The following is a 111,864-nucleotide window of genomic DNA, read 5'->3' as shown; positions in this document are numbered from 1 at the left end:
CCCCGTACCCGGCAGCCACCCCCACGAGAAACCCCGGCACCCCGCCCACCAGGACGTATCCCGCACTCACCGCCCCGGCCACCGCGAGCCACCCACGCGCCCCGCCCAGCCGCCCGAGCCACCGCTCCCGCCGCACCCGCGCCGGAGGCGTCACCAGCACCCCCAACGCCTCCTCGGCCCTCCTCCGCGCCGCTCTCTCCCTCCTCGCCGCCACCACCGTCAGCACCACCCAGACCACGGCCGCCACACCCCACACGACCGCCCCCAGCCCGTAGACACCCCTCATCGCCCCTCCGCCCCTCGTACGATCCGCAGCGCCCACCACACCCCGGCGCCCTCCAGCACTCCGCCCGTCGCCAGGCAGCCGAGACCCGCTCCCGTGTGCAGCAGCACCCTCAGTGGGTCCGCGCCGAGCGCGGTGCCCATCAGCAGGCCGAGCAGCGGCAGCCCCGCGAGCATCACGGCGGTCGAGCGCGCGCCCGCCAACTGAGCCCGCAGATCAGCTCGTTGATCACGCTCTGAGCGCAGCGCGGCCTCCAGGCGTTCAAGCCCCGCCGCGAGCCCCGCGCCGCGATCCACCGCCACCCGCCAGCACGCCGCGAGCCCGAGCAGCCCCTCGGCGCCGGGCTCCTTCGCCGCATCCCCCAACGCCCCGGGAACGTCCCCGCCGAACCGCGCCGCCGCCAACACCGCACTCCGAGCCGCACCACCCCCACCTTCCGCACCCACAGCCACCTCTGCCTCTGCCTCCGCCTCACCAAGAGCCACCCGCAGCGCCTCCCCCGGCTGTCGCCCCGCCCGCACCTCACCCGCGAGCACCCCGCACATCTCGATCACCGCGTCCCCCCGCCGCTCCCTCGCGCCCCGGGCCTCTCTGGCCCTCCGCACGCGTCGCGCGAGCGGCACCCCCGCCGCTCCCAGGACCACCGGCACCACCGACTCCCCCAGCAACCCGAGGACCACCCCGACCGCCAGGCACCACCACTCCTGTCGCACCCGCACCCGCCCCCGCCCTGCCGCGACGGCCCTGCGCCAGGACCAGCCACCCGCCCCCTGCGGCCCACCGCCCCCGAGCACCACCCGCACTCGCCGCGCCCGCAGGTCCCGCGCCCCCATCAGCCAGGCCGCGCCCCCTACACAGAGGGCGGCCGCCCACATCGGCGTACTCACCCCGCATCACCCCAAGCACCGCCCCCGAGGAGCGAGTTCAACCGGGGCCATCCCGACTCCCTGAAGAACGCCCGCTCTCCCCACCGCAGCGCGGGCACGGTCACCACCAGGCCCGAAGCGGCCCGCTCCAGCACGCGCACCTCGGCGATCCTGCGTCGGCCCGCGCGGTCGCGTACGAGATGGATCACCACCGAGAGCGCCGCCGCCAACTGGCTGTGCAGGGCGGTGCGGTCGAGCCCCGCGGCCGTGCCCAGGGCTTCGAGCCGGGCAGGCACGTCCGCCGCGGCATTGGCGTGCACCGTGCCGCAGCCGCCCTCGTGGCCCGTGTTCAGCGCGGCAAGGAGATGGGTCACCTCCGGGCCTCGCACCTCGCCGACCACCAGCCGGTCGGGCCGCATCCGCAGCGCCTGGCGGACCAGGTCGTCCAGGCCGACGAGACCGACCCCTTCCTGGTTCGCGGGCCTGGCCTCAAGACGCACCACATGGGGGTGGTCGGGCCTCAACTCCGCCGAGTCCTCGGCCAGGACGATCCGTTCCTTGGGCCCGACCAGGCCGAGCAGCGCGCTCAGGAGCGTCGTCTTGCCGCTGCCCGTGCCCCCGCTGATCAGGAAGGAGAGACGGGCGTCGAGCAGGGCCCGCAGCACCCGGTCGCCACCGGGCGGAACCGTCCCCGCCGCGATCAGTTCCGCGAGGGTGAAGGCGCGCGGCCGCACGACCCGCAGCGAGAGGCAGGTCGAGCCCACGGCCACCGGCGGCAGCACCGCGTGCAGCCGCGTGCCGTCCGGGAGACGGGCGTCCGCCCAGGGCCTCGCGTCGTCGAGCCTGCGGCCCGCCACGGCCGCGAGACGCTGCGCGAGCCGCCGCACCGCCGCCGCGTCCCGGAAGGTGACCCCGGTGAGCTCCAGGCCGCCGCCCCGGTCCACCCACACCCGGTCGGGCGCGGAGACCAAAACGTCGGTCACCGACTCGTCCGCGAGCAGCGGCTCAAGAGGTCCCGCCCCCACCAGCTCCGAGCGCAACTGCGCCGCCGCCCCGAGGACTTCCGCGTCCCCGAGCACCTTACCCTGGGCCCGGAGCGCTTCCGCGACGCGCGCCGGAGTGGGCTCCGTGCCGCTCTCCGCGAGCCACTGCCTGACCCCGTCCAGCATCCGGGCCCCGACCACCGCGCTCATGCGCCGCCTCCCGCCGCGCTGTCCACCGGCACCCGGTCCCAGAAGGCGGCACAGAACCGCGCCAGCGGCCCGCGCGCGGCGCCCCCGGGCGGCACCCCACCGCACTGCCCGGCCAACAGCCCCGGCTCCCACGGGACTTCGCCGACCAGCGGCAGCCCGAGCAGCCGCGCGACCTCATCGGCCTCGAACCCTCCCGGAGCGCCCTGCTCGCCGATCCCGGACCCTGCGCCCCCGGCGACGACCACCCGCAGATCGCGCAGCACCATCCCCGCGGCCGACGCCACCCGCCGCGCCCCCGCCACGGCGCGCAGCTCCGCGGGCACCACGAGAAGGCCCAGGTCCACCTGGTCCAGCGCCTCGGCGACCGCCTCGTCCACGCGGCGCGGCAGATCCACGACCACCACTCCGCCGCGCCTGCGGGCGGCCGCGACGACCGCGCGTACGGCCTCCGGGGCGACGGCCACCACGTCACCCCTGTCCCAGCTCAGCACCCGCAGCGCGTGCAGCTCCGGCAGGGATTCCTCGAGGGCGCCGCCCCCGACCCTGCCCCGCGACGCGGCGAAGGCCGGCCACCGCAGTCCGTCGGCGGCCTCACCGCCCAGCAGGACGTCCAGGCCCCCGCCCAGCGGGTCGGCGTCGACGAGCATCGTGCGGTGCCCGGCCCGCGCCGCCGTGACCGCGAGGGCGCAGGCCAGCGTGGACGCACCGGCCCCGCCGCGCCCGCCGATGACCCCGACGGTGAGCGCGGGCCTGCCCACGCCCTCGGCCACGTCCGCGATGCGGTCCACGAGCCACTGCTCGCCGTCGGGCAGGAGCAGCACGCGGTCGGCGCCGATCTCCACGGCCCGCTGCCAGACCCCCGAATCGTCCTGGTCCCGTCCGACGAGGACGACCCCGCGGCGGCGCGCGGCCCCGCGCACCCGGTCCACCGCGTCGTCCCCGACGAGCACGAGCGGCGCCGAGTCCCAGCCTTCTCTCCCCTCGGGCCCGCCGTGATGCACCTCGGGCCGTGCCCCCGCGGCGGCGCACAGCCGCAGCAGGTCGTCGAGCAGCTCCACGTCCTCCGTGACGATCAGCGGTCCGCTCTGCCGTCCGTCGGACGTCGCCGCCCCATCGTGTGAAATGACTCCACCCACGATCTCCATCCCCCTCTCACCGCAAGCGCCTGTGAATGCCGCGTCCCGCAGCCCGCGGAGAACCGGACAAAGCAATCCGGCCATGAACTTCGCGAGTGGAACGGGCGGAATCAGCGTGCAGCGGTCCGGGAAATCGTGTGGATCTTGGTCAATAACTGTGGACAAGACGGTGGCTGTGAATATCCCGCTCACCCATACCAGTGACATCCCGGCGACTTCCGCAGCGCAGCCTCACGACTACGCACAGTGACGAACTCAGGGCATGGCAGAAGATCGCCACGAGGGCGATCAGCTTGGCCGGTAGGCCGATTGAGGGATCATCGGAGGGTTGAAAACCCATCCGGACATGCGACGACCCCCGCCGGGGGGGAGAGCGGGGGTCGTCCCCACGGTCCGACTCGGGGGGGGAGGAGCCAGACCGGGTTAGCACGGTCGCGAACGATCCGTGACTTCCATGGTGTACCCGAGAGCCTTCTCAGGCAAACCCACGCGCCTCAGCTTACGCCGAATGGTGGGCGCCTATGCTCGGGCTCGTGGAAAACCACTCCTTGCCTCGCACTGCCGCGTTCTTTGACCTGGACAAGACGGTCATTGCGAAGTCGAGCACGCTCACCTTCAGCAAGTCGTTCTACCAAGGCGGCCTGATCAACCGCAGGGCGGTACTGCGCACCGCGTACGCGCAGTTCGTCTTCCTCGCGGGCGGAGCCGACCACGACCAGATGGAGCGGATGCGCGAGTACCTGTCCGCGCTGTGCCGTGGATGGAACGTGCAACAGGTCAAGGAAATCGTCGCGGAGACCCTGCATGACCTGATCGACCCGATCATCTACGACGAGGCCGCGTCCCTCATCGAGGAGCACCACACCGCGGGCCGCGACGTCGTCATCGTCTCCACGTCGGGCGCCGAGGTCGTCGAGCCGATCGGTGAACTCCTCGGCGCGGACCGGGTGGTGGCGACCCGCATGGTGGTCGGCGACGACGGCTGCTTCACCGGCGAGGTGGAGTACTACGCGTACGGGCCCACCAAGGCCGAGGCGATCAAGGACCTCGCGCGGTCGGAGGGGTACGACCTCGACCGCTGCTTCGCCTACAGCGACTCGGCGACCGACCTGCCGATGCTCGACTCCGTAGGGCACCCCTTCGCGGTCAATCCGGACCGGGCGCTGCGCAAGGAGGCCCTCGCGCGCGAGTGGCCGATCCTCGACTTCCACCGGCCCGTGCGCCTGAAGCAGCGCCTGCCGGCGCCGCCGCGCCCCGCCCTGGTGGCGGCGGCCGCGGTCGGCGCCGCGGCGGCCACGGCGGGACTGGTGTGGCTCGCCACCCGCCGCCGCGCGGCCGCCGGTTGACCAGGCCCAAGCCGCCCTGCCGTGCAGGCCGAAGCCGCCCTCCCGTACAGGCCGAAACCGTCCGCCCGTTTCATGCCTGTTTGAACCTAAAAGTAAAGAAGTGCAGCCAGGACTTCCGCTTACTCCAGGACAGGAGTACAAAGGAGTCAACGGCCCGCGAGACCAAGGACATCCGAGAGGATTACCTTTAAACGCAACCAAGGCCCCACGGACCGAAGCATGGACATCGAGCACCCACGCGACGTCGACCCGTCGATTACGGGCCAGCCGCACCAGGTGACGGGCAACGTCCCGACCTGATGGGCAACACTTCGAGGACGCTTGGTAACCCGATGGACATGCCAGCGGCGGTACGGATTTCCGTACCGCCGCAACCCTTGTCAGGGCCCTGAACCGACCGTCCGGCCGTTCCTAGGCCGCGCCGCGCTGCATCGCCTCGCAGACCGCCGTCGACTCCCTGACGCCCAGCTCGACCGCCCTGCCGCAGTACGCGATCCAGGCGGCCATGCCCTCCGGAGTGCCCGACGCGTAGCCGTCGAGCGCCGCCACGTAGGCCGCCCTGCCCTGCTCCGCGTGCCCGGCCTCGGCCGGGCAGATCGACTTCGGGTCGAGGCCGCTGCCCACCAGGACGATGCGCTCGGCGGCCCGCGCGACCAGGCCGTTGTGCGAACCGAAGGGCCGCAGGCTGAGCAGCTCGCCGTGGACCACGGCGGCCATCACCAGCGCGGGGGCCGCACTGCCCGCGATGATCAGCTGCGACAGGCCCTCGAGGCGGCCCGCCACCTCGTCCGCGTCCGGCAGCGCCAACTCGACGAGGGGCTCCTCGACGGACTCGCCCGCGAGGCGCGGCCGCCCCGCCGCCTCGTCGGCGTCCGCCGAGGCGACCAGGTGCAGACGCGCGAGGACCCGCAGCGGCGACTGCCGCCAGATGGACAGGAGTTGGCCCGCCTCCGCGGTCAGCCGCAGGGCGGCACCGACGGTGCGGGCCTCGCCGTCACCGCTGAAGTCGCTGCGCCGACGGACCTCCTCCAGGGCCCACTCCGCACCGGAGAGCGCCGCGGAGCCGCGCGCTCCGCGCAGCGCGGCCTCGGAGGTGATCTCGTTGCTGCGGCGCCGCATGATCCGGTGTCCGTAGACCCGGTCCACGGCCTTGCGCACGGAGTCCACGGAGTCGGGCACGCCGGGCAGCCCGGCCAGGGTTCCGAGCGGATCAGCTGTCGTACTCATGAGTACGACCCTACGTACTCCAGGGCGCCGCTCCACGAAGGAGTGGTCTTCTTCACGCGGACCGAGTACCCCACGTATCCGAGCGGCTACGCTACGTGGTTATGAAAATCGCTTTCGTAGGGAAGGGCGGCAGCGGCAAGACCACCCTGTCCTCGCTCTTCATCCGCCACCTCGCCGCCACCGGCGCCCCCGTCATCGCGGTGGACGCCGACATCAACCAGCACCTGGGCCCCGCGCTCGGCCTCGACGAGGCGGCGGCCGCCGAGCTGCCCGCCATGGGCGCGCGTCTGCCCCTCATCAAGGACTACCTGCGAGGCTCCAACCCCCGCATCGCCTCCGCCGACACGATGATCAAGACGACGCCGCCCGGAGAGGGCTCGCGGCTGCTGCGGGTGCGCGAGGACAACCCCGTCTACGACGCCTGCGCGCGACCGGTGGAACTCGACGGCGGCGCCGTGCGTTTGATGGTCACCGGGCCGTTCACCGAAGCCGACCTCGGTGTCGCCTGCTACCACTCCAAGACGGGAGCGGTGGAGCTGTGCCTGAACCACCTGGTCGACGGCCGTGACGAGTACGCGGTCGTGGACATGACCGCGGGCTCGGACTCCTTCGCCTCCGGCATGTTCACCCGCTTCGACATGACGTTCCTGGTGGCCGAGCCGACGAAGAAGGGGGTCTCCGTCTATCGCCAGTACAAGGAGTACGCCCGGGACTTCGGCGTCGACCTCAAGGTCGTCGGCAACAAGGTGCAGGGCGAGGACGACCTGGACTTCCTGCGCGAGCAGGTGGGCGACGACCTCCTGGTGACCGTCGGCCACTCGGACTGGGTGCGCGCCATGGAGAAGGGCCGCCCGCCCCGCTTCGAGCTCCTGGAGGACGACAACCAGCGCTCCCTGCGGACGCTTCAGGCCGCCGTCGACGCCTCGTACGAGCGCAGGGACTGGGAGCGCTACACCCGCCAGATGGTCCACTTCCACCTGAAGAACGCGCAGAGCTGGGGCAACGAGCGGACGGGTGCCGACCTGGCCGACCAGGTCGACCCCGACTTCGTCCTGCGCGAGCGGATCACTGCTTCCGCGTGAACACTCGCGCAGGGTCCAGGACTTGACGGCGCTGTCGGGCGCTACGGCTTGACCGCCGGGGCGCCCGGGACGCCCTTCGGGGCCGGTGCGGGCCTGGCCGAGAGGAAGGCGGGCCAGCCCTCCTTCGGGGCCTTGCCCACCGGAAGCTTCGTCAGCTTCGCCAGCGTCTTCGGGTCCTGCGCGTCCAGCCAGTCGGAGAGCTGGCGGAAGGAGACACAGCGCACCTCGGGCTTGGTGCAGACCGATCCGATGGTCTCCTCGATGGCCCGCATGTACGTGCCGCCGTTCCAGGACTCGAAGTGGTTGCCGATGATCAGCGGCGCGCGGTTGCCCTTGTAGGCGCGGTCGAAGCCCTGGAGCAGGCCGTCACGCATCTGGTCGCCCCAGTACTCGTGCTTGGCGGGGTCGCCGTGCGAGGTCGAACCCGACTGGTTGACCATGAAGTTGTAGTCCATGGTGAGCGTCTCGAACTGGCGCCCGGGGACCGGGACGAGCTGCATCGACAGGTCCCAGAGCCCTTCCTTCTTCTTGGGCCACAGCTGGTTGTTGACCCCGCTGGTGTCGTAGCGGAAGCCCAACTCCCGCGCGGCGCGCATGAAGTTCTTCTGGCCCTCCAGGCAGGGGGTGCGGGCGCCGACCAGTTCCTTGTCGTAGTCGAAGGGCAGCGGCTGCGCCTTCTTCATGCCCGTGTTCGTCTTCCACGCCTTCACGAAGGACTTGGCCTGGTTGATCTCGCTCTTCCAGTCCTCGACGGACCACTCGCCGACGCCGCGGCCCGCGCCGCAGAAGTGGCCGTTGAAGTGGGTGCCGACCTCATTGCCCTCGAGCCAGGCGCCGCGGAGCTGGTCCACGGTGTCCTTGATTCCCTTGCGGTCGTTGAAGCCGATGTCCGAGCTGCCCGCCAGGTGCTGCGGCGGCTTGTAGAGCTCGCGCTTCGCCTCGGGCAGCATGTACACGCCGCTGAGGAAGTAGGTCATCGTGGCGTTGTTGCGCTTGGCGACCTTGCGGAAGTGCGAGAACAGCTTCTGGCTGTCCTCGCCCGCGCCGTCCCAGGAGAAGACCACGAACTGGGGTGGTTTCTGACCGGGCTTCAGGCGCTCGGGTCTCGGCAGGTGCGGCTGCTGGCCGGTGAACGCCGTGGAGCCGTCGCCGATCATGCGGACCGGGGCCTTGGGCGCCGCGGCGCCCGCCGCCTTCTTCGCGCCGGAAGCCCCTTCCCCCGCGCCGTCCTTGGCGCCACCGCGTTCGGCGCAGCCTGCCAGTGCCGCGACGCACGCCACGAGGGCGGTGAGGCTCGCGACGATCCTCCGGGTGGCGGCCATCTTCCGCCCACCTTCTTTCCATGCAAGTCGGGACAGATCGCCAGCAACCTCGCACGGAGCCCGGAATGTCGTGTTCCGACAAGCCGACGAAAGTTCTTATTCACTCTTTGGAGTGATTGATTACCCTATTTGCACCGAAATTCCATCCGCGACCTTTACTCTGCATTACGGTTCGTTTACCGAGAGTTGAGATATCCCGCCGCTGCACGCCGTGACCCACGGCCGCGACCCGCCCTCCGGACATCTCCGGAGGACCCCTTGTCCCGCGACCGCGCTGCCCCGGAGGAGACGGGAAACATGTCTGCCTGCGTCCCCACTCGCACCACCGACTCGGCCCACACGCCCCGCGCCAACAACCCGCACGCCCCACCGCCCCGCAAGAAGTTCCGCATCGCGAGCGCCGACCTCTCCGCGTCGGTCGCCGTCTTCCTGATCGCGCTGCCGCTCTCCCTCGGCATCGCCCTGGCCACCGGCGCCCCGCTCCAGGCGGGCCTGGTCGCCGCCGCCGTCGGCGGCCTGGTCGCGGGCCGGATCGGCGGATCCGCCCTCCAGGTCAGCGGCCCCGCCGCCGGACTCACCGTGGTCACCGCCGACCTCATCCAGCGGTACGGATGGCGGACCACCTGCGCCATCACCGTGCTCGCCGGACTCGCCCAACTCGGCCTCGGCTGCCTGCGCGTGGCCCGCACCGCGCTCGCCGTGAGCCCCGCCGTCGTCCACGGCATGCTGGCCGGTATCGGCGTCGCCATCGCCGTCGCCCAGCTGCACATCGTGCTCGGCGGCACCCCGCAGAGCTCCGTGCTCGACAACCTCCGCTCACTGCCCGCCCAACTCGCCGACCTGCATCCGGCCGCGCTGTCGATCAGCGTCCTCACGCTGGCGATCCTGCTGCTGTGGCCGCGGATTCCCGGGCGCCTCGGCCGGATCGCCCGCGTCGTGCCCGCCGCGCTCGTCTCGGTGGCCCTCGCGACCGTCGTCGCCGCACTCGCCCATCTCCACCTGGACATGGTCGATCTGCCCTCGTGGCGCAGTCACGCGCTGGTGGGGCTGCCCGAAGGGCCCGCGCTCGGGCTCGTCGCGGCCGTTCTCACCATCACCCTCGTGTGCAGCGTGCAGTCGCTGCTCGGCGCCGTCGCCGTCGACAAGCTGCTCTCCAAGCGGCCCGAGCTGAACGCGGGCGTGCGCCGCTCCGACCTCAACCGCGAGCTGCTCGGCCAGGGCACCGCCAACATCGTCTCCGGCGCGCTCGGCGGACTGCCCGTCGCCGGAGTCGCCGTGCGCAGCGTGGCCAATGTGCGCGCGGGCGCCGTCAGCAGGAACTCCACGATGCTGCACGGCGTTTGGGTAGTAGTGGCCGCGCTGCTCCTGGTCCCCGTCCTGGAGCTGATCCCCCTCGCGGCCCTCGCCGCCCTCGTCATGGCCGTCGGCATCCAGATGGTCAGCCTGAACCACATCCGTACGATCACCCGCCACCGCGAGATCCTCGTGTACGCCGTCACCACCCTCGGCGTGGTCTTCCTCGGGGTCCTCGAAGGCGTGGGGCTCGGCATCGCCGTCGCCGTGTGCGTCGCCATGCACCGCCTCGCCCGTACGCGGATCACGCACGAGGAGAGGGAGGGGGTCCACCACGTGCGCGTGCGGGGCCAGTTGACGTTCCTCGCGGTGCCCCGGCTCAGCAGGACGCTGCACCTGGTGCCGCAAGGGGCCGACGCCGTGGTGGAGTTGGACGGCTCCTTCATGGACCACGCCGCGTACGAATCGCTGCAGTGCTGGCAGGACGCCCACACCGCGCACGGCGGGACCGTCGAGGTCACCGGGCGCGCGGGCACCCGCATCGCCGAACCGGCGAGCGCCTCGCACTCCTGCTGCCGCCCCTGGACGCCCTGGCGCAACCACCACTGCGACCGCCCGCAGGAGGAGGAGCAGCACGCGGGGCGACCGAGCGGGCATCAACTGGCCACCGGTATCAGCGCGTTCCAGCGGAACACGGCACCCCATGTGCGCGGCGAGCTCGCCAGGCTCGCGCGTGAGGGGCAGCAGCCCGCACAGCTCTTCCTGACCTGCGCGGACTCCAGGGTCGTCACCTCGATGATCACGTCGAGCGGTCCCGGCGACCTCTTCGTCGTACGCAATGTGGGCAATCTGGTGCCGCTGCCGGGCGCCGAGAGCGGGGACGACTCGGTGGGCGCCGCGATCGAGTACGCGATGGACGTGCTCAAGGTGCGGTCCATCACCGTGTGCGGGCACTCCGGGTGCGGCGCGATGCAGGCGCTGCTCACCACCCCGCCCGGGGGCGCGCAGACGCCGCTGCGGCGCTGGCTGCGGCACGGGCAGCCGAGCCTGGAGCGGATGGGCGCGCAGGACAGGGCGTGGGCGCGGCTGGCCGGGCGCGCGCCCGCCGACGCGGTCGAGCAGCTCTGTCTCACCAACGTGGTGCAGCAACTGGAGCACTTGAGGGCGCACGAGTCGGTGGCGCGCCGACTTGCCGAAGGTGATCTTGAGCTGCACGGTATGTACTTCCACGTCGGAGAGGCGCAGGCCTATCTCCTCACGGAGGGCACCGGCGCGGAGCAACTGCCCGACGAGGTCTTCGATCAGGTGGCGCCCACGGCGCGGGTCACCGTCTAGGACCTGTCCGGCGGACGCTCTTCAGGTAAAGGTCTAAACCAATTTTCGGCAGACCCTTGTCACCACGGGTTGTGTCTGATGAGCTGTGGCTTCGGACACAACGGACACCCTGGGAAAGGGAGATGTCGTGAGCAACGAAAGCCTGGCCAACCTCTTGAAGGAGGAGCGTCGCTTCGCGCCGCCGGCGGAGCTGGCCGCAGCCGCCAACGTCACGGCGGAGGCGTACGAGCAGGCCAAGGCTGACCGGCTCGGCTTCTGGGCCGAGCAGGCCCGCCGGCTGACCTGGGCCACGGAGCCGACCGAGACGCTCGACTGGTCGAACCCGCCGTTCGCCAAGTGGTTCGCCGACGGGAAGCTCAACGTCGCGTACAACTGCGTCGACCGCCACGTGGAGGCGGGCAACGGCGAGCGCGTCGCGATCCACTTCGAGGGTGAGCCCGGCGACAGCCGGGCCATCACCTATGCGGAGCTGAAGGACGAGGTCAGCCGGGCGGCCAACGCCCTGACCGAGCTGGGCGTCCGGAAGGGCGACCGGGTCGCCGTCTACCTGCCGATGATCCCCGAGGCGGTCATCGCGATGCTGGCCTGCGCCCGCATCGGCGCCGCCCACTCGGTGGTCTTCGGCGGCTTCTCGGCGGACGCCATCGCCAAGCGCATCGAGGACGCCGACGCCAAGGTCGTCATCACCTCCGACGGCGGCTACCGCAGGGGCAAGCCGTCCGCGCTCAAGCCCGCCGTGGACGAGGCCGTGACCCGGGTCGCCGGGGTCGAGAAGGTCCTCGTCGTCCAGCGCACGAAGCAGGACGTGGCGTGGACCGAGGGCCGCGACGTGTGGTGGCACGAGATCACGCAGCGCCAGTCCGCCGAGCACACCCCCGAGGCGTTCGACGCGGAGCACCCGCTCTTCATCCTCTACACCTCGGGCACCACGGGTAAGCCGAAGGGCATCCTGCACACCTCGGGCGGCTATCTCACGCAGGCGGCCTACACCCACCACGCCGTCTTCGACCTCAAGCCGGAGACCGACGTCTACTGGTGCACGGCCGACATCGGCTGGGTCACCGGGCACTCGTACATCACGTACGGCCCGCTGGCCAACGGCGCGACGCAGGTGATGTACGAGGGCACCCCCGACACCCCCCACCAGGGCCGCTTCTGGGAGATCGTCCAGAAGTACGGGGTCACCATCCTCTACACGGCGCCGACCGCGATCCGGACGTTCATGAAGTGGGGCGACGACATCCCCGCGAAGTTCGACCTCAGCAGCCTGCGGGTGCTCGGGTCGGTCGGCGAGCCGATCAACCCCGAGGCGTGGATCTGGTACCGGAAGAACATCGGCGGCGACAAGTGCCCCATCGTGGACACCTGGTGGCAGACCGAGACCGGCGCGATGATGATCTCGCCGCTGCCGGGCGTCACCGAGACCAAGCCGGGCAGCGCCCAGCGCGCCCTGCCGGGCATCTCGGCCACCATCGTCGACGACGAGGCGAACGAGGTGCCGGACGGGGGCGGCGGCTACCTGGTCCTGACCGAGCCGTGGCCGTCCATGCTGCGCACCATCTGGGGCGACGACCAGCGGTTCATCGACACGTACTGGTCGCGCTTCGAGGGCAGGTACTTCGCGGGAGACGGTGCCAAGAAGGACGAGGACGGCGACATCTGGCTGCTCGGCCGGGTGGACGACGTGATGCTCGTCTCCGGGCACAACATCTCCACCACCGAGGTCGAGTCGGCGCTCGTCTCGCACCCGGCGGTCGCCGAGGCGGCGGTCGTGGGCGCGGCGGACCAGACGACGGGCCAGGCCATCGTCGCCTTCGTGATCCTGCGGGGCACGGCGGACGCCGAGGACGAGGGGCTCGTCGCGGAGCTGCGCAACCACGTGGGCGCCACGCTCGGCCCCATCGCCAAGCCCAAGCGGGTCCTGCCGGTGGCCGAGCTGCCGAAGACCCGGTCCGGGAAGATCATGCGGCGCCTGCTGCGGGACGTCGCGGAGAACCGCGAGCTCGGTGACGTCACCACGCTCACGGACTCCTCCGTGATGGACCTCATCCAGACGAAGCTGCCCTCGGCGTCCAGCGAGGACTGATCAGCTGATCAGCCGCCCTCGGGCGGACCAAGGGCACCCGGCGCCAAGCGCGCCGGGTGCCCTTTTTGTGCTTAAGGTGAAGATCACTGGATACGTCCGGGCGCACGTTAGGTACGCTAAGGATCGCGTCAACAACGCGACAAGAAAGATCTAGGTGCGCCGGGAAGTCTGGTCGGCATGAGCTTTGTCCTGCCTACCCGACCGGAGGTCGACTCTCGTGGCCGCGCCCGCCCCCAGCAGCAACAACCACAACCGCAAGGTGCTCGGACGCCTTTCGCTCCCCGAGCGGAACTTCGTCGCCAACGCGCTGCGCACCGAGACCGTCGGCGGCGTGCTGCTGCTCATCGCCGCGGTCACCGCACTGATCTGGGCCAACACGGCCGGCGGCTCCTACGAATCCGTACGGGGCTTCCACCTCGGGATCGGCTCGCTCGGCCTCGACCTTTCCATCCAGCACTGGGCGGCCGACGGCCTCCTCGCGGTCTTCTTCTTCGTGGCGGGCATCGAGCTCAAGCGCGAACTGGTCGCGGGTGACCTGCGCGACCCGAAGGCCGCGGCCCTCCCCGTCGTCGCCGCGCTCTGCGGCATGGCCGTGCCCGCGCTCGTGTACGTCCTGGCCAACACGGTCGGCGGCGGCTCGATGGACGGCTGGGCCGTGCCGACCGCGACCGACATCGCCTTCGCGCTCGCGGTCCTCGCGGTCATCGGCACCTCGCTGCCGTCGGCGCTGCGCGCCTTCCTGCTCACCCTCGCCGTCGTCGACGACCTCTTCGCGATCCTGATCATCGCGGTGTTCTTCACCAGCGACCTCAACTTCGCGGCGCTCGGCGGCGCCGTCCTCGGCCTCGCCGTCTTCTGGCTGCTGCTCAGGAAGCGGGTCCGCGGCTGGTACATCTACGTTCCGCTGGCGCTCGCCATCTGGGGCCTGATGTACAACAGCGGCATCCACGCCACCATCGCGGGCGTCGCCATGGGCCTGATGCTGCGCTGCCACAAGGAGGACGAGAGCGAGGAGCACTCCCCCGGCGAGCACATCGAACACCTCGTACGTCCCCTCTCCGCGGGCCTCGCCGTACCGCTGTTCGCCCTGTTCAGCGCCGGTGTGGCCGTCTCGGGCGGGGTGCTCGGCGACGTCTTCACCACGCCGGAGACGCTCGGTGTGGTGCTCGGTCTCGTGGTCGGCAAGGCGGTCGGCATCTTCGGCGGCACCTGGCTCGCGGCGCGCTTCACCAAGGCCGAGCTGAACGAGGACCTGGCCTGGCCGGACGTGTTCGCCGTCGCCTCACTGGCCGGTATCGGCTTCACCGTCTCGCTGCTGATCGGCGAACTCGCCTTCACCGAGGACCCGCTGCTCACCGACGAGATCAAGGCCGCGGTCCTGATGGGCTCGCTCATCGCGGCCGTGCTCTCCGGAATCCTCCTGAAGCTGCGGAACGCCAAGTACCGCAAGCTGTGGGAGGACGAGGAGCGCGACGACGACCTCGACGGCATCCCCGACGTCTACGAGCAGGACAAGCCGGACTACCACCTCCGGATGGCCGCCATCTACGAGAAGAAGGCGGCCGAACATCGCAGGCTTGCCGAAGTGTCGGGCGGGGAACGCGAGGATGGCAACGGTCCGGCATGATCTGAGCAGACATGATCTGAGCAGACACGTCTCAGAAGAGATCAGAAGAGAAAAAGGGGAGAACGCGATGAGCTCACCCGACGGACCCGTCGGCGCCGAGCGCAGCCTCGGCCAACTGGTCGCCACGGCGACCGGCGAGATGTCCGCGCTGGTGCACGACGAGATCGCACTGGCCAAGGCCCAGCTGCGGCAGGACGTCAAGCGCGGTGCGGTGGGCGGCGCCGCGTTCGCCGCCGCGGGCGCGGTCCTCATCTTCTCGCTGCCGATGCTGAGCTTCGCGCTCGCCTACGGCATCCGCACCTGGAGCGGATGGAACATGGCGATCTGCTTCGTCCTTTCCTTCGCCGCCAACGTGCTGGTGGCCGGGCTGCTCGCGCTGATCGGCGTCGTCTTCGCGAAGAAGGCCAAGAAGGGCAAGGGCCCGCAGAAGGTCGCCGCTTCGGCCAAGGAGACGGCTGCCGTACTGGGGAACGTCAAGCCGCACCCCCGCGCGGTGAGCCCCACGAGTGCCGTCGAGGTTCGAGTCGGTGAGACGGGGGCGACTGTGGCACGCTCGTCCTCATGACGGACCCTGCCGCCCATCCGGCCCAACCGCCCGCCTCGGTCGTACGCGTCGAGGGGCCCTGGACCCACCGGGACGTGGCGGCCAACGGAGCGCGCTTCCACATCGCCGAGATGGGGGACGGGCCGCTGGTCCTCCTCCTGCACGGCTTCCCGCAGTTCTGGTGGAGCTGGCGGCACCAGCTGGTGGCGCTCGCCGACGCGGGCTTCCGGGCCGTCGCGATGGACCTGCGGGGCGTGGGCGGCAGCGACCGCACCCCGCGCGGCTACGACCCGGCGAACCTCGCGCTCGACATCACGGGCGTCGTACGGTCCCTCGGTGAGCCCGACGCCGCGCTCGTCGGCCACGACCTGGGCGGATACCTCGCCTGGACGGCGGCCGTGATGCGGCCAAAGCTGGTGCGCCGCCTCGCCGTCTCCTCGATGCCGCACCCGCGGCGCTGGCGCTCGGCGATGCTCTCCGACCGCAGGCAGACCGCCGCCGGGTCGTACGTCTGGGGCTTCCAGCGCCCGTGGCTGCCCGAGCGTCAACTGGTCGCCGACGACGGCGCCCTGGTGGGCCGTCTGGTCCGCGACTGGTCAGGGCCCCGGCTGCCGGACGACGAGACGGTGGACACCTACCGGCGGGCCATGTGCATCCCCTCGACGGCCCACTGTTCGATCGAGCCGTACCGCTGGATGGTGCGGTCGATGGCCCGGCCCGACGGAATCCAGTTCAACCGCCGCATGAAGCGCCCGGTGCGGGTGCCGACGCTGCATCTGCACGGGTCGCTCGATCCCGTGATGCGTACGAGGAGCGCGGCGGGGTCCGGCGAGTACGTCGAAGCCCCTTACCGCTGGCGCCTGTTCGACGGCCTCGGGCACTTTCCGCACGAGGAGGACCCGGTGGCGTTCTCCACGGAGCTGGTGAACTGGCTGAAGGACCCCGAGCCGGACCGTTAGCCGCTCTTCCGACGGCCACCCATAGGAACACCTGTCCTACGAACGCCAATTGCCTGACGCATAGGCCAATTGGGGCCCCTGTGCGCGGTTACCGACCATGAGGCACGGGCACACGTCGGGGTATGGGCTGGACGCACGACTACAGTGACGTAGCACGCAATCGCCGCTCGGCCACAGCGCTGAACAGCCACGAGAGGGGCGGGCCACAGGATCCGGGCCATCACGGGCCCCCGCGAGCAGGTCTGCCTCAAGAAGGCATGGGCATTCCCCGCATCCTCCGCAGGAGGGCCCGCTGGGTCTCCGCGCGGCTGCGGCACACGCGCGACTGACCCGCTCCCCGTCAGCCAGGACCGGCCGACGACCCGTACCGGCCGTCGGCCGGGCCCGCCAGGACTCCGCTAGAGCGCGCAGCCCTGGCTGTCGACCTCCTGGTTGGCGGTGCGGCCCCGCTCGATGTCCCCGCGGACCTCGTCCGCCGTCAGCGCGTACCCCGTGTCCGGGTCGTCGAGGGACTTCGCGAAGACCACGCCGTAGACCTTGCCGTCGGGCGTGAGCAGCGGGCCGCCCGAGTTGCCCTGGCGGACGGTCGCGTAGAGCGAGTACACGTCGCGGCGCACGGTGCCCCGGTGGTAGATGTCCGGGCCCTTGGCCGTGATGCGACCGCGCACGCGCGCGGGGCGGACGTCGTAGGGGCCGTCCTCGGGGAAGCCCGCGACGATGGCTCCCGCGCCGCTGGTCGCGTCCTTGGACGTGAACTGCAGGGGCGGTGCCTTCAGCGTGGGCACGTCCAGTACGGCGATGTCGCGCTCCCAGTCGTAGAGGACGACCTTCGCGTCGTACGTCTGGCCCGTATCGCCTATCTGGACGGTCGGCTCGTCCACGCCGCCGACCACGTGCGCGTTCGTCATCACGCGGCGGTCCGCGAAGACGAAGCCGGTGCCTTCGAGGACCTTGCCGCAGCCGCGGGCCTCACCGCGGACCTTCACGATGGAGCGCTTGGCGGTCGTGGCGACCTTGCTCTTGGCGAGCTTGGGGTCCGGCGGCTGGACGTCCTTGATGGGCTCGTTCGAGAACGGGCTGAAGACCTGCGGGAAGCCGTTCTGCGCGAGGACCGAGGAGAAGTCGTTGAACCAGGTGTCCGCCTGGCCAGGCAGCGCGCGCGAAACACCCAGCAGGACCTTCGAGTTGCGCACTTCCTTGCCGAGCGTCGGCAGCGTCGTGCCCGCGAGGGCCGAGCCGATCAGCCAGGCGACCAGGAGCATCGCCACCACGTTCACCAGAGCGCCGCCCGTGGCGTCCAGGGCGCGGGCGGGCTGCCAGGTGATGTATCTGCGCAGCTTGTTGCCGAGGTGGGTGGTGAATGCCTGGCCGATCGAGGCGCAGACGATCACGATGACGACGGCCACCACCGCCGCGGTCGTCCCCACCGCTGCCGCGTCGTCGTCCGTGAGCGCGTCCCAGACGATCGGCAGCAGATAGACGGCGACGAGGCCGCCGCCGAGGAATCCGATCACCGAGAGGATGCCGACCACGAAGCCCTGGCGATAGCCCACGACCGCGAACCACACGGCTGCGAGCAGCAGCAGGACGTCCAGCACGTTCACCGATTCAATCCTCGCCTCGCATCGCGGCCGCCAACTTCCCGCAACCTTGTCATGCGCGCCAGTCGAGCGGGACCTGCCTGCTGCGGTCCCAGGGGCGCTCCCAGCCCGCGAAGTGCAGGAGTCTATCGATCACACCGGCCGTGAAACCCCAGACCAGAGCGGACTCGACGAGGAAGGCGGGGCCGTGGTGGCCCCTCGGGTGGACCGATGTCACGCGGTTCGCCGGATCCGTGAGATCGGCCACGGGGACCGTGAAGACACGGGCCGTCTCGTTCGGGTCGACGACGCCCACCGGGCTCGGGGAGCGCCACCAGCCGAGCACGGGCGTGACGACGAAGTCGCTCACGGGGATGAAGAGGCGGGGCAGCTCGGCGAAGAGCTGGACGCCCCGGGGGTCGAGGCCCGTCTCCTCCTCGGCCTCGCGCAGAGCCGCGCGCAGCGGTCCCTCCGCGCGCGGGTCGCCGTCCTCGGGGTCGAGGGCGCCGCCGGGGAAGGAGGGCTGTCCCGCATGCGAGCGGAGGGAGCCCGCGCGCTCCATCAGGAGCAGCTCGGGGCCCTTGGCGCCCTCTCCGAAGAGGACGAGCACGGCGGACTGGCGTCCGGCGCCGCTCTCCGGGGGCAGGAAGCGGCTCAGCTGGTGCGGCTCGATGGTCTCGGTGGCGCGGACGACCGGGTCCAGCCACGGGGGCAGGCCCGCGGTGCTCAGGAGTCCGTCCCCGGCGCGGCCTCTGTCGGCCTCTTCGCAACCGCTGCTCATGTGGTTCGTCCCGCTGTGCGTACCGCTGGTCTTCTCGCTCGCGTGCGTCATCGGCACCCCCGTCCGTCGTGGAGAACGCTCTTGGCCCCTCGGTTCGTTCCGCCCTGCCCCGATGTCACCCCTCGGCCAGCGGCGGCGCGGGCCTTCCCGGGTAGTCCGGCGGCGGCTTGAGGCGCTGGCCGGGCAGCCCGCCCATCTCGTACTTCAGGAGCTTCTTCGCCTTCTCCGGGTCGGTCTCGCCCTCTCCGTACGACGGGCAGAGCTCGGCGATCGGGCAGGCGCCGCAGGCGGGCTTGCGGGAGTGGCAGATGCGGCGGCCGTGGAAGATCACGCGGTGCGAGAGCATCGTCCACTCGCTCTTCGGGAAGAGCGCGGCGACGGCCGTCTCCACCTTCTCCGGGTCCGTCTCCTCGGTCCACTTCCAACGGCGCACCAGCCGTCCGAAGTGGGTGTCCACGGTGATGCCGGGGACTCCGAAGGCGTTGCCGAGGACGACGAAGGCGGTCTTGCGGCCCACGCCGGGGAGCTTGACGAGGTCCTCCACGCGGCCGGGGACCTCTCCCCCGAAGTCGTCCCGCAGGGCCTTCGACAGGCCCATGATCGACTTGGTCTTGGCCCGGAAGAAGCCGGTCGGCCTGATGAGCTCCTCGACCTCCTCGGGGACGGCGGCGGCCAGGTCCTCCGGAGTCGGGTACGCGGCGAACAGGCGCGGCGTCGTCTGGTTCACGCGCAGGTCGGTGGTCTGCGCGGAGAGGACCGTGGCCACCAGGAGCTCGAAGGGGTTCTCGAAGTCCAGCTCCGGGTGGGCGTACGAATAGACCTCGGCGAGCTCGCGGTTGATCCGGCGGGCACGGCGGACCAGGGCGGTGTGGGACTCGGGCTTGGTGGGGGGCTTCTTGGTGGGGGGCTTCGTGGGGGCGGGCTTCGTGGGGGCGGGCTTCGCGGTGGCGGTTTTTTTGGCTGCCGCCTTCGTGACCGCCGTCTTCTTGGCTACCGCCTTCGTGGCTGCCGCCTTCGTGACCGCCGCCTTCTTGACGACCGCCTTCGTGGCTGCCGCCTTCGTAGCTGCCGATTTCTTGGCTGCCGTCTTCTTCGCGGAGGTCGCGGACTTCTTCGCCGGGGCCGCCGCCGTCTTCTTCGCTGGCGTCGTCTTCTTCACCGTGAGTGCCTTAGATCGTCCGAGGGCTGTCCGATTTGTCGCTTTGCCGGGCGCGCTGGACGCATGTTCGCCCACAGCGGAATCATGGGACGCGGCCGCCATCTCAGCCCCCTCGGCCTGTGCTCTCACCGGCTTTTTGGACACCCGGCCAGCCTAGGGCCCCACACTGACATCCGTACTTGACCCCATGGATCGGCCCCCAATTGGCCCCCTCCCGCACAGCTTGCCGCGCCGGTGCGGCATCCTTGTGACTGATCACACTGTTTTGCACCGTCCGGCAAAATGGGGACCGGTCCCCTGATGCAGGTCGACAAGGAGAGAACTCGTGGACGACGTTCTGCGGCGCGCCCCGCTCTTCGCGGCGCTCGATGACGAGCAGGCCGCGGAGCTTCGCGGCTCCATGAGTGAGGTGACGCTCGCGCGCGGAGACGCCCTTTTCCATGAGGGAGACCCCGGAGACCGCCTCTACGTGGTCACCGAGGGCAAGGTGAAGCTTCACCGCACCTCACCCGACGGCCGCGAGAACATGCTCGCGGTGCTCGGCCCCGGCGAGCTCATCGGCGAGCTCTCGCTCTTCGACCCGGGCCCGCGCACGGCCACGGCGTCCGCCCTCACCGAGGTCAAGCTGCTCGGCCTCGGCCACGGCGACCTCCAGCCCTGGCTGAACGCACGCCCCGAGGTGGCTTCCGCGCTGCTGCGCGCCGTCGCCCGGCGCCTGCGCAAGACCAACGACCAGATGTCCGACCTGGTCTTCTCCGACGTGCCTGGCCGAGTGGCCCGCGCGCTCCTCGACCTGTCGCGCCGCTTCGGCGTGCAGTCCGAGGAGGGCATCCACGTCGTGCACGACCTCACGCAGGAAGAGCTCGCCCAGCTGGTCGGCGCCTCCCGCGAGACGGTCAACAAGGCGCTCGCGGACTTCGCCGGGCGTGGCTGGCTGCGGCTGGAGGCCCGCGCGGTGATCCTCCTGGACGTGGAGCGACTCGCCAAGCGCTCGCGCTGACACGCCAACGCATACGTGACTGGGCCCCGCCTCAAGCTTGAGGCGGGGCCCAGTCGCGTTCACGAGCCGCAGAGCGGCACATGCGGCACATGCGGCACATGCGGCACATGCGGCACACCCAGTGTGGCGAATTGGCGTGATTTAGCCCCTGACTCGCTGCACAGTTGACCCATGAACACCAGTGCCGTCACCGGACACGGTCCCGGGCTCGATCCGCAGGGCTACATCGCGCGGGAGGGCTCTCTCGGGCAGGTGCAGGCGGAGTTCCGGCCGGTCGTCGCCGCCGCGCGCGACCGGGTGCTCGCGGTGTTCGGGACGCGCCTCGACAGCGCCTACCTCTACGGCTCGATCCCGCGCGGCACCGCGCGGCCCGGCCGTTCCGACCTCGATCTGCTGATCGCCCTGCGCGAGGAGCCGACGGACGCCGACCGGGCCGAAGTCGAAGCCCTCGGGGCCGCCCTCGACGAGGAGTTCGAGCAGATCGACGGGGTCGGCGCCCTCCTGGAGAGCAGGCAGCGGCTGCTGAGCGAGGCGGAGACGTACGACCTCGGCTGGTTCGTCGCCTGCCTCTGCACGCCGCTGCTCGGCGAGGACCTGGCCGAGTTCCTGCCGCGCTACCGGCCCGACAGCCTGCTCGCCCGCGAGACCAACGGCGATCTGGCGCTCTTCCTGCCCCGCTGGCGCGAGCGGGTCGCGGCCGCGGCGGACGACGACGAGCTGCGCGCGCTCTGCCGGTCCTTCGCACGCCACCTCGTCCGCACCGCCTGCACGCTCGTCATGCCGCGGTGGAACGGCTGGAGCAGCGATCTGACCGAGATGGCCGAGGTGTTCGCGCAGTACTACCCCGAGTGGGGCGGGCGGCTGCGGGACGCCGCGGCCCTCGCGTACGAGCCCGTCGCGGACCGGGCCGTCCTCGCCTCGTACACCGAGGAGCTCGGGCCCTGGCTGGCCGCCGAGTACGCCTCAGTCCACGGCACCAAGACGCCCCGCGAGGGCGGCAGGAACGACCGGTTCGGCCAGTAGGCCAGTAAGCCAGTAGGACCGGAGGCGGCTAGATCAAGCCATGCTCCCGGAGGTACTCCAGCTGCGCGCGTACGGAGAGCTCGGCGGCGGGCCACAGGGAGCGGTCCACGTCGGCGTACACGTGCGCGACGACGTCGGAGGGGGCCGTATGGCCGTTCTCCACGGCCGTCTCCACCTGGGCCAGCCGGTGGGCGCGGTGCGCGAGGTAGAACTCGACGGCGCCCTGGGCGTCTTCGAGCACGGGTCCGTGGCCCGGCAGGACGGTGTGGACGCCGTCGTCGACCGTCAGTGACCTCAGACGGCGCAGCGAGTCCAGATAGTCGCCCAGACGGCCGTCAGGGTGCGCCACGACCGTCGTGCCGCGGCCGAGCACCGTGTCACCCGTCAGGACCGCCCTGTCGGCGGGGAGATGGAAGCAGAGCGAGTCCGCGGTGTGGCCCGGCGTGGGGACCACGCGCATCTCCAGGCCGCCCGTGGTGATCACGTCACCGGCGGCCAGGCCCTCGTCGCCCAGGCGCAGGGCGGGGTCGAGGGCCCGCACGTGCGTACGGGTCAGTTCGGCGAAGCGGGCGGCGCCCTCCGCGTGGTCCGGGTGACCGTGGGTCAGGAGCGTCAGCGCGACGCGCTTCCCGGCCTTCTCGGCGGTCTCGACGACCCGGCTCAGGTGGGCGTCGTCCAGTGGCCCGGGGTCGATGACGACCGCCAGGGGCGAGTCCGGCTCGGCGACGATCCAGGTGTTGGTGCCGTCCAGGGTCATCGCGGAGGCGTTGGGCGCGAGCACGTTGACGGCGCGGTCGGTGGCGGGGCCGCTGAGGACTCCGCCACGGGGCTGGCCGGGGAGGGCGGCGGCTTCGGTCATGAAGGGGTGTCTCCCGTCGGGGGTGCGCTTCGGCGGATCGCGGGCGGAGCCACGGCTGCGAGGGCGAGGGCGGGGGCAGGGGCGGGGTGGCCGGTGTTCCTCACGAGCCGCTCTCCGGAGAGACCCGTTTGGTGAACTCGTCGTGGCCCGGCCAGGAGAGGACCAGCTCGCCGTCCTCCACGCGCGCGCGTGCCAGTACGGGAGTCATGTCCTGCTCCGGAGCCGCCGCGAGCGCGTCGGCCGGGCTCCGATGGGGGCTCAGGGCACGCAACGTGGAGATCGTGGGCGGCATCATCAGGAGTTCGCCCTTGTCGTAGCGGGCGGCCGCCTCCGTCGGGCGGATCCAGACCGTGCGGTCCGCCTCCGTGGAGGCGTTGCGCGTGCGCTGTCCGGTGGGCAGCGCGGCCACGAAGAAGAACGTGTCGTAGCGGCGGGGCTCGAACTCGGGGGTGATCCAGCGCGCCCAGGCGCCGAGCAGATCGCTGCGCAGGACCAGGCCCCTGCGGTCGAGGAACTCGGCGAAGGAGACGTCGCGGGCCACCAGCGCCTCGCGGTCCGCCTCCCAGTCGTCGCCCGTGGTGTCGCCGACGACGGTGTCCGGGGTCGGTCCCGCGAGCAGGACGCCCGCCTCCTCGTACGTCTCACGGACCGCCGCGCACACGATCGCCTGCGCCTCGGCCTCGCCGTCGACGCCGAGGCGGGCCGCCCAGGACGCGCGCGTGGGGCCCGCCCAGCGCACCAGACGGTCGTCGTCGCGCGGGTCGACACCGCCGCCCGGATACGCGTACGCGCCTCCGGCGAAGGCCATGGAGGCGCGTCTGCGCAGCATGTGTACTTCAGGGGCGCCGCGCTCCGCACTGCCCCTGAGCAGCATGACGGTCGCGGCCCGGCGAGGGGTCGCCGGAATCAGCTCGCCGCTCGCCAGGGCGCGGATGCGGTCGGGCCACTCCGGGGGATACCACTGCCCATTTGCCATGCGCGGAGGCTATCCCCAAGTGGGCTGATGTTCGAGAGGCAACGATCAGTGCCTACAGGGGCTCCGAAAACCGGTGCCGACGCCCCAGGCAGGCCGGAAGCCGCCTACGCCTCCGTCAGCTCCACCTGGAACTCGACCTCGACCGGAGCGTCGAGCGGCAGCACCGCGACACCGACGGCACTGCGCGCGTGCACGCCCTTGTCGCCGAGAACCTCGCCGAGGAGCTCGCTGGCGCCGTTGATGACGCCGGGCTGCCCCGTGAAGTCGGGGGCGGAGGCGACGAAGCCGACGACCTTCACGACGCGCGCGATGCGGTCCAGGTCACCGGCGACCGACTTGACCGCGGCCAGCGCGTTGAGCGCGCAGACGCGGGCCAGGTCCTTGGCCTCCTCGGGGGTGACCTCGGCGCCGACCTTGCCGGTCACGGCGAGCTTGCCCTCCACCATCGGGAGCTGGCCCGCGGTGTAGACGTACACGCCGGACTGGACGGCCGGCTGGTACGAGGCCAGCGGCGGCACGACCTCGGGCAGCGTCAGGCCGAGCTCGGCGATGCGCGCCTCGACGGCCCCGCTCATGCCTGCTTCTCGCGCTTCAGATAGGCCACCAGCTGCTCGGGGTTGTTCGGCCCGGGCACGACCTGGACCAGCTCCCAGCCGTCCTCGCCCCAGGTGTCCAGAATCTGCTTCGTGGCATGGACGAGCAGCGGCACGGTTGCGTATTCCCACTTGGTCATGTGGCCGACTGTAGCCGGTGTCGGGCGGTGCTCAGGGTGGGCTCCTGCGTAGCCCGGGCCGCGACTGGTTAGGCTCGAATACGTGAGCAGGCTCCAGGTCGTCAGTGGCAAGGGCGGTACCGGCAAGACCACGGTGGCCGCGGCCCTCGCGCTCGCCCTCGCGACGGAGGGCAAGCGGACCCTCCTCGTGGAGGTCGAGGGCAGGCAGGGCATCGCGCAGCTCTTCGAGACGGAGGCGCTGCCTTATGAGGAGCGGAAGATCGCCGTCGCTCCCGGGGGCGGGGAGGTGTACGCCCTCGCCATCGATCCCGAGCTCGCGCTGCTCGACTACCTCCAGATGTTCTACAAACTGGGGGGCGCGGGTCGCGCGCTCAAGAAGCTCGGTGCCATCGACTTCGCCACCACCGTCGCGCCGGGGCTGCGGGACGTGCTCCTCACCGGCAAGGCGTGCGAAGCCGTGCGCCGCAAGGACAAGAGCGGGCGGTACGCGTACGACTGCGTCGTGATGGACGCCCCGCCGACGGGCCGCATCACGCGCTTCCTGAACGTGAACGACGAGGTCGCCGGGCTCGCCAAGATCGGGCCCATACACAACCAGGCGCAGGCCGTGATGCGGGTGCTCAAGTCGCCCGAGACGGCCGTGCACTTGGTGACGCTCCTGGAGGAGATGCCCGTCCAGGAGACCGCGGACGGGATCGCCGAGCTGCGGGCCGCGCAACTGCGCGTGGGGCGCGTCATCGTGAACATGGTGCGGCCCGAGCTGCTCGACGAGGCAGAGCTCGAACTCGGCCTCGACCGGACCCCGCGTACGGCCATCGCCAAGTCGCTTTCCGCCGCGGGACTCGGCGGGGCCCGCAAGGGCGGCGCCGCCGAACGGCTCGTCGATCCGCTCCTCGGACAGGCCGCGGAGTACGCCGAGCGGTTCGCCCTGGAGCGCGACCAGCGCGCCGTGCTCACCGGTTTCGGCAAGCCGCTGCACGAACTCCCGCTGCTGGCGGGCGGGATGGACCTCGCGGGCCTGTACGAGCTCGCCACGGCACTGCGGAAGCAAGGGATCGCATGACCCCGGACCCGGCACGGACCTCCGAGACCGCCCGCACCGCGGACGACGCCGCGCGCCCGCTGGATTCCGCACGCGCGCTGGACGTCGACGCGCTGCTCGACGACCCGAAGACCCGCATCGTGGTGTGCTGCGGCTCCGGAGGCGTCGGCAAGACGACCACGGCGGCCGCCCTGGGGCTGCGCGCGGCCGAGCGGGGCCGCAAGGTCGTCGTCCTCACCATCGACCCGGCGCGCAGGCTCGCCCAGTCGATGGGCATCGACCAGCTCGACAACGTGCCGCGCCAGGTCAAGGACGTGACGGGCGACGGCGAGCTGCACGCCATGATGCTCGACATGAAGCGCACGTTCGACGAGATCGTCGAGGCGCACGCGGACAAGGAGCGGGCGGCCGCGATCCTCGGCAACCCCTTCTACCAGTCGCTCTCGGCGGGCTTCGCGGGCACGCAGGAGTACATGGCGATGGAGAAGCTGGGGCAACTGCGCTCGCGCGACGAGTGGGACCTGATCGTCGTCGACACACCGCCCTCGCGCTCGGCCCTGGACTTCCTCGACGCTCCCAAGCGCCTGGGGTCCTTCCTCGACGGCAAGCTGATCCGGCTGCTCATGGCCCCGGCCAAGGTGGGCGGCCGGGCCGGGATGAAGTTCCTGAACGTCGGCATGTCGATGATGACGGGGGCCCTCGGCAAGCTGCTCGGCGGGCAGTTGCTGCGCGACGTACAGACGTTCGTGGCCGCGATGGACACCATGTTCGGCGGGTTCCGCACCCGCGCGGACGCGACGTACCGCCTGCTCCAGGCGCCGGGCACGGCGTTCCTCGTCGTGGCGTCGCCGGAGCGGGACGCGCTGCGGGAGGCCGCGTACTTCGTGGAGCGCCTGGCCGCCGACGACATGCCGCTGGCCGGTCTCGTACTGAACCGGGTGCACGGCAGCGGCGCCGCCCAGCTGTCGGCCGAGCGGGCGCTTGCCGCCGCGGAAAATCTTGACGAGAGCCGCATTGTGGATCAGGAGGGCGGGAAGATTGGAGTTCGTAACGCCCCGGACAGTGCCCCGGACGCCGACCCGATTCGTGACTCCCCTACGGATCCCGGGACTTCCGAGGCCCCCCGGGCTTCCGAGGCTTCCCAGACTCCCGAGAACGCGGACCCCGACGATCCGTCGGCAGGTCACCCCTCAGTCGAGCAGTTGACCGCGGGGCTGCTCCGGCTGCACGCCGAACGCATGCGGCTGCTCGCGCGTGAACAGCACACGCGCGATCGCTTCACCGCGCTCCACCCCGAGGTGGCGGTGGCCGAAGTGGCCGCGCTGCCGGGCGATGTGCACGACCTCGCGGGCCTCCGGGCCATTGGGGAGCGGCTGGCAGGCTGACGTGTCCCGGGCCGGAGGGCCCGGGCGGCTAACCCACTGCCGCGTAGCTCTCGTACGTCTCCTCGTCCTCCAAGTCCACGGGCAGCAGGCCCGTGCCTCGCTCGTACTCCGAGCGCGCTGTCTCCAGGAGCCTGCGCCACGAGGTGACGGTGGGGCGCCTGCGCAGCAGCGCACGGCGCTCCCGCTCAGTCATGCCACCCCACACGCCGAACTCGACGCGATTGTCCAGCGCGTCGGCCAGGCACTCGGTCCGCACCGGACATCCGGTGCACACCGCCTTGGCCCTGTTCTGCGCTGCTCCTTGAACGAACAGTTCATCTGGATCGGTAGTGCGGCAGGCCGCCTGCGCACTCCAGTCGGTTACCCAGCCCATACCGGCGCCGTCCTCTCCCGAATCGAGGCTCCCCCACGGCGGCAGCGGCATATTCACCGCCGCCAGTTGAGGACGTTACGGAAGGTGGGCACAGCGCAACACCCCCTTCGGGCCCAATCTTGAATGGTCCGAACGGACTATGCGTAAGCGGCAGATCACCCGACGGAGTGAGCTGGCGACATGCGTGAGGAATCCCGCATACCGGGGCAGTTCAGTTGAGTCACAACGGACGCGAAGCGTCACATGAGGCGAATTCGGACAGGGATCCGCCGGATTCGGGGGCGACGGAGGGCTTGTTGCTGAACCGCACTGCTGTGACAGTTGAGAGCAGCTTAGGCCAAGGCATTGCGAGCTGTCCGGCGAATCGGAACGTCGGCGGACGGCGTTGCCGCGCCACCGATTCAGTCGATCTTTCGGCCGATCTCGGGGCCGGTGCAGCCGAAGGCTCCCTTGACTACGGATTAGGCTGCCCTCATGGGAAAGAAGCGCTCGGGCGGTGGCCTGTCACCAACTCAGCAGGCCGCGAAGTTCCTAGGGGTCAGCGTGCTGGCGGGCGCGGTGCTCGCGGGAATCGCGCTGCCCGCGGCGGGAGCGCTCGGCCTCGCGGCCAAGGGCTCGGTCGAGGGATTCGACGAGATCCCCGCCAACTTGAAGCAGCCACCGCTCAGCCAGCGCACCACCATCCTGGACAACAAGGGCGGATCGATCGCGACGGTCTACTCGCGTGACCGCACCGTGGTGAAGCTCAAGGACATCTCGCCGTACATGCAGAAGGCGATCGTCGCGATCGAGGACGCGCGCTTCTACGAGCACGGCGCGGTCGACCTCAAGGGCATCCTGCGCGCGCTCAACCAGAACGCGCAGAGCGGCGGCGTCTCGCAGGGCGCGTCCACGCTCACGCAGCAGTACGTGAAGAACGTCTTCGTGGAGGAGGCGGGCGACGACCCGACCAAGGTCGCCGAGGCCACGCAGCAGACGATCGGCCGCAAGATCCGCGAGCTGAAGTACGCGATTCAGGTCGAGGACAAGCTCGGCAAGAAGCGCATCCTCAAGAACTACCTGAACATCACCTACTTCGGTCAGCAGGCCTACGGCATCGAGGCGGCGGCCCAGCGCTACTTCTCCAAGCCCGCCAAGGACCTGAAGCTCCAGGAGGCCGCGCTCCTCGCCGGCATCGTGCAGTCGCCGAGCCGGTACGACCCGGTCAACGACGCCGCGGAGGCCACCAAGCGCCGCAACGTCGTACTGCAGCGCATGGCGGAGACGCACGACGTCTCGCAGGCGGACGCCGACAGGGCCAAGAAGACGGATCTCGGCCTGAAGGTGAGCCGGCCCAAGAACGGCTGCATCACCTCGGTCAGCGGCGCCGGATTCTTCTGCGACTACGTACGCGAGGTCTTCCTCAACGACCCGGTCTTCGGCAAGACGAAGGAAGAGCGGGCCAAGGTCTGGAACCGGGGCGGTCTGAAGGTCCGCACGACGCTCGATCCGCAGACCCAGGAATCGGTGCAGGCGTCGATAAAGGATCACGTGTACAAGACCGACGACGTGGCGACCGCCGCCACCATCGTCGAGCCGGGCACGGGCAAGATCCTCGGCATGGGCCAGTCGCGGCCCTACGGCTTCAAGAAGGACGAGACCACGATCAACCTCTCCGTGGACGACTCCATGGGCGGCGGCGCCGGTTACCAGCCGGGTTCGACGTTCAAGCCGGTCGTCGCGGCGGCGGCCCTGGAGGGCGGCAAGTCACCGGGGCAGAGCTACTCATCGCCGTACGAAATGCCCTACCCGGAGCGGGTGTCGGCCTGTGACGGCAAGAACTGGGTGAACTCGGGCGGCGCCAAGCTCACCAACGAGAACGAGAGCGAGGTCGGCCCGTACGGCATGGCGGAGGCGACCGCGAAGTCGGTCAACACCTACTACGTGCAGCTCATCGGCGACATCGGCATCTGCCCGGTGACGCAGATGGCCGACAAGATGGGCCTCGCGCGCGCCGACGGCAAGGAGATCGTCCAGGCGCCGTCGATCGCCCTCGGCACCCAGGAGATGTCCCCGCTGACGATGGCGGGCGCGTACGCGGCGTTCGCCTCGCGCGGCACGTACTGCACGCCGATCGCCATCGAGTCGATCAGCACGCTCGGCGGTAAGTCGCTCCCGGTACCGAAGTCGACGTGCTCGCGCGCCATGTCGCAGAAGACCGCGGATACCATCAACACCCTGCTCAAGGGCGTGGTCGAGGACGGCACGGGCAAGCAGGCCGGACTCGGCTCCCGCGCGAGCGCGGGCAAGACGGGTACGACCGACTACCGCTACGCCGCCTGGTTCGTGGGCTACACCCCGAACATGTCGGGCGCGGTCTGGGTCGGCGACCCGCAGCACAAGCGGCAGATGGTCGACATCAGCATCGGCGGAGTCCCGTACGGCAAGGTCTTCGGTGGTGAGGTGCCGGGCCCGATCTGGCGCGACGCGATGAGCGGCGCCCTCACGGGCAAGCCCGCGCCGGGCTTCAACACCGTCCACCTGCCCGGCGGCGACAAGGGCAAGGACAAGGGCCGCGACCACGACGACGGCAAGCCGGGCGGCGGCAACGGTGGCAACGGCGGTGGTGGTGGCGGTGGCGGTGGCGGCCAGGGTGGCGGCGGCAACGGCGGGGGCAACGGCGGCGGGGACGACCCCTGGACGGACCTGATCGGTGGCCTCGGGAACGGTGGGGGCCACGGCAACGGCGGCGGGATCGGCGGCTGGCGCCCGTGACCGGAGTCTGAGGCTTTGCATACGCCGATGAGGGCGCTCCCCTGCTTCAGGGGGGCGCCCTCATCGCGTGACGGATACGGAGCTACGGATACGGAGCTACGGATGTCGGCCTACGGACACCGAGCGGTCGGAGGCTCTCAGCCCGCGAGAAGCTCCTTGACCACCGCGGCGACGCGGCCGCCCTCGGCGAGGCCCGCGACCTTCGGGTTCACGATCTTCATGACCTGACCCATGGCGCGCGGCCCCTCGGCGCCGGCCGCCTTGGCGTCCTCGACGGCCTGGGCGACGATAGTCCGCAGCTCGTCGTCGGAGAGCTGCTTGGGCAGGTACTCGGCGAGGACCTCGCCCTCCGCCTTCTCCTTCGCGGCCTGCTCGGCGCGGCCGCCGTCGGCGAACGCCTCGGCCGCCTCGCGGCGCTTCTTCGCCTCGCGGGCGATCACCTTCTGCACCTCGTCGTCGGAGAGCTCGCGCGCCTCCTTGCCCGCGACCTCCTCCTTCGTGATCGCGGTGAGGGTGAGCCGGAGCGTCGAGGAGCGCAGCTCGTCACGCCCCCGGATCGCGGCGGTGAGGTCTTCCTGCAGCTTCGACTTGAGCGTGGTCATGCGTTGATTGTGGCAGGTGCGGACGGTTCCCTGCCCGCCGATTTCCCGGGGGCCGCCCGTGGTTGACCACGGGTCCCCTGCGGGTTCGGGGTGCTCGGTGTCTGACACGATGGGGGGATGCGCGCGCGATACGCAGTACCTCTGGGCATCACGGCGACGGCTGCGGCCGGTCTCGTCTACTCGGTGGGCATCGAGCCCCGTTCCTTCCGGCTGAGGCGGGTCACCGTGCCCGTACTGCCGTCCGGGATGCGGCCGTTGAGAGTGCTTCAGGTCTCCGACATCCACATGGTGTCGGGGCAGCGCAAGAAGCAGCGGTGGCTGCGCTCGCTCGCGGGCCTGCGCCCCGACTTCGTGATCAACACCGGTGACAACCTGTCGGATCCGGAGGGCGTGCCGGAGACGCTGGACGCGCTCGGGCCGCTGATGCAGTTCCCCGGGGCGTACGTCTTCGGATCGAACGACTACTACGGCCCCAAGCTGCGCAACCCCGCCCGCTACCTGCTCGAGAAGGCCCAGGGCAGGCACGGCCTGAACGGGAACGCGCCCGCCGTCGGCGTCATCCACAACCCGTGGGAGGGCCTGCGCGACGGGTTCGACGCGGCGGGCTGGCTGAACCTCACGAACACGCGGGGCTCGCTGAAGATCGACGGCTACGAGATCGGACTCACCGGCCTGGACGACCCGCACATCAAACGCGACCGCTACGCGCGCGTGGCGGGCGGTCCCGACTCCGCGGCCGACTTCTCGATGGGCGTCGTCCACGCGCCGTACCTGCGCTCGCTCGACGCGTTCACCGCGGACGACTACCCGCTGATCCTCGCGGGCCACACCCACGGCGGACAGCTGTGCATCCCCTTCTACGGCGCGCTGATCACCAACTGCGACCTGGACACGGCCCGGGTGAAGGGCCTGTCCATGCACGAGGCGGAGGGTCGTACGTCGTTCATGCACGTGTCGGCGGGCTGCGGCGCGAGCCGCTACACCCCGATGCGGTTCGCGTGCCCGCCGGAGGCGACGCTCCTGACGCTGGCCCCGGTGGTCTGAGGCCCCCACCGGGGGCGTACGACAGGAACCATGCCTACGGTGGGGTGCATGATCGCGCCGAATTCCGCGGGTGTCCCGGCGGAGGCGGTCGTGCCGCACAAGCGCCGCCCCCTCGCCGCAGCCCTCCGCACACTGATCGCCCTCGCCGCGCTGACCGGGATCGTCATCGACCTGGCCGTCGGCAGCCCGCTGCGCGTCCTCAGTTACTTCACGGTGCAGAGCAACGTGGTGGTGGCCGGGGTGCTCGGCATCTCCGCGTGGCGGGCTTGGCGCGGGCGCCGACCGCTCCCGGCCTGGGCGACCGGCGGCACGCTCCTCTTCATCGCGATCACGGGGCTCGTCTACCACTTCGTCCTGGCCAACGACGCGAGCGGCTTCTCCATGACGGACGGCGCCGAGGCCCTCTCCGGCTGGCGCTCGCTCTCCAACCAGCTCCTGCACACGGTGACGCCGATCGGCGTGGCCCTGGACTGGCTGCTCCTCACCGCCCCCGGCGGCCTGCGCTGGCGCCACGCGGGCCTCTGGCTGCTCTACCCCCTGGCCTACCTGGCCTTCGCCCTGACCCGCGGCGCCCTCATGGCCCCCGGCTCCACGGCCCGCTACCCCTACCCGTTCCTGGACGTCGACATCCACGGCTACGCGGGGGTCCTCGGCAACGCGGTCACCTTCGGCCTGGCCTTCTCCGCCCTGGCCTTCCTCCTGGTCGCCCTGGACCGCGTCCGCCCCTACGTCCGGGGCCCAGAAACCGGATTTCGTCTCCGGCCGCCGGTCCGCTAAAGTAATCGATGTCGCCACGACCTGCGCTTCGGCGGGGGCAGTGGAGCAACGACATCGGGGTGTAGCGCAGCTTGGCAGCGCGCTTCGTTCGGGACGAAGAGGTCGTGGGTTCAAATCCCGCCACCCCGACAGCTGAAACAGCAGGTCAAGGGCCTGATCCGCATCGCGGATCAGGCCCTTTCTGCGTCTCGGGTGATCGTTTGGGAGAAATCTGGGAGAAGATCTTGGTCGGCTCCTCCCGGGCGGACAGCTGCCGTTGAGTCATGAGGCATGCCATGGATCGCCCCGGGCCCTACGCGTCCGCGAATCCGAGGTCACGGCGATGGCGGGCGCCGGGGTGGATCAGCGGGAGCGCCGTGCGGTTCACGTACCCGGATGCCCGACGGTCTCGGGCAGTACTGCCACGCGGCCGGTGTCGCTCTGGGCCTCGGCAGCGCGGCAGGTGTGGCAGGTGATGCGGCGGGCCGGCCTTGGCCCTGTCGCCAGACCGGTGCCGTGGACGCGGTGCAGGGTGGTCGGCGTGGCATGGGCGTGGTCTGGGCAGAGTCCGGCGCCGCAGCGGTGGCAGATGGCCACGGCGGGGATGCCCGGTCGCTCCTGGGTGTGGCAGTCGTAGCAGTTCATCGCGGGGGCCTGTTCTGCTCGGGCGCCGGCTCGGCGCTGTCGGGTACGGCGGCGGGGGATGCGGCGGCCGGCCGCTCCTCGGACGGTGCGTGGTGCGGGTGGAAGAAGCGCTGGGCGATGGCGGTGGGCAGGACCGCGGTCAGGACCACCACGGTGACCAGGACGGAGAACTGGGCCTTGGTGACGATCCCGGCGGTGTAGCCGTACGTCGCCGAGATGGTGCCGAAGGTCAGTCCGGTGCTCATGAGCAGGGTGGTGAACGGGGCGTGCGGGGCGGCGTACCGCCGCGCCAGGGGGTGCACGGCCACGGACTTGAGGGCGAGCTTCGCCGCGAGCAGGGCGCCGAGGAGACCGAGGTTGGCGATCACCAGGGGCAGCGAGACGTTCATGCCCGAGCGCAGGAAGAAGAACGGGGTGAGCAGGGCGAACGCGACGACGCGGAAGCGCTGTTGGGTGGGACGGTGGCGGGCGAAGGCGCGGGAGAGGGCGAGGCCGAGGAGGAAGGCGGGCAGTACGGCGTGGCTGTGGGCCTTCTCGCCGAGCCACATCAGCAGCAGGAGCGCGGCGAACGCGCCCTTGATCTCGGGTTCGATGACCCTGTCGCCGTACTGGGTGAAGAACCAGTGCTCCAGCCGTGGCATCGCGACGATCAGCGTCAGTGAGGCGGCGATGAAGGGCAGCAGCCACCAACTGGGGCGTACGAAAAGGATGCTGAGTGCGAGGACGGTGGCGAGGTCGGTGACGAAGGTGGCGCTCATGATGAGCTTGCCGAGGCGGGTGGCGTTCAGGCCGGTCTCCACCAGGACCGCGTAGACGACGGCGAGCGAAGTGGTGGACAAGGCGGTGCCACCGATCTCGGCGGCCTTCCAGGCCCAGTCGAAGCCGTAGCGGCACAGCGCGATTACCCCGGCGAACGGGGCGGCGAAGGAGGCGATGCCGATCAGGACGCTGGCCCGCCAGGTGGCGCGGAACTCGTCCGGGTCGACTTCCGCTCCGGCGAGGAAGGTGAGGACGACGCTGCCGAACCCGGCGAGGAAGACCAGCCATTGGGGCGCGGTGAGGTGGAGGGTGTTGCCGACCGCGACGCCGAGACAGATCTCGATGATGGCCACCGACAGGCCGAGCCGGACCGAGAGCATGCTCGCGGCGAGGGTGACGACGGCGAGGACGGCGGCAACGTAGTAGACGGACTCCATACGGGACGACCTCCGAGGGCAGGGGCTCCTGACTGGTGTGGTCAGGAACCATCGGCCCCAGGAGGGCGGTTCGAGCCGGAGGGAACGGGCTCGGGCGGGATCCATCGCCTGACTTCGAGTGAACTGCGGGGTGTGGATAGGGTCAAGTGCGGTCTGGGCGTGTGGTGTTGGGCAGCTCTGGCGCGTTACGGGTTCCGGGCCGAGGTCGGCGCGCGCACACTGGGTGCGTGTTCCCTCGGATGGTGGTGGCCTTCGACGACTCGCCGGGTGCGCGTCGCGCGCTGGAGCGGGCCGTGGAGCTGGCACACCCGGAGGACGCCGAGGTGATCGTGGTGGCAGTGGAGGCGCACCTGCCGCACTACGGCGCCACGGTGGGTGAGGTGACCGAGGAGCTGGAGGTGGAGGAGCGGGACTGTCACCGCTGGCTGGCTGCGGCCGAGGCATACGCCGCCGAGCACGGCATCACCGTCGCGGGCGAGGTGCGGGCCGGGCATCCGGCCCAGGAGCTGGTGCGCGCCGCCGAGGAGCACGAGGCGGATCTGATCGTGGTCGGACACAGCGGACACTCCTCGGTGTGGGGGCGTTTCCTCGGCGCGACGGCGGAGAAGATCAGTCGACACGCCCCGTGCTCGGTGTTGATCGTGCGGTGAGGCCGCCCGGAGCCTCACCGCAACCGCGGAGGTATCCGCTGACAATCCCTGATCGAGATGCGTCCATGCCGCGACGTCCAGGAGGTCCCCGTGCCCGAGATGAGGGCTCTATCCCCTGCGTCGCCCGCGTTCGGCGGCCGTGTGGTGGACCGTGACGTGGTCGAGGACGGCGAGCGCGCCGACCGCGTCGAGGATGTCCCCGATCCGCAGCAGGAAGCAGCGCAGCCGATCCTCTTGGTCCACGAAGACCACGCTGCACGGGCTCTTGCCCGCGATCCGCACCGGCCGGTCCTGGTGGAGGTGCCCGTCGGTGCCGAAGCCCGCCACGGCGTGGAAGACACTTGCCCCGCTCACGTGCTCCTGGCGGGCGCGGTGCACGAGTTCGGCGTAGGCGGGCCGGTGATGCCAGAGCGAGCCGCCGGTCAGGTGGATGGTGAGCCGGGCCGCCCGTCCGGGCCGAGGTCGCGGCATGGCCCACCCCCCTTGAGTGCGCGCCGTGCGGAACGGGCACACCGTACTGCCGGGCGCAGGCGCCGCCCAGAGGCTCGGCACGCTCGTGACGCATTGAGGAGGCTGTCGTGGAAACCATGGAGTTCGACGTGATCGTGGAGATCCCGCAGGGGTCCCGCAACAAGTACGAGATGGACCATGCGAGCGGCCGGATCCGGCTGGACCGGATGCTGTTCACCTCGACCAAGTACCCGGCCGACTACGGCTGCATCAGGGGCACGCTCGGTCGTGACGGCGACCCCCTGGACGCCCTCGTCCTGGTGGGGGAACCCACGTTTCCCGGCTGTGCCATCTCCTGCCGGGCGATCGGCATGTTCGTGATGAGCGACGAGAAGGGCCCGGACGAGAAGATCCTTTGCGTCCCCGCCCACGACCCGCGCCACGCCGCTCTGCGGGACATCGGCGACGTACCCGACTTCGACCGGCTGGAGATCACCCACTTCTTCGAGGTCTACAAGGATCTGGAGCCCGGCAAGTCGGTGGAGGGCTCGCACTGGGAGGGGCGCGAGCAGGCGGAGGACGAGATCAACGCCGCCCGTGCCCGCGTCGGCGCCGCCGGGAAGGGAGCATGACCATGGTGCGCATCGAGCGGCTGCACGCCGTGGAGATCCTCGACTCGCGGGCCCGCCCCACCTTGTCCGTCACCCTGACCACCGCAGACGGGTTGCGGGTGCGGGCAGGGGTGCCCTCCGGGGCCTCCACCGGCACCCGGGAGGCCGTCGAACTGCGCGACGACGACCCGGAGCACTTCGGCGGCCAAGGCGTCGCGCGGGCCGTCGCCCACGTCAACGGCGAAATGGCGGAGGCGTTGACCGGCCGGTCCTTCTCCACGTTCGCCGAGGTCGACGCGGAGTTGATCGCGCTCGACGGCACCGACGCCAAGTCGCGCCTCGGTGCGAACGCGGTCATCGGGGTTTCGCTGGCCGCCGCCCGCGCCCAGGCGACGGCAGCCGGGCGCGAGATGTGGCAGTGCCTCGCCGAGGTCGCCGAGGTGGCACCACGGTTGCCGGTGCCGCACTTCAACGTCGTCAACGGCGGTGCCCACGCCGCCAACCAGCTGGACTTCCAGGAATTCATGATCGCCCCGCTCGGCGCGCCGAGCCTGCCCGAAGCCGTACGAGCCGGGGCCGAGGTCTATGCCCGCCTCAAAGCCCGCCTGGCGAGGGGCGGTTACGCCATCGGGCTGGGCGACGAAGGCGGCTTCGCCCCGGCCATCGACCGCCCTGAGGAGGTCCTGCGGCTCCTCGTCGAGGCGATCACGGACGCCGGGTACACCCCTGGCCGCGACGGCATCGCGCTCGCCCTGGACCCGGCGGCCAGCGAGTTCCGCACCCCCGAGGGCCGCTACCGCATCGCGGGCGACGAACTCACCAGCGACCAACTCATCGACCGCTACGAGGAGATGTGCGACCGCTTCCCCGTCTGGTCCATCGAGGACGGGCTCGGCGAGGACGACTGGACCGGCTGGACGCGCCTGACCGCCCGCCTCGGCGACCGGATCCAGCTGGTCGGCGACGACATCTTCGTCACCAACCCAGCGATCATCACCGAGGCCATCGACCGCAAGGTCGCCAACTCCGCGCTGATCAAGGTCAATCAGATCGGCACGGTCACCGAGACCCTGGAGGCGATGCGGATCTGCCGCGTGGCCGGCTACACGCAGATGGTCTCGCACCGCTCCGGCGAGACCGAGGACACGTTCATCGCCGACCTCGCCGTCGGCACCGGCTGCGGCCAGCTCAAGTCCGGTGCCCCGGCCCGCGGGGAGCGCGTCGCCAAGTACAACCGACTGATCGAGATCTCCGACGCCGAGCCCGCACTGCCCTACGGGATCGTGCGCTGACCGCGCGCCCGTGGCGCGTCAGGGCTCCTCGGCGGCGCGGTACAGACCGGTCAGCCGGGCCAGCACGGCGAATCCGTCGTCCGTGCCGGGCCAATGGGCGCGTACGGCTTCGAGGCCGGCCCGGCGGACGACCCCGCGCAGCACGAACGCGACGATGATCGCGTCGTCGGCGTAGCCGATGACCGGCAGAAAGTCCGGCACGAGATCGAGGGGGAGCGCCAGGTAGGCCATCAGCAACGCCAACCGCACCCGTACTCCGCGTGGCAGGCTCTTGTCGACGGCCAGCCGACTCAGTAGCCGCAGCAGGTCGGGGAGCAGGCGCACCGCCTCACCCAGCAGGGCGCCCTTCGGACGGACCAGCAGCAGCCCGACCAGCAGAACCAGCCAGACGGCGAGCAGGCACGCACCGATCGCGATCAGGATCTCCCAGCCCATGGTCAGGCTTCCTCGCGCCGCTCCGCACGCAGGTCTCGCGCGAGATCGACGGTGATCAGCAGCAAGGTCACCGAAGCGCCCAGGGCCATGCCGCCGACGACGTCGGTGGCCCAGTGCACCCCGAGATACACCCGGGAGGCCCCCACCAGGGCGACCAGCGCCGATGCCGCGCCCCACACACTCGCCACGGCGGTGCGGGAGCGCAGCTGCCTCGCGACCAGGTAGGCCAGGAGCGGCAGCAAGGCGGCGGCCATCGTGGTGTGACGGGAAGGGAAGGAGAAGTCGGTCTCCTGGACCACCCAGTACGAGGCCGGGGGCCGGATCCGGTCGGTCAGGTTCTTCACCACCGTGGCCGCCACGACCGATCCCGCCCCGGCCGCCCCGATCAGCACCAGGGGCCGCCACGAGCGCGCCCGGCGCCCCAGCACCACCGCCACCAGCACCGACATGACGAGCAGCGGGACTTCGGCGGCGTGCGTGACGGCCGTCATCACCGCGTTCAGCATCCCGTCGCGGTGCTCGACCGCCTCGGCGAGCAGGGGCCGGTCCACCAGCCACGCATGGTGATCGGCGATCAGGTCGGCGTCCGCCGCGAACAGCGAGAGGGAGAGCAGGAGCAGTGCGGCGGGGACGACGACCTGCACGGGACGGGGCCGCCCGGTGGGCGGCAGAGCGGAGATGGACATGAGGGAGAACTCCCGTTCTGTGGCGACAGGAAGGCGGCCGAAAGCGGCACGAGGAAACAGCAGGACAGGTGAAGGACGGGGGGAGCCGGGTCAGCGGCGACGGGTCCCGGCCACGGCTAGCAGAGCCAGCGCGGCGGCCTGTATCGCGGCGACCACCGCGATCAGTACCGGGATCGAGTACGCGTAGAGGGCGCCGGTGAGCGCACCTCCGGCCAGGCTCGCGGCGCCCACGACCCCGGCGAAGACCCCGTACGCGGTGGCGCGCCGCCCCGTCGGCACCAGGTCGGCGACGGTGGCCCGCAGCGTGGATTCCTGAATGCCCATCGCCGCGCCCCACACCAGGGAGCCGAGCACCGCGAGGGTGCGCGTGGACGTGAAGGCCAGCGCGGGGACGGCAGCCGCCAGCAGCGGCAGCACCACAAGCACCCGCGCGCCGACGCGGTCGTACGCCCAGCCGGTGGCCAGCGCCGCGAGGGCGTCGACGGCCATGGCGGCCGCGTACAGCACCGGCACCCACGCCGCCGCGAGCAGCCCGCGCTCGACCAGGTGGAAGGAGAGGACGCCGAAGGTGGCGAACCCGGCTGTGGTGGCGGCGGTGAACGCGGCGTACGTCCAGAACGCGCCCGGCAGCCGCCCGTCCGACGGCCGACCCACAGCGGGGGCCACCTCGCGTTCGTAGGCGCCCGGATCGGGCACCCGGGCCCGCAGCCACACCAGCAGCCCCAGCACCGCGAGGCCGGGCACGGCCAGCACTCCGAGCGCGGGGGCGTAGTCGCCAGTCAGTGCGAGCACCCCGGCCACCACCAACGGGCCGATCAGCGCGCCGACTTGGTCCATCGCCTCGTGCACCGCGAAGCCGCGCCCGCGGCCCGTCGCGGCGGTGGCGTGCGAGAGGAGGGTGTCCTTGGCGGGACTGCGGACCGCCTTGCCGACCCGCTCGGCGATCACCAGGGCGCAGGCCGCCCACAACACTCCAACCAGCCCGAGCACCGGCACGGTGATCACGGTCAGGGCGTACCCGGCGATCGTCAGCCCCCAGAAGCGGCGGGTGCGGTCCGCCAGCGGGCCCGAGATCAACCGCAGCCCCAGAGCGGCGGCCTCCCCCGCTCCGGTGACCGCACCGACAATCAGCGCCGAGGCGCCCAGTGACGCCAGCAGCGGTCCGGTGACCGCCCGCGCGCCCTCGTACACGAAGTCCGCGAGCAGGCTGACCGTGCCGAAGCAGACGACGAACCGCCACGCCCCCATGCCGGGCGAGGACGCCTGCGCAGGCCGACGCGCCCCGGCCTGCTCCGCCTCTACGCCCACAGGGCCTCCGCCACGGCGATCCCGACGAACACCGCGCCGAGCCCGGCCACCACGCTCGCGACCACGTTCACGGCCGCGTAGAACTTCGCGCCGTCCTCGGTCAGCCGCAGCGTCTCGTACGAGAACGTGGAATACGTGGTCAGCGCCCCGCACAGCCCGGTCCCCAGCAGCAGCTGCAGATGAGAGGACGCGGCCCCGGCGACCGCCGCGCCGGTCACCAGGCCAAGGACCAGGCAGCCCACCACGTTCACCGTGAAAGTCCCCCACGGGAAGACCGTGTCATGCCGTTGCTGCACCGCGCGGTCGGTCAGATAGCGCAGCGGCGCGCCGATGGCACCGCCGAGGATCACAAGGAGCCAGTTCACTTAGCTCTTCTCCCGGCCCACGTAGCGGATGACCTCGCAGTCGTCCAGGATCACCAGGCCCTCTTCCACCAGCTCGTCCAGCTGCGGCAGGAACGCCCGGATCCGCTCCTCGGCGTCCACGATCACGACCGCCACCGGCAGATCGTCACTGAGCGACAGCAGGCGGGCAGTGTGGATGAGGGAGGAAGCGCCGAAGCCCTCGACCCCCCGGAACACACTCGCGCCCGCAAGCCCCGCTTCATGGGCTCGGTGCACGATCTCCGTGAACACCGGCCTGTGGTGCCACTGGTCGCACTCCCCGATGAAGATCGTCACCCGTAGCGCCGTACCCGTCAGCCTCGTCATCGCGCTCTCCACTCCAGGACGCGGCGCGTCATCCACACCGCCAGCCACACGGCGGCCATTGCCGCCAGCAAAGTCGCCCCCAGATACGCAAGGCCCCGCCCCGCCGCCCGGCCGTCCACCAGCTTCTCGACGTCCACGGCGTACGTCGAGAACGTGGTGAACCCGCCAAGGACCCCCGTACCGAAGAAGGGCCGCACCAGCTGGTGCGCCGCCCACACATCCGTGATGACCACCATGAACACGCCGATCACCGCGCAGCCCATGGCATTGGTCCACAGCGTGGCCCACGGAAACCCACCCGCCGCGGTCGGCCATATCTGTGCCACCCCATACCGGGCCGACGCGCCGATCGCCCCGCCCAGCGCGACCACCCCGACAACAGACCACTGCCCGCGCAGCGGCATCTGCCGCTGCGCGGGCAGCTGAAGATCGGGGTCGATATCGGCGGCCTCGTCGGCCGACTGGGTCACCTGGCTCCGGGGGGCTCCCATGGACACACGTCTCCTACTCGCGCGGCGCCCAAGCCAAGAGGGCGCGTGCCGTCACAAGTAGGGACCGTTGGCGGCAACAGCACCGCGGTTCGGGTACGGCGGGCCCCACCGCCGCGCGGCGACCACGAGAGATCACCGCAGGAGTCCAGCGTAGCGCCCACTCGCCCTGTCTTCGCGCCCGAACTGGTCGGCGGTTGCCCGACGAGGGTGATCCGCCGGGCAGCCCCGCGGGTGACCAGGCCGCCATCTTGGCTTGCGATCGAGTACGACTATCACCCCGTACGACTCACGGAAATCTATGTCGGTCAGGGTAGACATTGAGGTGCTGCGTGGGTATGGTTTCTCTTGTAGCCAGAGAGATCGCAGAGCCCGGCAGAGATGAACTGGCGGGCAGCAGTAACCGCAGTTGTCGTTCGCAGGACGGTGCGGTGGTGGAGTGTCGAAGCCAGGCTTTCGTTGGACGGTGACGGCACTGACGACCGGACCGGGTGGCCCGCAGTGATCAGGGGCCGCCATGAGCAGTAATGCGGCAGCAGCACCCAGCTGGCTGCCGGAGAGTGGCGCTGCGACAGGCCACGGAGCAGTACGTAGGGAAGCACGGCAGTACCAGCAGTACCAGCAGTAGGTAAGTGATCGGATCCAGAGGGAAGAAACGGAGGAGCCAGGCGCCATCAGGATCGCCCGGGCGGAATCTTGAGCCCGGGTACCGCAGGACATCGATAGTGAGGTGGTCTCCGGTCAAGCAACCGCGATCCCCGCGATCCCGACGACTTCCAGGTCGGGCCAGCGGAAACAGAAGGCCGGTGCAACATCAAGGCCGGCAGATGGTGTAGCAAGTTCCTTCGGGGCCCGGGTGCCAATTGGCACCCGGGCCCCTCCACGCGTTCCACAGAGAGGTGCAAATGACAGCAGACGACTCGTTCAGCCGTCTTGATGACGACGACTACCCCGCCTACACCATGGGCCGGGCCGCCGAGATGCTCGGCACCACGCAGGGATTCCTCCGCGCCGTCGGAGAGGCCCGCCTCATCACCCCGCTGCGCTCCGACGGCGGGCACCGCCGCTACTCGCGCTACCAGTTGCGGATCGCCGCCCGCGCCCGGGAACTCGTCGACCAGGGCACCCCCATCGAGGCCGCCTGCCGCATCGTGATCCTTGAGGACCAGCTCGAAGAGGCTCAGCGCATCAACGCCGAATACCGCAGCGCCGCCGAGGCGGAGAAACCGGCGACCGCGGGCTCGGACTGAGGCACCCATGTCAGGGCCGCGCAGCGGGATCGCCGCGCGGCCGCCGCCCCGCGTCAGGGGCGGCACACGGGCTGGTGCGAGCGACACCGCAGGGCGATCTCGGACACCACATTTTGCGGTGCCCCAATATCTATGAACGCGGCATAAGAGTTTGACGCGCCGCGCGGACAGTGTGTTTACCGCGGCGAACAGGTCGAAATAATTGACCACGCACAGGCCACTACCGCATGCTACTGTCACTCTTAGTTGCAGTTATGGTTCCAAAACTTCGACGCTCGTGTCGGCATTTTCAGCCGCAGAGGGCTTTCTGCACTTCCGGTCTTCTTTCAGGCGGGGCAAGGAGATACGACATGGCGTCCGGCACTGTGAAGTGGTTCAACGCGGCCAGGGGTTTCGGCTTCATCGAGCAGGACGGCGGCGGCGCTGACGTGTACGCCCACTTCTCGAACATCGCCGCCCAGGGCCTCCGCGAGCTGACCGAAGGCCAGAAGGTCACCTTCGACATCGCGCAGGCCCAGAAGGGCCTGACGGCCGAGAACATCGTTCCCGTCTAACGCTGACACGCACTTCGTAGCTGGGGCCCGCATCCCTCGGAGTGCGGGCCCCAGCTACGGACATTCTCCGGCGAATTCCTCACCTGCGGATCGCCTGCGGATCGCCTGCGGATCGCCCGCAAATCACTGTTCCGGAATTTCGATTCTCGTATTTCGTTCGGCCCGTTCTTGCGACTCTCCGCACTGTTCCTCCTCTGCTGCGAGAGTTCCTTGATGCGTGCCGCATCAAGGAAGGTTCCGCATGAACCCCGCACGTACGAACAGCCACTCCCCCCGCCGTAGCCGTACTACCGGTGGCCCGAGCCGTCGGAGGCCCTCGGCGGCCTCGGGCGAGTTCGCCCTGCCCAAGACGATCACTCCCGCGCTCCCCGCCGTCGAGGCGTTCGCCGACCTCGACCTCCCCCAGCAGCTGCTCGCCTCGCTCACCGCGCAGGGCATGCGCGTCCCGTTCCCCATCCAGGGGGCGACCCTGCCCAACACCATCGCGGGCCGCGACGTACTCGGTCGTGGGCGCACGGGCTCCGGCAAGACCCTCGCCTTCGGCCTGGCCCTGCTGGCGCGCACCGCAGGGCAGCGTGCCGAACCCTGCCAGCCGCTGGCTCTTGTCCTCGTACCGACGCGGGAGTTGGCCCAGCAGGTGACCGAAGCTCTCACCCCGTACGCCCGGTCGGTGAGGCTGCGCCTGGCCACCGTCGTCGGCGGCATGCCGATCCGCAGGCAGTCCCACGCACTGCGCGCCGGCGCCGAAGTCGTCGTCGCGACGCCTGGCCGCCTCAAGGACCTCATCGACCGGGGCGACTGCCGACTGAACCAGGTCGCGATCACCGTCCTCGACGAGGCCGACCAGATGGCCGACATGGGCTTCATGCCCCAGGTCACCGCGCTCCTGGACCAGGTACGCCCCGAGGGCCAGCGGATGCTGTTCTCCGCCACCCTCGACCGCAACGTCGACCTCCTGGTCCGTCGTTACCTCACCGACCCGGTCGTCCACTCCGTCGACCCGTCGGCGGGCGCGGTCAGCACGATGGAGCACCACGTCCTGCACGTCCACGGGGCCGACAAGCACCGGACGACGACCGAGATCGCCGCACGCGACGGCCGGGTGATCATGTTCCTGGACACCAAGCACGCCGTCGACCGGCTGACGCGGGACCTGCTGAACAGCGGCGTGCGGGCCGCCGCGCTGCACGGCGGAAAGTCGCAGCCCCAACGCACCCGGACCCTGGACCAGTTCAGGACCGGGCACGTCACCGTGCTCGTCGCGACGAACGTCGCGGCGCGCGGCATCCACGTCGACAACCTCGACCTCGTCGTCAACGTCGACCCGCCCACCGACCACAAGGACTACCTCCACCGCGGCGGCCGCACCGCGCGGGCCGGCGAGTCCGGCAGCGTCGTCACGCTGGTCACCCCCAACCAGCGCCGCGGCATGACCCGCCTCATGGCCACCGCCGGCATCGCTCCCCAGGTCACTTCGGTCCGCTCCGGCGAAGAGGCGCTCCGCCGGATCACCGGCGCCCAGGCACCCTCCGGTATCCGCGTGACGATCACCGCGCCGGTGGCCGAGCGACGTCAGCGCAGCCGCAGCGCGGCCTCCCGCGGTCGCCGCAGCCCCTCCTCGGCGGCCCGGCGCGCTGCCGCGCGGCATTCCTCCTTCGACGCGGCCGCCTAGGGCCGCCCGCGTGACCGTGAAGCCCGCCCACATCTGCAGGAGGCATGTCTTGACGCCGGTTCGCACGCAACCCCGCCCCGCGGGCTCCGCCCCTCTCCCCCGACCGGTGACTGCCGCCGTGGACACGGCAGGTCCGCAGGTCTGCGACGACATGACCGTCGAGGTGGCCCTGGCCGTCATGGCCAGCGCCCGCACCGGGCACCTTCTCGTCTGCGACAACGACGGTCTGTGCACCGGCGTCGTCACGGAGGCCCAGCTCACCGCCATCCGGGACAGCCCCACGTACACGGACCGATTCCAACTGCGCGACATCCTCGACGGCTACGGCCCTTCACCACAGCGGTGACCGGCGCCTCGTCGCGACGGAACCATCTCCCCTTCTCCCTGTGAGGCTTCATGCGCTGTGTCATCGCCCGCTTCCCGTTCGACCTCACCAAGAGCGGCGTCCTGGAGTCCATGAAGGGCGTCAAGCCCGAAGAGGTCACCGGCGATTCCGTGATCATCGGCCGCCGCACCTATCCGATCAAGCAGGTCGGGCAGGTCATCACGCGTCAGGACCGCCGCGACTTCAGCGCCAGTGAAGTCCTCCGGGCCATGACCCGACTCGGCTTCACCTGCCGCGGCGCTCTCCCCGTCGCGGCGCCCCCGCATGTCCTCAGCCCCGTCCAGCAGGCTTCCGCGATGCTCGGCGCCGCTGCCGCCGTCTGACGCGCAGGCAGGTGCGGGGAGTCGTTCGAGACCACACCCCTGGCTGGAGAAAGCGGGAGAAAGCGGGAGGAAACCGGGAGGAAACCGGGAGGAGATCTCGGTCGGCTTCTCACGCGTCCTGTGGAGCCATCACCGCTGACCGCCGGTCGGGTGAGCTGAGAGCCCGGCTCCTGTGTGCCGCCGCGAGGGAGTTCGGTTCAGGCCCTAGACCGGATGGATGCCCATCCATCGCCCCACCCGTCGCGCCTTCACGAGGACCGTCGCCGGTCTGGCCGCGGTCGGCGTGCCGACCGCGGCCTCGCTCACCGGACACGCCGCGGACAGAAACGGCAGTGTTCCTCCCGCGTCTCCGGCGTCCAAGGACGCGTCCGCGGACGTGGCACGAGCCCTCCTGGTCCTGGACAGAAACGATCAGTCACTCGTCCCCGCCTACAAGAAGATCTTGCTGGGCGGTGGGCTGCCGCGGGCCGGAGGGGGGCCCAAGAAGGTGTTGGTCGTCGGGGCGGGGGCGGCCGGACTCACCGCGGCGCACCTGCTCAACGAGGCCGGGCACGAGGTCACCGTGATCGAGGCCAACGGAAACCGGGCCGGTGGCCGCATCAAGACGTTCCGGACCGGGGGGCACGAGAAGGCCGAGCAGCCCTTCGCGGACCCGAAGCAGTACGCGGAGGCCGGTGCGATGCGCATCCCGGACGTCCACCCCCTGGTGACCGGCCTCATCGATCAACTCGGCCTGAAGCGGCGCCGCTTCCTCCTGACGGATGTGGGTCGCGATTCCCGGGGCACGGGCCGGACCTGGCTGTACGTGAACGGCATCCGGGTACGGCGCGCCGACTACGCCAGGAATCCCCAGCCGGTCAACCGGTCCTTCGGCGTCCCGGAGGACCTGTGGGACGTGCCCGCGGCCCGCATCGTCGACTCGGTCCTGGACCCGGTGCGCGACGAGTTCTCCGTCGTGGGGGCGGACGGCCGGCGCGTCGACAAACCCCTGCCGGAGCTCCTGGCGGGCTGGACGCGGGTGGTGGAACAGTTCGGCGAGTGGTCCATGTACCGGTTCCTGTCCGAGCACGCGCGTCTGGACCACCGCACGATCGAGCTGGTGGGCACGCTGGAGAACCTCACCTCCCGACTGCCGCTCTCCTTCCTGCACAGCTTCGTCGACGCCTCACTCATCCACCCTCAGACGCGCTTCTTCGAGATCGAGGGCGGAACCGCCCGCCTGGCCGACGCCCTGCTGGCGCGGGTGCGGCACCTGGTGCGCTTCAACTGCCGTGCCACCCGCGTCGCGCACGGCACGGAGGCACCGAGCGGCAAGGGCGTGTGGGTGGACACCGTCACCGAGTCCGACGGCGGACCGGTGCGGCACGAGCAGTTCACCGCCGACATCGCGATCATCACGGTGCCCTTCTCGGGGATGCGTCAGCTCCCCGTCTCTCCCCCGCTCTCCTACGGCAAGCGGCGGGCCGTCATCGAGATGCACTACGACGCGGCGACCAAGGTCCTCCTGGAGTTCTCCCGGCGCTGGTGGGAGTGGACCGAAGCGGAGTGGAAGCGCGAACTGGAGACGGTCCGGCCCGGCCTGTACGCGGCCTACCGCGACGGCAAGGCGCCCACCGACGGGTCGCTGCTGGGCGCCCACCCCTCCGTACCCGAGGGATGGCTCAAGGACGCGCAACGCGTGCAGTACGCCGCACGGCGCTCCGCCCTGCGCGACCAGCCGGAGGCGACGGCGACCGTGGGCGGCGGCTCCCTCTCCGACAACTCCAACCGCTTCATGTTCCATCCCTCCCACCCGGTCCCGGGGAGCGAGGGCGGCGTGATCCTCGCCTCTTACAGCTGGTCCGACGACGCCCTGCGCTGGGACTGCCTGGATGACGACGCCCGGTATCCGCATGCTCTGCGGGGCTTGCAGGACGTGTACGGCCAGCGGATCGAGGTGTTCTACACCGGTGCGGGACGCACGCAGAGCTGGGTCCGGGACCCCTACGCGTACGGCGAAGCCTCCGTGCTCCTGCCCGGCCAGCACACCGCGCTCGTGCCGCACCTGACCTCCCCGGAGGGGCCCTTGCACTTCGCCGGGGACCACACCTCGCTCAAGCCCGCCTGGATCGAGGGCGCGCTCGAGTCCGCGGTGCGCACCGCCCTGGAGGTCCATCGCGCCTGAGCCCCGGCCGGTCGTCCGGTGAGGAGCACGCGCCTTCGCCTCAGCGCCGTCCGTCGAGGACGATCACCTTGTCGCCGCCCGTCAGGGACAGCAGTGCCGCCTTGTCCGGGTTGACGACGATGCCGTAGTCCGGCCTGCGTTGGGCGTGGCGCGCGAGTCGGTAGCCGATGGCGATCTGGTCACGGCGAAGGGCGGCTTCGACCACCGTGTAGAAGCTGACGGTGGCGTGCGGCTGTACGTACTCCTGGGCAGGGCGCAGCCTGATCTGGCATCCCTCGGGGTCGAAGAGTTCCTGGAAGAGCCGGTTCAGCTCGGGGTTCTCCGAGGTCTGCGCCATCCGCAGACTGAGCAGGTTGTCGCTCAGGATGAAGTCGTCGGCGTGTGCGGCCTGCGCCAGTGTGCGGTTCCGGTCGTCGGCCATCTCGGTCACCACCGAGAAGCCGTGGCCGTGCTGAACGGCCAGGTCGCGCAGGTGCAGCAGGGTCATGAGCGTGCGCGAGTCCGTCGCGGACTTGTCCACCGCCCCGGCGTCGCCGACCACCATCACGTGCTGGTAGGCCGACAGGTCCACTTCCTCGAGGACCACGCGGTTGGCAGGGTCGGCCGCGAGAACGCCCAGTTCTATCTGCGGAAGTCCCCTGCGGAGCCGCTCCACGCGGTCGTCCAGGTCGGGAACGTCGGCGACGATGTCGAGTCGGGAACCCTCGGGCGCCAGCTGCGCCAACTGCTTGACGGCTTCGGGTGTCCTGGCGTTCCAGCCGAGAAGCAGGACGCGCTCGGGCTGTGGATCCGATGCCTCGTCGGTGACGATCGCCTCGAACGTGATGGTGGGCGCCTCGTCGGTGGGGACGACGGTGTCGTCGTCCTGCGAGATGGCGACGATCTGGTCCGTGCGCAGGATCGCGGTGCCGGCCGGAGGGTTGAGCAGGATCTGCCCGTCGAGACGGCGGATCCCGATCACGGTGGAGGTGCGGAAGGTGTACACGGCCTCGCCGAACGTCTGCCCGGCCAGCTGGGGTTGGGCGGACATGTAGATCTCGTCACCGTCGAATTCGAGGAGTCCGGTGTAGACGATGGACAGCCCGGACTGGAGGCTCGTCTGGACGAGCAGGCGGGCGATGAAGCACTGGGCGCTGACGACGTGGGTGTGCGCACCGCCGGCGATCAGAGCCGCCGGAAGGTTGTGGTCGTCCGCGATGCTGGTCACCACGTGCGGCACCGTCCGCCCTTCGTGGCTCGCCTCGGAGAGGACTCCGCTGGTCACCGCGAGCAGGGACTTGATGACGGAGATGTCCGCGTCATCGTGTTCCGGGGGCAGGACGAGGATGGAGCGCGCCTCCTTGGGGTTGACCAGGTTGATGTCGGAGATGCGCGTCGGGTCGCCGGTGCGGCAGACCACGCGCGTCGATGCGGTGGCGCCCACCCGTTCGCGTATCGCGTCGTCCATCTGCGCCTTGTCCTTGGGCGCGAGTACGGTCACGCAGGCGTACTTCTGGTTCCGGTTGGCCTCGACGAGCTCCGAGATGATCATGTGAATCTGCTCGGACCAGCCGAGGATGACGGTGTGATCGCTCTCGACCACTACGGACCGGCCCTTGCGCAGCTTGGCCAGCTTGCGCTGGATTCCCGCTCCGAGGACCCCGATCAGGGTGCTGAGCAGCAGGATTCCGATGATGGTGATGACCGTCGAGACGACCCGGTACGCGACGCCGACCGAAAGGACGTAGTCACGCTGCAGCATGCCGGGAGGGTTGAGGACGCGTAGGGCGCTGCGCCACAGGACGGACGCGCTTCCCTCCTTCCGTACGAGGTCGGGCGCGAGCACGAGGAGCGTGAGGGCGTTGAGGAGGGCGAGGGCCAGCATGGCGGCCGCGATGACACCGATCATCGCGGGTGTGCCGCGCGCCATCGCGTTGTCGAACCGGTAGCGAAAGCGTCGCAGCATGGGCCACCTCCTGGGATACGGGGCACGTCGCGGGCCGGAACCGGGGCGCCGCGCGCCATGGTGATCCATCCCGCGCCGCGCGGGGGTCGTGCCCATGCCTCACGAGCGGCCGCCATGGCGTACTCCGGTCGGGTGACGTGCCGTGGTGGGGCAGTCGCCGCGCCGAGCGTGCCGACGGACGGAGCCTTCTCCTGTCAGGGCCGGACGCTCCGAGCCTGGAAGCGCCCTTCGGTGAATTGGAGGAGGAAGGAGACGTGCTGTTCGCAGGAGAGCACGTGGGTGCCTTCCAACGCGCTGGCCTCGACGTAGATCTGGTCGGTGTCACCGAAGGGGACGATGAAGCCGTATCCGCGCTCACGGTCCCACCAATCGACGATTCCCTCGCGCCGTTGCTCCGTCATCGAAGAGTCTCCTTCCCTCGCGGGCACACGCACTGCCCCGCCGCGGTCCGCAGACGCCTGGCCTGGGTAGAAGGCGCGCGGCCCGGACGGCGCGGACCTCCGGGAGCCAGGTGGGCCGCGCATCGGGCAGTCCCTACTCTGCCCGCGCGTCAGTACGTCCGCATCGTCAGAAGTGCCGGATGAACGGGGACGGGTCGACGGCGAAGAGGCCGCCGAAGGGGCTGTCCAACTGATAGATGAGCAGGGCCGTGAAGGCGATGAGGCCGGACAGCCCCATCGCCATCACCACGTGGGTGAAGCTGCGTCGGACACCGAACAGGAACATGAAGGCGATGGTGAGGACGCCGCCGACGAGCAGGCCGAACCAGATCACCGGCGAAAGCCGCTGTCCCGCGTCGGTCTCGCGGCCGCGTCTCGCCTCGTCCAAGGTGCTGAGTTGTGCCAGCGTCTCCTGTCCGGTGACCTGCTGGGCGGGCGTGGCGTGGTCGGGCAGCTGCGCCGACGCGCGCACCTGTTCCAGGAGTTGCCAGCCCTTCGGGTCCGGTGACGCCTCTTCGGCCAAGGCCGGCCATTCGACGTCGGTGACGTGACGGACGTACGACTCGACCTCCTGGCGCATCCGATCACCCTGCGCGGCGGGCAGCCCGGCGGCCAGGAGGTGGATCTGGTGCGCCGCGCTGGCCTCCGCCGCCACATGGTCCTCCGCCCCGGAATGCGTGTCCCACACCGTGACCAGGGCCAGGCCCAGGACGAGGGCGTACAGAACGCCGACCATCATCGAGATGTACTCGGCGACGTCTTCACGGGGCTCGTCGTCCGGCCCCATCGGACGGAAGCGGTGCTTGATCAGGACGGCCGCGGCGGCGAGCAGCGCGACGCCGAGGACGATGGCAATGCTTTCGATCATCGGGGCTCCCGTCGTGGGTCGATGGCGTGATCAATGTCTGCGTGAGCCGAGTACGGCGGCCGCGACCGCCGCGGGCAGCAGGACGAGGAAGAGAGCGGTCCCCACGCCGAGCCCGGTCGGCGTGTGGTCCGCGCGGACGAACCGGCTGAGCAGCGACCGCGGGGGCTGTTCGGGCGGCGTCGGCGGCTGTGGTCTGGCCGGGGGCCGCCCCACCGGTGGGGGCGGTGCGACGGCGTGGGGCCTGGCCTCCGCTTCGCCGGGTTCGGGAATGCCGGGCGCGACGAGCCCGGGTGGGGGAGGCGGCGGTGGCGGCGGGACGATCGGCGCCACGGCCTGCGGCACGGCATCGACAGGTGCCGCCTTGCGGGGAGGCTGCTCCGGCGGGGTGCGGGCATCGCCCGGCGGCCTTCGCCGCGGTGGGGTCGGCCGCGGTGGGGTCCGCGGCACCCGGCCCGGCAAGACGAATCGCGCAGAGGCGCGCGCCGTCAGCCGGCGAGGGGGCGTCCACCCGCCTCCGGCGTCGATCGTGCGCAGCCGATCGGTACCTTCGACGTGGCCTCGGCTCACGTAGGAGCCGGGAGGGCGCCGCACCTCGGCGGTGCACGTCGCCGTCCCGCGCGGGGCGAGCGGGGGCACGTCGGAGCGGCCGCCCCCGCAGTCGGTACGGTCCTGCCGCACCACGGGGTCCCTGAGGCGGGCACTTCGTACGGATCGGTTTCCGGTGTTGGTGACGGTGTAGCGGATCCGTGCCCGGTCGGGTCCGAGCACGCGCACCTCCTCGCGCAGGGCCAGTGCGGCGCCGACGCCCGCGTACCCGGAGCGCGCGGTCGCCACGACCCTGGCCCGCAGGTACGGCTGCCATCCGACGGCCCGTGCCACTCCGGCACGGGCACCGGGCCGCGCGACCCCGGTGGCCGTGCACCGCACCTCACGCAGTCCGGTCAGCAGGGGAACCTCGTCGCGGCCGCCGGGACATCGCACCCGGGCGCCGGGCATGACGGGGTCCTGGATGCGCAGGTCGTGCAGGTCGGCGCTACCGCGGTTGACCAGGCGGTACGACGCGAGGACCGATGCCCCGGTGCGGATGCCGGGATGCTGTGCGCCAAGGCCCGGGCGGGTGTTGACCGTCACCCGCAGGACGAGCCCGTCCGATGACGGGCCGTCGGCGGCGGAGGGTTCGGTGGCCGACCAGCTGACCACTCCCAGAAGAAGCCCCATGAGCAGCCACCGCGTCACCTTTCCCTTGCGCGGTCCGATCATCACACCAGAATGCTGGCCGGGGGGACGCGCGGTGGGCCATCGCGACCGCACACGCTGCGCGATACACCCGATCGGCCCTCGATCCCCGGACAGACGCGGCCAAGGGAATCCCCCGCGCCGTGTCGGCACCGGTCCCTCCCCTGTGGGGACCGGTGCCGAACGGCGCGGGCGTCGTCGGTCCGTGCTGTGTCGACGCGGCGGCCGGCGCCGCGGCACGGATCGAAGCGAGACCGGGTCCGCGATCAACGTGAAGGCGGTCAGCGTGTGGGGCGGTTTCCTCAGGCTGCTGGGCTCACGCGGCGGCGGCCCCGCCGCCGCTTCATGGCTCCGGCGGAAACCGGCCGAGATCGTGCAGCGCCGTCAGTCACCACTCCAGGCGCCGAGCTGATGACCTGCCCTGACGCTGTGCGGTTGGTTCGCTACTGCGTCGCGATCCTGCCATTCGCGGCTCTCCCCGAGGAGGGACAGGAATCCTCCGGACCGTTAATCCGCAGGTCAGCCGTATAAGGTGAGTTTTCCGGTCCGGATGTTCAGGCGCGCGGAGGTGAGGAGTGGAGACCTTGGGTCCCGACTCCGGAGCACGTGCGGCCTTCGCGGAACGTCTCGCCCTGCTGTACAAGGAAGCCGGGAATCCGCCTCTCCAGCGCGTGTCCGAGGCGGTCGTGCGACTCCAGCGGGTCGACGACCGGGGGCGGCCCGTGCGGGTGTCCGCGCAGCGCATCAGCGACTGGCGGCGGGCCAAGAACGTGCCCGCGCAGTTCGGCGCCCTCGTCGCGGTGTTGCAGGTCCTGATCCCCGAGGCGCGGCGCGAGCGGTCCACGCCGGTGTCCACGGGGCTGTACGACATGGCCCAGTGGCAGCTCCTGTGGGAGCGCGCGGTGGCCGACCCGGTCAGCGGCCGGGTCGCCGTGGCCGCGGAGGACGAGAAGCGCGTTCCCGCCGAAGCCCCGGCGGCCCCCTCCGTGTGCCCGTACCGAGGGCTGGCTTCCTACCGCGAGCAGGACGCCCGGTGGTTCTTCGGCCGTACGCGGAGCACGGACGCCCTCGTCGCCCAACTCCGCGCGGCGGAGAAGACCGGTGGCCTGACCATGCTCGTGGGCGCCTCGGGGGCGGGGAAGTCCTCCTTGCTGAGTGCGGGACTGGTGCCCGCGCTGCAGAACGGCGCGCTGGACGAGGGGGGCAGCCGGGCCTGCGCGGTACTGCAGCTGGTGCCGGGGAGCGATCCCCTCGCCGCGCTGACCCGCCACATACCCGAGCTCGCGCACGCCCTGGCCGCCGCGGAGCCGGGCACCGCGCACTTCGCGGACGCGGTGCGGGAGTCCGTCGCGACGTGGGCGCGACGTGAGACGTCCACCGCCGCCCGTCCGGTGCTCCTCGTGGACCAGTTCGAGGAAACGTTCACGCTCTGCGCCGACGAGTCGGACAGGAACACCTTCGTCCAGCTCCTCCACGCCGCGTGCTCCCCCACCGACACCGGGGATCCCGCTCCCGCGCTCGTGGTCCTCGGCATACGCGCCGACTTCTACGAGGAGTGCCTCGGGTATCCCGAACTGGCCGACGCGCTGCAACACCGGCACATGGTGCTCGGCCCGCTGACCACCACGGAGCTGCGTGACGCGGTGACAGGACCGGCCAAGGCCGTGGGCCTGGAACTCGAACCGGGCCTCGCGGAGCTGATCATCCGGGAAGTGAGCAACGACGGCCCGCGCGGGGCACACGACGCGGGAGTGCTGCCCCTCCTTTCCCACGCTCTCCTCGCCACCTGGCAACGACGCAAGACGGGCAAGCTGACGCTGGCCGGATACCGCGCGGCAGGGGGCATCCAGGGGGCGGTGGCGGCAACGGCCGAGCGTGCCTGGTCCGGCCTCGACCCGGCGGCGCGCACGGCCGCGAGACTGCTCCTCCTCAGGCTGGTCAGGCTCGGCGAGGACACCCAGGCCACGCGCAGGCGCGGGACCCGGCGCCAGTTGGCCGCGGAGTCGACGGACCCCGACAAGACGGAGGAGTCGCTCGAAGCGCTGGTCCGCGCTCGGCTGGTGACGCTCGACGCGGAGACCGTGGAGATCACGCACGAGGCGCTGCTCCACGCGTGGCCGCGGCTGCGCGACTGGATCGACGAGGACAGGAGCGACCACCTGCTGCGCCAGCAGGTGGAGGAGGACGGCGGCGCCTGGGAGGACTCCGGCCGCGACACGTCACTGCTCTACCGGGGCTCGCGTCTGGAGCAGGCCCGCGCCTGGGCGAAAACCGCCGGTGACGCCTTCCTGACCCGGCGCGCGGTGGAGTTCCTGGCCGCTTCGGCCAGGCTGCGCAAGCGCACGGTCTGGATCAGCCGGGGCGCGGTGGCAACCCTGGTCGTGCTGGCGATGGTGGCTGTCGTCTCCGCGGTGATCGCGTGGCAGCAGCGCGACGACGCGGTGTTCCAGCAGGTGGTCGCCGAGGCCGACCGCGCCCAGTACACGGACCCCTCGCTGTCCGCTCAGCTCGACCTGGTCGCGCACGACCTGCGCCCGGACGACGAGGCCACGAGGAACCGGCTGATCTCGATCGTCAACGCCCCCCTGGCCACACCGCTGCTGGGGCACACCGGTGCCGTCTACCTCACCTCGTTCAGCCCGAACGGACGCGTCCTTGCCACGGCCAGCTACGACCGGACCGTCCGGCTGTGGGACGTGCGGGACCCCTCGCGCCCCAAGCCCCTGGGCAAGCCGCTCACCGGCCACAAGAGCTGGGTGAGCAGCGCGGTGTTCAGTCCGGACGGCCACACCCTCGCCACCGCTTCGGACGACGGCACGGTCCGGCTGTGGAACGTGCGGGACCCCCTGCACCCCCGGCTGCTGGGCTCGCCCGTGGCCGGGCACGGCGGCGCGATCTACCTCGTCGCCTTCAGCCCGGACGGACGCACGCTGGCCTCCGCCCATGACGACCACACCGTACGGCTGTGGAACGTGGCCGATCCGCGCCGCCCGAAGGCGCTGGCCGCGCTGACCGGCCACAGCGCCGCCGTGCGTTCCGTGGCGTTCAGTCCCGACGGGCGCACGCTGGCGGCCGGTGGGGACAACGGCACGGTCAGGCTGTGGGACACGGCCGATCCACGGCGTCCGAAGCCGATCGACAAGGTGTTGGCCGCCCACACGAGCACGGTGCACTCCGTCGCCTTCAGCCCCGACGGCCGTACGCTCGCCACCGGCAGCTCGGACAACACGATCCGGCTGTGGAAGGTGGCCGACCCGCGCCACGCGAAACCGCTCGGCGCGCCGCTCACCGGCCATACCGGCCCGGTGTGGTCCGTGGTCTTCAACCGCGAGGGCAACATGCTCGCGGCCGCCAGCGCGGACAGCACGGCGAGTCTGTGGAACGTCAGCGACCCCGCGCACCCCTCTCAGGTCGGCGAGCCCCTCGCGGGCAGCAGCGGAGAGATGTACTCCCTCGGGTTCAGCCCCGACGGCCGCACGCTCGCCACCGGAAGCGGTGACAACAAGGTGCGGCTGTGGTCCCTGCCGACGTCGGACATGATCGGCCGGATCGGTGTGTTCCGCTCCGACGGCAAGGTGCTCGCCACGGCCGCGCGCGACGAGCGGGTCCGGCTCTGGGACGTGCGGAGTCCCAACCGGCCGCGGTCGCTGGGCAAGCCGTTCAAGCCCGGCGAGGGGGACGTGCGCAAGCTGGCGTTCTCCCCCGACGGCCGCACGCTCGCGGTGCTCACGGGGAACCGCGCCGTACGCCTGTGGAACGTCGTCGACCCGAAGCACCCCGTCCCCTACGGGCCGCCCGTCGAGCTGCGGACACGGTTCGCGGCGGCGCTGGCCTTCAGCCCGGACGGACACACCCTGGCGACCCCTCAGACCGACCGCACCACCCAGCTGTGGGACGTGAGCAGCCCGTCCCGGCCGCGGGCGGTCGGGAAGCCGCTCACCGGCCACCAGGGTTACGTCAACTCCCTGGTCTTCAGTACGGACGGACGAGCTCTCGCCAGCGGCAGCGCGGACGGCACCGTCAGGCTGTGGAACGTGACCGAGCCGAGCCGTACGACCCGGCTCGCCGCTCCCCTCACGGGGCACCTGGGCCCCGTCAACGCGCTGGCCTACAGCCCGGACGGCCACACGTTGGCCAGCGGCAGCGACGACGGCACGGTCCGGCTCTGGAACGTCACCGACCCCCGCAGGGCACGCCTCGAGTCGTCCCTGACCGGCCACACGGACGCGGTCGTCTCGCTGACCTTCAGCCAGGACGGGGAGACCCTGGCCAGTGGCGGAAACGACAACACCGTACGGCTCTGGGACGTCGCCAGGCCCTCCAGAGCGGCCCCCATCGGCCAGTCCATGAGCCCCAACGCCAAGACCGGCAGTTTCTTGTCGTTCAGTCCCCAAAGCGGCATGCTCGGAGTGTCGAGTGGCACCGATACGGTCCGCCTGTGGGACCTGGACACCGACCAGGCAATTCGGCGCGTTTGCTCGACCACTCGGGGCGTTCTGACACCGGAAAAATGGCGCGAGTATCTGCCCCGCCTCTCATATGAGCCGCCGTGCGGCACGTAGCGGGGTCGTAACTCGGCCAATGTCGGACTCCCGGGAACACGCGAAAGACCCGCCGCGTGACCCCGGTCACAACTCCTTATTTCAGCCGGACAGTTGATTCCGCTCCCACCAGCAGCCTACTGTTAGGTAGGGCCCGATCGCTGGTGCATCCCCCGTCGCCAGCGGTCGGGCCTTTTGCGACCTTTTGCGACCTCGAACACCCGGGCAGGCACGGCGATTGCACCCTCTGCAACGCGGTCGATTGGGAGATTGCTTTTCGATCCGGCGTGGCATCGGTGGTGGAGCCATGCATCACCCTTTTCCCAAGTCCCAGGTATCGCAGTTCAGCTCCGCAACGCGTAATACCGGACCGGGCCTGTTTGCCTCTCGGGCAACGGGGCGACAACCGCACCGAAATGCTCTTCACGACTCACTGGGAAGGGTGGTGAGCCGTGAGCCGGCGCATCATCATCGTCACGGCCGTTCACGCGCCCTCGGCGCGCTTCCTGTCCGACGCGTACCAGTCGCTCCGCGAACAGGAGTTGCCCGAGGGCTGGGAGTGGCACTGGCTGATCCAGGAGGACGGGACGACCGACCAGGTCGCGCCCCACGTACCCGACGACGCCCGGGTCACGTTCAAGCAGGGGCGCCCGGGTGGGCCCGGGGTCGCTCGCACCATCGCCATGGCCCACGCGGACGGTGAGTACGTCAAGGTCCTGGACGCCGACGACCGGCTCGCCCCCGGCGCGCTGGGCCGCGACCTCGCGGCCCTCGAAGCCGACCGCACCATCGGCTGGGCGACGTCGCGCGTGCTCGATCTGCTTCCCGACGGATCCACGGTCGGCTTCCCCGGCGACCCCGAGAACGGGCCGGTCGAGCGCCGGGAAGTGCTCGACCACTGGGCCTCTCACGACTATCGCGCGCAGGTCCACCCGGCGACGCTCTTCGTCCGGCGCGACCTTCTCGTGGCCCTGGGCGGCTGGATGGCGCTCCCGGCGTCCGAGGACACGGGCCTCCTGCTCGCCCTGAACTCGACCTCGCGCGGCTGGTTCTCGTCCGAGGTCGGCTTGTTCTACCGCAAGTGGGAAGGGCAGGTGACCGGCCAGGCCGCGCACGTCGACACGGCGGAGCGCGATGCCCGCATGGCCGTTGTCGAGGCCAGGGCGCGAGCGCTGGAGCACTTCGCGTGGCGCTACCCCGTCAGCACCGATTGACCGGAACCTCGTGGACGGCCTCGCACGGGCCCGGGCTCCGGATCCCGCACGGGCCCGGGCTCCGGATCCTGCCGCGTCACACGAGCGTCTCGGCGTCGATCCGTGAGAAGACGAGGTCGGTCTCGCCCACGACAGGCCCTCTCCAGCGCACCGGAGCCGAAGGGCGCCGCATGGCCCGCGGATAGCCCTCGGGACCGTAGTCGTTGTCGAGCCGGTAGGTGTGGAAACCGTGGTCCCGCATGATGTCCAGGAGCTCGTCGACCGAATCCCCGAGCTGGGCCATGCGGTCGGGCGTGACCTCCACGGCGATCTCCGCATCGGGGCGGAGCTTCTCCAGGAGGGCCTTCATCCCGCGGACGACCCCGCCCTCCGCACCCTCGACGTCGATCTTGATCACCCGGGCCCTGGCGACCTCGTCGGCGTCCAGGAGCTCCGGCAGCGGGAGCGCCTCCATCGCGAAGGTGGACTCGGCGGGACCGTCATAGGGGACTATCGAGTTCGCGCCCATGTTGTGCGAACTGGCGAGGACGAACGTCAGCGTCTTCCTGCTGTCCGACACGGCGGCGTTGATCGCGCGAACGTTGTCGCAGCCGTTCAGCTCGGCGTGCTGCTCCAGGCGGCGGTGGAAGGTCGGGGACGCCTCGATGGCCACGACCCGCCCCGTACTGCCGACGAGCCGGGATCCCAGGACGGCGAAGACGCCCACGTTCGAGCCGACGTCCACCAGCACGTCACCGGCGCTCAGACGGCTCCCCAGCCATCGCGTCATGTTCGGCTCCCACCCTCCGAAGAGGTACAGGTAGCGCTGGATCAGGTCCTGGGTGTCGACCGCGAACCTGGCGCCGAACTCGACGTCGACGACCCTCCGTCGGGGGTGGTCCCGGAGGTGGGGGTTCAGGAGGCGGGCGGCGAGCGCACTCTTGAACAGCTCTCCGGGGGCCCGTCGTACGTAGGCACGCCCAAGCGTGACCAGGGCCTCCGTCGTGGGGCCGCTCATCCGATCACCTCTCCGTCAGGGAACAGGCGAACCATAACGCCGGGGGCTCCGGTGCCCCCAGCGCACAGCGGTGACCGGTGGCCGCTCAGGCCCGGTCGAACGGCAGGTCGAGCATGCGGATGGCGTTCCCGCGGAGCAACTTGTACACGACGTCTTCCGGCAGTCCGCCCACGTGATCCTGTGCCACCTGCTTCGTGTGCGGCCACGTCGAGTCGACGTGCGGATAGTCCGTCTCGAAGGTCGCGTTGTTCACGCCCACGGTCTCGATCGAGTCGACACCGTGCTTGTCGCGGAAGAAGCAGCAGAAGATCTGCCGGTAGTAGTACGTGGACGGCGGCTCGGGAATCAGGTCCTTCACGCCGCCCCACGCACGGTGCTCCTCCCACACGTCGTCGGCGCGCTCCAGCGCGTACGGGATCCATCCCATCTGCCCCTCGCTGTACGCCAGTTTGAGGCGCGGGAACTTCACGAGGACCCCGCTGAAGAGGAAGTCCATCATCGACGCCATGGCATTGTTGAAGGACAGCGACGCCTGGACGGCGGGCGGGGCGTCGGGGGACGCGGCGGGCATCTGGGAGCTGGACCCGATGTGCATGTTCACGACGGTGCCGGTCTCCTCGCAGGCCGCGAAGAACGGGTCCCAGTAGCCGGAGTGGATCGACGGCAGCCCCAGGTAGGTCGGGATCTCGGAGAAGGTCACCGCCCGCACCCCGCGCGCGGCATTGCGTTTGATCTCGGCGACGGCGAGGTCGATGTCCCACAGCGGGATCAGACAGAGCGGGATGAGGCGGCCGCCGCTGTCGCCGCACCACTCCTCCACCATCCAGTCGTTGTAGGCCCGGACGCAGGCGAGGCCCACCTCCTTGTCCTTGGCCTCGGCGAAGGTCTGTCCGCAGAAGCGCGGGAACGTGGGGAAGCAGAGGGACGCCTCGACGTGGTTGAGGTCCATGTCCTCAAGCCGCGCCTTGGGGTCCCAGCAGCCGCGTCGCATCTGCTCCCGGGTGATGCCGTCGAGGGTCATCTCGTCCCGGGAGAAGCCGACGGCCGCGATGATGCGCTTGTACGGGAAGATGTCGCCCTCGTACTCCCACCAGTCGGTGGTCTGTCCGTCCGGGTCCGTCGTGAACTTGTACTTCCCGCCGATGTACGCGAGTTCGCCGATGCCCGCGGTGAAGGGCTTCGGCCCGCGGTCGCGGTACTTGCTCGGGAGCCACTTCTCGAAGAGGTGCGCGGGCTCGATCACGTGGTCGTCCACGCTGATGACCCGGGGGAGTTCCTTGGTGCCGACCTCGCTGCTGACCACTGCTGTGCCCCCTATTGCCTGCCGGTTTCCTAGCCTGAAATCTGACGATCCATCAGATTGAGGTTATGGGCTCACCCGGACGACGGCAAGCGCCCGCCCGGAACTCGACCCCTTGCGCGATCCGCGCCGATCCGCTGAACTGACGCATCGTCAGGTCTACTTCAGGGAGGGCTCTCGATGCGGACGATGTGGCTGAGCGGAGCCGAGCTGCTGGCCGTGCTCCGGATCGGGCTCGGCTTGTGGTGGCTCGAGAGCTACCGCCACAAGGACAAGAAGGAGTGGTTCGGCGGGGGTGGCATCGGCTGGGCGGCGGGCATCGCCGAGAAGCACCGGTGGACCGCGGTCCGCAGCGGCTTCGACGTCGTGGTCAAGCCGCGTCCTCGGGTCATGGCCTACGTCGTCGCCTACGCGGAACTGGCACTCGGCCTCGGGCTGATCTTCGGCTTCCTCACGCCGATCGCCCTCGTCTGCGGGCTCCTGCTGAACCTGATCTACCTGGTGCTGATGATCCACGACGTGGCCGAGCAGGGGCAGAACCTCATGATGGCGCTGATCTCGGTCGTCGCGCTGTTCGCGTCCGGTTGGCAGGTGTGGTCGGTGGACGCGGCGCTGGGGATCTTCTAGCGGTCGCTCCCGCCTTGGGACGGATCTTCTAGCGCTCGCTTCCGCCTTGGGACGCGAACGGTCTGGACGCGAACAGTCTGGACGCGAATGGTGCCGGGGCTGCCGGGGACGGGAATGCGCCTGCCCCAGCCCGCCTCTGGCCTGTTGCACGGCGACGTGTCACCCTGCCCGACACATCCGCCGTGGCGGACGGGGTACAGCGCCCCGCCGCTCCGTGCAGACATGGAGGTGCCGGTGAACGAGCACGACCGCGAAGAGCGGGAGCAGACAGCGGCGGGCCTCAGGGCGAGCCATGCCGCCCGCGCCGAGAGCGCGGCGGCGCGGGCCGCGGCCCTCAGCCGCTACGTCGAGCGGCGCGGGTCGGAGCACTCGGACGCCGTCTGGAAGGCCGCCCACGGCGCCCGTGTGGCGGCGCAGGCCCTCGCCGTGCTCTCCGAGTCCGAGCCCGACCCGGCCGCGGACTCGCGCTGCGCCCGGAACGCGGCCGCGTCCGCCGCGCAGGCGGCTCAGATGGGGCAGGTCGTCGACGGCGACGCCGAAGCCTCCGCCCTCGCGTGCCAGGCCGCGCTCAGAGCCTCACTGACCGCCGGAGTGGCGGCGGGGGCGAAGCACCTGGGCACCGACGAGCAACTGAACGCCGAAGCCGACACCGCGGAGAAGGCCGCCGTCAAGGCGGCCGAGACCGCGGGCTGGATCCGCCCCGGCGAGGCCGTCCCGAGCGTCGCGACCGGCGTACGGAGCCCTGAGGTGATGGCCATGATGCATCTCTGACGGGGTTCAGGCGTGTCGCGGGAGCAGGTGCGGCCCGGTCCTCCTGCGGGGAGGGCCGGGCCCGACGTGTGTCCGGGGCCGCCGGGAAGCGAACCGCGAGCGCGGCGACGCCCGAGACGGGAACAGCCGGTCACGTCCCCGCTGTTGCATCGTGCGAGGGGCCGACGCCCCGATATCGCGGCGCGCCCGTCGGGCGTGTGGATCGCTTCGTCACTTTTGCAGGAGGACTTCCGATGACTGACCGGCCCTTGACGCTCATGGCAGTGCACGCTCACCCCGATGACGAGGCCACCGGGACCGGAGGGGTCCTTGCGCGGTATGCGGCGGAAGGGATTCGTACGGTTCTCGTGACCTGTACCGACGGCGGTTGCGGGGACGGGCCGGGGGGCGTCAAGCCCGGGGAGCCCGGGCACGATCCGGTGGCCGTCGCCGCCATGCGGCGCCAGGAGCTTCTGGAGAGTTGTGAGGTCCTGAAGGTCAGCGATCTGGAGATGCTCGACTACGCCGACTCCGGGATGACCGGCTGGCCCAGCAACGACGCCCCCGGATCGTTCTGGCAGACCCCCGTTGAGGAAGGCGCCGCCCGGCTCGCGGAGCTCATGCGGCACTACCGGCCCGACGTGGTCGTCACCTACGACGAGAACGGCTTCTACGGTCACCCCGATCACATCCAGGCCCACCGCATCACGATGGCGGCGCTGGAGATGGTGGAGCTGACGCCGAAGGTGTACTGGACGACGATGCCCCACTCGGCGATGCGGCAGTTCCAGGAGACCATGCGCGAGTTCCACGAAGGTGACATGCCGGAGCCGGACCCCGCCGAGGTCGCCGCGATGGCGGAGATCGGGCTCCCCGACGACGAGATCAGCACGTGGGTGGAGACCACCGCGTTCAGCGACCAGAAGTTCGACGCCCTGGCCGCGCACGCCAGTCAGGGCGAGAACATCTTCTTCCTCAAGATGGGCAAGGAGCGCTTCGGCGAGTTGATGGGCATGGAGACCTTCGTCCGCGTCAAGGACTCCACCGGCTCGCCCGCGCGTGAGGACGACCTCTTCGCCGGACTGCGCTGACCCCTGGGCCGAGAGATCGATCCGTGGATCGTCACGCCCCCGGCGCCGCGTGCGGCCGCAGGCCCTGGAGGAGCGGCTCGATCAACCGGCGGGGGTCGTAGCGGGGGTCGCTGTCCCGTCCGATGCAGAGGTTGCCGATGCCGCGCAGCAGCTCGTAGGGCCGTACGTCGGAGCTGATCTCACCCGCCGCTGCCGCCGCGTCGAGCAGTTGCGCGCAGACGGGCAGCAGCCGGTCGAGGAAGTGGGTGTGCAGCGCCGCGAACCGCTCGCTTTCGGACTGCAGGGCGTCGGCGAGCCCGTGCTTGGTGACCAGGAAGTCGACGAAGAGGTCGATCCACTGTCGTAGCGCGTCGAACGGCAGGTCGGCTTCGGCCAGCAGCTTCGGGCCCGCCTCCGCGCACGCCTCGATCTGGTGGCGGTAGACGGCGGTGACGAGGTCCGCCCTCGTCGGGAAGTGGCGGTAGAGCGTCCCCAGGCCGACCCCCGCCTTGGCCGCGATCTCGCGGATCGGCGCGTCGATCCCGGAGGTCACGAACACCTCCCCGGCCGCGTCGAGCAGAACCTGCTGATTGCGCACCGCGTCCGCCCGCTTGCCGCGGGCGGACGTTTTTTCGGGCTGGCTCTCCGGCGTGGACACCATGCCCTCCCTTCCCTTCACTGATCGGCCCCGTGGACCGTTGACTAAACGGATCAGCGATCCGTATCGTAAGTGGAACGGCGATCCAGTTTCAGGGTAGCCGAGGCCATCGAAGGGGATTCCCGCCATGAGTGAACCCACGTACACCGCCGACGTCGCCACCGCCGACGCCACCGCCCCGGTCCTCTCGGTCAGCCCCGTCGTGCTGCCCGCACCCGGCCGCGCCGTCGACCTTCAGGTGCGGGTCTCCGCCCCGGTGACCGGGAGCGACCTGCCGGTCATCCTCCTCTCGCACGGCCTCGGCCCCTCGAACAACCTCTCCTCCCTGAACGGCTACGCCCCGCTCGCCACCTACTGGGCCGCACACGGCTTCGTCGTGATCCAACCCACCCACCTGGACTCCAGGACGCTGGATCCGGCCCCCGACACCGACGCCGGCGCCGCGCCGCACTGGCGCACCCGGGCCGAGGACATGAAGCGCGTCCTCGACGGGCTCGACGCGGTCGAGGACGCCGTCCCGCAGCTCCGCGGCCGTATCGACCACGGCCGGGTCGCCGTGGCCGGGCACTCGATGGGCGGGCACACCGCGAGCCTGCTGCTCGGCGCGAGGCTCACCGATCCGTTCGACGGGAAGGAAGTGGACCTGGCGGAGCCCCGGATCACGGCGGGCGTGCTGCTCGCCGCACCGGGACGCGGCGGCGACGCCCTCACCGAGTTCACGGCGGAGACCTACTCCTTCTTCCTGACCTCGGACTTCTCCACGATGACGACGCCCACGCTCGTCGTCGCGGGGGACCAGGACGCCTCCGCCTTCCTGACGGTCAAGGGCCCTGATTGGCACACGGATCCCTACGTACTCGCCCCGGGGCCCAAGTCCCTGCTCACGCTGTTCGACGCCGGACACGGGCTCGGCGGGATCTCCGGGTACGACGTCGCGGAGACCACCGACGAGAACCCCGAGCGGGTCGCCGCGGTCGGGCGGCTCACCTGCGCCTACCTGCGCAGCGAGCTCTATCCGGGAGATCGGGCCTGGCAGATCGCGCGGGACGCGCTGGCCGCGGGACCCGACCCGCTCGGCCGGGTCGAATCCAAGTAGGCCGGGTCCGGGCGGCCCGTCCCGCGGCGGGCCCAGAGAACTGGCGGCGACGCCCCGTTCCGCTCGGTGTTCCGTGCTGTCACCATGCGGAGTCCAAGGTGTACGGGGGGTCCCCAGCGGGGGCCGGGCGGGAGGCGCACATGGCAGAGGTGTTCTTGCGGCGGCTGAGCCGGTGGCAGGCGGAACAGCAGCGCGAGTCCGTGGCCAGCCTCTACGTAGAGGCCTATCGGGGCAGGGAAGGCGCCGAGTACAGCGACCGGCGGGGATTCCTGCGGCGCTTCGAACACGACGTGCAGCAGCCCGACTTCGACATGGTCGTCGCCGACTCGGCCGGTCTCGTCGGGTGCCTCTACGGGTACCGCGCCGCGCGCGACAGCGACTGGTGGGAGGGGTTCCGCGGCATCCTGCCCGCCGGGATCGAGGAACAGACCGCGTCCGGGCGGGTGTTCCTGCTCAGCGAGCTCATGGTGGCGCCCGCCCAGCGCGGCGCGGGCATCGCGACCCGGCTGCGGACCCTGCTGCTCACCCGGCACACCGCCGATGTCGTCGTCGCCGTCATCAAACAGGACGACACCCAGGGGCGGGAGGTGCTGCAGGCGTGGGACTGGACGAAGCTCGGCGAGTTCGACCCCGCCAAGGAGGGGTGGTTACGGCCGCCTTCGCCGTTGCCCTAAAGAGCCCTGAAGAGGCGGGGAGCTGGACCGTCAGCGGTTTCCCTGGCGGCGGGCCTGCGCCTTCTGCTGCATCCCCCGGGTCTTCGCGGAGATCGAGTCCACCGGGCGCTTGGCCTGCTTGGCGCGGGTCTCCGCCGCGGCGTTCCTGGCCTGCTGGGACTGTTCGCGCGGATCGCGGGACTGGTGCTTGGCCATGATCGGCTCTCCTCCTCGCGTGGGAGCGGCGCTCGCGTGGGAGCGGCGGACCGCCCGCGTGGGGCGGCCATGCCTCACCACTCTCCCCCGCGGGCGCCCACCCGGCATCCGGAGGGCCCTCGGGCCCCGGCCCTGAGGGCCCTCAGACCTTGCTCGCCTTCAGGGAGTACATGAGCGGCATGCGCGGGCGGTCCGCGGGGAACCGGTAGGCGCCGTCGCGGAGTTCGAGCGCCGCGAAGCGCTGGAAGAGCGTGATCTCGCGCTCGCGCAGGAAGTCGATGCGCAGTCCGGCGGCCGCGAGCGCGGAGACGACGTCGCCGATGGGGTGCTGCCACTCGACGGTGCGGTTGTGGACGGTGGGGGTGGTGTCGTCCGCGTAGCCGCCGGGCGTCTCCTCGATCCAGGCGTCGCGCGCGAAGTAGTCGTGCTCGATCCGTGAGCCCGTGGCGTCGTCGAGGATGTCGGCGAGCGGATGGAACTCGGAGAGGTAGAGGAAGCCGCCGGGCGCGACGAGCGAGGCGGCGGTCTCGGCCCAGCGCCGGATGTCGGGGAGCCAGCACAGGGCGCCCACGCCGGTGTAGACGACGTCGTACGAGGAGTCGGGCACCGCTTCGGCCGCGTCGTACACGTCGGCGGCGACGAACGTGGCCCGGTCCGGGGCGAGGCCGAGGTCGGCGGCGAGTTCGCGGGCCGCCTCCACGGCGGGTTCGGAGAAGTCGAGACCGACGACGCGGGAGGCGCCGTGCCTGGCCCAGGAGAGGGTGTCGGCGCCGATGTGGCACTGGAGGTGCAGCAGGGACTTGCCGCGTACGTCGCCCACTTCCGCGACCTCGAAGTCGCGCAGGGCGTCCTTGCCCGCGCGGAAGGCGTCGAGGTCGTAGTAGTCGCTGGCGAGGTGGAGCGGGACCCGCTCGTCCCAGCGTCTCCGGTTGGTCTCGCGCCAGTCCTCGGGCGTCGGGGAGTACATGGTCAAAAGTTATCCACAGGCTGGGGGCCCTCGCCAGCGGATTGTCGGCGGGTGCGGGCACTATGGGGTCATGAGCGAGACGGGTGCCGAGAAGGCGACAGGGTCGGAGTCCATGCCGGACTGGGAGAAGCGGTTCAGGGCGCCGCGGGTGTCGCTGCCCGACTGGGCGGAGGACGCCCCGCAGCGTTCCTTGTTCGTGTCGAACGCGACGGGGACGTACGAGCTGTACGCGTGGGACAGGACGACCGGCGCCCAGCGCCAGGCGACCGACCGGCCGAACGGCACGACGGACGGCGTCCTCTCGCCGGACGGCGAGTGGATCTGGTGGTTCAACGACAAGGACGGCGACGAGTTCGGCGTCTGGCTGCGCCAGCCCTTCGGCGGCGGCCCCGACGAGCCCGCGGTGCCGGGCCTCGACGCCTCGTACCCCGCGGGCCTCGCCCTCGGCAGGGACGGCAGGACGGTGGTCGTGGGACGCTCCACGGACGAGGAGGGGTCCACGATCCACGTCGTACGTCATGACGGCGCGGGCGGCACGGACGGCGCGGCCCCGGTCGAGGTGTACCGGCACCACGAGTCGGCGGGCGTGGGCGACCTGTCGCACGACGGCACGCTGATCGCCGTCGAGCACACGGAACACGGCGACGCGATGCACTCCGCGCTCCGCGTGATCAGGCCGGACGGCTCGACGGTCGCCGAGCTCGACGACACCAAGGGCGGCACGGTCGAGCTGGGCCTGGAGGTGCTCGGCTTCGCCCCGGTCGACGGGGACACCCGGCTCCTGGTCGGGCACCAGCGGCGCGGCCGCTGGGAGCCGATGGTGTGGGACGTCGCGTCGGGCGAGGAGAGCGACCTCGTCCTCGGGCTGCCGGGCGACGTGAGCGCCGAGTGGTATCCGGACGGCTCCGCGCTGCTGATCGCGCACGGCTTCGAGGCGCGCGGCGAGCTGTTCCGCTACGACCTGGCATCGCGCGAGCTGACGCGCATCGAGACGCCCACCGGCTCGGTGTCGGGCGCGACGGCACGCCCCGACGGGACCGTGGAGTACATGTGGTCGTCGGCCGCCGAGCCGCCGGTGGTCCGCTCGACGGCGGGCGGCGTGGTCCTGGACCCGCCCGGCATGAAGGCCCCGGCCTCCGTCCCCGTGGAGGACGTGTGGGTGGACGGGCCCGGCGGCCGCATCCACGCCCTGGTGCAGCGCCCCGCGGGCACTGCGGGCTCATCGGGGCCCCTGCCCACCGTCTTCGAGGTGCACGGCGGCCCGACCTGGCACGACAGCGACTCCTTCGCCGCGGGCCCGGCGGCCTGGGTCGACCACGGGTACGCGGTGGTCCGGGTCAACTACCGAGGCTCCACGGGGTACGGGCGTGAGTGGACGGACGCCCTCAAGCACCGCGTCGGCCTGATCGAGCTGGAGGACATCGCGGCGGTGCGGGAGTGGGCGGTCACCTCGGGCCTCGCCGACCCCGACCGTCTCGTCCTCGCCGGTGGCTCCTGGGGCGGCTACCTGACCCTGCTCGGCCTCGGCACCCAGCCGGACGCCTGGGCGGTCGGCCTGGCCGCGGTCCCCGTCGCGGACTACGTGACGGCGTACCACGACGAGATGGAGGCCCTGAAGGCCATGGACCGCACGCTGCTCGGCGGCACTCCGGAGGAGGTCCCCGAGCGCTTCGCGGCCTCGTCCCCGCTGACGTACGTCGACGAGGTGAAGGCCCCGGTCTACATCTCGGCGGGGGTGAACGACCCGCGCTGCCCGATCCGCCAGGTCGAGAACTACGTGGACCGGCTCGCGGCCCGCGGCGCGGCGCACGAGGTGTACCGGTACGACGCCGGGCACGGGTCGCTGGTCGTGGACGAGCGGATCAAGCAGGTGGCTCTTGAGCTGGAGTTCGCGCAGCGGCATTTGCCTGCGGCGGGCTGAGCGGGGGGGCGGGCCCGCGCCGGTGCGGGCCCGCCCCCACTCGCCGTGGGGGGACGGTTTTCTTACGGGGCCCCGCGTCGGGGGGATTGTGGGGGGCCCGTACCGTGGAGGGTGTGTACCGGTTTCTGCTGACGCCCCGATGGTGGGGGATCAACGTCTTCGTCGTGCTGGCCATCCCCTTCTGCGTCTTCATGGGTTCCTGGCAGCTCGGCCGCTTCGAGGACCGCGTACAGGCGCACGAGTCCGCGAAGGAGCAGGTCGCCGAGCAGAACGAGGAGCGTTCGGCCGCGGCGAAGGAAGGGTCCGCCGCCAAGGCGAAGCCCCTCGACTCGCTGCTTCCCGTCGACAAGGAGACCTCGGGCGAGCTGACCCGGGCCACCGGTCGCTACGGCGAGCAAATGCTCGTCCCCGACCGGAAGTTGGACGACAAGAGCGGCTTCTACGTACTGACCCTGTTGCGTACGGACAGCGGCAAGTCGCTGCCCGTGGTGCGCGGCTGGCTGCCCGGTAACGCGAGCGCCGCGAAGGCCCCCGCCGCGCCGAAGGGCGAGGTCACCGTGGTGGGCTCGTTGCAGGCATCCGAGAGCCCCGGCTCGAACGGCGTGAGCGCCGCGGGCGGTCTGCCCAAGGGGCAGCTGGGCGCGATCAGCTCGGCGTCCCTGGTGAACCTGGTGCCGGACGACCTGTACGACGCGTGGATCACCCTCGACAAGGGCGACTCCGGCATGAAGGCGGTCCCGGCGTCCGCGCCGAACAACACGGGCCTGGACCTCAAGGCCTTCCAGAACCTCGGCTACACCGGCGAGTGGTTCGTCTTCGCGGCCTTCGTGCTCTTCATGTGGTTCCGGCTCTTCCGCCGCGAGAAGGAGTTCGCGCGGGACGCGCGGCTGGGGCTGGTTCCCGAGCAGGCGACCCCCGGGGCCCCCGCCGCCGAGCTCCGCTAGGAAGCGGGCAGCACCCCGGTCCGGTACACCGTCCCCGCGCACGCGTTCGCGATCGTCGTACCCGCCGAAGGGGATCCCGCGGCCGCCGTCAGGGTCACCACGACGCTGCCGTCCTGCACCCCGCCGTCCTCGCGGACCAGCTGCGGCTCCATGCCGGTGGGCGTGCCGCTGTCACCGCCGCCGTTGCCCTCGGTGGGCGTCGGGTTGGGCGTGGGCTCGCCGCCCTCCGCGGGACAGCTCTCGGACGGCACCCAGGCGAAGCGCACCTCGTACGCCGCACCGGGCTGGAGGACGAGCTGGGCCGTCTCCTGCGCGGGGTCGGGCAGACCGGTCGCCGCGTCGCCCGCGGTGTGGTCGAGCACGCCGACCTTCGTGGCGTCGGCCGCGCCCTGCGCCGTCACGGCGACGGCGCCCGCGGCGTCGATCGTGCAGCTGGTGTCGGAGGTGTTGGAGACCCGGAAGCTGCCGTACACCGAGCCGTTGGCCTCGGTCACGCCCGTGGATCCCGAGGCGCCGAGCTGGGCTGCGGCGCAGACCGGCGAGCTGACGGCCTCGGAGCTGCTCGGGTCGGGCGCTCCCGTGCCGCCGCCGCCCGTGCCGCCCTTCTCCTTGCTTTCCTTCTTGTCCTTCTTCTCTTTCTTGTCCTTCGCCTTGGAGGAGTCGGGCTTCTTCCCCGCGCCCTTCTCACCGCTGCCGGGATCCTTGCCCCGGCCCGAACCGCCCTGTGACTCCTGGCTGTTGCCCGCGATCGAGGGGCGGTCGTCCGAGTCGCCGCTGGAGTTGGTGACGTGTACCAGGGCCGGTACGGCGGTGCCGATGAAGAGCGCGGCGGCCGCGAGGCCGACGACGGCCTGTCGCTTGCGGGCCCTGCGGGCCGGTACCGCGTGCCGCAGGCGTTCGAGCGCGCGGTCCGTGGGTTCGATGTCCTCGACGGCCTGCCGCATCATCCGCCGCAGCGCGAGCTCGTCGGAGCCGAAGCCGTCCGCCTCCTGGGGCGCCTCGTCGGCTTCCCCGGCGAGCCCCTGGGGCCCGTCTTCGGCGCCGTGATTCACGTTCTCGTTCCTGCCATGCTGTTCGTGCCCACTCTGCTCATCACGCTTGCGCTCGCTCATGCCGGCGCCTCCATGGCGACCCTGAGGGCGGCGATACCGCGCGAGCCGTACGCCTTGACCGAGCCCAGCGATATGCCCAGGGTCTCGGCGACCTGCGCCTCGGTCATGTCGGCGAAGTAGCGCAGCACGAGGACCTCGCGCTGGCGCCGCTGGAGGCCGCGCATCGCCTTGATCAGCTCGTCGCGCTCGAGGAGGTCGTACGCCCCCTCCTCCGCGCTCGCCATGTCGGGCATCGGCTTGGAGAGCAGCTTGAGCCCGAGGATGCGGCGCCGCAGCGCGGACCGCGAGAGGTTCACGACGGTCTGGCGCAGATAGGCGAGCGTCTTCTCGGGGTCCCGCACCCGCTTGCGCGCGGAGTGGACCCGGATGAACGCCTCCTGCACGACGTCCTCGCAGGAGGCCGTGTCGTCCAGGAGCAGCGCGGCGAGGCCGAGCAGCGACCGGTAGTGGGCGCGGTAGGTCTCGGTCAGGTGGTCGACTGTGGTGCCCGCTGTCATCGCCTCGTCAGCACCCTCGCGCTGCGCCGGGATGCGGGCGGGCCGCGCTGCGGGCATGGGCGCGATCACCGGCATGCCGCCGGGCGCGCGGGGACGACGAGGCGGACGCAGCGCTGCCGCGCCTCTCGCCTGTACCGCTGTGAAGTCGAGTACCTCTGCCACGCCTGTTGGACACGCTTCCCCCCGTCAGGGTTGTACGCGCCCGGCATCGCGTTTGCGGCAGGCCGCGCGCGCACCGTTCCCGGCGATGCATCAAATGCCCCCATGCGTACCAGCTCTTCCCCTATGCCCCATTTTTTTGCGGCGCTTGAGCGACCCCTGAAGGGCGACCGCTAAAGACGCCCCCCACCCCGGTCCGGTTGCAGTGATCGGACACGAAATCTTCGGACGCGGAGTTGATCCAGTTCAAGCGGTCCAGACCATCAAGTTGGACACAGAACTTACACAGATCCCACAAAGGCTTCCGCGCGCGGGGGCACCCGGCGGCGCCGGGGCGGTCAGGCCGTGAACTCCGCCGCCACCAGTTCGGCGATCTGCACCGTGTTCAGCGCGGCGCCCTTGCGGAGGTTGTCCCCGCAGACGAAGAGTTCGAGGGCGGTCGGATCGTCGAGGGACCGCCGCACCCGCCCCACCCAGGTCGGATCGGTGCCCACGACGTCGGCGGGCGTGGGGAACTCCCCCGCCGCCGGGTTGTCGAAGAGCACGACGCCCGGCGCGGTCGCGAGGATCTCGCGCGCGCGGTCGACGGTGACCTCGTCCTCGAACCGCGCGTGCACGGTGAGGGAGTGCGTGGTGATGACGGGCACGCGAACGCAGGTCGCCGCGACCCGCAGTCCCGGCAGCCCGAGGATCTTGCGCGACTCGTCGCGCACCTTCATCTCCTCGGAGGACCAGCCGTCGTCCTTCAGGGACCCGGCCCAGGGCACGACGTTGAGCGCCACGGGCTCGGGGAAGGGCCCGGTGTCGTCGCCCACGGCACGGCGCACGTCACCGGGGCTCGTCCCCAGTTCGCTGCCCGCCACGAGCCGCAGCTGCCTGCGCAGCGTGTCGACGCCCTCGCGGCCCGCCCCGCTCACGGCCTGGTACGAGGAGACGATCAGCTCGCGCAGGCCGAACTCGGCGTGCAGCGCGCCGATGGCGACGATCATCGAAAGGGTCGTGCAGTTGGGATTCGCGACGATGCCGCGCGGGCGCACGCGCGCGGCGTGCGGATTGACCTCGGGCACCACGAGCGGCACGTCCGGGTCCATCCGGAAGGCGGCGGAGTTGTCCACCACCACGACGCCCTTGGCGGTGGCGACGGGCGCCCACTGCGCGGAGACCTCGTCGGGCACGTCGAACACCGCGATGTCGACCCCGTCGAAGACCTCCTCGCTCAGCGCGAGGACCTCGACCTCCTCCCCGCGCACGGCCAGCTTGCGGCCGGCCGAGCGCGGAGAGGCGACGAGACGGATCTCGCCCCAGATGTCGGCGTGCTGCGACAGGATCTGGAGCATGACCGCGCCGACGGCCCCGGTCGCTCCGACGACCGCGAGCGTCGGCTTACGGCTCATCGGCCGGTGCCTCCATAGACCACGGCCTCGTCCGTGTCGGAGTCGAGCCCGAAGGCGGTGTGCACGGCGCGCACGGCCTCGGTGACGTCATCGGCGCGCGTGACGACCGAGATGCGGATCTCGGAGGTCGAGATGAGCTCGATGTTCACGCCCGCGTCGCTGAGCGCCTCGAAGAAGGTCGCGGTGACGCCGGGGTTGGTCTTCATGCCGGCGCCGACGAGGGAGATCTTGGCGATCTGGTCGTCGTAGCGCAGGGAGTCGAAGCCGACGGAGGCGCGGGTCTTCTCCAGGGCGTCGATGGCCCTGCGGCCCTCGGCCTTGGGCAGCGTGAACGAGATGTCGGTGAGCCCGGTGGAGGCCGCGGACACGTTCTGCACGACCATGTCGATGTTGACCTCGGCGTCCGCGATGGCGCGGAAGATCGAGGCGGCCTCGCCCGGCTTGTCCGGCACGCCGACGACGGTGATCTTGGCCTCCGAAGTGTCGTGCGCGACACCGGAGATGATGGCCTGCTCCACCTTGCGGTCCCCTTGCGGTTCGTTGCTGACCCATGTGCCCTGCAGTCCCGAGAAGGAGGACCGCACGTGAATCGGGATGTTGTAGCGACGGGCGTACTCCACGCAGCGGTGGAGCAGCACCTTCGAGCCGGAGCTCGCGAGCTCCAGCATGTCCTCGAACGAGATCCAGTCGATCTTCCGGGCCTTCTTGACGACCCGCGGGTCGGCGGTGAAGACGCCGTCGACGTCCGTGTAGATCTCGCAGACCTCGGCGTCGAGGGCCGCGGCGAGGGCGACAGCGGTCGTGTCGGACCCACCACGCCCGAGCGTGGTGATGTTCTTGCCCTCCTGGCTGACGCCCTGGAACCCGGCGACGATGGCGATGTTGCCCTCGTCGATCGAGTCCCGGATGCGTCCGGGGGTCACATCGATGATCCGCGCTTTGTTGTGGACGGAGTCGGTGATGACGCCGGCCTGGCTGCCCGTGAACGACTGGGCCTCGTGGCCCAGGTTTTTGATCGCCATGGCCAGCAGGGCCATGGAGATGCGCTCACCAGCGGTCAGCAGCATGTCGAATTCACGCCCGGCAGGGATCGGGGATACCTGCCCGGCAAGATCGATCAACTCATCCGTCGTGTCACCCATGGCGGACACCACGACAACGACCTGATGGCCGTTCTTCTTGGCGTCGACAATCCTCTTGGCGACCCGCTTGATGCCCTCGGCATCGGCTACGGAGGAGCCTCCGTACTTCTGCACGACAAGGCTCACGTGCGCTCCTCGCTCAATCCGTTGTGCGGTCGGCTCAGTCTAACGAGCGGCCGAAATTCGCCTCGCCAATATCACATCGTGAGATGTCCCGCTCACGAGTTGATCACCCACGGGCATACGCCTCGCTTCTCGGGACGTACGTTCCGGCCGCTCCGACGGGTCACATGCCCGCTACGGAGCGGGGCACTCCGGAAAGTGGGGTGGGTCACAGGGACCGGTCCGGAGCCTCGGGCCACTGCCAGTGGGGCACCTCGCGCAGCGGGTGCAGTTCGTCCTCGCTCGCCGCATGCGAGTTCTGCTGGGCGACGCGGGTGCCGAACTCGATGTGCGAGCGCACCGCGCCCAGGAACCGCTCGTCGTCCGGGAGCCCGGCCTCCCGCAGCGACTCCAGATAGAGCGCGGCGAACCGCTCCCGCTGCTCGTCGGTGATCTTCAGGTTGCGGTGCACGTCGATGAGGTGCCGGAAGCCGAGCTCGCGGCTGAACCGGTCGGGGCCGCCGAAGGACTCGGCCGTGAACCAGGTCAGGTGGTCGACGTGGTGCGGCTGTCGGCGCGGGAAGACGGCGCGCAGGACGGGGTCGGCGAGGGCCTTCGTGTAGAAGAGCTCCTCCAGTCGGTGGAGCGCTTCCTCCCCGCCCGCGTGGTCGTAGAGACTCTCGTTGCCCTCGACGCGGCGCTCGGCCATGGCGACCCCCTGGTGTCCCCCGGTGACCCACTGCCGCAATCCTGGGCCGTCCCCGTCGGCGCTGCCAAGGGTGCCGACCGCCATCTACGCCGTATGCAGGCGCCGCCCGGCCGCGCGCGGGCGCTACTTGACGGTCCGCAGCCCCAGCGGCCCCGCGATCTCCTCCGCCATGACCTTGCCCGCCTCCTCCTCCAGCGCCGCCTCGGTCAGGTCCTCGTCCGTGTCCAGGCCGTCGAGGTCCTCTAGGGGCTGGTTGAGGCGGACGTGGGCGACCAGCGACTGGAGGGCGCGCAGGGCGGCCGACGCCGTGCTTCCCCAGTTGGAGAAGTACGAGAACTGCCACCACCACAGGGCCTCCACCGTGCGTCCCGCGCGGTAGTGCGCCAGGCCGTGGGAGAGGTCGGCGACCACGTCGGCGAAGTCGTCCGAGATGCGGTGGGCGACGGGCGCCTTGCGGGGCTCGTACGGGTCGAAGACCTCGGAGTAGACGTCCACCGGGTCGAGGAGGGCCGCGAGGCGCTCGCGGAGGTCGTCCACGTCCTGTTCCGGGCCGAGGTCCGGCTCGTAGCGCTCCTCGGGAACGATGTCCTCGTGGGCGCCCAGGCGGCCGCCCGCCAGGAGCAGTTGGGAGACCTCCAGGAGGAGGAAGGGCACGGCCGAGTCCGGCTCGTCGCCCTTGGCGACCTCCCTGACCGAGACGATGAAGCTCTCGATCTGGTCGGAGATCTGTACCGCGAAGTCGTCCGGGTTCTGGGCGATCGCGTGCAGCGTGGCGTCAGACATCTAGGAGTCGTCTCCCCTCGAAGGCGCGGCCCAGGGTGACCTCGTCCGCGTATTCCAGATCTCCCCCGACAGGGAGCCCGCTGGCCAGGCGGGTGACCTTCAGGCCCATGGGCTTGATCATGCGGGCGAGGTACGTCGCCGTGGCCTCGCCCTCCAGGTTCGGGTCGGTGGCCAGGATCAGCTCCGTGACCGTGCCGTCCGCGAGGCGTGCGAGCAGTTCCCGTATGCGCAGATCGTCCGGGCCCACCCCCTCGATGGGGCTGATCGCGCCGCCCAGGACGTGGTACTTGCCCCGGAACTCACGGGTCCGCTCGATCGCCACGACGTCCTTCGGCTCCTCGACCACACAGATGACCGAGAGGTCGCGGCGCGGGTCGCGGCAGATGTTGCAGAGCTCTTCCTGCGCGACGTTCCCGCAGGTCGCGCAGAAGCGGACCTTGTCCTTCACCTCGAGCAGGGCGTGCGCGAGACGGCGTACGTCCGTGGGCTCCGCCTGGAGGATGTGGAAGGCGATCCGCTGCGCGCTCTTGGGACCGACGCCGGGCAGTCTGCCCAGCTCGTCGATGAGGTCCTGGACCACGCCTTCGTACAACGGAACGCCTTTCTGGGGGTACGGGCCCTGCTTGGTACGTACGGTAGTTGGCCCGGGGGGTTCTTAGAAGGTCAGAAGGTTCAGAAGGCCGGAACGGCAGGCCCGGCCGGAACGGGAGACCCGGCCAGGACGGGAGCCCCGGTCAGAACGGGAGACCCGGGATGCCGCCGCCGCCCAGGCCCTGCGCGAGCGGGCCGAGCTTCTGCTGCTGGAGCGCCTGCGCGTTCTCGTTGGCCGCCTGGACCGCTGCCACGACCAGGTCGGCCAGCGTCTCGGTGTCCTCCGGGTCGACCGCCTTGGGGTCGATCACCAGGCCCCGCAGCTCGCCGGAGCCGTTGACCGTCGCCTTGACGAGGCCGCCGCCCGCCTGTCCTTCGACCTCCGTGCGCGCAAGCTCCTCCTGCGCGTTCGCGAGGTCCTGCTGCATCTTCTGGGCCTGCTGGAGCAGCTGCTGCATGTTGGGCTGGCCACCACCGGGGATCACGATCAGCTCCTGGTTTCGCACGGTCGTCGAGTCGGTTCGAAAGCGGGGTTTCCGCCTGGAATGAGCCTACGTGGTCGGGGGTCCCCTCGCTCCAGCACTCTTTCGAGTGAGATCGAGCGTCCTCCTATACCTGATCAAGCAGCTCTTCCGGGCGGAAAAGCCGCGAAAGCGAGCTCATGGCCACCCATTGGGCGGTAGGAAGGGGTGCTGCGCACCAACAGCACCAGTCGTCACGCGGAGGCCGCGCGGAGGGGCTCGCGCAGGATCCCGCAATGAGCTGTCGAAGACGTAAGAGGGAGTGCCGGGTGAGCCAGCCGGAGATGCAGCCCGAGGGGGTGCCCCAGGAGGGGCAGGGCGCGGGCGCGCAGCGGGAAGCCGGGGACGCGGCGGGCACCGGGGGTGCGAAGGACGCGCGGGACGCGCGGGAACCCCGGCTCGGTGACCTCACCGGCCGGGCCTTCCCCCTCGGTGACTGGGGCGAGCCCGCCGAGCGCCTCGACGAGCTGTACCGCTGGGTGGAGCGCGGCGCGCTGAACACCGCCGAGTGGTACCTCGCCGACCGCGGCTGGAAGCGGCGCGGGGCCCGGCTGCTGCGGGCCGGGGCCGCGCTGGGTGCCGTGGGGGCGGGCGTGCTGCCGCTCCTCGACCTGGTGGGGGCCGTGGGGTCCGTCGCGGACTGGGGCTTCGTCTCCCTGCTCGCCGGGGTGGCGTGCGTGGGGTGCGACCGGTTCTTCGGCCTGACGTCCGGCTGGATGCGGAACGTGGCCACCGCGCAGGCCGTGCAGCGGCGGCTCCAGGTGCTCCAGTTCGACTGGGCCTCCGAGAGCGTACGAGAGGTGCTCGGGCCCACGGAGGGCACGGCCGGGGAGGCGGCCGAGCGGTGCCTCGGGGTGCTGCGGAAGTTCTCCGAGGACGTGACGGAGCTCGTGCGGTCGGAGACGACGGACTGGATGGTGGAGTTCCGGGCGGGGCCCGTGCCGCTGGTCATGCAGGCGATGGTGCCGGGGGGCTCCCGGGGGGAGGTGCCGTCGCAGCCGGGGCGGTTCGCTCTGCCGCCGCCGGGGGCCCGGCCCAATATGCCTCGGCAGCGGCCGCCTGAGCCTCGGTGAGGCGGACTTGGCGGAGCCGGTGCTGATGTCTGTCACCGGCTCCGCCGAGTTCGTCCTCAAACGCCGGACGGGCTGGAATCTCCCGCCCAGCCCGTCCGACAGCCGCCGGACAGGCTGATGCTGCTCAGCTGTAGATGATCATCGAGCCCTGTGCCAGGCTCCTCGTCGTCGCCGCGTGCAGGCCCAGCCAGACGTGGCGTTCGCGGGCGAAGGGGCTTTCGTCCGGTGGGGCCGGGGCCGCCGGTTCCTCCAGGGACGTGGGGCCCGCGGGTGGGGTCGGTGCCAGGGGTGGGTTCGCCGGGTCTATGCCGATCGAGGGGGCCACGAACTCCAGCTCGCGCAGGAGCGCCTGGGCGGAGCCCAGCGGGCCGCCGCCCGCGAGGAGTTCGTCGTTGGACAGCGGCGCGGGGAAGTCCACGGGGACGTACGCGCCGGCGTGGTCGTAGTGCCAGACCAGGTGCGACTGCTGGGCCGTGGCGTCGAACATCTCCAGGAGCTGTTCGTAGTCGCCGCCCAGTTCGTCGACGGGTGTGACTTCGAGACCGCAGATCCGCAGCAGGTAGGCGCGGCGCAGGAAGTGCAGCGCGTCGTAGTCGAACCCCGCCACCGGGGCGACGTCGCCGGACAGGCCCGGCATGTAGGAGAAGACGGGGACCGGCGGCAGTCCGGCCTCGTGCAGCGCCTTGTCGTAGGCGGCGATCTCTTCCGCGAAGGGGTTGTCGGGGCTGTGGCACAACACATCGACGAGCGGGACCAGCCACAGGTCGCAGGCCAAGAAGGACTCCTCGGGTCGGCTCGGTGGACATCGGACATCGGACGTCGTGCGTTGCCTCGCGTGCAGGCAGCGTAGTCGGGCGGCGGCCCGGTCAGGGACCGTCGTGCAGGTCCCAGATCCATACTCCGCCTACCCACTTTCCGGGGCGGCCAAGGAGCGCGTCCACGGTCGCGCGCAGTTCCGTGTCGTGCCGCTGCGGCGCGAGGACGAGGAGGCCCGCCTTCCAGAACGCCAGGTCCTGTCGGGCGGCGGCCCGCCAGGGGGGCGTGGCCTTGGGTACGCGGCCGAGTTCGGCGACGTCGTGCAGGAGGTTGGAGGTGTTGCGCGGCGAGGGTCCGTAGATGCCGACGCGGTCCGGGCCCCAGGGGCCGTTGAAGTAGCCGCCGGGGAGGCGGAAGCCCAGGTCGGCGGTGGTCTGCCAGTGCAGGGCCTCGGCGCTCGCCGGGTCGGGGACGGGCACCGGGACGAGCGTCTCGTCGGGGCCGAGGTACTTCCGCCAGGTGCCGTCCGCGATGAACGGCGGCACGTCGATCCGGTCCACGGCCTTCAGCGGCGCGGGCACGATCGGCAGGAGCGCGAGGGCGACGGCCGCGAGCCCCAGGCGGCGCCCCCGCCACCGCGATGCGAGCAGCCGCGCGAGCGCCAGCGCGAGGAGCATGCCGAGCGCCGGGGCGCACACCATCGCCACCCGCGATTCGATGACCGATTCGAAGAGCGGCCGCCCCGCGAGCGCCTTCCAGGGCCCCGGCAGCACGATGTCCGTCAGCGGAATGCGGAACTTCGGCCCGAGGGAGAGCAGCGCGGCGCCGCACGCCGTGAACGCGAGCGCCTTGACGACGGCGCGGTCCCAGAGGCGTACGACGATCGCGAAGCAGAGCGCCACCAGCGGCCAGCCGAAGAACGCGTTCTCCTCGGTGGGGTTCATGGCGAGGCCCTGGACGCTCTCCTTGCTGCCCGCCAGGGAGCGCTCGGCGAAGGAGATCAGGGCGAGCGGGCTGTTGCCCGCGTTGTCGCCGTGCAGCACGCTCTTGTAGCTCTGCGCGCCGAAGAACTGCCACCACAGCGGGTACGCGACGAGCGGCACGGTCACCGCGAGGGCGACCCCGATGCCCTTGGCCAGCGGCCGCCACGCCGCGCGCGCCAGGTCGGGGCGGGCCACCGCGTAACCGACGGCGAAGAGCAGCATGCCGAGCGCGGCGAGCAGCAGCGGCTCCTCGCCCAGGAAGATCTGGTACGTCACGAAGAGGCCGAGCAGCACCCCGTCGTGGACGACGCGGGTGCCCTCGCAGAGCCGCAGCGCCCTGTCGACGATCAGCGGGATCATGAACAGGACGATGAAGTTGGGGTGGGCGTTCGCGTGGCTGACCATCGGGGGCGCGAAGGCGGCGAGGGCCGCGCCGACGGCGGCCGCGCCCCGGTGGCGTACGAGCCGCCGCAGGATCAGCCAGTACCAGGCGACGGCGGTGGCGGCGAGCCCCCCGGTCATCGCCACGTTCAGGGCGACCGCGGGCCCGAACAGCCAGGTCACGGGGGCCAGCGGGACGGAGAGGCCGAGCATGACCGTGTTGGCCATGAGGTTCACGCCGTCGGGGAAGTTCTGGAGGGTGGTGAACAGGGGGTTGTGCAGGTGGCGGACGTTGTCGGCCGTCACCGCGAAGAACCACTCCCACTGGTTCTGGTCCTGCATGGAGTCGGGGATGTAGCGCCCGCCGGGATCCACCCAGCGGCCCGAGAAGAGCACGAAGGAGAGGGCCAGGAAGAAGGCCGCGGCCAGGACGTCGGCGCGACGGACGGCACGCGCCTTCAGGAGGGTCAGTTCGGCGAGGACGCGGACGTAGTCGAGGGGGCGGACCTTGGAGCCCTCCTGGTGGGACCAGCGCACCGGGACCTCGGCGACCGGCCAGCCCGCGCGCCGGAAGTACTGCAGTATCTCGACGTCGATGCCCCAGCCCCGCAGCCGGGACTCGGCGAACGCCTCACGGGCCAGGTCGCCGTCGAAGAGCTTGAACCCGCACTGGGTGTCGCGCACTCCGGGGACGGCGACCGTGCGTATGAGGAAGTTGCCGGTGCGCCCCAGGAGCTCGCGAAGCCGGTGCTGGTGGGTGCCGATGTCGGCGCCGGGCCTCGCGCGGGAGCCGATCGCGGCCGCGTGGCCCTCGCCGAGCGCCTTGGCGAGGTCGTCGAGTTCCTCGATGGGGGCGGCGAGGTCGGCGTCGGTGATCAGGACGAGGCGGCCGTAGGAGGCGAGGACGCCGAGGCGCAGGGCGTGGCCCTTGCCCCGGTTGCGGTCGCCGCTGACGAGATGGACGCGGGGGTCGTCGGCGGCCATCTCCGCCGCGACCTCCGCGGTGCGGTCGGTCGAGCCGTCGTCCACGACGATCAGCTCCCACTCGCCGTGGTCCGACGTCTCCAGGTGCTCCCGGATCGCGGTCAGCGTGGGGCCCAGGCGCCGCTCCTCGTTGTACGCGGGGACGACGACCGAAAGATCGACGCTCATTCAGCGGCCAGCCGCTCGATGAGCCCCAGGGAGTGCGCGTTGTACTCCCTGACGATGTCGTGGGCGCCGCACGGATCGCGCCGCGCCAGCGCGTCGACCAGCTCGGTGTGCCGCGACCAGAGTCTGCCGCGCAGGTCACCGCCGCTGCGGTCGCTCTCGCGCCGCAGGTGGGTGACCGCGCAGACCCAGGACTTCACCCGGAGCCTGTGCAGGAAGTCGGAGAGGTAGGGGTTGCCGAAGAGGGCGCTCAGCTCGCGCCAGAAGCGCAGGTCGTAGCCGATCAGTACGTTGAGGTCGCCCGCGCAGGCCGCGCGGGCCGCCTCCTCGCCCCTGCGGCGTACGGAGATGAGGGCGTCGCCCGCGTCCGGGCGGGCGTCGCCGTTCGCCATGAGCTCGCGGAAGATGCCGTCCGCGACGAGGCCGCGGGCCTCCAGCATGCCCCGGTAGTCGTCCAGGGTGTGCTCGTGGACGCGGAAGCCGCGGTGCTGGTCGGCGTCCAGGAGGCCCTGCGCGGTGAGGTTCACCAGGGCCTCGCGGACCGGCGTCGCCGAGACGCCGTACTGCTCGGCGATCTCCTTGACCGTGAACTCCTGGCCCGGCTCTAGTCTGCCCGCGAGGATCTCGTCGCGGAGCGCGTCGGCGATCTGCTGACGGAGCGTGCTGCGGATGACGGCGGAGCCGTCGGTGCCGGGCATCTGGGTTCCCCCACGGAGTCTGACGTGGTCCTCTTGCTTATGAGCACGTCAGACTACGTGGTGGGGTTCCACGGGGTCCTACCTCACGTGCTCGTCCGCCACCGAGAGCGCCGCGTCGAGCGCCGCGAGGCCCTCCTTCGCCTCCGTCTCCGTGACGTTGCACGGCGGGACGACGTGGGTGCGGTTCATGTTGATGAAGGGCCACAGGCCGTTCTTCTTGGCGGCGGCGCCGAACGCGGCCATGGGGGCGTTCGCCTCGCCGGTGGCGTTGTAGGGGACCAGGGGCTCGCGGGTCTCCCGGTCCTTCACCAGCTCAAGGGCCCAGAACATGCCGACGCCGCGCACCTCGCCGACCGAGGGGTGGCGCTCGGCGATGGCCCGCAGGCCCGGCTCGATGACCTGGGCGCCGAGGTTCGCCGCGTGCTCGACGACGCCCTCCTCCGCCATGACGTTGATCGTGGCGACGGCCGCGGCGCAGGCCAGCGGGTGGCCGGAGTAGGTGAGGCCGCCCGGGTAGGGCCGCTTGGCGAAGGTCTCCGCGATCTGCCCGGAGATGGCGACGCCGCCGAGCGGTACGTAGCCGGAGTTCACACCCTTGGCGAAGGTCATCAGGTCCGGCACGACGTCGAAGAGGTCGGCGGCGAACCACTCGCCGGTGCGGCCGAAACCGGCCATGACCTCGTCGAGGACGAAGACGATGCCGTACTTGTCGCACAGCGCGCGCACGCCCGCGAGGTAGCCGGGCGGCGGGATCATGATCCCGGCCGTGCCGGGGACCGTCTCCAGGATGATCGCCGCGACCGTCTGCGGGCCCTCGAAGACGATGGTGTCCTCCAGGTGCTGGAGCGCGCGCTCGCACTCCTGCTGCTCGGTCTCCGCGTAGAACCGGGAGCGGTAGAGGTACGGCGCCCAGAAGTGGACGACGCCCGCGGTGCCGGTGTCGGAGGCCCAGCGGCGCGGGTCGCCGGTGAGGTTGATGGCCTGCTGGGTGCCGCCGTGGTACGAGCGGTAGGCGGCGAGCACCTTGGGACGGCCCGTGTGCAGACGGGCCATGCGCGTGGCGTGCTCGACGGCGTCGGCGCCGCCGTTCGTGAAGAAGATCTTGTCCAGGTCGCCCGGGGTCCGCTCGGCGATGAGGCGTGCGGCCTCGGAGCGGGCCTCGACGGCGAAGGCGGGCGCGAACGTCGTCATCGTCGCCGCCTGCTCCTGGATCGCGGCGACGACCTTCGGGTGCTGGTACCCGATGTTGGTGTAGACGAGGCCGCTGGTGAAGTCGAGGTAGCGGTTGCCGTCGTAGTCCCAGAAGTACGAGCCTTCGGCACCGGCGACGGCGAGCGGGTCGATGAGCTCCTGTGCGGACCAGGAGTGGAACACGTGCGCGCGGTCCGCGGCCTTCACGGCGGCGCCGACCTGCGGGTTCGGCTGAGGGGTCATGGGGCCGAGGGTAAATGTCCGAGGAGTGGACACGACATGGGCGTCTTGTCTGGCGTGGGGGGCGGAACCCGACAATGTGTCGTGCGACGCGGGAACGGTGTGACTCCGCGGGTGCCACGGGGCTGGTGTCTTTGCGCAGTTCCCCGCGCCCCTTATCCGTCCACCTGCGGGTTCGCTGTGGCTGGGCGCGCCGTTCCCCGCGCCCCTTTCGGGGCGTTCCCGCTAGTCGTCGTCCGTGTCGGGGACCACCTTGGCCCGGGGGCCGACCTGCGTGCAGTGGATTTCGTAGTGGAGGTCCGGCTGTTCGTCGTCGTCCGCTGGTTCCGCCTCCAGGCGGGCGACCGCCGCGGGGCCGCGCTCCACGTCGTCGTCGATGTGGAAACCGTCGGCGGGGCTCCAGGAGACGAGGCGTACGGTGCCGTCCTGGCGGCACTCCACCGTCGCGGAGCCCCCGGTGAAGCGGACGGTGGAGCGCTCGGCGGCGGGCGGGGAGCCGGGCTTGGCGGGTTCCTTCGCGGTGCTCGGGGGGCCCGGGTCCGCCGGGGTGTTGGAGGCGCGGGCCAGCGCCCTTCGGACGGCTGCCTCGTCCAGCGGACGGCTGTGCGCGGCGGCACCGCCCTCCGCGTCCGAACCGGCCAACTGCCAGGCGCCCAGCGCCCCCGCCGCCGTGCCCACGGCCACCCACGCCGCCGTGACGACGGCGTTCCGCCACTTCCTCATCCCGCCACTGTGCCGCATCGTTTCCTAACGCCCGGTTAAGGCCCTGGTAAGCCCGCAGAAAACTCCGGTTCCGCCCCTGACTACGGTGGTTGTATGGCACATCTTCTCGTTGTCGAGGACGATCCCCAGCTCCGCGGCGCCCTGGTGAGGGCCCTGCGCGACAAGGGCCACGCGGTGGCGACCGCGCCGAGCGGCATGGCGGGCCTGGACGCGGCGGTGACGGACAGGCCCGACCTGGTCGTGCTCGACCTCGGCCTGCCGGACGTCGACGGCGCACAGGTCCTGCGCATGCTGCGCGCGATCAGCGACGTCCCCGTCATCGTGGCGACGGCCCGCGACGACGAGCCGGAGATGGTGACGGTCCTGGAGGCGGGCGCGGACGACTACATCATCAAGCCCTTCGGCGCCGCCCAACTGGACGCCCGGGTCAAGGCGGTGCTCCGTCGTCTCGGCGCGGCGGAGACGGAGGACCCCCTGCTCGTCGGCGACCTCCGCATCGACCCGGTCTCCCGCGAGGTCACCCTGTCGGACACCCCCGTCGACCTCACACCGCGCGAGTTCGACCTCCTCGCCTACCTGGCCCGCCGCCCCGGCCAGGTGGTCTCCCGCCGCGAACTCCTCGCCGAGGTCTGGCAGCAGCCCCTGGGCGGCGCGGACAAGACCGTCGACGTCCACCTCTCCTGGCTGCGCCGCAAACTGGGCGAGACGGCCCAGTCACCCCGCTACCTCCACACCGTCCGCACGGTGGGCGTCAAGCTCGCGGCACCGGATCCCGCCTGATGCGCCGCAGCCTCCTCCTCCTGACGGCGGCGACCACGGCCCTGGTCCTCACCGCCCTCCTGGTCCCCCTGACCCTGCTGACCCGCACCCACGCCGCGGACCGGGCGACGGCCGAGGCGACGGCCCGTGCCCAGTGGGTGGCCCACGCGATCGGCCCGGCCCTGGCCACCTCCACGGAGCGGGAGACGGCCGAGCAGACGGTGGAGAGCGTCAACGGACGCGACCTGCCCGCCACTTCGCTGGTGCTCGCCGACGACACGGCCATCGGCGAGCACCACCGGGTCCCGGTCACCGACGCCATCCGCCTGGCCCGCACCGGCCGCGCCTTCACCTACGAACCCGAGGCGGGCGGCCGCCAGATCCTGGTCCCCGTGCAGGGCGCCAAGGACGGCACGGCGGTGGTCCAGGTCACGGTCACCGAGAAGCAGTTGTACGCGGGCACCCTCGCCCCGTGGCTCGCCATGGCGGGCATCGGCGTGGGGCTCGTACTCCTCGGCCTGCTCCTCGCCGACCGCCTCGGCGCCCGCCTGGTGGGCGCGACCCGCCGTCTCGCCCGCACCGCAGACCGCCTGGCGGCGGGCGACCTGACGGCCAGGGCCACCCCCGAGGGGCCGCCCGAACTCCGCCTGGTGGCGGGCGAACTGAACCGCCTGGCCGCCCGCATCGACGAGCTCCTCACCGCGGAACGCGAGAACGCCGCCGACCTGGCCCACCGCCTGCGCACCCCGGTGGCCGCCCTGCGCCTGGACGCGGAGACGCTCCGCGACGCGGAAGAGGCGGACCGCATCGCCGCGGACGTCACGGCGCTGGAGCGGAGCGTGGACGACGTCATCCGCAAGGCGAGGCGCCCGCTGCGCGAGACCCCGCGCGCGGACCTGGCGGCGGTGGCGCGCGAACGGGCGGCGTTCTGGCTCCCGTTGGCGGAGGACCAGAACCGTACGGCCGAGACGAGGACGCCTCCCGCGACCACCCGGGTCCTGGTCCCCGTGCCGGAGGACGAACTGGCGGCGGCCCTGGACACGTTGATAGGCAACGTCCTCGACCACACCCCGCAGGGCACACCGTTCACCATCACCGTCCGCCGGACGGCTGAGGACCGGGCGGAGCTGACCGTCGCGGACGAGGGTCCGGGCTTCCCCGACGGAACGGCCCCCGACCGGGGCACGAGCGGAGCGGGCTCCACGGGCCTCGGCCTGGACATCGCCCGCCGCACCGCCGAGGAGGCGGACGGCGCCTTCGAGACGGCGAGCACCCCGCAGGGCGCCCGCGTCACGCTGACGTTCCCCCTCACACAGCCATGAACTCCCTGTTCACGCGGCCCGCGGGAAGGCGGTCCGCACGGCACGTGCCCACTTGTTGATCCCCAACTCGGGCCGCACGGCCGCGTACCCGCCGCAGTACTTGGTGAAGTCCGCGGCACGCACCCCGTACCGGTGGAGGACGCGGTCGGCCTCGGTGAGGTGGCCCTTGGTCTTGGTCTCCACGAGGACGAGCCCCGTGTCGGCGGCGGCGGTCCGCCCGGAGACGGTGTCGCGCACGACGAGCCCCGCGTCACAGGTGATGCGCTGCCCGTCGGCGACGAACGTGGCGCGCTGGTAGTCCGTGACCAGCGAGGTGGTGAGCCCGTCGGGCGCCTCCACCCCGTAGGACCCGCGCAGCACACCGGCGAGGAAGCCGCGCCGGGCCTCGTCCAGGACGTGGTCGTCGCCTTCGAGGCGCTGGCGGTGCTTGACGGTCTCGCCGCGCCCGCTCTTCAGCTTGATCTCGAACTGCCGCTCGCCGCTGTCCTGGTAGACGCGCTCGCGGATGCGGTAGCGAAGCCGCCGCCCCTGCCGGTGGTCGTGGAACGTCACCAGGTCAGGGGTGTCGTAGTAGGTGGAGTGATACCGGAACCACCTCTTGCCGCCGACGCTGAGGGACCGGAAGGGGCCTCCGGCACGGCGTGGATCGGTGAGGAGCGCCGCGAGATCCTCGAAGATCTCGACGGGCACCAGGTAGCTGTTGTCGTAGCGGGCGAGCAGCTCCGCCTTGGCGTTGACCTCGTCAAGCGCGATGGGGTGCGCGGCGAGGGCGGCGCGGCCGATGGCGCGTACGGCGGGGTTCACACGGTCTCCTTCGGGTGACGGGGGGCGATCGTGTTGGACCGGGTCGTGCGTCGTCGTACCGTCAACTCCCGAGAGCGTACGGAAGGTTCCGGCTGACGGAAGCGGACTTCCAGCACCATGAGATCGCGGACGTAGTCGACCTCCTGGACGGTCCAGCCGAGGGGCGGTCCGAGGCGCCGCTCCAGCTCGGCGCGGAGGGGGCCCTCCTCACGGTGGACGGCGTCAAGGGTGACGATCGCGCGCCGGTCGCGCGCGAACAGCTTCGGATGGTCGGCGCCGTACATCACCGCGAGCAGCACGGCCGCGAGCAGCGCCGCGACGGGCAGGCTCAGGGCGGGAAGTCCGCAGAGCAGGCCGAGGACCAGGGTGATGAAGTAGTAGGCGACTTCCTGGTGCTGGAGGGCGTCCGAGCGGAGCCGGACGATCGAGAGCACACCGAAGAGCCCGAAGCCGAGGGCGAGCCCACCGTCGCCACCGACCGTGCCGAGCCCCGCGACGACCGCGAACAGGGCGACGTTCAGGGCGAGGTACGCCGGGACGAGCTCCCGCCTGCGGTGTCGTGGATAGAAGACGCCGAAGGTCAGCAGCGTGACGGCGGCCAGGTCGAGGCCCAGGTGGGCGCTGAGGGTCAGTGTGCTGTCCATGCCGATGACGCTAGGGACGGCCGGGTTAAGGCCGCCCCTCAAGGACGTTAACGATGCCCCTGCCCATATCCATTGACAGCATGCTGCCATTACGACAGCATGCTTACATAAGCACCTCGAAGACCTGCACCGGAGGCACTCATGTCCCGCAAGCCCGTGCACCTCGCCGTCTACGACACGCTCGCCGACTGGGAGACGGGCCACACCACCGCGTGGCTCGCCCGCTTCGGCTACGAGATCCGCACCGTCGCGCTCTCCACCGCCCCCGTCACCAGCATCGGCGGCCTGCGCCTCCTGCCCGACCTGACGCTCGCGGAGCTGCGCCCCGAGGACAGCTCGCTGCTGGTCCTGCCGGGCGGCGACCTGTGGGACACCGGCGACGACCTCGCCCCCTTCGCCCGCACGGCCCGCGCGTTCCTCGACGCCGGGGTCCCGGTCGGCGCGATCTGCGGGGCCACGGCGGGCCTCGCCCGCGAGGGCCTGCTCGACGACCGGGCGCACACCAGCGCGGTGTCGGTATATCTGGACGCCACCGGCTACCAGGGCGGCAAGCGGTACGTCGACGCGGACGCGGTCACCGACGGCGATCTGATCACGGCGGGCCCGACCGAGCCGGTCGCGTTCGCGCGGGAGATCTTCGGGCGGCTCGGCGACGTCCTGGACGCCGAGAAGCTGGACGCCTGGTACCGCCTGTTCCACGACTCGGACCCGGCGGCGTACGAAACGCTCAACTCCTAGGCGGTACAGGACAGATGACTGACGACGAAGTCCGCGCCCAGCAGGACCTGCTCAGCCGCACGGCCCTGACCGTCTTCCGGCTCAACGGCCAGTTCCTCGGCGCGTCCGAGGAACTGGCGCGCCCCGCCGGGCTCACCGCCGCCTGGTGGCAGGTGCTCGGCGCCGTGCTCCGCGCCCCCCTGCCGGTCGCCGGGATCGCCCGCGCGATGGGCATCACGCGGCAGAGCGTGCAGCGCGTGGCCGATCTCCTCGTGCGCGAGGGCCTCGCCGAGTACGTGGCGAACCCCGCGCACCGCCGCGCCAAGCTGCTGCGCCCGACCGACGAGGGCCGCGCCGCCGTCGCCCGGATCGACCCGGGTCACGCGGAGCTCGCGGGGCGGCTCGCCGGTCTGCTCGGCACGGCCGAGTTCGCCGAAACCGTACGGGTGTTGGAAAAGCTGTCCGCGGCCCTCGACGACATCCAGGCGCCGGGCTAGGAGGGCACTGCCGCCGAGTGCCGAAGTACCTGTCTGGACCCCATGACCGGCCAGTACACTCCTCACTCTGTTGCACACCAACGGGGGAGGCCGGTGCGGCGATGGAGAGGCTCGGACCAGGAGATCCACAACGGATCGGCGCGTACCGGCTGTTGGCGCGGCTCGGCGCGGGCGGCATGGGGCAGGTGTACCTGGCGCGGTCCGGCAGGGGCCGGACCGTCGCGGTGAAGCTGGTCCGCCAGGAGCTCGCCGAGCAGGAGGAGTTCAGGAACCGCTTCCGGCAGGAGGTCGCGGCCGCACGGCAGGTCGGCGGCGTCTGGACCGCGCCGGTGCTCGACGCGGACACCGAGGCGACGATCCCGTGGGTCGCCACCGGATACGTCGCGGGGCCCTCCTTGCAGAGCGTCGTCTCGCACGAACACGGGCCGCTGCCCGAGCGCTCCGTGAACATCCTCGCGGCCGGGCTCGCCAACGCGCTCAAGGACATTCACGCGGCGGGCCTGGTCCACCGCGACCTGAAGCCGTCGAACGTCCTGGTCACCATCGACGGCCCGCGCGTCATCGACTTCGGCATCGCGCGCGCCCTGGAGACGGTCACCGACGGCGGTCTGACCCGCACGGGCGCGCTGATCGGCTCGCCCGGCTTCATGGCGCCGGAGCAGGTGCGCGGGGACCGGATCACCCCGGCGTGCGACGTGTTCTGTCTGGGCTCCGTCCTCGCGTACGCGGCGTCCGGCATGCTGCCGTTCGGTACCGCCAACAGCGGGGTGCACGCGCTGATGTTCCGCATCGCGCAGGAGGAGCCCGACCTGGAGGGCATCCCCGAGAGCCTCGCCGAGCTGATCGGCGCGTGCCTGCACAAGGATCCCGCGGCCCGTCCCGCGCTGGACGACATCCTGGAACGCACGGGCGCGCAGGACACCCTCAGCGAGGGAGGCAGCACCCTCGAACCCTGGCTGCCGGGCTCACTGGTCGCGCAACTCGGGCGCCACGCCGTGCAGTTGCTGGACACGGAGGACCCGGACGACGGGTCGGACACCGGCACGGACCCGGCGGCCACGAACGGCTCCTCCCCGGACGGCTCCTCCCCGGACAACCGGAACGACACCCCGCCCCCGCGCCCGGCCTCTCCTCCAGCCTCCGCGCCCACACCGGCTCCCACACCCACAGCCCCGGACGACGCCGACGCCACGCCCCCGCCCCCCGGCAGACCCGGCACCGCGCCCCTCGGTCACCTCCCCACCATGGTCTCGGGCCAGCCCCCGGCCCTCACTCCCCCGCCGTCGACACCGGCACCGGCATACGGCTACCCCCACCAGCCCCAGCACCCCTCCGGCTTCGGCCCCACCCCGCCCTACGGGCCCGGCGGCGGATACCTGCCCCCGCCCGAACCCCCGCGCCGCAGCGGCCGTTCGACCGCCGCGCTCATCGTCGTGGCGTTGATAGTGGCCATCGGAGCGGGCGGCACCGTCTACGCGGTGATGAACGACGAGGGCACGGACGACGCGAAGAACACGGACGCCAAGAACTCCGCGAGCAGTGCCCCGGCGACCCCGGGGCCGACCTCCCCGAGCGCGGAGCCCTCCGAGCGGGCGTCGGCGTCGTCCAGCGCCGAGGAGGGCACCGTGCCAGAGAAGTACCTGGGCACCTGGAACGGCGGGCTCAAGAGCGACGCGGGGCGCAGCACCCGTCAACTCACGCTCCAGCAGGGCGAGGTGGGCGACACGGTCCTCTCCGTGACGGCGGACGGTCCTGCCAAGGGCGGCGGCACCTACCACTGCGTCTTCCAGGGGAAACTGGAGTCCGCCTCGGACGACCGGCTGCACATCGGCCCCACCGAGGTCATCGTCGGCGAGCCCATGACGTCCTGCACACCGGGCAGCCCGACCGTCGTCACGATCCTCGGCAACGGCAAGCTGCGGCGCGCGAACACGGACGGCAGCGGCGAGTTGACGTACGACCGCGCCAACTGAACCGGCGGCGAACAACGGCCGACGGAACGGCGATACCGGCACCGGGGCCCCTCGCGCGCCCTACTGTCACCGGCCATGGAGTGGCTGAGCACCGAAAACGTCATCGCCGTGCTCACGGCGGTCCTCGGCCTGCTCGCCACCGTCGGCGCCCTCTGGTACGAGCGCAGGGTGCCGCGCCGCAAGCGCGTCGGCTACCGCGTGCAGATGGACACGGCCATAGGGGACAACGTCCCCACCGGCGGCGCCAACGCGCGCCTCGGGCTCTTCGACGAGACGCCCGAGATGTCGGGCGCCACGCTCGTCCTGCTCCGGGTGGAGAACGACGGCTCGCAGGAGATCACCGACGCCGACTACACCGGCCGCGCGCCGCACGGCCTCACCGCCGTCTTCACCGACCGGACCATCCGCGGCGTCGCGGTCACCGCGCAGGCCGGGGCCGACCACCTGATGGAGCACTTCACGGCGAGCGCGGGCCTGCGCTACGAGGGCAGCACCCTGCGCATCCCGCGCGTGCCGCTCAACCGGGGCCAGCACTACAAGCTCCTCGTGCTGCTCACCGGCGGCCCGGTCGGCGGCGAGATCACCATGTCGGGCGGCATCCAGGCGGGCGAGGTGCGGCCGAACCGGTCGACGACCCCGGACGACAAGCCGCCGGTCCTCTCCCGCCCCGCCCGGTTCCTGACGGTGCTGCTCACCCTGTCCGTCATCGCCCTGGCCTCGATCATCGTGCTGCGGGACGACGATCCGCCGCCGATCGAGTGCGCGACGGGCGAGTTGACGGTGCTCGGCTCGACGGCGTTCGCGCCGGTCGCCCAGGAGCTCGCGGAGAAGTACGAGAACGACTGCCCGGGGTCCGCCATCACGGTCAGCGCGCACGGCAGTACGTCGGGGGTGCGCGAACTGGACGACGAGGGACGGAAGTCGGCGGGCAGGGGGTCCCGAAGACCGGCGGGTTCGCCGCCGCTGGTCTCCTTCTCCGACGGCCCCAAGTCCGACGGGTTCCCGCACCTGGCCGAATCGCGCGTCGCGGTCTCCGTCTTCGCGCTGGTCCTCAACGACCGCGTGCCGCTGCGCGATCTGACGCTGGCGCAAGTGCGGCGGATCTACCGGGGCGACGTACGCAACTGGAAGGAGCTCGGCGGTCCCGATCTGCCGGTGGTCCTGGTCAGCCGGGGCTCCAGCTCGGGCACCCGCGACACGCTCCAACGCCGCGTCCTGGCCGGGGCCTTCGAGATCAAGGCGTCGTCGAACGACTGCCTGAGCAAGGACGACCCCTCCGTCCCCGTGACCCGCTGCGAACTGGACTCCACCGACCAGGTCCTGGACGCCGTCGAGCGCATCCCCGGCGCCCTCGGCTACAGCGAGCTGCGCACCGCCGCCGCCCTCAAGGGCCTGCACCGCCTCGACCTGGAAGGACACGCGCCCTCCGTCGAGCAGCTCACCAGGACCGGCTACCCCTACCGCGAGATCGAGTACGCCTACACCTACGGCCTGCCCCCCGCCGACTCGCTGGCCGCCAGCTTCCTCGCCTACGCGCGCGGCAACGGCCTCGACGTCATCCGCACCCACGGCCATCTCCCCTGCGCCACCCCGGAGGGCCTGCGCGTCTGCGGCGAGGACACGGGCAGCTGACGGGCCGGGTACGGCGAAGGGGCGCTCCGGACCAACCGGAACGCCCCTGCACCAGGTGCGGCCGAAGCCGCGGGACGCGCTAGATGAACGAGTTGATCTCGATCGTCTCGGTGCGGCCGGGACCCACGCCGATCGCGGAGATCGGGGCGCCGGACATCTCCTCCAGGGCCTTCACGTAGTCCTGCGCGTTCTTCGGCAGGTCGGCGAAGGTCTTGGCCTTGGTGATGTCCTCGGACCAGCCCGGGAGCGTCTCGTAGATCGGCTTCGCGTGGTGGAAGTCGGTCTGGTTGTAGGGCAGCTCCTCGACGCGCTTGCCGTCGATCTCGTACGCGACACAGACCGGGATCCGCTCCCAGCCGGTGAGCACGTCGAGCTTGGTGAGGAAGAAGTCCGTCAGGCCGTTGACGCGCGTGGCGTAGCGGGCGATCGGGGCGTCGAACCAGCCGCAGCGGCGGTCCCGGCCCGTGGTGACACCGCGCTCGCCGCCGATGGTGCGCAGCGCCTCGCCGTCCGCGTCGAACAGCTCGGTGGGGAACGGGCCCGCGCCGACGCGGGTCGTGTACGCCTTCAGGATGCCGATGACGCGGGTGATCTTCGTCGGGCCCACACCCGTACCCGTGCAGGCGCCGCCCGCGGTCGGGTTCGAGGAGGTGACGAAGGGGTACGTGCCGTGGTCCACGTCCAGGAGCGTGCCCTGGCCGCCCTCGAACAGGACGACCTTGTCCTCGTCGAGCGCGTTGTTCAGGATCAGCGTGGTGTCGGCGACGTACTGCTTGATGTTCTCGCCGTGCTCAAGGAGCTGCTCGACGATCTGCTCGGCCTCGATGGCGCGGCGGTTGAACACCTTCGTCAGGAGCTGGTTCTTCTGCTCCAGGGCCGCTTCGACCTTCTGCGTCAGGATCGACTCGTCGTAGAGGTCCTGCACGCGGATGCCGGTGCGGTTGATCTTGTCGGCGTACGTCGGACCGATGCCACGGCCGGTCGTGCCGATCTTGCGCTTGCCGAGGAAGCGCTCCGTCACCTTGTCCACGGTCACGTTGTACGGCGTGATGATGTGCGCGTTGCCGCTGATCAGCAGCTTCGACGTGTCGACGCCGCGCTCGTTCAGACCGCTCAGCTCGGAGAGCAGGACCGACGGGTCGACGACGACTCCATTGCCGATGACAGGCACACAGTCCGGGGAGAGGATCCCGGAAGGGAGGAGATGCAGCGCGTACTTCTGGTCGCCTACGACGACCGTGTGGCCGGCGTTGTTGCCGCCCTGGTAGCGCACTACATAGTCCACGGAGCCACCGAGCAGGTCAGTGGCCTTTCCCTTGCCTTCGTCACCCCACTGAGCACCGAGCAGCACAAGTGCGGGCACAGGCGTACACCCCTTCCGGGCGGGGCATGTCCAAGGTCAGGGGCCGTAGCCGCCGTATGGGTGTGCCTTGGATGCTGCCCCGGAATAGACGAAGCCCCTGGCGCAATAGCGCAAGGGGCTCTTGCACAAAGATGCTACCCGAGGTCTCAATGAACGGCTAAAAGAAAGGGCGCACGTTGTCGGCTCGCGACCAGCTCCTAGTCGTCATCGACCCGGTCGCCCGGCGCACGGACGGTGAGTCGGTACGGATCGCGAAGGACGTGCTCAGCGCGGGCGCCGCGGTCCGTGTCTGCCTCCCCGACGGCCCCGAGGACTTCGCGAAAGCGCTGGCCAGACGGGGTGCGCGGCGCCTCGTGGTGGTCGGCGACGACCGGGCGCTGCTGCGCGCCGTCGGCACGCTCCACCGGGAGCGGGACCTCGCGGGAAGCGCGCTCTCGGTCGTTCCCGTCGGCACCGCGCAGACGCTCGCGCGGACGCTCGGCGTGCCCTCCGGAGCGGTCGCCGCGGCCCGGACGGTCCTGGAGGGGGCCGAACGCAGGCTCGATCTGCTGGTGGACGACAGCGACGGCGTCGTCCTCGGGGACCTGCGGATCCCGCCGGTCGGTGCGGGGGCGACGGGGTCGGGGGCCACGGTGTCGGGGGCGGCCGACGGCGCCGCGACCGGCACCACCTCGGTCGAGGGCCACGCCTGGCTGCGGACCTGCCAGTCCTTCGTCCGCACCCTCGCCGCACGCCCCGCGCGGGTGGCGGCGCCGCCGGGACCCTCGCCCGCGCGGCTGCGGGTCGAGGCGGACGGCGTCACGCTCGTCGACCTGGACCAGCCCGTCGAGGGCGTCCTGGTCACCGCGGGCCACGGCGGGGGCCTGGCCCAGGTGGAGGTCCGCCCCTCATCGGTCGGCGCGGAGGCGACACCGCTGCGGGTGCGGGCGCGCACGGTGACGGTCTCCGGGGCGGACTTCCGCTACCGCGCGGACGCGGTGGTCGCGGGCCCGGTCCGGACCAGGACGTGGACGGTGCGCCCCCGGGCGTGGGGGCTGACGCTGCCGAGATAGCGGGCCTGGCAGGCCCGGCCGCGGGCGCTCCGCTCACTCGCTCCCGAACAGCATCTCCCTGTGCACGCGCCAGCGGTCCATCATCCCCGCCAGTTCCCCCTGCACGAACTCGAAGAACGCCAGCGTCTCGGCGAGGCGCCGCCCCGCGGGCGTGTCCTCGCCGAGGTTGAGGACGCCGTCCCGCATGGCCTCCTCCCACCGCTTGAGCACCCCGTCCCGATTGCCGAGCGCCTCGTACCACTGGTTGCTGTGCACCCGGAAGATGTCGCGCCGCGTGCCCGGCTCCCGCTCGCGGTTCACCATGTGCTGCTGGCTCAGGTAGCGCACCGCGCCGGAGACCGCGGCGGGGCTGACCCGCAGCTGTTCGCCGAGCTCCGCCGCGGTGAGGGCGCCCGAGTCCGAGGAGAGCAGGGCGGCGAAGATCCGGGCGGGCATCCGTGGCATGCCCGCCTCGACCAGGTGGGAGGCGAACTTCTCCACGAAGCGGGAGACCGCCTCGGCATCGGGCCGCCCCTGGGTCTCGCTCGTCTCGTCCGTCATGCGTCGATCATCTCCCCTGGTCCCTCCTCGTGGCCCCCGCGGCCCCCATGGCCCCCATGGCCCCCATGGTTCTCGTTCGAGTGAGTTTACGCACTTCCTTAACTTCACAAGTTTGTGAAAGTAGCGTACGTTCAAAAACATGACGAAGGCAATCACCGTCTCCGGACTGCACAAGGCGTTCGGCACGACGTACGCGCTGGACGGCCTCGACCTGGACGTCGAGAGCGGCGAGGTGCACGGCTTCCTCGGGCCCAACGGATCGGGGAAGTCCACCACCATCCGCGTCCTGCTCGGCCTGCTGCGCGCCGACTCCGGCGCCGCGCAGCTGCTGGGCCGCGACCCGTGGCAGGACGCGGTCGACCTGCACCGCCGCATCGCGTACGTCCCCGGCGACGTCACCCTGTGGCGCAACCTCTCCGGCGGCGAGGTCATCGATCTGTACGGCAGGCTGCGGGGCGGACTCGACGAGGCACGCCGCGCCGACCTCGTCGAACGCTTCGAGCTGGACCCCACCAAGAAGGGGCGCACCTACTCCAAGGGCAACCGGCAGAAGGTCGCCCTCGTCGCGGCGTTCGCCTCCGACGTCGACCTGCTGCTCCTCGACGAACCCACCTCGGGGCTCGACCCGTTGATGGAGGAGGTCTTCCAGAGCTGCGTGGCCGAGGAGCGCGACCGGGGCCGCACCATCCTGCTCTCCTCGCACATCCTCAGCGAGGTCGAGACGCTCTGCGACCGCGTCAGCATCATCAGGAAGGGGCGGACCGTCGAGTCAGGGTCGCTGTCCGAGCTGCGCCACCTGACGCGGACCAGCGTCAAGGCCGAACTCGCGGCCGCCCCCGAAGGACTCGCGGACCTGCCGGGCGTGCACGACCTCGACGTCCAGGGCAGGCGGGTCGGGCTCCAGGTCGACACCGACAAGCTCGACGCCGTCCTCAGGTCCCTGACGGAGACCGGGATCCGCTCGCTGACCTGCACCCCGCCCACCCTGGAGGAGCTGTTCCTGCGGCACTACCAGGACGACGTACGCGCGGCGGCGATGGCGCGATGACCACCGCACCCGGCACCGCACCGGGCACCGCGTTCGGCGCCGACTTCGCGCCGCGCACCGGCGGCTCGCGCCAACTGGCGGGCACCGGAGCCCTGTTCCGGCTCGCGCTGCGCCGCGACCGGGTCATGATGCCGGTCTGGATCCTGATCGTCTCCGGCATGGTCCTCGCCATGCCCGGCTCCCTGGAGAGCGTCTACCCGACCGCCGCCGAACGCGCGGACGCCATGGCGTCGATGAACTCCAACTCCTCGATGCGCGCCATGTACGGCCCGGTCTTCGACGACTCGCTCGGCGCCCTCTCCGCCTGGCGCATCGGCGTCTACGCGGGGGTGCTCGCCGCCGTGATGAGCCTGGTCATCGTCATCAGGCACACCCGCGATGAGGAGGAGACCGGACGCCAGGAGATGCTCTCGGCGTCCATGGTGGGGCGCCGCGCGCCGCTGACCGCCGCGCTGCTCACCGCCCTCACCGCCGACGCCGCCGTCGGAGTCCTCATCACCGCGGGCATGGCGGGCCGGGGCGCGACGGGGGCGTTCGCGCTCGGCCTCGGTGTCGCGGGCACCGGCATGCTCTTCGCCACCCTGGCGGCGATCGCCGCGCAGCTCACCGAGAGCGCGCGGCTCGCCAAGGGCCTGACGGCGGCGGTGCTCGGCGCGGCGTTCGTGCTGCGCGCGGCGGGCGACGCGGGCACCTCGGGGAGCTCGGCCGGTTCGTCCGCGCTGACCTGGCTCTCGCCGCTCGGCTGGCAGGAGAACCTGCGGGCGTACGCCGGTGAGCGCTGGTGGATCACCGCGCTCGTCGGCGCGGCGCTCGTGGCGCAGGGCGTCGGCGCGTACGCGCTCGCGGGGCGCAGGGACGTCGGCATGAGCTTCCTGCCGACGCGCCCTGGACCCGCGCACGGCGGCATCGCCACGGCGGGCGGGCTGGCCTGGCGGCTCCAGCGGGGCAGCGTGTTCGGCTGGCTCGCCGGGTTCCTGGTCGCGGGGCTCGTGTTCGGCGGGATGGCGGACGGCGCGGCCGACATCGTCGGGGACAGCGCGAACACCCGCGAGATCTTCGAGCGGATGGGCGGCCAGACCGGTCTGACCGACGCGTTCCTCGCCACCGTCATCGGCATGTTCGGCATGATCGCCGCGCTCTACGCCGCCGCCTCCGTGCTGCGGCTGCACGGCGAGGAGACCTCGCAGCGCGCCGAGCCGGTCCTCGCGGGCGCGGTGGGGCGGCTGCGCTGGGCCGCGGGGCACCTGGTCATCGCGTTCGGCGGGGCGCTTCCGCTGATGCTGGTCGCCGGGCTCGGCATGGCCCTCGGGCACGGCGGGGACACCGGCGCGATCCTCGGGGCGTGCCTGGCACAGCTCCCCGCCGTCTGGGTCCTCGGCGGGCTCGCGGTGTTCCTCGTCGGCGCGTACCCGAAGGCCGCCGCGGCCTCCTGGGCGGTCGTCGGGACCTGCCTCGCGATCGGCTGGCTCGGCCCCGCGCTCGACCTGCCGCAGGCGGCCATGGACCTGTCGCCCTTCGGACACCTGCCGAAGCTGCCGGGCGGCGACGCGAGCTGGCCGCCGTTCGTGGTCCTGACGCTGATCGCGGCGGCGCTGGTGGGCGCGGGCCTGGTGGGGCTGCGACGCCGGGACATGATCACCTGACGCCTCTCCTCTCACACGTCGACCAGCAGCTCCGTGAGCCCCCGCATCACGAAGTTCGGCCTCCGTACGGGCTCCGCGGCCAGTGTCAGCCGCGGGGCCCTGCGCAGCAACGCCCTGAGGGACGCGGCCAGTTCGATGCGGGCGAGCGGGGCGCCGATGCAGTAGTGGATGCCCGCGCTGAAGGAGATGTGCGGGTTGTCCGCGCGGGTGATGTCGAGCTCGCCGGGGGCCTCGAAGACGGCCGGGTCGTGGTTGGCCGAGCCGAAGAGCAGGGCGACCTCCGCGCCGCGCGGGATCCGCACGCCGCCGACCTCGATGTCCTCCAGGACCCACCGCTCGAAGAGCTGGAGCGGGGTGTCGTAGCGCAGGAGCTCCTCCACGGCGGTGGGCACGAGCCCCGCCGGATCGGCGCGCAGGACGGCGAGTTGGTCCGGGTGGCGGAAGAGCGCGTGCCAGCCGTTGACCGTGGCGTTCACCGTCGCCTCGTGCCCCGCGTTCAGGAGCAGCACGCAGGTGGAGATCATCTCCTGCTCGCTGAGCGAATCGCCGTCCTCGTACGCGGCGATGAGCCCGGAGATCAGGTCGTCGCCGGGACGAGCCCGCCGGGCATCGATCAACTCCTCCAGATACGCCGTGAATGCGAGCGAGGCACGGACGGCGCGGGCCGCCGTCTCCTCGGACGGGTTCAGCTCGTACATGCCGCAGATGTCGGCCGACCAGGGGCGCAGCAGGTGCCTGTCCCCCTCGGGGACGCCCAGCATCTCGGCGATCACCGCGACGGGGAGCGGCTCGGCGATCCGCGCGGCGAGGTCGCCGCCGCCGTCCGCCACGAGGTCGCGGACCAGGCGGTCCGCCAACTCCTCGACGTACCCCCTGAGTCGCTCGACCGTACGCGGCGTGAACGCCTTGGCGACCAGGCGCCGGATGCGGGTGTGCGCGGGGGCTTCCAGGTCGAGCATGCCGTTGTCGTTGAGGACGTGGAACGGTTCGTGCTCGGGGGGCGGGGGCGTGCGGCCGAACTCCTCGTGGGTGAAGCGGTGCAGGTAGGTCCGGCCGAGCCTGCGGTCGCGGAGGAGGGCGGAGACGTCCTTGTGGTGCGGGATCAGCCACTGGTTCGTGGGCGGGTAGTGGTGGACCCGCCCCGTCTCGCGCAGGGCCGCGTACGCGGGGTAGGGGTTGTCCAGGAAGGCGGGTGACCAGGGGGCGAAGGCCGCAGGGGCGGCGGGGGCGGTGTCCATAGGCCGACGCTAGGCGCCGTGGGGGTATTGCGGTATGCGTCTGCGGGTCCGCTGTGGCTGAGCGCGCAGTTCCCCGCGCCCCTGACGGGGCGCCCCGTCAGGGGCGCGGGGAACTGCGCGAGCAACCCCCACCGGCCCGCACCCAAAGAACCACCTGAAGCCCCCAGCACGGCGCCGACGCAGCGGCGGGCTCTTTTAGGGGCGCGGGGAACTGCGCGACCAGCCCCCACCGGCCCGCAGTCGAAGAACCACGCCGGAGCGCCACTCACCCCGGCGTGACCAGCCGCGCCTCATACGCGAAAACCGCCGCCTGCGTCCGATCCCGCAACCCCAGCTTCACCAGGATCCGGCTGACATGCGTCTTGATCGTGGACTCCGCGACCACCAGATGCGAGGCGATCTCCGCGTTGGACAGCCCCTGCGCGATGAGCACGAGGACCTCCGTCTCACGCTCGGTGAGCTCCCCGTACTGCTGCGACTGCACCGCCGCCGACAGCCGCGGCGCCTCCGCCAGCTTGGAGAACTCCGTGATCAGGCGGCGCGTGACGGTGGGCGCGAGGAGGGCCTCACCGGCCGCCACCACCCGTACCCCGTCCGCCAGTTGGCGCGCGGAGGCGTCCTTGAGGAGGAACCCCGAAGCGCCCGCGCGCAGCGCCTGGTACACGTACTCGTCGAGGTCGAACGTGGTCAGGACGAGCACCTTCGGCGTACCGTCCGACGCGCCCGCGACGATCTCGCGGGTCGCCTCGATGCCGTTCAGCTCCGGCATGCGGATGTCCATCAGGACCACGTCGGGAGAGAGCTCGCGCACCCGCCGGACCGCTTCGAGGCCGTTCACCGCCTCGCCGACCACCTCCATGTCGGGCATGGCGTTCAGCAGCACGGAGAAGCCCTCGCGGACCATCATCTGGTCGTCCGCGATCAGGATGCGGATGGTCATGCGTCCTCCCCCGCGGTGTCGACGCGCGGCTCCATGGCGACGGGCAGGAAGACCGTGACCTCGTAGCCGCCCTCCGCCGTCGTCTCCGCCGTCATCTCGCCGTCCAGCATCGTGACCCGCTCCCGCATCCCCGTGATCCCGTGCCCCGCCCCGGGCGACGGCTTCACCAGGCCCTTCGCCGGACCGTTCACGATGCGCAGGCCGAGGCCGCCGAGCACGTACCCCACCTCGACCCTGGCCGAGGCGCCCGGCGCGTGGCGCAGGCTGTTGCTCAGGGCCTCCTGCACGATGCGGTACGCCGAGAGCTCGACGCCCTGCGGGAGCTCCCTGACCGCGCCGGTGATCACCTTGTCGACGGAGAGGCCCGCGTCACGGACGTTGTCGAGCAGCCGGTCGAGGTCGGCGAGGGTGGGCTGCGGGGCGTCGGGCGCCTCGTAGTCCTCGGCCCGTACGACGCCGAGGACCCGGCGCAGCTCGGTGAGCGCGGCCACCGCGTTCTCGCGGATCGTCACGAACGCCTGCTCCAGCTCGGGCGGCGGGTTCTCCACCCGGTAGGGCGCGGCCTCGGCCTGGATGGCGACCACCGACATGTGGTGCGCGACGACGTCGTGCAGCTCACGGGCGATGGTGGTGCGCTCCTCCAGGAGCGTGCGCTTGTCGCGCTCGATGGCGGTGACGGTGCGCTGCACGGTGACCTCGCGCTGCGCCTCGCGGCGCACGTGCACCATCGTGGTGACGAGCAGCCCGAGCGCCGAGAAGAAGAGCATCTGCGGGGTGTCGGAGCCGTAGCCCCCGATGAGCACCTCGAAGCCCGCCCCGAACGCCGCCGTCGCGAGCCACATCCACAGGGCCGTCCGCGGTCCTGTCCGCGCCGACACCACGACCATCACCACGATGTGCGCGAAGAGAGCGCTCGGGGTCCACGGCTGGCCGTCCCAGCTGTTCGCGATCGCTCCCGTGAAGGGGGTGGAGATCAGCGAGATCCAGAAGGCGCCCACCGGCCTGACCAGCGTCATCATCACGGCGGCCGCAGGAACGAGACCGATGAGGAGGTGCGGGGCCCCGTGGAACCCGAGGTCCACCTGGTAGCCGATGAACACGGTGATCAGGGCCGCGGCCGCCACCTGGATGTGCGGCGCCCAGGCCGCGTACCCGCGTATCCGCCGGGGGAGCAGCTTGGCGAGGAGCCCGTCGACCGCGGACTTCCTCGGGGGCAGCAGACGGTAGTCGAAGGCACCGCGGAACAGTGCCTCGCGCATCCCGCCGAAGACCTCGCGCACGAGGTGGAACTCGGGGCTGCCGCCCGGCTTGCCCGGCCTGCCCGCCTGGGTCTGAGTGGTCGTCTCTGTCACGTCTACGACGGTACGGGGCCGCGGGGGACGCGGCGTCCACAGCAAGACGGGTTCTGCCGGGTCCGTCGCAGGTACTACGGGAGCGGCCCTCGCGGCCGCTCCGGCCGCTCCGGCCGGCCCCTCAGAACGCCAGCTGCGCGATCTCCTCCGCCACGACGGCGCACGCGTCGGCCGCCGGGTCGATCAGCGGGAAGTGCCCGACGTCCTCCAGGAGCGTGAGGCCCACGACCTCGCCCGCCCGCGCCGCCGCGTCGGCGTACGCCTCGGCCACCGCCTGCGGGACCACGATGTCGGTACGGCCCTGCACCACGGTCGTGGCGATGCCCGTCGGGAGCAGCAGGGCGGGGTCCGCGTAGCCGACGCGCTCCTCGAACCTGGTGTCGCCGCCCAGGAGCTGGCTCGCGGCGCCGCCGCAGACCCCGAGTTCCCCGGCGACGCGGAAGTCGGCGATCGGCGCGAGCGCGACGACGCCGCGCAGCGCGGCGGGCCGGTCGGTGCGCCAGGGCGCGTCGTCGGGCAGCAGGTGCCTGGCGGCCGCCCAGAGCGCGAGGTGGCCGCCCGCCGAGTGCCCCGTCACGACGGTGCGGCGCGGGTCGGCCGACGGCAGGGCCTCGCGCACGAGCGCGGGCAGCGCGTCGAACGCGGCGGCCACGTCGTCGAAGGTCTCGGGCCAGCGCCCGGCGACCGGCCCGTCCCCGCCCTGCGCGGGGATGGAACTCCCCCTGCGGTACTCGACGTTGGCCACCGCGAAGCCGCGCCGGGCGAGGAAGTCGGCGAACGGCGTGACGTGCTGCCGGTCGTACGGGGCCCGCCAGGCGCCGCCGTGCAGCAGGACCACGAGGGGCACGGACCCGTCGGGTCCCCGGCCGCCGTGCGGCGCGTGGAAGTCGATCACCTGATCGGGGTGGGTGCCGTACGCGGCGGTGGCGTCCGGCTTCACCGCCGGATGCGCGAAGGCGGCTTCGGCCTCGGCGGCGTCGCGGGCCACGGCGGCGTCGTCCGTCATGCGGCAACCTCTCGACTGCAGTGCGGCTAACAGGCGGTCAGCGCCCGTTCCGCCCGGTCGGCCGGGTGCCCCGACCGGCCGGGAGGAAACGGGAGCAAGATCCGCCGGACGCTATCAGTCCAGCGTGCGCGCCAGCACCCGGGCCGCCCGCTCGGCGTCCGCGAACGACACGTACAACGGCGTGAATCCGAAGCGCAGCACGTCCGGCGCGCGGTAGTCGCCGACCACGCCCTGCTCGATCAGCCGCTTCATGACGTCCCCCGCCCCTTCACAGCGCAGCGCGACCTGGCTGCCGCGCTCGGCGTGCGCCCGCGGGGTGACGGGCTCGACCCGTCCCTCGGGTACGTACGCCTCGACGCAGCGCAGGAAGAAGTCGGTCAGGGCGAGGGACTTGGTCCGCACCGCGTCGATCTCGACGCCGTCCCACACGTCGAGCGCGGCCTCCAGGGCGAGCATCGACAGGATGTCGGGCGTGCCCACGCGACCGCGCACCGCACCGGCCGCGGCCTCGAACTCGGGCCGCATGCCGAAGGGTTCGGCGTGCGAGTTCCAGCCGGGCAGCGGCGAGTCGAAACGGTCCTGCACCTCACGGCGTACGTAGAGGTAGGCGGGCGAACCGGGCCCGCCGTTCAGGTACTTGTAGGTGCAGCCCACCGCCAGGTCCACGCCGTGCTCGTCGAGGCCGACGGGCAGCGCGCCCGCCGTGTGGCACAGGTCCCAGACGACGAGCGCGCCCGCCGCGTGGACGGCGGCCGTGAGACCCGGCAGGTCGTGCAGGCGCCCGGTGCGGTAGTCGGCGTGGTTGAGCAGGACGGCGGCGGTGCGCTCGCCGAGGACGCCCGGCACGTCGGCCGGGGCCACCGGGATCAGGCGGCAGCCGGTGAGGCGCGCGGCGGACTGCGCGATGTACCCGTCCGTGGGGAAGGTCGTCGCGTCAACGACGATCTCGTCACGCCCCCCGTCCGGGTGGCCGCCCCCCGACTCGTCCGGGTGGCCGTCCCCCGCCCCTCGGGCGATCCGGACCGCGGCCACCAGCGCCTTGAAGACGTTCACACTCGTCGAGTCGCCGACCACGATCTGACCCCGGCCCGCGCCGACCAGCGGGGCGATGCGGTCGCCGATGCGCTCGGGCGCGGTCCACCAGCCGCTCTCGTCCCAGGAGCGGATGCGCAGGGCGCCCCACTGGCGGGATATGACGTCCGCGACGCGCTCCGGGACGTTCGCCGGGAGGGCGCCCAGGGAGTTGCCGTCCAGGTAGACGGTGTCGTCGAGGACGAACTCGGCGCGCTTGGCGCGGAGTTCGTCCCGGGCGTCCAGCTTCGCCGCTCGCGCCTGGAGGTCCAGTGCGGCCTCAGACATGGCTCCTCGCAGTCCACAGCTCGGGGAAGACGTTCTTGACCGCGCGCTTCTCCAGCCAGGCCACGCCCGCCGAGCCGCCGGTGCCCGTCTTGGAGCCCATCGCGCGGCGGGTGGCGACCAGGTGGTCGTTGCGCCATCGCCAGACCAGTTCGCCGACGTCCGTCAACGTCTCGCCGAGCCGGGCGAGTTCGCCGCTCTCGTCGCCCGAGTAGAGCTCGGTCCAGACGGCCTCGACCGCGTCGGACGGCTCGTACTTCTTGGCGAGGTCGCGCTCCAGGACCTCCCTCGGGACCGCGTACCCGCGCCGCGCGAGGAGCGCGAGCACCTCGTCGTACAGGCTCGGCTCGTGCAGCGCCTTCTCCAGCTCGGCGTGCACGCGGGGCGCGCCCCGGTGCGGGACCAGCATGGACGCGGACTTCTCGCCGAGCAGGAACTCCATGCGGCGGTACATCGCGGACTGGAATCCGGAGCCCTCGCCGAGCGCGCCCCGGTAGGAGTTGAACTGCGCGGGGGTCAGCTGGGCGAGCGGGCGCCAGGAGGCGTTCAGGGCGTCCAGCTCGCGGATGCTGCGCTTGAGCGCGGCGACCGCCACGGGGACGTCGTCGCGGCGCAGGGCGTGCGCCGCGGTCTCCCACTCGTGCACGATCACGGTGAACCACAGCTCCATGACCTGGGTGGTGACCAGGAAGACCATCTCGCCGGGGTCGTCCGAGCGCAGGTGCTGGAGGTGGGTGAGGACGTCCGCCTGGACGTAGTCCTCGTACGGGGTGGTGCCCGCGAAGTCGAGGTTCGGACTCTCGGTCTCGGTCGCCTCGGTGGACGCGTCTCGCGTCTGTGGGGACATCGCTGTCTCCTCGATACGTGCTCCGGGTAGCGGTCCGCCCCTGCCGTTACCGACACGGGGGCCCCGGTCCCCACCGAAATCTTCTGCAACTTTCGCGGAAACGGCAAGGCACGCCCGAGCCGGGACAGCAGTCAACCGGCTACGCGACTTTCAGTCCTGCACGCGGCGCCGCTCCCGGCAGGCCCGCAGGTGCGCGGCGTTGCCGCAGCCGCGCACGGAGTGCCAGACGCCACTGTTGTTGCGCGAGCGGTCGTAGAAGGCGGCGGCGCAGGAGAGGTTGCGACAGACCTTCAGCCGGCGCCAGACTCCGGACGTCTGGGCGAGCAGTCCCTCGGCAAGCACCGCGGAGGCCAGCCAGCGCGCGCCCGCGCCCTCCGGTTCCACGGTCAGCGTGCCGTCGCCCGCGAGCCCGACGACGACGGGCGCGGACGTGAAGCGCACCGCCGCGCCACTGCCCTGGTCGCCCGCGGCGAGCGCGCGCCGCACCTGGTCCCGCAGGCAGCGCAGTTGCGGCAGGTCGTCGTCCGCGAGCACGAGGTGCACGTCGGGCCGCCCGGTCTCCACCGCCCAGCCGCGCACGGCGAGGTCGACCCACTCCTGGGCGCCGTCGAGCGCACCGTCGGCCAGCAGGTCGGGCAGTCCTTCGGCGGCGGGGCGGGCGGCGGGCGCGGTGTTCAGGAGCTCCTGGACGAGGGCGAGGCCGCCGGGCGCGGGGGTCAGACAGTGGCGCTCGGTCGCGGGCCAGTTCATGCCGTTCACGGTACCCCCCTCGACGAAGACATGAGCAATCGGCTTACAGTGCTGTCATAGCCGTACGACGGAACCCCGCAGAACTCCAGGAGACCGCATGGAAGCCACGGAAACCCCCACGTCACGAGCCGCGCGGATCCTCGGGCGCCCCTTCGACATCAACGGCCTCACGGTGCGCAACCGCATCGCGATGGCCCCGATGACGCGTGAGTTCTCGCCGGACGGCGTGCCGGGCGCGGACGTGGCCGAGTACTACGCGCGGCGCGCCGCGGGCGGCGTCGGCCTGATCGTCACCGAGGGCACCTACGTCGACCACGCCTCCGCGGGCTCCAGCCACCGCGTCCCGCACTTCCACGGCGAGGCCCCGCTCGCGGGCTGGCGGCGGGTGGCCGAGGCGGTGCACGCCGCGGGCGGCGCGATCGTCCCGCAGCTGTGGCACGTGGGCGCGACCCGCAACGAGGGCGACGGGCCCTTCACCGACGCACCCCCCGCGGGCCCCTCCGGCCTCGGTCTCGACGGCGAGGCGAAGGGCCACGCGCTGACGTCCGCCGACGTCGACGAGGTCATCGCGGCCTTCGCGCGCGCGGCGGCCGACGCCGAGAGGAACGGCTTCGACGGCGTCGAACTGCACGGCGCGCACGGCTACTTGATCGACCAGTTCTTCTGGGACCGCACCAACCGCCGCACCGACGGCTACGGCGGCGGCCTCGCCTCGCGCACCCGTTTCGCACGCGAGATCGTCGAGGCGGTGCGCGCCGCGGTCTCGCCGACGTTCCCCGTGATCTTCCGGCTATCCCAGTGGAAGGGCGGCGTGTTCGACGCGAAGCTGGCGTCCGACCCGGCCGAACTGGAGTCCCTGCTCGCCCCGTTGGCGGCCGCGGGCGTCGACGCCTTCCACGCCTCCACGCGCCGCTACTGGCTCCCCGAGTTCGACGGCGACGACCTCAACCTCGCGGGCTGGGTCAAGAAGCTCACCGGCAAGGCCACGCTGTCCGTCGGCTCGGTCGGCCTCGACAAGGAGTTCGTGGGCCCCCAGGGCTGGGCCAAGGAGACCAGGTCGACCGGCATCGACCTGCTCCTCGACCGCATGGAGCGGGAGGAGTTCGACGTCATCGCGGTGGGCCGCTCGCTGATCGCGGACCCGGAGTGGGCTGACAAGGCACTCGCCGACCGGCTTTCGGAGGCGACGCCGTACGACGCGGGCATGCTGCGCTCGCTGGTCTGACGTATCAAGCCCGTCCGGCGATTCAAGCCCGTCCGGCGATTGAGGACGAGCCCGAAGGGCGATGGGGGGTCCGGGGCGCAGCCCCGCGACAGGGGCCCCCGGGGTGACACCACCCCGGGGACTCCGCTCACGTCAGCCGAGCGTCTCCGCCGCGGTCTGCGAGGAGTCACGCAGGAAGCCCGCGCAGCGCTCGTACTCCTCCTGCTCGCCGATCGCCTGCGCGGCCCGCGCGAGGCCGTGCAGGGCGCGCAGGAAGCCCCGGTTGGGCTCGTGCTCCCACGGCACGGGACCGTGGCCCTTCCAGCCCGCGCGGCGCAGGGAGTCCAGGCCGCGGTGGTATCCGGTACGGGCGTACGCGTACGACTCGACGACGCGGCCGCCCTCGAACGCCTCGTCGGCGAGCCGGGCCCAGGCGAGCGAGGACGTGGGGTACTTCGCCGCGACGTCGGCGGGGTCGGCGCCGCCCGCGAGCAGCTCGCGCGGCTCCGGGTCGTCGGGCAGGTGGGTCGGGGGCGGTCCCCCGAGCAGATCCTTGTGAATGGCCATGGGCCCAAGTCTGCGGCATGGCGGAACGGCGCGGGCCCCGGGTCACCGACCCGGGGCCCGCACGTGACGTACCGGTGGGACTACTTCAGCTTCGTGCCCGTGGAGCGCAGGTTCGCGCAGGCCTCGGTGACGCGCTTGGCCATGCCCGCCTCGGCGGCCTTGCCCCAGGTGCGCGGGTCGTAGGTCTTCTTGGAGCCGACCTCGCCATCGACCTTCAGGACGCCGTCGTAGTTCTTGAACATGTGGTCGGCGACGGGACGCGTGAAGGCGTACTGCGTGTCCGTGTCGAGGTTCATCTTCACGACGCCGTTCTCCAGGGCGGTCGCGATCTCCTCGGCGGTCGAGCCCGAGCCGCCGTGGAAGACGAAGTCGAACGGCTGCGAGCCCGCGGGCTTGCCGTACTTCGCGCCGACGCCCTCCTGAAGGTCCTTGAGGAGCTCGGGGCGCAGGACGACGTTGCCCGGCTTGTAGACGCCGTGGACGTTGCCGAAGGACGCGGCGAGCAGGTAGCGGCCCTTCTCGCCCAGGCCCAGGGCCTCGGCGGTGCGCAGCGCGTCGTCGACGGTCGTGTACAGCTCGTCGTTGATCTCGTGCGTGACGCCGTCCTCCTCGCCGCCGGTCGGGGTGATCTCGACCTCGAGGATGATCTTCGCGGCGGCGGCCTTCGCGAGCAGCTCCTGGCCGATGGCCAGGTTGTCGGCGAGGGTCTCGGCGGAGCCGTCCCACATGTGCGACTGGAACAGCGGGTTGCGGCCGGCCTTGACGCGCTCGGCGGAGACGTCGAGCAGCGGACGGACGTAGGTGTCCAGCTTGTCCTTGGGGCAGTGGTCGGTGTGCAGCGCGACCGTGATGTCGTACTTCGCGGCGACGATGTGCGCGAACTCGGCGAGGGCCACAGCGCCCGTCACCATGTCCTTGTTGTGCTGGCCACCCAGGAACTCCGCACCACCGGTGGAGATCTGGATGATGCCGTCGCTCTCCGCCTCCGCGAAGCCGCGCAGGGCCGCGTGCAGGGTCTGCGAAGAGGTCACGTTGATCGCCGGGTAGGCGAACTTGCCTGCCTTCGCCCGGTCGAGCATCTCGGCGTAGACCTCGGGGGTTGCGATGGGCATGTGTCCGCTCCTTGTGATGTGCGGGTGTGTGCTTGGCCCTGACCTAAGGGGGGCGACGTCATCGTCGCCCCCATCTTTCCAGACTTGCCGGACAGCTCCGGCCGGTCGGAAGTCCTCAGTCCGTGAGGCCGAGGTCGTCCTTCGAGTACGCGAAGCGGTACGGGACCCCCGCGCTCTCGGTGATCTTCTCGCCCGCGCCGGTCGCGCGGTCCACGATCGTGGCGACGCCGACGACCTCGGCGCCCGCCTCGCGGACGGCCTCGACGGCGGTCAGCGGCGAGCCGCCGGTGGTGGAGGTGTCCTCGACGACCAGGACGCGGCGGCCCTTGATGTCCGGGCCCTCGACGCGGCGCTGCATGCCGTGTGCCTTGGCGGCCTTGCGGACGACGAAGGCGTCCAGGCGCTTGCCGCGGGCGGCGGCCGCGTGCAGCATCGCGCCCGCGACGGGGTCGGCGCCCATCGTCAGGCCGCCCACGGCGTCGAAGTCGAGGTCATCGGTGAGGTCGAGCAGCACCTGCCCGACCAGCGGCGCGGCCTCACCGTCGAGGGTGACCCGGCGGAGGTCCACGTAGTAGTCGGCCTCGAGCCCCGAGGAGAGCGTCACCTTGCCGTGCACGACGGCCTTGTCCTTGATCTGCTGCAGCAGCTCGCCGCGTACGTCACTCATGCCTATGAGCTTAAAGCCGCCGCCAGGTCCACGTGGTCGCCGTCTCCAGCGGCTCGACCGGCGTGACCAGGCGCGGTGCGGTGTTGAGCCCGTTGGGCGGTCCCGTCTGGGGCTCGACGCAGACCGCGGCCTCCTGCTCGTCGTAGACGACGACCCACTGTTCGCGGCTCTTGACGTTCACTTCGAGCTGTCCGGGCCAGGTCAGCGTCACGTCGACGCCGTCGGGCATGCCGAAGCAGTCGTCCCAGGGGCCCGGCGCGGGGTCGACGCGGCGCCCGGTGGGCAGGTGGTCGTCGCCGCGCTCCTCCTGCCAGGCGGGGCTGAAGTCGAGCGTCACGTCCTGGCCGCCGAGGTTCCTGTTGAACCACGGGTGCCAGCCCGCCTGGGCCGGGAACGAGTCGCCGTACGTCTCGATGCCGAGCCGCAGCGTCAACGCGTCCTCGCCGAGTTCCACGATCTGGGTGACACGTCCCGGGTAGGGCCAGGGGTCGGCCAGCTCGTAGGTGAAGACCGCGCGGTCCGCCGAGAGGTGCGCCGGGCGCGCGGTGCGCCACTCGGCGTCGCGGGCGAAGCCGTGGATGGCGTGCGGCGGGGAGTTGAGCGGCATCTGGTGGACGGTGGCGCCGTCCCTGAACCGTCCGTCCGCGATCCGGCCGCACCAGGGCACCATCGGGAAGCAGCCGTACTTCTTCCCCTGCCGCAGCAGCTCGGTGCCGCCGATGCGCAGGCTTCCGATGCGGCAGCCGTTGCCCGGCTGCACGGTCACTTCCGCGTCGCCCGCGGTGAGGGTCACGTCTTCGGTACTCACGGGCCCGACCCTACGGTGTGGCCCCTCAGCGGCGGCGGCGCAGGGCCCGGCCGACCACGATGGCCGAGGCGAGCGCCAGGGCTGCGGCGGGCGCGGCCCAGCGGAGCGTGGCGCTGGTGGAGTACGTCTCGGGGGCGGGCGCGGGCGCGTACCTGCCGCGCGGCGGCGCGTGGTCGACCTCCTCGGCGCTCCGCCCGATCATGGTGCGCCGCGCGTGCGCGGCCTCGACGGGCTGGATCCCGAGGTCCACGGCGTCGGTGTCGCTCTCGATCCCGTCGAGACCGGCGAGCTCGTCGGCGTCCTCGGCCATGCCCGCGGTCACGTCCCCGGCGTCCTCGATGCCGTCGAGGTCGTCCGCCTCTTCGAGGTCGTCGAGGTCGTCGGCGAGCGGGTCCAGGGACGGCGGGGGCACCTCGGTCTCGAAGACGCTGACCGTCGGCGCCGGCGGCTCCGGGTGCGGCTCGGGCTCCGGCACGGAGTCCGGCGGCGCGGCGGCCCCGAGCCCCTCGGCGAACCGTTCGATGAGTTTTCGCACAGCTGATTCCACAGCCTGTGGAGAACTTTCCGTGACCCGCCCGTCCGCCGCGGCCGTCCCGCCGATCACCAGCGTGGTCCCCGCCACCGCGGGCACCAGGCGCACGGTCAGCGCGACCTTCACCGAGCCGCCGCCCCGCACCTCGGTGCCCTCGCCCGCGATCGCGTACGTCCCGTCGGCGCGGCCGTCGATCCGCGCGATCCCCCGGTAGGTGATCGAGTGCCCGCCGACCCGCGCCTTCAGGCGCCCGGAGATCGGCTCGGCCGTCTCCTCCGCGTCGCGCTGAAGCCCGGGAACCGCCCCGGCCACCCGTTCGGGATCGGCCAGGACCTGCCGGAGACGCTCTACGGAAACCGGAACGAACACCTCATGCTCCATGGCAGCCGAGCCTACCCACGCTCTCGCCACCATGTACGTCAGTTCGTCAGTTCGCGTACCGCCGGGTCGTCAGTTCGCGTACCTCGGGTGCACCAGTGTGGACGGCGCGGTCCCCGGCAGCCAGGTCCGCGCGGCCGCCCGCGTCCCCGCCCGCACCACCTCCGAATCGGCCGCCCGCAGCAGCACGGGAGAGCTGCGCGCGGCGAGCACGAACCCCCAGTCGCGCGGCGCCCGCGCGCCCTCCGACGTCCGGTCGGGCCCGGCGGCGAACCCCGACTGGCGGCCGCCCACCCGGTACGGCACGGTCTTCAGGCCCGCCGCGCGCAGCGTCGCCTCCACCGTCCAGAAGACCCGCGCCCTGGTCGAGACGGGGCCCGCGTGCACGGCGATGCGGCCGTCCGCCGCGAGGACGCGGGTGGCCAGGCCGTAGAACTCCTGCGAGTACAGCTTCGTGCTGGCCGTGATGCCCGGGTCGGGCAGGTCGCAGAGCACCACGTCGTACGTCCCGCGCGCGGAGCGCAGCCAGCGGAAGGCGTCGGCGGTCACCACGCGCACCCGCGGGTCGCGGTAGACGTGCGCGTTGAGGTCGCTCAGCTCGGGGTCGCGCCTGGCCAGGTCGACGACGCCCGCGTCGAGCTCGACGACGTCGACGCGGCGCACCCCCGGATGGCGCAGGACCTCGCGGGCCGCGAGCCCGTCGCCGCCGCCGAGGATCAGCACGCGCGCGTGCGGGCCGCGCATCGCCGGGTGCACGAGCCCCTGGTGGTAGCGGTGCTCGTCGCGGCCGCTGATGCGCAGCCGCCCGTCGAGGAAGAGGTCGAGTGAGCCGCGCCCGCCGCCGGTGAGGACGACCTCCTGGACGTCGGTCTGCACCGCGACCCGCACGTCCCCGCCGTACACCGCGCGCCGCGCCGCCCGCTCGAAGTCGTCGACGAGCACGGCGGCCGACGCGAGCACGGACAGGACGAGGACGTTCGCGGCGAGCAGCACCCAGCGGCCGCGCGTGCTCAGGTCGCGCCCGAACAGGCCGAAGACGAGGGCGCCGCCCGCGACCGCGTTGACCGCGCCGGTGAACAGGGCGCCCGTCAGCTGCCCGAGCACCGGGAGCAGCAGGAAGGGGAAGGCGAGGCCGCCCACCAGCGCGCCCACGTAGTCGGCGGCGAACAGGTCGGCGACGGCGCCGCTCGCGTCCTGCCGTCTGACGCGCTGGATGAGCACCATCAGGAGCGGCACCTCGGCGCCGATGAGCACGCCGATGGCGAGGGAGAACGCGACGAACAGGTACCGCGACCCGTGGGCCCACACCTCGCCCCGGTCGCCGGTCCACGCGAACGCCGCGTACAGCGCCATCGCGCTGCACCCGCCGACCAGCGCGAGCGCCGTCTCGACCAGGCCGAACCAGGCGGCGGCGCGGCACCGCAGCCGCTTGGCGAGCAGCGAGCCGATGCCCATGGCGAAGACCATCACGGAGAGCACGACGGACGCCTGGGTGACCGAGTCACCGATCAAGTACGAGGCGAGCGCGACGAGTTCCAGTTCGTAGACGAGTCCGCAGGCAGCGCAGGTGAACACACCCGCCAGAACAAGGAACCGGCCCGCCCCGGGCGAGACGGGCAGACGCACCGACGACTCGATCACCCTGGAACGCTACGTCACCAAACGCTCACATCTAGTCACCCACAAGGGTTCACCTCGCCGCGGGAGGTGTAGCGCCGCGATATGTGGATCACAGCGCCGCGGGCACCGGCACCCGCGCCCCCACCCGCGTACGCGTCGCCACGAGTTGGCCGTCCTGGGGGTAGGCGTGCCAGGTGCGCCACTGCACCGAGCCCTCGTGGCGCTGCGCCAGCATGGCCGTGAACGCGTGCGGGCTGCCGGGAAAGACACCCGCGAGGCCGTGCGGATGCTCGGCGACGAGGGCGAGCAACTCCTGCGCGCGGCCCGCGAACTGGCCCCGCGAGAGCGTCTCCACGCGCGCCGCGAACTCGTACTCCCAGTCCCCCATGCGCTTGGAGACGCCGAGCGGCAGCGGCGTACTGCTGCCCGGGATGCAGGCCACGGTCTCGGAACAGGTGCCCTGTTCCTCCTCGAGAAGCACCTGGTGGGAGGCCCCGAGCAGTCTCAACTGCATCTTCGCGCCGGTCAGTTCGAGTTCGAGCGTGGCGAGCGCGGGCAGCGGCTCGCGCCCCAGGGCCCAGGCGAGGTCCGCGGCGCACGTGTCGGTATAGACAGTCTTCAGGGTCGTGAGCATGGGTCGGCTCCGCTAACACGCAATGGA

The 111,864-nt window shown here is 71.4% G+C and carries 107 protein-coding genes, 1 tRNA gene, 1 pseudogene and 1 riboswitch (1 of these 110 only partly in view); of the genes and pseudogenes, 45 read left to right on the top strand and 64 right to left on the bottom strand.

What is annotated here, in order from left to right:
* The 4 genes in view from KY5_RS22125 to ssd are tightly spaced (at most 8 nt apart) and all read right to left on the bottom strand, a layout consistent with a single transcriptional unit that may run on beyond the window.
* On the bottom strand, nt 1-286 hold the beginning of the coding sequence (locus KY5_RS22125) for a type II secretion system F family protein (protein WP_098243890.1). Its footprint begins 500 nt before the window's first position; the window shows 286 of its 786 coding nt (coding positions 1-286); it begins with the start codon at nt 284-286; its stop codon lies off the left edge, out of view.
* Nucleotides 283-1,158: a type II secretion system F family protein gene (locus KY5_RS22120; RefSeq protein ID WP_098243889.1), complete on the bottom strand. Its 876-nt coding sequence runs from the start codon at nt 1,156-1,158 to the stop codon at nt 283-285. Before KY5_RS22120 ends, KY5_RS22125 begins: the two co-directional genes overlap by 4 nt.
* 8 nt (nt 1,159-1,166) lie before the next feature.
* A complete protein-coding gene (locus KY5_RS22115; RefSeq protein WP_098243888.1) occupies nt 1,167-2,342 on the bottom strand; it encodes a TadA family conjugal transfer-associated ATPase in 1,176 nt (391 codons plus the stop codon).
* Nucleotides 2,339-3,487, bottom strand: coding sequence for a septum site-determining protein Ssd (ssd, locus tag KY5_RS22110; protein ID WP_418952806.1), 1,149 nt, complete (start codon nt 3,485-3,487; stop codon nt 2,339-2,341). Before ssd ends, KY5_RS22115 begins: the two co-directional genes overlap by 4 nt.
* 512 nt (nt 3,488-3,999) lie before the next feature.
* Here ssd and KY5_RS22105 point away from each other — a divergent pair.
* On the top strand, nt 4,000-4,824 hold the full coding sequence (locus KY5_RS22105; protein ID WP_098243887.1) for an HAD family hydrolase: 825 nt from the start codon (nt 4,000-4,002) through the stop codon (nt 4,822-4,824).
* A gap of 411 nt (nt 4,825-5,235) precedes the next feature.
* Here KY5_RS22105 and KY5_RS22100 read toward each other — a convergent pair whose 3' ends face one another.
* A complete protein-coding gene (locus KY5_RS22100; protein WP_098243886.1) occupies nt 5,236-6,051 on the bottom strand; it encodes a Fic family protein in 816 nt (271 codons plus the stop codon).
* A gap of 101 nt (nt 6,052-6,152) precedes the next feature.
* Between KY5_RS22100 and KY5_RS22095 the strand changes: the two genes are divergently transcribed.
* Nucleotides 6,153-7,133 carry an ATP-binding protein gene (locus KY5_RS22095; RefSeq protein ID WP_098243885.1) on the top strand — a complete coding sequence of 327 codons (981 nt, stop codon included), beginning with the start codon at nt 6,153-6,155 and terminating at the stop codon, nt 7,131-7,133.
* A gap of 41 nt (nt 7,134-7,174) precedes the next feature.
* On the opposite strand, the gene KY5_RS22090 is transcribed toward KY5_RS22095, so the two are convergent.
* Nucleotides 7,175-8,455, bottom strand: coding sequence for a hypothetical protein (locus tag KY5_RS22090; protein ID WP_098243884.1), 1,281 nt, complete (start codon nt 8,453-8,455; stop codon nt 7,175-7,177).
* A gap of 297 nt (nt 8,456-8,752) precedes the next feature.
* Here KY5_RS22090 and KY5_RS22085 point away from each other — a divergent pair, with 297 nt between their 5' ends.
* The 6 genes from KY5_RS22085 (at nt 8,753) to KY5_RS42600 (ending at nt 16,628) form a co-directional block, all read left to right on the top strand.
* A complete protein-coding gene (locus tag KY5_RS22085; protein ID WP_098243883.1) occupies nt 8,753-11,083 on the top strand; it encodes a bifunctional SulP family inorganic anion transporter/carbonic anhydrase in 2,331 nt (776 codons plus the stop codon).
* Between the two features lie 127 nt (nt 11,084-11,210).
* Complete coding sequence (gene acs / locus KY5_RS22080) at nt 11,211-13,169, top strand: acetate--CoA ligase (RefSeq protein WP_418952805.1); 1,959 nt, start codon at nt 11,211-11,213, stop codon at nt 13,167-13,169.
* Nucleotides 13,170-13,386: 217 nt separating this feature from the next.
* Nucleotides 13,387-14,796, top strand: coding sequence for a Na+/H+ antiporter NhaA (nhaA, locus tag KY5_RS22075; protein ID WP_098243881.1), 1,410 nt, complete (start codon nt 13,387-13,389; stop codon nt 14,794-14,796).
* A 67-nt stretch (nt 14,797-14,863) separates the two neighbouring features.
* Nucleotides 14,864-15,361, top strand: a complete 498-nt coding sequence (locus KY5_RS22070; RefSeq protein ID WP_098243880.1) for a phage holin family protein — start codon at nt 14,864-14,866, stop codon at nt 15,359-15,361.
* The gene (locus KY5_RS22065; protein WP_098243879.1) at nt 15,358-16,299 is read left to right on the top strand and encodes an alpha/beta fold hydrolase; all 942 of its coding nucleotides are present in this window, start codon (nt 15,358-15,360) and stop codon (nt 16,297-16,299) included. Before KY5_RS22070 ends, KY5_RS22065 begins: the two co-directional genes overlap by 4 nt.
* A 122-nt stretch (nt 16,300-16,421) precedes the next feature.
* Nucleotides 16,422-16,628 (top strand): hypothetical protein, encoded by a 207-nt coding sequence (locus tag KY5_RS42600; protein WP_098243878.1) that lies wholly within the window; start codon nt 16,422-16,424, stop codon nt 16,626-16,628.
* A gap of 69 nt (nt 16,629-16,697) precedes the next feature.
* Here the strand turns inward: KY5_RS42600 and KY5_RS22055 are convergent, their stop codons facing one another.
* The 3 genes from KY5_RS22055 to nth form a co-directional block, all read right to left on the bottom strand.
* Entirely contained in the window at nt 16,698-17,903 is a 1,206-nt protein-coding gene (locus KY5_RS22055; protein WP_098243877.1) for a MarP family serine protease, read from the bottom strand.
* A 49-nt stretch (nt 17,904-17,952) separates the two neighbouring features.
* On the bottom strand, nt 17,953-18,660 hold the full coding sequence (locus KY5_RS22050; protein WP_098247398.1) for an NUDIX hydrolase: 708 nt from the start codon (nt 18,658-18,660) through the stop codon (nt 17,953-17,955).
* Nucleotides 18,661-18,775: 115 nt separating this feature from the next.
* Nucleotides 18,776-19,921, bottom strand: coding sequence for an endonuclease III (nth, locus tag KY5_RS22045; protein WP_098243876.1), 1,146 nt, complete (start codon nt 19,919-19,921; stop codon nt 18,776-18,778).
* A 223-nt stretch (nt 19,922-20,144) separates the two neighbouring features.
* On the opposite strand from nth, the gene KY5_RS22040 reads away from it, so the two are divergent.
* Together KY5_RS22040 and KY5_RS22035 are read left to right on the top strand one after the other, a co-directional pair.
* Entirely contained in the window at nt 20,145-20,819 is a 675-nt protein-coding gene (locus tag KY5_RS22040) for a Crp/Fnr family transcriptional regulator (protein ID WP_055553109.1), read from the top strand.
* 171 nt (nt 20,820-20,990) lie between these two features.
* A complete protein-coding gene (locus tag KY5_RS22035; protein ID WP_098243875.1) occupies nt 20,991-21,842 on the top strand; it encodes a nucleotidyltransferase domain-containing protein in 852 nt (283 codons plus the stop codon).
* A 28-nt stretch (nt 21,843-21,870) separates the two neighbouring features.
* Here the strand turns inward: KY5_RS22035 and KY5_RS22030 are convergent, their stop codons facing one another.
* The 4 genes from KY5_RS22030 to KY5_RS22015 form a co-directional block, all read right to left on the bottom strand.
* Nucleotides 21,871-22,701, bottom strand: coding sequence for an MBL fold metallo-hydrolase (locus KY5_RS22030; RefSeq protein WP_098243874.1), 831 nt, complete (start codon nt 22,699-22,701; stop codon nt 21,871-21,873).
* 100 nt (nt 22,702-22,801) lie between these two features.
* Nucleotides 22,802-23,677: an NUDIX hydrolase gene (locus KY5_RS22025; RefSeq protein ID WP_098243873.1), complete on the bottom strand. Its 876-nt coding sequence runs from the start codon at nt 23,675-23,677 to the stop codon at nt 22,802-22,804.
* Nucleotides 23,678-23,781: 104 nt separating this feature from the next.
* On the bottom strand, nt 23,782-24,252 hold the full coding sequence (locus KY5_RS22020; RefSeq protein WP_098243872.1) for a RidA family protein: 471 nt from the start codon (nt 24,250-24,252) through the stop codon (nt 23,782-23,784).
* A complete protein-coding gene (locus KY5_RS22015) occupies nt 24,249-24,410 on the bottom strand; it encodes a DUF4177 domain-containing protein (protein WP_003975360.1) in 162 nt (53 codons plus the stop codon). The genes KY5_RS22020 and KY5_RS22015 overlap by 4 nt, the downstream gene beginning before the upstream one ends.
* 82 nt (nt 24,411-24,492) lie before the next feature.
* On the opposite strand from KY5_RS22015, the gene KY5_RS22010 reads away from it, so the two are divergent.
* Both KY5_RS22010 and KY5_RS22005 read left to right on the top strand, forming a co-directional pair.
* Nucleotides 24,493-25,473, top strand: a complete 981-nt coding sequence (locus KY5_RS22010; RefSeq protein WP_098243871.1) for an ArsA-related P-loop ATPase — start codon at nt 24,493-24,495, stop codon at nt 25,471-25,473.
* Nucleotides 25,470-26,837, top strand: coding sequence for an ArsA family ATPase (locus KY5_RS22005; protein WP_098243870.1), 1,368 nt, complete (start codon nt 25,470-25,472; stop codon nt 26,835-26,837). The genes KY5_RS22010 and KY5_RS22005 overlap by 4 nt, the downstream gene beginning before the upstream one ends.
* A gap of 28 nt (nt 26,838-26,865) precedes the next feature.
* On the opposite strand, the gene KY5_RS22000 is transcribed toward KY5_RS22005, so the two are convergent.
* Complete coding sequence (locus KY5_RS22000) at nt 26,866-27,210, bottom strand: WhiB family transcriptional regulator (protein ID WP_016642765.1); 345 nt, start codon at nt 27,208-27,210, stop codon at nt 26,866-26,868.
* A gap of 474 nt (nt 27,211-27,684) precedes the next feature.
* On the opposite strand from KY5_RS22000, the gene KY5_RS21990 reads away from it, so the two are divergent.
* Complete coding sequence (locus tag KY5_RS21990; RefSeq protein WP_098243869.1) at nt 27,685-29,964, top strand: transglycosylase domain-containing protein; 2,280 nt, start codon at nt 27,685-27,687, stop codon at nt 29,962-29,964.
* 137 nt (nt 29,965-30,101) lie between these two features.
* On the opposite strand, the gene KY5_RS21985 is transcribed toward KY5_RS21990, so the two are convergent.
* The gene (locus KY5_RS21985; RefSeq protein ID WP_098243868.1) at nt 30,102-30,566 is read right to left on the bottom strand and encodes a GatB/YqeY domain-containing protein; all 465 of its coding nucleotides are present in this window, start codon (nt 30,564-30,566) and stop codon (nt 30,102-30,104) included.
* 117 nt (nt 30,567-30,683) lie between these two features.
* On the opposite strand from KY5_RS21985, the gene KY5_RS21980 reads away from it, so the two are divergent.
* The 3 genes from KY5_RS21980 (at nt 30,684) to KY5_RS21970 (ending at nt 32,516) form a co-directional block, all read left to right on the top strand.
* Entirely contained in the window at nt 30,684-31,610 is a 927-nt protein-coding gene (locus tag KY5_RS21980; RefSeq protein WP_098243867.1) for a metallophosphoesterase, read from the top strand.
* 48 nt (nt 31,611-31,658) lie between these two features.
* Complete coding sequence (locus KY5_RS21975; RefSeq protein ID WP_234362805.1) at nt 31,659-32,387, top strand: Pr6Pr family membrane protein; 729 nt, start codon at nt 31,659-31,661, stop codon at nt 32,385-32,387.
* Between the two features lie 55 nt (nt 32,388-32,442).
* A tRNA-Pro gene (locus KY5_RS21970) sits at nt 32,443-32,516 on the top strand.
* Nucleotides 32,517-32,750: 234 nt separating this feature from the next.
* On the opposite strand, the gene KY5_RS21965 is transcribed toward KY5_RS21970, so the two are convergent.
* Both KY5_RS21965 and KY5_RS21960 read right to left on the bottom strand, forming a co-directional pair.
* Entirely contained in the window at nt 32,751-33,011 is a 261-nt protein-coding gene (locus tag KY5_RS21965; RefSeq protein ID WP_098243866.1) for a DUF2180 family protein, read from the bottom strand.
* Entirely contained in the window at nt 33,008-34,207 is a 1,200-nt protein-coding gene (locus tag KY5_RS21960) for a cation:proton antiporter (RefSeq protein ID WP_098243865.1), read from the bottom strand. Before KY5_RS21960 ends, KY5_RS21965 begins: the two co-directional genes overlap by 4 nt.
* Nucleotides 34,208-34,242: 35 nt before the next feature.
* A riboswitch (Fluoride riboswitch) is annotated at nt 34,243-34,325 on the bottom strand.
* A gap of 109 nt (nt 34,326-34,434) precedes the next feature.
* Between KY5_RS21960 and KY5_RS21955 the strand changes: the two genes are divergently transcribed.
* Entirely contained in the window at nt 34,435-34,857 is a 423-nt protein-coding gene (locus tag KY5_RS21955) for a universal stress protein (protein ID WP_098243864.1), read from the top strand.
* A gap of 108 nt (nt 34,858-34,965) precedes the next feature.
* On the opposite strand, the gene KY5_RS21950 is transcribed toward KY5_RS21955, so the two are convergent.
* Nucleotides 34,966-35,328: a DUF190 domain-containing protein gene (locus KY5_RS21950; protein ID WP_098243863.1), complete on the bottom strand. Its 363-nt coding sequence runs from the start codon at nt 35,326-35,328 to the stop codon at nt 34,966-34,968.
* 116 nt (nt 35,329-35,444) lie between these two features.
* Here KY5_RS21950 and KY5_RS21945 point away from each other — a divergent pair, with 116 nt between their 5' ends.
* Both KY5_RS21945 and eno read left to right on the top strand, forming a co-directional pair.
* Nucleotides 35,445-35,939 carry an inorganic diphosphatase gene (locus KY5_RS21945; RefSeq protein ID WP_098243862.1) on the top strand — a complete coding sequence of 165 codons (495 nt, stop codon included), beginning with the start codon at nt 35,445-35,447 and terminating at the stop codon, nt 35,937-35,939.
* Between the two features lie 2 nt (nt 35,940-35,941).
* A complete protein-coding gene (eno, locus tag KY5_RS21940; RefSeq protein ID WP_098243861.1) occupies nt 35,942-37,210 on the top strand; it encodes a phosphopyruvate hydratase in 1,269 nt (422 codons plus the stop codon).
* A gap of 18 nt (nt 37,211-37,228) precedes the next feature.
* Here eno and KY5_RS21935 read toward each other — a convergent pair whose 3' ends face one another.
* From KY5_RS21935 to crcB (KY5_RS21910), 6 genes are all read right to left on the bottom strand, one after another.
* Complete coding sequence (locus KY5_RS21935; RefSeq protein WP_098243860.1) at nt 37,229-37,645, bottom strand: YkvA family protein; 417 nt, start codon at nt 37,643-37,645, stop codon at nt 37,229-37,231.
* A 2-nt stretch (nt 37,646-37,647) separates the two neighbouring features.
* The gene (locus KY5_RS21930; protein ID WP_098243859.1) at nt 37,648-38,331 is read right to left on the bottom strand and encodes a phosphatase PAP2 family protein; all 684 of its coding nucleotides are present in this window, start codon (nt 38,329-38,331) and stop codon (nt 37,648-37,650) included.
* A 90-nt stretch (nt 38,332-38,421) separates the two neighbouring features.
* The gene (locus KY5_RS21925) at nt 38,422-39,639 is read right to left on the bottom strand and encodes an MFS transporter (protein WP_234362804.1); all 1,218 of its coding nucleotides are present in this window, start codon (nt 39,637-39,639) and stop codon (nt 38,422-38,424) included.
* On the bottom strand, nt 39,630-40,004 hold the full coding sequence (gene crcB / locus KY5_RS21920; RefSeq protein WP_098243858.1) for a fluoride efflux transporter CrcB: 375 nt from the start codon (nt 40,002-40,004) through the stop codon (nt 39,630-39,632). The genes KY5_RS21925 and crcB (KY5_RS21920) overlap by 10 nt, the downstream gene beginning before the upstream one ends.
* The gene (locus KY5_RS21915; protein WP_098247394.1) at nt 40,005-40,349 is read right to left on the bottom strand and encodes a DUF190 domain-containing protein; all 345 of its coding nucleotides are present in this window, start codon (nt 40,347-40,349) and stop codon (nt 40,005-40,007) included. It abuts the gene before it with no gap.
* Entirely contained in the window at nt 40,346-40,753 is a 408-nt protein-coding gene (gene crcB / locus KY5_RS21910; RefSeq protein WP_234363201.1) for a fluoride efflux transporter CrcB, read from the bottom strand. The genes KY5_RS21915 and crcB (KY5_RS21910) overlap by 4 nt, the downstream gene beginning before the upstream one ends.
* Before the next feature lie 989 nt (nt 40,754-41,742).
* On the opposite strand from crcB (KY5_RS21910), the gene KY5_RS21905 reads away from it, so the two are divergent.
* The 6 genes and pseudogenes from KY5_RS21905 (at nt 41,743) to KY5_RS21880 (ending at nt 47,185) form a co-directional block, all read left to right on the top strand.
* Nucleotides 41,743-42,087 carry a MerR family transcriptional regulator gene (locus KY5_RS21905; RefSeq protein WP_098243857.1) on the top strand — a complete coding sequence of 115 codons (345 nt, stop codon included), beginning with the start codon at nt 41,743-41,745 and terminating at the stop codon, nt 42,085-42,087.
* A gap of 350 nt (nt 42,088-42,437) precedes the next feature.
* Nucleotides 42,438-42,641, top strand: coding sequence for a cold-shock protein (locus KY5_RS21900; RefSeq protein ID WP_098243856.1), 204 nt, complete (start codon nt 42,438-42,440; stop codon nt 42,639-42,641).
* Nucleotides 42,642-42,882: 241 nt separating this feature from the next.
* Nucleotides 42,883-44,313: a DEAD/DEAH box helicase gene (locus KY5_RS21895; protein WP_098243855.1), complete on the top strand. Its 1,431-nt coding sequence runs from the start codon at nt 42,883-42,885 to the stop codon at nt 44,311-44,313.
* Between the two features lie 49 nt (nt 44,314-44,362).
* Nucleotides 44,363-44,644: pseudogene (locus KY5_RS21890) on the top strand (CBS domain-containing protein); the annotation flags it as partial.
* Between the two features lie 65 nt (nt 44,645-44,709).
* The gene (locus KY5_RS21885; RefSeq protein WP_098243854.1) at nt 44,710-45,021 is read left to right on the top strand and encodes an SCO5918 family protein; all 312 of its coding nucleotides are present in this window, start codon (nt 44,710-44,712) and stop codon (nt 45,019-45,021) included.
* Nucleotides 45,022-45,238: 217 nt separating this feature from the next.
* Nucleotides 45,239-47,185 (top strand): flavin monoamine oxidase family protein, encoded by a 1,947-nt coding sequence (locus KY5_RS21880; RefSeq protein ID WP_098243853.1) that lies wholly within the window; start codon nt 45,239-45,241, stop codon nt 47,183-47,185.
* 40 nt (nt 47,186-47,225) lie between these two features.
* Here the strand turns inward: KY5_RS21880 and KY5_RS21875 are convergent, their stop codons facing one another.
* The 4 genes from KY5_RS21875 to KY5_RS21860 form a co-directional block, all read right to left on the bottom strand.
* A complete protein-coding gene (locus KY5_RS21875; protein WP_159072580.1) occupies nt 47,226-49,130 on the bottom strand; it encodes a CASTOR/POLLUX-related putative ion channel in 1,905 nt (634 codons plus the stop codon).
* A gap of 194 nt (nt 49,131-49,324) precedes the next feature.
* Nucleotides 49,325-49,531, bottom strand: coding sequence for a cold shock domain-containing protein (locus KY5_RS41870; protein ID WP_159072579.1), 207 nt, complete (start codon nt 49,529-49,531; stop codon nt 49,325-49,327).
* A 166-nt stretch (nt 49,532-49,697) separates the two neighbouring features.
* Complete coding sequence (locus KY5_RS21865; RefSeq protein ID WP_098243850.1) at nt 49,698-50,438, bottom strand: DUF4239 domain-containing protein; 741 nt, start codon at nt 50,436-50,438, stop codon at nt 49,698-49,700.
* 30 nt (nt 50,439-50,468) lie between these two features.
* Nucleotides 50,469-51,698, bottom strand: coding sequence for a hypothetical protein (locus tag KY5_RS21860; RefSeq protein ID WP_098243849.1), 1,230 nt, complete (start codon nt 51,696-51,698; stop codon nt 50,469-50,471).
* 551 nt (nt 51,699-52,249) lie between these two features.
* Between KY5_RS21860 and KY5_RS21855 the strand changes: the two genes are divergently transcribed.
* Both KY5_RS21855 and KY5_RS21850 read left to right on the top strand, forming a co-directional pair.
* The gene (locus tag KY5_RS21855) at nt 52,250-56,236 is read left to right on the top strand and encodes a WD40 repeat domain-containing protein (protein ID WP_098243848.1); all 3,987 of its coding nucleotides are present in this window, start codon (nt 52,250-52,252) and stop codon (nt 56,234-56,236) included.
* 431 nt (nt 56,237-56,667) lie between these two features.
* On the top strand, nt 56,668-57,429 hold the full coding sequence (locus KY5_RS21850; protein WP_098243847.1) for a glycosyltransferase family 2 protein: 762 nt from the start codon (nt 56,668-56,670) through the stop codon (nt 57,427-57,429).
* Nucleotides 57,430-57,505: 76 nt separating this feature from the next.
* Here KY5_RS21850 and KY5_RS21845 read toward each other — a convergent pair whose 3' ends face one another.
* Both KY5_RS21845 and KY5_RS21840 read right to left on the bottom strand, forming a co-directional pair.
* Entirely contained in the window at nt 57,506-58,426 is a 921-nt protein-coding gene (locus tag KY5_RS21845; RefSeq protein ID WP_098243846.1) for an FkbM family methyltransferase, read from the bottom strand.
* A gap of 85 nt (nt 58,427-58,511) precedes the next feature.
* Entirely contained in the window at nt 58,512-59,729 is a 1,218-nt protein-coding gene (locus KY5_RS21840; protein ID WP_098243845.1) for an amidohydrolase family protein, read from the bottom strand.
* 177 nt (nt 59,730-59,906) lie between these two features.
* Between KY5_RS21840 and KY5_RS21835 the strand changes: the two genes are divergently transcribed.
* The 3 genes from KY5_RS21835 (at nt 59,907) to KY5_RS21825 (ending at nt 62,194) form a co-directional block, all read left to right on the top strand.
* Nucleotides 59,907-60,353, top strand: a complete 447-nt coding sequence (locus tag KY5_RS21835) for a DoxX family membrane protein (RefSeq protein ID WP_098243844.1) — start codon at nt 59,907-59,909, stop codon at nt 60,351-60,353.
* A 234-nt stretch (nt 60,354-60,587) separates the two neighbouring features.
* A complete protein-coding gene (locus tag KY5_RS21830) occupies nt 60,588-61,124 on the top strand; it encodes a hypothetical protein (RefSeq protein ID WP_159072578.1) in 537 nt (178 codons plus the stop codon).
* A gap of 233 nt (nt 61,125-61,357) precedes the next feature.
* Nucleotides 61,358-62,194: a PIG-L family deacetylase gene (locus KY5_RS21825; RefSeq protein ID WP_098243842.1), complete on the top strand. Its 837-nt coding sequence runs from the start codon at nt 61,358-61,360 to the stop codon at nt 62,192-62,194.
* A gap of 31 nt (nt 62,195-62,225) precedes the next feature.
* Here KY5_RS21825 and KY5_RS21820 read toward each other — a convergent pair whose 3' ends face one another.
* Nucleotides 62,226-62,834 (bottom strand): TetR/AcrR family transcriptional regulator, encoded by a 609-nt coding sequence (locus KY5_RS21820; protein ID WP_098243841.1) that lies wholly within the window; start codon nt 62,832-62,834, stop codon nt 62,226-62,228.
* A gap of 124 nt (nt 62,835-62,958) precedes the next feature.
* Between KY5_RS21820 and KY5_RS21815 the strand changes: the two genes are divergently transcribed.
* Entirely contained in the window at nt 62,959-63,927 is a 969-nt protein-coding gene (locus tag KY5_RS21815; protein ID WP_098243840.1) for an alpha/beta hydrolase family protein, read from the top strand.
* Nucleotides 63,928-64,067: 140 nt separating this feature from the next.
* Nucleotides 64,068-64,601: a hypothetical protein gene (locus tag KY5_RS21810; RefSeq protein WP_098243839.1), complete on the top strand. Its 534-nt coding sequence runs from the start codon at nt 64,068-64,070 to the stop codon at nt 64,599-64,601.
* A gap of 30 nt (nt 64,602-64,631) precedes the next feature.
* Here KY5_RS21810 and KY5_RS41865 read toward each other — a convergent pair whose 3' ends face one another.
* Both KY5_RS41865 and KY5_RS21805 read right to left on the bottom strand, forming a co-directional pair.
* Nucleotides 64,632-64,796 (bottom strand): hypothetical protein, encoded by a 165-nt coding sequence (locus KY5_RS41865; RefSeq protein WP_159072577.1) that lies wholly within the window; start codon nt 64,794-64,796, stop codon nt 64,632-64,634.
* Between the two features lie 142 nt (nt 64,797-64,938).
* On the bottom strand, nt 64,939-65,763 hold the full coding sequence (locus KY5_RS21805; RefSeq protein WP_098243838.1) for a class I SAM-dependent methyltransferase: 825 nt from the start codon (nt 65,761-65,763) through the stop codon (nt 64,939-64,941).
* Between the two features lie 70 nt (nt 65,764-65,833).
* Between KY5_RS21805 and KY5_RS21800 the strand changes: the two genes are divergently transcribed.
* Nucleotides 65,834-67,684 (top strand): prolyl oligopeptidase family serine peptidase, encoded by a 1,851-nt coding sequence (locus KY5_RS21800; RefSeq protein ID WP_098243837.1) that lies wholly within the window; start codon nt 65,834-65,836, stop codon nt 67,682-67,684.
* Between the two features lie 113 nt (nt 67,685-67,797).
* The gene (locus KY5_RS21795) at nt 67,798-68,628 is read left to right on the top strand and encodes an SURF1 family protein (protein ID WP_324963570.1); all 831 of its coding nucleotides are present in this window, start codon (nt 67,798-67,800) and stop codon (nt 68,626-68,628) included.
* Here the strand turns inward: KY5_RS21795 and KY5_RS21790 are convergent.
* The 8 genes from KY5_RS21790 to KY5_RS21755 all read right to left on the bottom strand — a co-directional run bounded on the left by KY5_RS21790 (nt 68,625) and on the right by KY5_RS21755 (nt 75,602).
* Nucleotides 68,625-69,740 carry a hypothetical protein gene (locus tag KY5_RS21790; protein ID WP_234362803.1) on the bottom strand — a complete coding sequence of 372 codons (1,116 nt, stop codon included), beginning with the start codon at nt 69,738-69,740 and terminating at the stop codon, nt 68,625-68,627. The two genes, KY5_RS21795 and KY5_RS21790, sit on opposite strands and share 4 nt — an antisense overlap.
* Nucleotides 69,737-70,399, bottom strand: coding sequence for a SigE family RNA polymerase sigma factor (locus tag KY5_RS21785; RefSeq protein ID WP_098243835.1), 663 nt, complete (start codon nt 70,397-70,399; stop codon nt 69,737-69,739). The genes KY5_RS21790 and KY5_RS21785 overlap by 4 nt, the downstream gene beginning before the upstream one ends.
* 335 nt (nt 70,400-70,734) lie before the next feature.
* The gene (locus tag KY5_RS21780) at nt 70,735-71,790 is read right to left on the bottom strand and encodes an aspartate-semialdehyde dehydrogenase (protein WP_098243834.1); all 1,056 of its coding nucleotides are present in this window, start codon (nt 71,788-71,790) and stop codon (nt 70,735-70,737) included.
* On the bottom strand, nt 71,787-73,058 hold the full coding sequence (locus KY5_RS21775; protein WP_098243833.1) for an aspartate kinase: 1,272 nt from the start codon (nt 73,056-73,058) through the stop codon (nt 71,787-71,789). The genes KY5_RS21780 and KY5_RS21775 overlap by 4 nt, the downstream gene beginning before the upstream one ends.
* A gap of 205 nt (nt 73,059-73,263) precedes the next feature.
* On the bottom strand, nt 73,264-73,743 hold the full coding sequence (locus tag KY5_RS21770) for a group II truncated hemoglobin (protein WP_098243832.1): 480 nt from the start codon (nt 73,741-73,743) through the stop codon (nt 73,264-73,266).
* Nucleotides 73,744-73,866: 123 nt separating this feature from the next.
* Nucleotides 73,867-74,526, bottom strand: a complete 660-nt coding sequence (locus tag KY5_RS21765; RefSeq protein ID WP_098243831.1) for a DUF5063 domain-containing protein — start codon at nt 74,524-74,526, stop codon at nt 73,867-73,869.
* Entirely contained in the window at nt 74,519-75,118 is a 600-nt protein-coding gene (gene recR, locus KY5_RS21760; protein ID WP_030781910.1) for a recombination mediator RecR, read from the bottom strand. The genes KY5_RS21765 and recR overlap by 8 nt, the downstream gene beginning before the upstream one ends.
* Before the next feature lie 142 nt (nt 75,119-75,260).
* Nucleotides 75,261-75,602 (bottom strand): YbaB/EbfC family nucleoid-associated protein, encoded by a 342-nt coding sequence (locus tag KY5_RS21755; RefSeq protein ID WP_098243830.1) that lies wholly within the window; start codon nt 75,600-75,602, stop codon nt 75,261-75,263.
* Nucleotides 75,603-75,907: 305 nt separating this feature from the next.
* On the opposite strand from KY5_RS21755, the gene KY5_RS21750 reads away from it, so the two are divergent.
* Nucleotides 75,908-76,711, top strand: coding sequence for an SLATT domain-containing protein (locus KY5_RS21750; protein WP_098243829.1), 804 nt, complete (start codon nt 75,908-75,910; stop codon nt 76,709-76,711).
* Between the two features lie 124 nt (nt 76,712-76,835).
* On the opposite strand, the gene KY5_RS21745 is transcribed toward KY5_RS21750, so the two are convergent.
* From KY5_RS21745 to KY5_RS21725, 5 genes are all read right to left on the bottom strand, one after another.
* Nucleotides 76,836-77,486: a hypothetical protein gene (locus KY5_RS21745; protein WP_098243828.1), complete on the bottom strand. Its 651-nt coding sequence runs from the start codon at nt 77,484-77,486 to the stop codon at nt 76,836-76,838.
* Between the two features lie 91 nt (nt 77,487-77,577).
* On the bottom strand, nt 77,578-79,983 hold the full coding sequence (locus KY5_RS21740; RefSeq protein WP_098243827.1) for a dolichyl-phosphate beta-glucosyltransferase: 2,406 nt from the start codon (nt 79,981-79,983) through the stop codon (nt 77,578-77,580).
* Entirely contained in the window at nt 79,980-80,678 is a 699-nt protein-coding gene (locus KY5_RS21735; protein WP_098243826.1) for a GntR family transcriptional regulator, read from the bottom strand. The genes KY5_RS21740 and KY5_RS21735 overlap by 4 nt, the downstream gene beginning before the upstream one ends.
* Nucleotides 80,679-80,756: 78 nt before the next feature.
* Complete coding sequence (locus KY5_RS21730) at nt 80,757-82,112, bottom strand: aspartate aminotransferase family protein (RefSeq protein ID WP_098243825.1); 1,356 nt, start codon at nt 82,110-82,112, stop codon at nt 80,757-80,759.
* 222 nt (nt 82,113-82,334) lie between these two features.
* The gene (locus KY5_RS21725) at nt 82,335-82,832 is read right to left on the bottom strand and encodes a hypothetical protein (protein ID WP_098243824.1); all 498 of its coding nucleotides are present in this window, start codon (nt 82,830-82,832) and stop codon (nt 82,335-82,337) included.
* Between the two features lie 93 nt (nt 82,833-82,925).
* On the opposite strand from KY5_RS21725, the gene KY5_RS21720 reads away from it, so the two are divergent.
* A complete protein-coding gene (locus tag KY5_RS21720; RefSeq protein WP_098243823.1) occupies nt 82,926-83,612 on the top strand; it encodes a response regulator transcription factor in 687 nt (228 codons plus the stop codon).
* Nucleotides 83,612-84,913, top strand: coding sequence for a sensor histidine kinase (locus tag KY5_RS21715; protein ID WP_098243822.1), 1,302 nt, complete (start codon nt 83,612-83,614; stop codon nt 84,911-84,913). Before KY5_RS21720 ends, KY5_RS21715 begins: the two co-directional genes overlap by 1 nt.
* A gap of 9 nt (nt 84,914-84,922) precedes the next feature.
* Here the strand turns inward: KY5_RS21715 and KY5_RS21710 are convergent, their stop codons facing one another.
* On the bottom strand, nt 84,923-85,717 hold the full coding sequence (locus tag KY5_RS21710) for a VTC domain-containing protein (RefSeq protein ID WP_098243821.1): 795 nt from the start codon (nt 85,715-85,717) through the stop codon (nt 84,923-84,925).
* Complete coding sequence (locus KY5_RS21705) at nt 85,714-86,361, bottom strand: DUF4956 domain-containing protein (RefSeq protein ID WP_098243820.1); 648 nt, start codon at nt 86,359-86,361, stop codon at nt 85,714-85,716. The genes KY5_RS21710 and KY5_RS21705 overlap by 4 nt, the downstream gene beginning before the upstream one ends.
* Nucleotides 86,362-86,502: 141 nt before the next feature.
* Between KY5_RS21705 and KY5_RS21700 the strand changes: the two genes are divergently transcribed.
* From KY5_RS21700 to KY5_RS21685, 4 genes are all read left to right on the top strand, one after another.
* Complete coding sequence (locus KY5_RS21700; protein WP_098243819.1) at nt 86,503-87,099, top strand: DJ-1/PfpI family protein; 597 nt, start codon at nt 86,503-86,505, stop codon at nt 87,097-87,099.
* 14 nt (nt 87,100-87,113) lie between these two features.
* Nucleotides 87,114-87,575 (top strand): MarR family winged helix-turn-helix transcriptional regulator, encoded by a 462-nt coding sequence (locus KY5_RS21695; RefSeq protein WP_098243818.1) that lies wholly within the window; start codon nt 87,114-87,116, stop codon nt 87,573-87,575.
* A 101-nt stretch (nt 87,576-87,676) separates the two neighbouring features.
* Complete coding sequence (locus tag KY5_RS21690) at nt 87,677-89,548, top strand: serine/threonine-protein kinase (protein ID WP_098243817.1); 1,872 nt, start codon at nt 87,677-87,679, stop codon at nt 89,546-89,548.
* Nucleotides 89,549-89,623: 75 nt separating this feature from the next.
* On the top strand, nt 89,624-91,180 hold the full coding sequence (locus KY5_RS21685) for a substrate-binding domain-containing protein (protein ID WP_098243816.1): 1,557 nt from the start codon (nt 89,624-89,626) through the stop codon (nt 91,178-91,180).
* A gap of 79 nt (nt 91,181-91,259) precedes the next feature.
* On the opposite strand, the gene KY5_RS21680 is transcribed toward KY5_RS21685, so the two are convergent.
* The gene (locus tag KY5_RS21680; RefSeq protein WP_098243815.1) at nt 91,260-92,543 is read right to left on the bottom strand and encodes an adenylosuccinate synthase; all 1,284 of its coding nucleotides are present in this window, start codon (nt 92,541-92,543) and stop codon (nt 91,260-91,262) included.
* Nucleotides 92,544-92,719: 176 nt separating this feature from the next.
* Here KY5_RS21680 and KY5_RS21675 point away from each other — a divergent pair, with 176 nt between their 5' ends.
* Nucleotides 92,720-93,595: a diacylglycerol kinase family protein gene (locus KY5_RS21675; RefSeq protein ID WP_098243814.1), complete on the top strand. Its 876-nt coding sequence runs from the start codon at nt 92,720-92,722 to the stop codon at nt 93,593-93,595.
* A gap of 33 nt (nt 93,596-93,628) precedes the next feature.
* Here the strand turns inward: KY5_RS21675 and KY5_RS21670 are convergent, their stop codons facing one another.
* Nucleotides 93,629-94,135 carry a GbsR/MarR family transcriptional regulator gene (locus tag KY5_RS21670; RefSeq protein ID WP_098243813.1) on the bottom strand — a complete coding sequence of 169 codons (507 nt, stop codon included), beginning with the start codon at nt 94,133-94,135 and terminating at the stop codon, nt 93,629-93,631.
* A 139-nt stretch (nt 94,136-94,274) separates the two neighbouring features.
* Here KY5_RS21670 and KY5_RS21665 point away from each other — a divergent pair, with 139 nt between their 5' ends.
* Both KY5_RS21665 and KY5_RS21660 read left to right on the top strand, forming a co-directional pair.
* Nucleotides 94,275-95,183, top strand: a complete 909-nt coding sequence (locus KY5_RS21665) for an ABC transporter ATP-binding protein (RefSeq protein ID WP_098243812.1) — start codon at nt 94,275-94,277, stop codon at nt 95,181-95,183.
* Nucleotides 95,180-96,826 carry an ABC transporter permease gene (locus KY5_RS21660; RefSeq protein WP_098243811.1) on the top strand — a complete coding sequence of 549 codons (1,647 nt, stop codon included), beginning with the start codon at nt 95,180-95,182 and terminating at the stop codon, nt 96,824-96,826. Before KY5_RS21665 ends, KY5_RS21660 begins: the two co-directional genes overlap by 4 nt.
* An 11-nt stretch (nt 96,827-96,837) precedes the next feature.
* Here the strand turns inward: KY5_RS21660 and KY5_RS21655 are convergent, their stop codons facing one another.
* The 7 genes from KY5_RS21655 to KY5_RS21625 form a co-directional block, all read right to left on the bottom strand.
* The gene (locus KY5_RS21655; protein ID WP_098243810.1) at nt 96,838-98,064 is read right to left on the bottom strand and encodes a cytochrome P450; all 1,227 of its coding nucleotides are present in this window, start codon (nt 98,062-98,064) and stop codon (nt 96,838-96,840) included.
* 265 nt (nt 98,065-98,329) lie between these two features.
* The gene (locus tag KY5_RS21650; RefSeq protein ID WP_055553543.1) at nt 98,330-99,004 is read right to left on the bottom strand and encodes a response regulator; all 675 of its coding nucleotides are present in this window, start codon (nt 99,002-99,004) and stop codon (nt 98,330-98,332) included.
* Complete coding sequence (locus KY5_RS21645) at nt 99,001-100,356, bottom strand: sensor histidine kinase (RefSeq protein WP_418952804.1); 1,356 nt, start codon at nt 100,354-100,356, stop codon at nt 99,001-99,003. The genes KY5_RS21650 and KY5_RS21645 overlap by 4 nt, the downstream gene beginning before the upstream one ends.
* A gap of 121 nt (nt 100,357-100,477) precedes the next feature.
* Entirely contained in the window at nt 100,478-101,362 is an 885-nt protein-coding gene (locus KY5_RS21640) for an alpha/beta hydrolase (RefSeq protein WP_098243809.1), read from the bottom strand.
* 114 nt (nt 101,363-101,476) lie between these two features.
* Nucleotides 101,477-102,721: a kynureninase gene (gene kynU / locus KY5_RS21635; RefSeq protein WP_098243808.1), complete on the bottom strand. Its 1,245-nt coding sequence runs from the start codon at nt 102,719-102,721 to the stop codon at nt 101,477-101,479.
* A complete protein-coding gene (locus KY5_RS21630; RefSeq protein ID WP_098243807.1) occupies nt 102,714-103,565 on the bottom strand; it encodes a tryptophan 2,3-dioxygenase family protein in 852 nt (283 codons plus the stop codon). The genes kynU and KY5_RS21630 overlap by 8 nt, the downstream gene beginning before the upstream one ends.
* A gap of 150 nt (nt 103,566-103,715) precedes the next feature.
* A complete protein-coding gene (locus KY5_RS21625) occupies nt 103,716-104,315 on the bottom strand; it encodes a CGNR zinc finger domain-containing protein (protein ID WP_098247391.1) in 600 nt (199 codons plus the stop codon).
* A 97-nt stretch (nt 104,316-104,412) separates the two neighbouring features.
* Between KY5_RS21625 and KY5_RS21620 the strand changes: the two genes are divergently transcribed.
* Nucleotides 104,413-105,540 (top strand): NADH:flavin oxidoreductase, encoded by a 1,128-nt coding sequence (locus KY5_RS21620; RefSeq protein WP_098243806.1) that lies wholly within the window; start codon nt 104,413-104,415, stop codon nt 105,538-105,540.
* Nucleotides 105,541-105,672: 132 nt separating this feature from the next.
* On the opposite strand, the gene KY5_RS21615 is transcribed toward KY5_RS21620, so the two are convergent.
* From KY5_RS21615 to KY5_RS21585, 7 genes are all read right to left on the bottom strand, one after another.
* Entirely contained in the window at nt 105,673-106,086 is a 414-nt protein-coding gene (locus KY5_RS21615; protein WP_098243805.1) for a DUF3151 domain-containing protein, read from the bottom strand.
* An 80-nt stretch (nt 106,087-106,166) separates the two neighbouring features.
* Complete coding sequence (fbaA, locus tag KY5_RS21610) at nt 106,167-107,198, bottom strand: class II fructose-bisphosphate aldolase (protein ID WP_098243804.1); 1,032 nt, start codon at nt 107,196-107,198, stop codon at nt 106,167-106,169.
* Nucleotides 107,199-107,313: 115 nt separating this feature from the next.
* A complete protein-coding gene (gene pyrE / locus KY5_RS21605; protein ID WP_098243803.1) occupies nt 107,314-107,865 on the bottom strand; it encodes an orotate phosphoribosyltransferase in 552 nt (183 codons plus the stop codon).
* 10 nt (nt 107,866-107,875) lie between these two features.
* Complete coding sequence (locus KY5_RS21600; RefSeq protein WP_098243802.1) at nt 107,876-108,673, bottom strand: aldose epimerase; 798 nt, start codon at nt 108,671-108,673, stop codon at nt 107,876-107,878.
* A 25-nt stretch (nt 108,674-108,698) separates the two neighbouring features.
* Nucleotides 108,699-109,586, bottom strand: a complete 888-nt coding sequence (locus KY5_RS21595; protein WP_199843185.1) for an SRPBCC domain-containing protein — start codon at nt 109,584-109,586, stop codon at nt 108,699-108,701.
* A gap of 69 nt (nt 109,587-109,655) precedes the next feature.
* Entirely contained in the window at nt 109,656-111,224 is a 1,569-nt protein-coding gene (locus KY5_RS21590) for a polyamine aminopropyltransferase (protein WP_098243800.1), read from the bottom strand.
* Nucleotides 111,225-111,312: 88 nt separating this feature from the next.
* Complete coding sequence (locus KY5_RS21585; RefSeq protein WP_055554545.1) at nt 111,313-111,837, bottom strand: DUF2617 family protein; 525 nt, start codon at nt 111,835-111,837, stop codon at nt 111,313-111,315.
* Nucleotides 111,838-111,864 lie beyond the last annotated feature (27 nt).

The organism is Streptomyces formicae (genome assembly GCF_002556545.1).
Classification (GTDB): Bacteria; Actinomycetota; Actinomycetes; order Streptomycetales; family Streptomycetaceae; genus Streptomyces; species Streptomyces formicae_A.
Note: the sequence above shows the minus strand (reverse complement) of the source record. Positions and strands in the feature narration are given on the sequence as shown.

What these genes read in the sequence shown, in the direction of transcription:
- KY5_RS21585 (WP_055554545.1), bottom strand. Translation starts at nt 111,837, where the DNA reads ATGCTCACGACCCTGAAGACTGTCTATACCGACACGTGCGCCGCGGAC.
- KY5_RS21875 (WP_159072580.1), bottom strand. Translation starts at nt 49,130, where the DNA reads ATGCTGCGACGCTTTCGCTACCGGTTCGACAACGCGATGGCGCGCGGC.
- KY5_RS21655 (WP_098243810.1), bottom strand. Translation starts at nt 98,064, where the DNA reads ATGGACACCGCCCCCGCCGCCCCTGCGGCCTTCGCCCCCTGGTCACCC.
- KY5_RS21690 (WP_098243817.1), top strand. Translation starts at nt 87,677, where the DNA reads ATGGAGAGGCTCGGACCAGGAGATCCACAACGGATCGGCGCGTACCGG.
- KY5_RS21630 (WP_098243807.1), bottom strand. Translation starts at nt 103,565, where the DNA reads ATGTCCCCACAGACGCGAGACGCGTCCACCGAGGCGACCGAGACCGAG.
- KY5_RS21650 (WP_055553543.1), bottom strand. Translation starts at nt 99,004, where the DNA reads ATGACCATCCGCATCCTGATCGCGGACGACCAGATGATGGTCCGCGAG.
- KY5_RS21820 (WP_098243841.1), bottom strand. Translation starts at nt 62,834, where the DNA reads ATGGTGTCCACGCCGGAGAGCCAGCCCGAAAAAACGTCCGCCCGCGGC.
- fbaA (WP_098243804.1), bottom strand. Translation starts at nt 107,198, where the DNA reads ATGCCCATCGCAACCCCCGAGGTCTACGCCGAGATGCTCGACCGGGCG.
- KY5_RS21980 (WP_098243867.1), top strand. Translation starts at nt 30,684, where the DNA reads ATGCGCGCGCGATACGCAGTACCTCTGGGCATCACGGCGACGGCTGCG.
- KY5_RS21700 (WP_098243819.1), top strand. Translation starts at nt 86,503, where the DNA reads ATGTCCCGCAAGCCCGTGCACCTCGCCGTCTACGACACGCTCGCCGAC.
- KY5_RS22035 (WP_098243875.1), top strand. Translation starts at nt 20,991, where the DNA reads ATGAACACCAGTGCCGTCACCGGACACGGTCCCGGGCTCGATCCGCAG.
- KY5_RS21810 (WP_098243839.1), top strand. Translation starts at nt 64,068, where the DNA reads ATGGCAGAGGTGTTCTTGCGGCGGCTGAGCCGGTGGCAGGCGGAACAG.
- KY5_RS22000 (WP_016642765.1), bottom strand. Translation starts at nt 27,210, where the DNA reads ATGGGCTGGGTAACCGACTGGAGTGCGCAGGCGGCCTGCCGCACTACC.
- KY5_RS22095 (WP_098243885.1), top strand. Translation starts at nt 6,153, where the DNA reads ATGAAAATCGCTTTCGTAGGGAAGGGCGGCAGCGGCAAGACCACCCTG.
- KY5_RS22085 (WP_098243883.1), top strand. Translation starts at nt 8,753, where the DNA reads ATGTCTGCCTGCGTCCCCACTCGCACCACCGACTCGGCCCACACGCCC.
- KY5_RS21725 (WP_098243824.1), bottom strand. Translation starts at nt 82,832, where the DNA reads ATGAGGAAGTGGCGGAACGCCGTCGTCACGGCGGCGTGGGTGGCCGTG.
- KY5_RS21990 (WP_098243869.1), top strand. Translation starts at nt 27,685, where the DNA reads ATGGGAAAGAAGCGCTCGGGCGGTGGCCTGTCACCAACTCAGCAGGCC.
- KY5_RS21950 (WP_098243863.1), bottom strand. Translation starts at nt 35,328, where the DNA reads ATGCCGCGACCTCGGCCCGGACGGGCGGCCCGGCTCACCATCCACCTG.
- KY5_RS21935 (WP_098243860.1), bottom strand. Translation starts at nt 37,645, where the DNA reads ATGGGCTGGGAGATCCTGATCGCGATCGGTGCGTGCCTGCTCGCCGTC.
- nth (WP_098243876.1), bottom strand. Translation starts at nt 19,921, where the DNA reads ATGGCGGCCGCGTCCCATGATTCCGCTGTGGGCGAACATGCGTCCAGC.
- KY5_RS22090 (WP_098243884.1), bottom strand. Translation starts at nt 8,455, where the DNA reads ATGGCCGCCACCCGGAGGATCGTCGCGAGCCTCACCGCCCTCGTGGCG.
- KY5_RS21735 (WP_098243826.1), bottom strand. Translation starts at nt 80,678, where the DNA reads ATGCCCGGCACCGACGGCTCCGCCGTCATCCGCAGCACGCTCCGTCAG.
- KY5_RS21595 (WP_199843185.1), bottom strand. Translation starts at nt 109,586, where the DNA reads ATGGAGCATGAGGTGTTCGTTCCGGTTTCCGTAGAGCGTCTCCGGCAG.
- KY5_RS21975 (WP_234362805.1), top strand. Translation starts at nt 31,659, where the DNA reads ATGATCGCGCCGAATTCCGCGGGTGTCCCGGCGGAGGCGGTCGTGCCG.
- KY5_RS21880 (WP_098243853.1), top strand. Translation starts at nt 45,239, where the DNA reads ATGCCCATCCATCGCCCCACCCGTCGCGCCTTCACGAGGACCGTCGCC.
- KY5_RS22065 (WP_098243879.1), top strand. Translation starts at nt 15,358, where the DNA reads ATGACGGACCCTGCCGCCCATCCGGCCCAACCGCCCGCCTCGGTCGTA.
- KY5_RS21985 (WP_098243868.1), bottom strand. Translation starts at nt 30,566, where the DNA reads ATGACCACGCTCAAGTCGAAGCTGCAGGAAGACCTCACCGCCGCGATC.
- KY5_RS21815 (WP_098243840.1), top strand. Translation starts at nt 62,959, where the DNA reads ATGAGTGAACCCACGTACACCGCCGACGTCGCCACCGCCGACGCCACC.
- KY5_RS21800 (WP_098243837.1), top strand. Translation starts at nt 65,834, where the DNA reads ATGAGCGAGACGGGTGCCGAGAAGGCGACAGGGTCGGAGTCCATGCCG.
- KY5_RS21730 (WP_098243825.1), bottom strand. Translation starts at nt 82,112, where the DNA reads ATGACCCCTCAGCCGAACCCGCAGGTCGGCGCCGCCGTGAAGGCCGCG.
- KY5_RS21960 (WP_098243865.1), bottom strand. Translation starts at nt 34,207, where the DNA reads ATGGAGTCCGTCTACTACGTTGCCGCCGTCCTCGCCGTCGTCACCCTC.
- KY5_RS21615 (WP_098243805.1), bottom strand. Translation starts at nt 106,086, where the DNA reads ATGGCCATTCACAAGGATCTGCTCGGGGGACCGCCCCCGACCCACCTG.
- crcB (WP_234363201.1), bottom strand. Translation starts at nt 40,753, where the DNA reads ATGCCGCTGCGCGGGCAGTGGTCTGTTGTCGGGGTGGTCGCGCTGGGC.
- KY5_RS21665 (WP_098243812.1), top strand. Translation starts at nt 94,275, where the DNA reads ATGACGAAGGCAATCACCGTCTCCGGACTGCACAAGGCGTTCGGCACG.
- KY5_RS22100 (WP_098243886.1), bottom strand. Translation starts at nt 6,051, where the DNA reads ATGAGTACGACAGCTGATCCGCTCGGAACCCTGGCCGGGCTGCCCGGC.
- KY5_RS21945 (WP_098243862.1), top strand. Translation starts at nt 35,445, where the DNA reads ATGGAGTTCGACGTGATCGTGGAGATCCCGCAGGGGTCCCGCAACAAG.
- KY5_RS21720 (WP_098243823.1), top strand. Translation starts at nt 82,926, where the DNA reads ATGGCACATCTTCTCGTTGTCGAGGACGATCCCCAGCTCCGCGGCGCC.
- KY5_RS22015 (WP_003975360.1), bottom strand. Translation starts at nt 24,410, where the DNA reads ATGACCAAGTGGGAATACGCAACCGTGCCGCTGCTCGTCCATGCCACG.
- KY5_RS21770 (WP_098243832.1), bottom strand. Translation starts at nt 73,743, where the DNA reads ATGGCCGAGCGCCGCGTCGAGGGCAACGAGAGTCTCTACGACCACGCG.
- KY5_RS21765 (WP_098243831.1), bottom strand. Translation starts at nt 74,526, where the DNA reads ATGTCTGACGCCACGCTGCACGCGATCGCCCAGAACCCGGACGACTTC.
- KY5_RS21790 (WP_234362803.1), bottom strand. Translation starts at nt 69,740, where the DNA reads ATGAGCGAGCGCAAGCGTGATGAGCAGAGTGGGCACGAACAGCATGGC.
- KY5_RS22020 (WP_098243872.1), bottom strand. Translation starts at nt 24,252, where the DNA reads ATGAGCGGGGCCGTCGAGGCGCGCATCGCCGAGCTCGGCCTGACGCTG.
- KY5_RS21620 (WP_098243806.1), top strand. Translation starts at nt 104,413, where the DNA reads ATGGAAGCCACGGAAACCCCCACGTCACGAGCCGCGCGGATCCTCGGG.
- KY5_RS21930 (WP_098243859.1), bottom strand. Translation starts at nt 38,331, where the DNA reads ATGTCCATCTCCGCTCTGCCGCCCACCGGGCGGCCCCGTCCCGTGCAG.
- KY5_RS21780 (WP_098243834.1), bottom strand. Translation starts at nt 71,790, where the DNA reads ATGAGCCGTAAGCCGACGCTCGCGGTCGTCGGAGCGACCGGGGCCGTC.
- KY5_RS22120 (WP_098243889.1), bottom strand. Translation starts at nt 1,158, where the DNA reads ATGTGGGCGGCCGCCCTCTGTGTAGGGGGCGCGGCCTGGCTGATGGGG.
- KY5_RS22030 (WP_098243874.1), bottom strand. Translation starts at nt 22,701, where the DNA reads ATGACCGAAGCCGCCGCCCTCCCCGGCCAGCCCCGTGGCGGAGTCCTC.
- KY5_RS22115 (WP_098243888.1), bottom strand. Translation starts at nt 2,342, where the DNA reads ATGAGCGCGGTGGTCGGGGCCCGGATGCTGGACGGGGTCAGGCAGTGG.
- KY5_RS21705 (WP_098243820.1), bottom strand. Translation starts at nt 86,361, where the DNA reads ATGGACAGCACACTGACCCTCAGCGCCCACCTGGGCCTCGACCTGGCC.
- KY5_RS21685 (WP_098243816.1), top strand. Translation starts at nt 89,624, where the DNA reads ATGGAGTGGCTGAGCACCGAAAACGTCATCGCCGTGCTCACGGCGGTC.
- KY5_RS21715 (WP_098243822.1), top strand. Translation starts at nt 83,612, where the DNA reads ATGCGCCGCAGCCTCCTCCTCCTGACGGCGGCGACCACGGCCCTGGTC.
- KY5_RS21915 (WP_098247394.1), bottom strand. Translation starts at nt 40,349, where the DNA reads ATGACGAGGCTGACGGGTACGGCGCTACGGGTGACGATCTTCATCGGG.
- pyrE (WP_098243803.1), bottom strand. Translation starts at nt 107,865, where the DNA reads ATGAGTGACGTACGCGGCGAGCTGCTGCAGCAGATCAAGGACAAGGCC.
- eno (WP_098243861.1), top strand. Translation starts at nt 35,942, where the DNA reads ATGGTGCGCATCGAGCGGCTGCACGCCGTGGAGATCCTCGACTCGCGG.
- KY5_RS22005 (WP_098243870.1), top strand. Translation starts at nt 25,470, where the DNA reads ATGACCCCGGACCCGGCACGGACCTCCGAGACCGCCCGCACCGCGGAC.
- KY5_RS21835 (WP_098243844.1), top strand. Translation starts at nt 59,907, where the DNA reads ATGCGGACGATGTGGCTGAGCGGAGCCGAGCTGCTGGCCGTGCTCCGG.
- KY5_RS21660 (WP_098243811.1), top strand. Translation starts at nt 95,180, where the DNA reads ATGACCACCGCACCCGGCACCGCACCGGGCACCGCGTTCGGCGCCGAC.
- KY5_RS21900 (WP_098243856.1), top strand. Translation starts at nt 42,438, where the DNA reads ATGGCGTCCGGCACTGTGAAGTGGTTCAACGCGGCCAGGGGTTTCGGC.
- KY5_RS22070 (WP_098243880.1), top strand. Translation starts at nt 14,864, where the DNA reads ATGAGCTCACCCGACGGACCCGTCGGCGCCGAGCGCAGCCTCGGCCAA.
- KY5_RS41865 (WP_159072577.1), bottom strand. Translation starts at nt 64,796, where the DNA reads ATGGCCAAGCACCAGTCCCGCGATCCGCGCGAACAGTCCCAGCAGGCC.
- KY5_RS22105 (WP_098243887.1), top strand. Translation starts at nt 4,000, where the DNA reads ATGCTCGGGCTCGTGGAAAACCACTCCTTGCCTCGCACTGCCGCGTTC.
- kynU (WP_098243808.1), bottom strand. Translation starts at nt 102,721, where the DNA reads ATGTCTGAGGCCGCACTGGACCTCCAGGCGCGAGCGGCGAAGCTGGAC.
- KY5_RS21895 (WP_098243855.1), top strand. Translation starts at nt 42,883, where the DNA reads ATGAACCCCGCACGTACGAACAGCCACTCCCCCCGCCGTAGCCGTACT.
- ssd (WP_418952806.1), bottom strand. Translation starts at nt 3,487, where the DNA reads ATGGAGATCGTGGGTGGAGTCATTTCACACGATGGGGCGGCGACGTCC.
- KY5_RS22050 (WP_098247398.1), bottom strand. Translation starts at nt 18,660, where the DNA reads ATGAGCAGCGGTTGCGAAGAGGCCGACAGAGGCCGCGCCGGGGACGGA.
- KY5_RS21860 (WP_098243849.1), bottom strand. Translation starts at nt 51,698, where the DNA reads ATGATCGGACCGCGCAAGGGAAAGGTGACGCGGTGGCTGCTCATGGGG.
- KY5_RS42600 (WP_098243878.1), top strand. Translation starts at nt 16,422, where the DNA reads ATGGGCTGGACGCACGACTACAGTGACGTAGCACGCAATCGCCGCTCG.
- KY5_RS21965 (WP_098243866.1), bottom strand. Translation starts at nt 33,011, where the DNA reads ATGAACTGCTACGACTGCCACACCCAGGAGCGACCGGGCATCCCCGCC.
- KY5_RS21885 (WP_098243854.1), top strand. Translation starts at nt 44,710, where the DNA reads ATGCGCTGTGTCATCGCCCGCTTCCCGTTCGACCTCACCAAGAGCGGC.
- KY5_RS21905 (WP_098243857.1), top strand. Translation starts at nt 41,743, where the DNA reads ATGACAGCAGACGACTCGTTCAGCCGTCTTGATGACGACGACTACCCC.
- KY5_RS21845 (WP_098243846.1), bottom strand. Translation starts at nt 58,426, where the DNA reads ATGAGCGGCCCCACGACGGAGGCCCTGGTCACGCTTGGGCGTGCCTAC.
- KY5_RS21640 (WP_098243809.1), bottom strand. Translation starts at nt 101,362, where the DNA reads ATGACGGACGACGCCGCCGTGGCCCGCGACGCCGCCGAGGCCGAAGCC.
- KY5_RS21625 (WP_098247391.1), bottom strand. Translation starts at nt 104,315, where the DNA reads ATGAACTGGCCCGCGACCGAGCGCCACTGTCTGACCCCCGCGCCCGGC.
- KY5_RS21825 (WP_098243842.1), top strand. Translation starts at nt 61,358, where the DNA reads ATGACTGACCGGCCCTTGACGCTCATGGCAGTGCACGCTCACCCCGAT.
- KY5_RS21695 (WP_098243818.1), top strand. Translation starts at nt 87,114, where the DNA reads ATGACTGACGACGAAGTCCGCGCCCAGCAGGACCTGCTCAGCCGCACG.
- KY5_RS22025 (WP_098243873.1), bottom strand. Translation starts at nt 23,677, where the DNA reads ATGGCAAATGGGCAGTGGTATCCCCCGGAGTGGCCCGACCGCATCCGC.
- KY5_RS21670 (WP_098243813.1), bottom strand. Translation starts at nt 94,135, where the DNA reads ATGACGGACGAGACGAGCGAGACCCAGGGGCGGCCCGATGCCGAGGCG.
- KY5_RS21865 (WP_098243850.1), bottom strand. Translation starts at nt 50,438, where the DNA reads ATGATCGAAAGCATTGCCATCGTCCTCGGCGTCGCGCTGCTCGCCGCC.
- KY5_RS21740 (WP_098243827.1), bottom strand. Translation starts at nt 79,983, where the DNA reads ATGAGCGTCGATCTTTCGGTCGTCGTCCCCGCGTACAACGAGGAGCGG.
- KY5_RS21805 (WP_098243838.1), bottom strand. Translation starts at nt 65,763, where the DNA reads ATGTACTCCCCGACGCCCGAGGACTGGCGCGAGACCAACCGGAGACGC.
- KY5_RS41870 (WP_159072579.1), bottom strand. Translation starts at nt 49,531, where the DNA reads ATGACGGAGCAACGGCGCGAGGGAATCGTCGATTGGTGGGACCGTGAG.